Genomic DNA, 115,343 nt, shown 5'->3' on the forward strand with positions numbered 1-115,343 from the left:
GCGCTGTTCCTGATCGGCGGCGGCGCCCGAATACCGCTGGTCGGAGCCATACTCGATGCTTGGGTCGGGTTACCCGTCGTCACTCCGGCAGACCCCGAATCGGTTGCGGCCCGAGGAGCGGCACTGCTCGCCACACCGGTCGTCGAGGCACCGCACCAGCCGGTTCCCCAACCGAATGCGCAGTCCAACCCCCAGTCGAATCCGCAGGCGGGCGGTCGGCAGTCCGCGGCCGACCCGGCGTCGCTGACCGGTGCACCCGATTGGTTGACCCCGGAACCCCACTCCGACAAGCCCGCGGATTCGAAGCGCAAGGTGCGCGGTGCCGTACTGGTCGCCGGTGGTCTCGTCGCGGTCGCCGCCCTCGGCCTGTCTCTCGGATACGGGGGTGGGTCGCCGGCCCCGACCAGTGCACCGGCAGATTCACCGGTGCCGATCACCGCAGGTCCCACGACGACCCGGGTCACCCCGACGCCGACGACGCCACCGCCGACCACAACTCCGCCGCCCACGTCCGAGCCCGTTCAGGCTCCGGCTCAGACGTATTCCGAGCCCGAGTACGTGCCGCCCGCGGCACCGGCTCCTGCGCCTGCCCCGGCACCGCTGATCCCCGGTCTGCCGCAGATCCAGCTCCCACAGATTCAGCTGCCGCCGCCTCCGGTCATTCAGCTTCCGCGCTTCTAGCCGGGGACGGTCACGGCAACTGCACCGTTGCGAGCACCGCCAGATGATCGCTCTCCGGGATCGGTAACGGCTGCACCGACCGCGCGCGGACGCTGTCACTGGTCACGACATGGTCCAACCGCGCCAACGGACGTTCCGACGGGAAGGTGCGGAACAGTCCTGCCCCCGCAGCGTCGGCCGCATCGGAGAACGGAGCCGATGCCAACCTGCGGAATTGCCGGTGATCGTTGGTGGCATTGAAGTCGCCCGCGACGATGGCAGTGTTGCCGTAGGTATCCATTATGGCCCGCATCCTCGCCAGGTCTGCGTCCCACTGGGTGGTGTGGCGCGGCGTCGCGGGAGACATCGAATGGAACGAAACGAGGGTCAGCGTCGTGCCGTCGACGACGGTGTTCGCCTGCACCGGTACGAAGCCGAAGTCGTTCAGCCGGGTGCCGTCGGTCAAGGGTGTTCGGCTCCACAATCCGGTGCCGTCGGCCACAGGCAGTGCGGCGGTGAAGGAGAACGGCAGCAGGTCGTCCAGACCGGCACCCCTCAGGTCGGTCACTTCCTCGGGCGTGAGTTCCTGGACGGCGAGCACGTCGACGTCGTGATCACGGACCGCGTCGACGATTGCGCCGGCATCGGCGTCCCCGTGCGCCACGTTGACCGTCAACACGGACAGGTCCGGTCCGGAGTTGTCCGGTCCGTCGGCCAGGAACATCGGTACCTGGACGCCCACGACGGCGACGGTGACGACGGCTGCGACCGCCGATCCGATACGTGAGCGGGCGGCGGCGAAGAGCAGAAGCGCCGCGACGGTGGCGACTCCGAGGTACGGAGTTCCGACCACCAAAGCAACGAAAGTGATCTCGGTCACACCGATCTGTCGGACGGCAAACATTCCGAGAGCTACGGCGAGGAGGCACCACCCCACGACCAGCGCTGCGCTGCGAACGAAACGGCGCATTGCGCTCGTGCCTCCTCGTGTCCGCCCGAGATGGGCATGGATGTTGCAGGTGTTGTCTACACTCGGCATGTGCCCAGCTCAGAGCGGATATGCAAGTGTCGACACGAACAAGCTGCGCATCAGCATTACCGCCGCGGAACCAACTGTTCGTTGTGTGATTGCCCGCGTTTTCGGGTTCCTGTCGTGCAGACGCTCAAACGGTGGATCAGTAAGTAGCAGTTGCGTCGAAAACAATCCTACCGCCGGATCGGAAGCGTAGAACAAACCGATTCGCTACGATGAGTGGCCTGGATGCAGGCAATATGGACAAATGCGGCTCGGGGACCGTCCGACATTGTTCCGGTAGGAGAGGCGCGTCATGTCGAACGATGCAGTGCTGGAGAGGCTCGGTACCGGCCTTCGGGTTCTCGAACTCGACCCCATCAGCTACCGGCCTCATCCCATCCACAACCACGACCGCATCTGGACCGAGACCAACTGCTACGTCGATCTGTGGATCGAGGTATTGCATTCACTCGGTGCCGATCCCACCCCGGCGCTCGCGTTCGTGCTCAGCGCCGGATGTGACGGACGGCAGTGGGACTTCGTGAAAATTCTGCCCGAGGATCTGCGCGCGCTCTACGGCATCGGCGTGGCCGAGATGAACGTATGGCGACCCGTTCTCGAGCACGTCGTCGAAGGGCTGCTCGACGGCACCCACGTCACGGTGGAGGTCGACGGCTTCTGGCTTCCCGACACCGCAGGCACCAGCTACCGGAATCAGCACACCAAGACCACCATCGTGCCGAATCTCGTCAACCGAGACGACAAGGTGATGGGCTACTTCCACAACCGGGGTTACTTCGAGCTGACCGGGGCGGACTTCGACGGGGTGTTCAATCTCGCGCCCGAGCCTCACGCCGAGGTGTTGCTGCCGTACGTCGAGCAGGTTCGAGTCGACGCGGCAGTGCTCGACGCGGGGGTCGGTGACCGCGACCTCGACGTCGCCCGGGCACATCTGTCCAGAAGGGCACCGGGCAATCCCGTCGATGCCCTCGCTCGGCGCATCGTGGCCGACATCCCGCTCGTCCAGACGTCCGGGCCCGACGCCTTTCATCTGTGGTCGTTCGGATTGCTCCGACAATTCGGTGCCACCGCAGAGCTTGCCGCCAACTACGTGCAGTACCTCGAGAGCCGCGGGATGTGTGGAGCCGGCGACGCGGCGCAGCATTTCCTCGACGCAGCGTCCGGCGCGAAGGCCGTGCAGTTCCGGATGGCGCGAGCAGCGCGTGGCCGCGCCGTGGTGCTCGACGAACCGCTGAACGACATGAGCAAGAACTGGTCGGCAGCGATGGATATCGTCGTGGGTGCATTGAGCGCGTGATCGATCTGCTCGACGGCGTGCCGTGGCGGCTGGCCCGAACCGACGCCGGATCCATCCTCGACCCCGCTGATCTGCCTGCCGACCTCGAGTGGCTCGACGCCGTCGTACCCGGCACGGTGGCGAGCGCGCTCGGTGACACCGATTGTGCTCCGGACGAACACGATTGGTGGTACGCGACCACAGTCCCGGCCGGCGATCACCCCGAGATGCGGCTGACCTTCGGCGGAATCGCGACTCGGGCCCAGATCTGGGTGGACGGTGTTCATCGGCGAACCGTCACGTCCATGTTCGTGCCCGAGACTGTCGATCTGACCGGTCGCGGACCGACCGTCACCATTGCAGTCCACGTCGAATCTCTTGCCGCACATCTGAAGACCCGACGGCCACGTGGTCGGTGGCGGTCCTCGATGATCGCTGCACAGGGTTTGCGGCACGAGCGTACGACGATGCTTGGCCGGGCACCGGTGTACGGGCCCCTGCCTGTTCCGGTGGGGCCGTGGCGGTCGGTGTCGATGGTGCCGATGTCGAGCCCTCGTGGCGTCGGTCTGTCGACGACGGTCCGCGGCACCGACGGTATCGTCACGGTCCACGCCGAGCTGGATTCCCCGTCGTCGACGCGAATCCTGATCGGGGACATAGAGTTCGAACTCGGAACGGTCGACCGTATCGATACGACTCTGACGCTGCCGGACGTCGAGCTGTGGTGGCCGCACACGCACGGACAGCCCAGGACCTACCGTGTGGCGTTGGACGTGAACGGGGTGGAATACCCGTTGGGCGACATCGGCTTTCGCACCGTCGTACTCGATCGCTCCGGAGGCGGCGCGCAGTTGGTGGTCAACGGTAGCCCGATCTTCTGTCGCGGTGGTACGTGGACTCCACTCGATCCGGTGCGACTGTGGTCGTCGGAGCAGGACCTGCGTGTAGCGTTGGTGCAGCTGCAGTCGGCGGGCGTGAACATGGTGCGCGTGGTCGGCACGCTGGTGTACGAGCAGGCCGAATTCTGGTCTCTGTGCGCGGAACTCGGCATCATGGTGTGGCAGGACGTCATGTTGGGAACCGTCGACCCGCCCACCGACGAGGTGTACACGGCGGCGGTCACCCGAGAGCTGCACGCGTTCGCGGACATCGTCTGCGCCAATCCGGCACTGATGGTCGTCAGCGGCGGAAGCGAAACGCAGCAGCAACCGACGATGCTGGGTCTCGCGGCCGAGGGTCAGCGAATGGATATGCTGGACACCATCGTTCCTAATTTCCTCGCCGAGCGTCTGCCGGACGTCGCATACGTGACGTCGTCTCCGTCCAGCTCGACCGGCGAATTGCACACCCACGTGGGCGACGGTATCGCCCATTACTTCGGGGTGGGTGGCTACCTTCGGCCGCTGTCCGATATTCGTACCGCGGGTGTGCGATTCGCTGCGGAATGCCTGGCCTTCTCCGTTCCTCCCGAACGTGCGCAGGTCGACAGGTTCTTCGGATCTGCTGCGGTGGCAGGGCACCACCCCGAGTGGAAATCCGCGGTCCCCCGCGATCGCGGTTCGTCGTGGGATTTCGAGGACGTCCGCGATCACTACGTACGCACTGTCTTCGGTGTCGACCCGCACCTGATTCGGCGGGAGGACGCCGAGCTCTACCTGGACTACGGCAGGGCGGTGATCGTCGAGGCTTTCGAGGAAGCATTCGGTCGGTGGCGGCGGGCGTCTTCCGGATGTGCGGGAGCGCTCGTGTTGACGTTACGAGACACCGTGCCCGGTGCCGGGTGGGGCATCACCGACGCCACCGGTGCACCGAAGGCACCGTTCTACGCGCTCGCGAGGGCCGGCTCACCGACCGCAGTGCTGTTGTGCGACAACGGTCTCGACGGCTATTCGGTGGAGCTCGTCAACGACGGCCCGGCCAGATCGGGCACACTGCGCGTGGCACTGCACACCGCGCGCGGCGTACAACAGTTCGAGCGGGCGGTATCGGTCGACTCGAACGGCTCGACCGAACTGACGGTGGACTCCATCGTGGGGTCGTTCACCGATGCCAACCACGCCTACCGGTTCGGGAGTCGGACGTACTCGGCGATCACAGTGGTGTTCGCGGGCGACGACGGAGTCGAGATAGCCCGGAACACCGCGCTCGTCGGCGCGCAGGGTCGGCAGAACACCGTGGGCCTGAGCGCGAGTGTCGTCGATACCGGAGTCGGGACGTGGGAGCTCACAGTGTCCTCGGAGTGGGCCGCGCAGTACGTCTGCATCGATGTCGACGGCTTCGACGTGTCCGATTCGTGGTTCCATCTCGCGCCGAACGAACCGCGCACCATCACACTCGTCAACCGAGGCACCGGGAAGCCCAGGGGACACGTTCGGGCCTTGAATTCCGTCGCGCGGGCGTCGGTGGCACCGAGGGTCGTGAGTGGAAGTTCGTAGCGGGCTACGAAGTTCCGTGCACGTGCCGCTAGCGGCTCACGCTGAATTTGCCTCGGACATAACCGACTCCCGCGGCCCCGACGCTGGCCACCACAGCCATCGCGCCCCACGCCCGCGCCGGGTTGCCGCGAGCAGCCGCGCTCGTCTCACGGCCGACAGCACGCGGCAGAACCTTGGCCGTGTACGCACGCTCGGACGAGAGTGCGTCGCCCGCACCGATCAGTCGGGCGATCGCTGCCTTGGACACGCCCTCGGCGTAGCTGCGGGTGATGAGGTAGCGGGGTCGCGTCCGATCGGCACTGACGGTGTGATCGACGACGATCGAGGGATCGAACACGATCTGCGCGTCGGGATGCGTCTGGCGCAGGCGAATACACAGTTCCGTCTCCTCGCACCCGAGCGGAACGCGTCCGATCCGGCCGATTCCGGAGACGAAGCCGCCGAGTTCGACGACCGGCGCGCGGCGGAAAGACATGTTCGCGCCCATGAGATTACGGACCTGAGCGGTTTCCGTCGGCTGCCCGCGGTAGGTGCACCCGACGACCCAATCGAGTTCGCCGGGTTCACCCACTACCTCGGCCGGTAAGAAGGCCGGACGCTTGTCCGGCCATACCGGGTATGCAGAGCCCCCAACGGCGTACACGGCATCATCCGAGTAATGGGACAGAATGGCGTCGAGCCATTCGGTCGTGCGTGGGGACGCGTCGTCGTCCAAGAAGACGACGATGTCACCCGTGGCGAGGTCGAGGGAGGTGTTCCGTGCCCCCGACAGTCCTCGTGGGTGGCTGTTCTCGACCACGTTCACGGTCTCGCTCAGCGGCAGGAATTCCGCTCGAGCGCGCTCGGCCAGCTGCTGATTGTGGTCGACGACGAGAATCAGCTCGTCGGCAGCGACGCTCTGATCGAGAACTGCACGCACGGCAGTGCACAGTTCGGACCATCGAGCCAACGTGTACGCGCAAATGACGACCGAGGAAGTCGGCAGACTCACGCCGTTCTCTCGCGGAGCTCGATGACCTCGCCGAACGACTCCATGACCTCGAACTCGAGGTCCATGTCGGTGCGGGCATCGATCGACTCACGCGACGGACGAGCGATGTGCTTGCGGGAGATTCTGCGGGCGCGCATGCGCTCGGTCATCAAGGTGCGCAGCACCCGGAAGCCGTCGGAGAAGGTGCGTAGGTTGCTCTGGCCGTAGATGCGCGCCAGCTCGACACTCGGCACTTCTTCGATCCGTACGGACGCCTCGGCGAAGCGGCAGTTGATGATGGTCTCGATCTCGAATCCGTCACCCCACAGCATCATTCCCTCGCTGCCCGGCTGATCGACCACGGGCAGATCCAGGACCGGCACCAGGTCTCGCCAGAAGGCGTTGTAGCCGTAGCACAGATCCGAGAAACGGGTGCCGAAGAGCGTGTTGGCCACCAGGTGCAGACCACCGTTGCCGGCGCGGCGCAGCGGCGTGATGTCGTGGCTGCCGCCGCCCTCGCAGAACCGGCTGCCCTTGGCGAAGTCGGCACCGGCGATCAGGGCATCGACGAACCGGGGGATCTCGGCCGCGTCGGCAGAGCCGTCCGCGTCGAACATGACGATGATGTCGCCGGTGGCAGCTTCGAAGCCGCAAGCGAGCGCGTTGCCCTTACCCTTGCGGGTCTGTTGAATGACGCGGATGTCGCTGCGAATCTCGCGTGCGGCTTCGATGGTTCCGTCGGTGGATCCGCCGTCGACCAGTACGAGCTCGAATTCGTGGGACAGCAAGGGGAGGACATGGCGAAGGTTCGCGGCCTCGTTGAGAGTCGGGATGACGACACTGACGCGGGGATTCTGACGATTCAACATATCCATTCCAGATGTTCGAGTTCGGTGGGCACTAGCTGATCGAGCTACTGCAGCTGTATCTGACCGATGCGACACGACCCCCGCCGAGTTCGCACGTAGGTTTCGGCGGGATTGATCTACCCGTCGAACCCACTGTCTTTTCCTGACTAGAAGCTTAAAAGAAGCCATGAGATTGTCAAGCTGCGTATAAACGTACTCGAAGAATGTTTGCGGTGCCAGCTAACGAGAGTGATGTCGGTTACGCTCGTACGCTGTGCTCACGACCCGTCGCCTGCGACGTGGATTCGTCGCGCGGATCGAGAGCCGGCGCGGCATGCTCGGCACCAGCGCCGCCGGACAGGTCCCCGATCCACCTGATGAGGGGCACCAACAGAACCACGGCACCGAAGGCTTCGGCCGCCAGATAAGACCAGCCGATGCCCGCGATGCCCAAGCTCGGTGACAACGTCAGCGACCCGGTGACGATGATGATGGTGGCCGCGATCTGGACGAGCACCGCAAGCCGCATACGACGACGGACCCTGGCCAGACCGTCGTACAGGGCCCCGACGACGGACAGCGGGATGGTGACGGCAGCGAGATGGACGATGATGGTCCCGTTCTCGCGGTAGTCGGGGCCGACGATACCGAGTCCGAACGGTGCGACGACCGCCAGAAAGAACGATCCGCCCACGGCGACGATGCACAGCAGGCCGATGAAGCGTTTGGCGAGCTTGGAGAACTGTTCGGGATGTGCAGCCGCCTCCGCCACGAACGGGCCGACCAGTACCCCGATCAACACGTAGATGGCGCTCACGATGGACCAGGTGAGCGAGAAGTAGGCATTCTGTTCGGCACCGAGCGTGCTCACCACGATGATCGGGATCATCAGGGGTGCCAAGGTTCCCAGGGCAGTGATGCCGTACGCCGACCCGAAGTACGACCACAGCTCTTTACGGGGCGGCAGGTTCGGTGTGAGCTGGTAACGCGGATCGGTGCCGAGCTTCTTCCCGAACGCGCGAAACAGCACTATCGCCGCGATGGCCGCTGGTACCGCCCACGCCGCGATGATGGTGAAACTACGGCCGGTTTCGTACGTGACGGCCAGGACCGCCAACTTCACGACCGCGTGGAAGACATTCTTGGCCGCCGCCCACCGCGCGAAGCCCAGCCCGGACGACGTCTGATCCTGCAGCGCGAACACGGCCAGTACGCCGACGAAAATCGGGAACGTCGCGATCTCGGTCGTGGTGGTGAACAACTCGTCCACCGGGGCCACGACCAAGAACGCGCATCCCAGGACCAGTGCCAGCGACAGCACGGCGGCGTAGCCGCGAAGCACATAGGACTTGGCCTTCACACCCGCGGTCGGCAGGAACCGCTCGTACATCGAGCCGAGGCTCAGGTTGGACAGCGTCGCGATCATCACCGCCGACGCGATCACCGCCGATGCACTGCCGACTTCTTCGACGGGGAACAGCCGGCCCGCCACGGCCCAGAAGGCCAGACCGAGCGCGCCGGTGGCAATGGTGGAGAACATCATCGCGAACGAGTTCAGTGCGAGATTGCGGCCGGCGGGCTTGGAGCCTGCAACCGCCGTGCCCGGCGCCTCGGCCGCGGTGAACATCGGGTCCCCGTCGGGGATCGAATCGGCCGCAGACAGCTGTCCGGGGGGTTGCGACGCCGCGACCGCGAACTCGGGCGGCACCGCGTGAAAAGGCACGGTGCGGCTGTTGAAGCCCATGTCCCATCGGACCTGCTCGACGGGGTAGTAGGTGATCTTGTCGAGTCGGCCGTGATCGGGCGGGGGTACCCGGCGAGCGCGATGTTTCACAACGGCGTCCAGTTCACCTTCACAGGTGGGTCCTGCGGTTCGATGTGGACTCCGAGCGCAGCACCGATCGTCTGCAGCATCTCGGCCCTGACCGTGTCGCGAACATCGCGTCCGAAGAGGGTGTGATCTCCGTCCGTGAACGCCTTCACCACGGGTGGGTGCTCGGGCTCGGCCCGGCGGCGCAACCGATGCAGGCTCTCGGGGCCGCGGTTGTCGAGGAACCACTGCTTGTCGTCCGGGACGAGCAGCACGGACGCGTCGACTCCTTTGCGCTGCAGTTCTCCCAACGAGATTTCGGGAACCTGGATCCAGCCACGACGGCCGAACGCGAGCCACAGTCGGTACGGCATCCGGGGTTGCGACCAGTTCTTGAAGCGAACGGCGGCCGTGTGTGCGCGGTCGAGTGCGATCGCGGTCAATCCCTGCTTCTGGGCGATCGTGGATCTCTTGGTGAAATCGACACGCCGCGTTGTCCATTCGCGCATATTGATCAGGATTGCGGTGTTCAGGCCCTCGCGGTGGGCGGCGTAACCGGCGTACCACGCACCCGAGCACAGACCTGCCGAGACGATCTTGTCGGGCGCTGTTCCCACGGATCGAACGGCGCACAGTGCGTCGTCGTCGCCGAGTTCGCTGTAGAGCGTGGGTGCGTCGTCGGCACCGACGTCTCCACTCTCTCCGGTACCGCGACGGTCGAAACGGACCGAGGTGATGCCCGCCGTCGCGAGGGTGCGGGCCAACTCGACCCACAGCCGTACCGGTCCGACCCGGTGCTCGTACGCGGTGCCGTACATGACCACGGCAGGACCGCCGGTCGTCGTGGCCACCGCGGTGGTGCGGATGGAGAACAACTCGTCGTCACCGAGCCGCTCGATGGTTTCGACGACGTCGCCCCGGGGAGTCGAGACCACGGCGGAACGTCGAATCGGAACGGTGACCGGCGTGGTCGTCGACGCGAACGTGGCCTGTACCCAGCGCGCGATCACGTCGATGTCCGGACGCGGAATGACCACGTCCCAGGCAGGTGGTTCGAGGAATGCGTCGTGATTGCGGAGTGTGTGCTCGTCCGCCTGCTGCGCGGACACGAGTCTGCGAACAGGCGTGGCGTCGGCACGTTCGCTGCGCGTGGCAACCAGTACCGGGCAGTCGAGCCGTTCCAGCTTCGACGAATCCAGGGTCGAGAATTCTGCCGCCACTCCGGCATGCAGGACTGCGCCGACGATGGACACTCGCGGGTCCGACTCGTCGTCTCGCGCGACGGTCATCGAATACAGGGCGCGCTGTTCCCGAAGATACGAGCGGCCACTGACGACCGGGTCCCAGAACACCATTCCCGCCAGAGGACCGCACCGATCCGCCACGGATGCGGCGAGCAGCGAGCCGGCTCGCAGACCCACGACCGCAACATCGCGAACACCGCACTGACGAACGAAATCGACCGCCGTGACGACGCTGTGTTGCCACTGCTCGACGATGCCGTCGTCGTCCTGTGCACCGGACGAGTCGCCCGTTCCCGGGTAGTCGAAGCGCAGTACGAGCAAGCCTCGAGCGCAGAGGCGCTGGGCCAGGAGGACCAGACCGCGGTACGAGTCGACCTGCTCCTTGCCGAGCGGCGGTGCCAGTACGACGGCACCGCGGGCAACCGATCCCTCGGGTACGTGCACGGCACCGAGCAGCGGCGATGTTGCCGACCCGAACCAGGTGGACTGTCTGCCCGGTACGCCTGCCTCGGTGATCAGTAGCTGTTCCAGCTCGTCGGTACGGTTGTCGGCGGACTCGGATGTCGCCGTATTCGTCGTGTTCACAGCGCGCTCCGATCGCTGGTAGGGATATCGACGTCGGCTACCGACGTCACGAACGAAGCGACCTCGGCCACTTGTTGCGGTCGATACCGTGGGTCCGCAACAGCGCCAGCGCAATACGCTCCATGCCGAAGCCGACGCAGGCACTGTGAGCAGGTTCGCCGTCGGCGGTGCTGATGTCGAAGGTGTGGCCGAAGTGATCGCGATGGCAGTTGCACGAGACCACGGCCGTGCCGTCGTCCAGGTCTCCGTACAGCCGCACGACCAGCTCGGTCTTGAGGTTCTCGTTGCGTTGATTGGCCGCGAGCATGCGACCTGCCCGACCGAAGAACGGGTCGTTGGCGATCACCGCTTCTGCCTCGAGTCCCAGTTCGGCCAGCACCTCCAGGCCGCGCTGCACCCACCTCTCCCGGTGGGCGACGGCATCGTCCGGAGTGCCGACCCGCACGATTTCGTGCATGCGGAAGGCCTGCATGCGAGCAGGGTCGACGGCAGGCTCGTGCCGAAAGCAGTACCCGTAGATGTCGTACGTCGTCCCGCCGGACGGGAGTACGGACGGCAACATCGAGTACGACGGGTGACATGCCGCGGACACCAGCATCGTCCCGGCCGACTCGAGGTGGTGATCCCAGTCCTTGCCCTCGGAGCGATCGGCGAGCAGCGCGGCATGGGCCTTGTTGTCGCCGTCGAACGTGTTGATGGCACCGGTGAGATTGGGGAACGACGCGATGTAGTCGGTCTTCTCGAATGCTTCCCGCGGGAAGACCGGCGGGAATCGGAACCTGGGCACAGTCGTACCGTGTTCCGACGCGCTCGCGGCCACGACCCGACGGTCGATCGATTCGATGATGTCTTCGAACTCGCCGGACCGGCCGTACAGACCGAGCACGGACGACGGGATCAGCAAGCCGGCGTCGACGAGCTCTTGCCTGAATTCGCTTCGCGCCGAATCCAGTTCGGAGGTCTTGTCCTGTGTCTGGGTCATCATTTGCCTTTGTAGAGAAGCGCGAGTTGAGAGTTGTGCGCGAGGATGCGTTCGTTGCTGACCATGATCGCCGAGCCGTGCGCGTCGCGGAGGTGCCGTCCGATGCTGAAGTCGCCGTCTTCTCGATACCCGGAGATGCCGCAGATCTGCATCGCCTTGCCGACGATGTCGATGACGAGAGTCGACGCCGTCACCTTGACGTTGTTGATCTTGACGGCGAAACCGATGGAACCGAGCTCCTCGGGGGAATCTGCGATGGCCTCGAACTTCGCCGCTGCGCCGAACACGGTGTCGACGAGTTGTTCGTGGGCCACGAACAATTCGGCCAGCCGCAGGGCGGAGGGAGGAGTGACACCGGGGCTCTTGCTCGCCGCCTTGCGGACGAACTTGCGGGACTTGGACACGGCTGCGTCGGCGATGCCGAGCCATGCCGAGGCCCACAGCACATGGGCCACCGGAAGCATTGTCTGCGAGGAAATCTCGCCGTAGCTATCGCGCAGAATGCTCGAGCGGTCGGCAACGGCGTCGAGCTGGAAGCCCGGGCTGCAGGTGCCACGAAACCCGAGAGTGTCCCAGTTGCTGGTGCGTTCGAGGGTGACGTCGGGCTTCTGGCACACCACCAGAACCTGATCGCTCGGCGGGCTGTCCACCGTGCGCCGCGCCGTCGCGAGAACGATCTCGGCGTATTCGCCGTACGAAATCACCGGTGCGGTCTTGGCCAGGTGGATGCGGTCTCCGTCGTACTCGACCGCGCAGCTGCTCGAACGCACGTCGCCGCCGATGTTGATCTCCGTCGTCGCCGACGCGACGAGCGGTTGGTCGGCTGCGATGCGGCGCAGCAACGCGTCGGATGTGGGGGTGCCGCCGTGCCTGACGATGCTCAGGATCTGAGACTGGTGCATGACGAAAATCATTGCCGTCGATGCACATTCGGCACCGAGATCGCGTGCTACCCGGGCGAGCTCGGTGAGGGACAGGCCACCGCCGCCGAGCGCCGTCGGTATCGCGGCGGCGAACAGATTTGCCGAGCGCAGAGCGTCGACGGACTCGGCGGGAAACCTGCCCTCGCGGTCGACCTCGGCCGCGAACGTGCGGAGGGTCTTGAGGACGTCGGTGAGGGGCAGTTGCGCGGGGCGACTGTCGGACGAGACCGTCATGGTCGTCAGCCTGCGAGTTGTGCGACAGCAGCTGCGATCGCGTCGATGCTCGCGAACGTGGACTTCTGCAGCATCGAGTCCGGGAATTCGATGTCGAACTCGTCCTCGAGGCCGATCATGACGTTGACACTCGCGTGCGAGGTCAAGCCACTGTCGTACAGGTCGGAAGCAGAGTCGATGTCCGACGCGGCGACCGGCATCTTGCCGAGCTTGTCCAGCACGTCCCGAATGCGTGCGTCGAACTGCGTACTGAGTGTTTCCATCGTGACGGACCTCCACCGATCGCTTGGGTGCGAGACCGGGCGGCCTCGCAAGTCGTACGGGCCGACGGAAAATATTTCGACCCGCAGTCTCCCCAGACCCGGGTAAACAATATCTCAGATTGTTTGAAGCCGATACCGCATACCGAGTGCAAGTTTCGTGACCTACGTCCCGCATGTCGGTTTTCGGCCCGTTTGCTCGTTTCGGCCACACCGAGCGTGCGTACGATAGGTTCCGATCGTCTGTTCATACGGCAAGCAATCGAAGGACAACACTCGATGGGACCAGTCTGCGGCGTGGCCGTGGAGTCGGACGCCCTGCGCATCGCCTACACCGATGGTGACCGCCGCGTCGTCGAGTCCGTCGATCTCGAGCTCACCGATCCGGACCGCGCGATGCACGACCTGTCCGACCGAATCGGAGCGCGCGGCCCCTTCGACTCCGTCGTCATCACCGGGCGCGAGGCTCGCACCCTGCGCTACACGGATTTCCCGACGTCGGCAGGCCTGGCTGCATCCGTCGAGACGGTCGACGAGCACTACGCGCTGCTCGCGTTCGTGCGTTCGCTCGACACCCTCGCCGACGCGACGACCGTGCTGGTGCTCGACCTCGGGAGACGCGGAACGTCGGCCTTGGTCGTGAACACCGCCGAAGAAACCGTCGCATGGCACGACCGGACGGAGTCGTTCGGCGGCGAACGACTCGACGACGTGGTGCAGGGCCTGGTGATGACCAAGGGGATCCTGCCGGAACCGGAAGGGCCCGAGGGTGCCGCGTCCTACCGCACGTTCTTTCGAGAGCTTCGGGAGCTACTGACCACGTCGGCCGGTGTGCGCGCACCCAACAACGGCCCGATGATCCTCGAACGCGACGAGTTCGAGGCGGTCGCCACCCCACTGATCGACGACATGATCGAGTGGGTCGGTCCCCGGACCCCCGACGCGATCGTGTTGCTGGGAGGAGTGGCCAACAGCCCCCTCGTCCAGCGGCGGGTTCGCGCCACCTGGCCGGTGCCGCTCACCGTCCACGACTCGGTGTCGCCGGTTGCCGAGGGCGCGCTGATCCGGGCTGAAATCGGCTCGAAACAGGTCCCCGATCCGGTAGTGGAACCGTCGCCGGTAGTGGAGGTAGTGGAATCGGAGTCGTCGTCCGAGGTCGAGTCGACGACGCAACCCGAAGCGGAACCGGAACTCGCTCGGGAAGACCCATCGCCACACAAAGCCCGTGGTGTCGGTCGCCGCTGGGTCGCTGCGATTCCGTTGTCGTACCTGTCGACTTTCTCGGACCGGCAGTGGACTCGGCAGGCGGTACTCAAGATCGGTGCCGTGGCGGTGTCGGTCGGAGTGGTGGTTGTCGCGCTGATGTTCGCGCTCTTCGCCGATTTCGACAATGCGCCCAGATCCGTGATCAATACCGACCCCGGTTTCGAGGCGACTCTCGCCGAGATCGCACCCCCGGTCACCGACACACCTCCACCCGACCAACCGGCTGCGGCGGGACCGACCACTCTGACGTACGAGCAGCTCTACGTCGAGCAATATTCGTACACCGGTGAGATGTACCAGCCTCCCGGCGAGGCGTCCGACATCGGTTTCGGCTTCACCGACACCGAAGCCGAACAAGCAGGCCCGTAGGCACCCTTTAGTGCAGCTCGCCGCGAGACGGTACCGTGTGCGGGTGGACTCCCGATGGGGCGTTCACCGAAACCGCCGAACGAAGTGAGGCCGACGATCGTGACTGTGCTGCTTGGGGTGTCCATGGGGACCCGAGCCGTGCGCACGGCGCAGCCCAGAGCCGACCAGTTCGGAGCCTCCGGCGACACCTCGTCCGCCCTGGTCACCGACGTCGAGAGGCCACTGTTCTTTCGCAACGAACTGATCGACAGTGCCACCGGGGACCTCCCGCACCTGGCCGCCGAATCGATCGGTGCCGCTGCCGAGGTCGAACCCGAACTGTCCACCGGCATCGCCTACCGGGATCCGCGTCAGGCCGATGCACTGCGCGCCGCCTTCGCTGGTGCTCACCTGAACAACTACCACCTGGTCCCCGAGGTCGAGGCTGTCATCGAATACCTCGCCGTCACCGGTGAGGCGCGAGGTGCCGGCTCTGTCGCCCTGTTCGACCTCGGTAGTTCCGGATTGACGGTCAGCGTCGTCGACCTGACGGCGCGCACGGTGACGGCATCCCAGCGCTCCGGCTCCTACAGCGGTGATCTGATCGACGCCTACGTGCGCAACAATCAGCTCCAGCGCCTCGGTAAGCCGGCGACCGACCCCGACATTGCGCTGTTCGAGAAGCGCTGCCGCATCGCCAAGGAACGCCTGTCCACCCAGGACGCCGTGTGCCTGCCCGACGCGAGCGGGATGATCCTGCTGTCCCGGGAGAACTTCGAACTGCTGATCACAGACCTGCTCGACGAGGCGATCGAGTTCGCTCGCGAAGTCATGATCGGTGCCAACGTGCCGATCGACGCGGTCGTGTTGATCGGTGGTGGTGCCCGCATGCCCATCGTCCAGCAGCGCGTGGGCCCACTGCTCGAACTGCCCTCCATCGTTCCGACCGAGCCCGAGACGGTGGCCGCACGCGGAGCAGCACTGGCCGCGCGGCCGAACTCGCGCACCAGAACCGCTCCCGACCGTACTGCGCGCGACGCGCAGGCAAGCGTGCCGAGACGTCGACACACGGACAGCGCCGCTGTTGTCTCGCCGATGCCGGTAGCACCGCCGGTGCCTGTGGTGCCGCCTGCGCCCGAGCCGATGATGCCTGCGCGTTCGGAGTCGCAGCATGCCGCACCGCTGGTGGCGACGCCGAGCTCGACTCGTCCCGTGCCCGCACGTCCGTGGATTGCCGCCGCATCGGTGACCGAATCGGCTTCTGCAGCAACCGGTTTTGAATCCTCGAAATTCGCCGACGCGCCCGCCGATATTCCCGAGCCGTCGACCGTGGAGGCTCAGCCTTCGTCGGAATCGACTGCGGTGCACGAGATTTCCGAGAACGGAGTGGGTGAGGTCTCTGCCGTCGCCGTGGAAGCGCCTGCAGTACAGCCGGTGTCGCATACGTCCGCCACCGATGCTGCCGCCGACACCGTCGAGGACGGTAAGCCTGTTCCGTTCCAGCTGAAGAACATCTACTGGCTCGACGCCGATTACGACGACGACGACGGTGAAGACGATCGCACTCGCGCACGGCGCAGGCTGCGGACCGGCGGAGTGCTCGCGTTCTGCGCGGCAGCGGTGGTCGCCGTGTCCGGCTTCATGTTCACCCACCAGAACTCCCCGCAGGTAGTGGACACCTCGGTCAGTCGCGATCAGACCGATACTCCGGTGGTCACGACGGTGCCGACAACGACGCCCGCTCCCGTTCTGTTGCCGCCACCGCCTGCGCCGGAACCGACCACCACTGTGGAGCCGACGACCGAGCAGCCGGAAACCACGTGGGAACAGCCGGTCACGACCACCGAGACCACGACGGTCGAGCCGCCGCCGGCACCGGTCGAGTCCGTTCCGCCCGTCACGACGCAGCAGCCGCCGCCGCTGATTCCGGGCTTCCCGGACTTCACGTTGCCGGGCTTCCCCCCGATCGTGCCGCCGGCACCCTGATCGGTTCTATTTGTCCGCGTTCGTGTTTCGCGGCCTGATGTGCTCGAAGATCAAGATGGTCTCGGTCGCTGCGACGGCAGGGTCGGCACTGAGATTCTCGACGACGAAATCGCGCAGGGTGGCCGTGTCGACCGTCGCCACATGCACCAGGAAGTCGTCGGCCCCGGCAATGAAGTAGATGTTCAGCGTCTCCTTTCGGGACGCGATCTTCGAACCGAATTCGCTGATCCGCCGTCGAGCATCCGCTTGCAGCCGAACCGAGATCATGGCCTGAATGCCCTGCCCGAGGGCCTCGGGGTCGATGTCGGCGTGGAAGCCGCGGATGACGCCGCGTTCGACAAGCGCCCGAACTCGGGTGAGGGCCGTGGACGGCGCGATCCCTGCTGCGGCCGCCAGCGCATTGTTCGGTGTGCGTGCGTCTCGACGCAGTTCGTCGAGCAGAATGTGGTCGATTCGGTCCAGGGCGACGGACCGAACATCATTCGATCGAGCCCCCTCATCGACCGGCTGAAATGAACTATCTGCATCCATGGCCCGACGATACAGAATTTTGTTCACATCCATTGCAGCAATTCCGCACATAATTCATAGTTGGCGTACCCACGGAGCGTCGCTTCGGTCACCGCCACTGCAGGAGGACGTCATGAAAATCGGAATTCCACGCGAGATCAAGAACCACGAATACCGGGTGGCCATCACCCCGGCAGGCGTGCACGAACTTGTCTCGCGAGGACACGAAGTGATCATCGAAACCGAAGCCGGCGCCGGTTCGTCGTTCACCGATACCGATTACAAAGCCGCAGGCGCGCAAATTTTCACCGACGCGGTTGCCGTCTGGGACGCGGCCGATCTCCTGCTCAAGGTCAAAGAACCCATCGCCGAGGAGTATTCACGCCTGCGCAAGGGTCAGGTGCTGTTCACCTACCTGCATCTTGCGGCGTCAAAGGCCTGCACCGACGCGTTGCTGGCGTCGGGCACCACGTCCATTGCCTACGAAACCGTCACTGCCGCAGACGGATCGCTGCCCCTGCTCGCGCCGATGAGCGAAGTTGCCGGCCGTCTGGCACCGCAGGCCGGTGCCTACCACCTGATGTCGAGTGAAGGTGGCCGCGGCGTACTGATGGGTGGCGTACCGGGAGTGCGTCCCGCCAACGTCGTCGTGATCGGAGCCGGCGTCTCCGGAAAGAACGCCACCGCAATCGCTTTCGGTATGCACGCCGACGTCACCGTACTGGATCTCGATGTCCGAGCGCTGCGCGCGATCGACGATCAGTACCGCGGTGCCGTCAAGACAGTGGTGTCGAACGCATACGAACTCGAACAGGCCGTGCTGGCTGCCGATCTGGTCATCGGAGCCGTACTTGTCCCCGGAGCGAAAGCGCCGAAGCTGGTGTCGAACAGCCTGGTTCAGCGCATGAAGCCGGGATCGGTTCTGGTCGACATCGCCATCGATCAGGGCGGCTGCTTCGAGGACTCGGTGGCCACCACCCACTCCGATCCCACCTACAAGGTGCACGAATCCGTTTTCTACTGCGTGGCCAACATGCCCGGAGCCGTGCCCCGTACCTCGACGTACGCGCTAACCAACGCCACCCTGCCCTACGTGGTTGCCCTGGCCGACAAGGGTTGGGAAGCCGCCTGCGCCGCGGACCCCGGTCTGAAAGCGGGCCTGAGCACCCATGAGGGTGAGCTGCTGTCCGCGACCGTTGCGGCGGCGTTCGCCTGACCGAGCGGCTTCGCCGCACGTGCACGAAAGATCGGTGCCTGCTACGAGTTTCCACTCACATGCGGCGAAGCCGCTCTACGCGCTGTGGCGGCCCGAGCCCCGCGATCGTGTGGGCTTGGCCTGCCGCGGCGAAGAGGGCATCCGCGACGAGGTGAGCGGCCGAGCCAGCAGGACGGCAATGGCAGTGGTGAGCGGTACCGACAGGGCCAGCGCGACGCCACCGACGGACGACCGCACGATTTCGATCGCCACCGCGTCACCGGTCAACACGTCCTGGATCGACCGGTCGGCGACGCTGAAGAGCAGCAGCAGCGGCAGCGCACCACCGGCGTACGCGAGTACCAGGGTGTAGACGGTACTGGCGATGTGATCGCGCCCCACCCGCATTGCGGCGGTGAAGATCTCGCGCCGCGACGCCGTCTCGTCCACCGATGCCAACTCGAAGGCCGCCGAGGCCTGGGTGATCGTCACGTCGTTGAGCACACCGAGCGAGCCGATGATGAAGCCGGCCAACAGCAGACCGGTGACGCTGACATTGCCGATGTACGTCTGCACCGCAGTGTTCTGTTCCTCCGACAACCCGGTGAGGTGCGTCATCCGAATCGCGACGTAGGACAGCACTGCGGCCACGCCCATCGAGGTCAGCGTGCCCAGTAGCGCCGAGCTGGTCCGGAGGTTGACGCCGTGCGCCAGATACAGCACGGCGTAGAGAATGATCGCGCCGGCGACCAGCGCGACCGGAATGGCCGGAGCGCCGTCGAGCAGCGCGGGCAGCATGAACACCACGAGCACGGCGAACGCGATGAGCAGGCCCACCAGCGCGCGGAATCCTCGCCAGCGGGCCACGACGCAGATGACCACGGCGAACACGCCGACGATCAACCCGAGCGGAAGCCCGCGGGAATAGTCGTTGAAGGAGTATCGGACTCCACCGGAGGGGTCTGTCTGCACAACCAGCCGGATGTCCTCACCGGCGCTCAGAGTCGGTTGGCCGGGACCCGGCGCGATCTCGAGTACCGTCCTTTTGCCTGCGTCCTCACCGGTGGTGATGTCGACGATGCTGCGCTGACATTCGTACGAGTCGTTGACCGCAGGGGTCGGGTTGCCGGTGAACGCTCGACCTGCGTCGGGACTCCCGCAGGGTCCGATGCTCTGCGAGGTGATGGTGCCCGCCTCGGTGGACACTGCACCGCCACCCGAGGTCTGGAACGGCAGCGGGATGTCGATGCTCTGTTTGCTGGGCCAGAGCGCGAAGGCCCCGGCGATGACGGCTATGGCAGTAGCGATCAGCAATCCGACGACGACCTTGGCTGCCACCGGTCCCAACGGCACGGGGGCGTCGCTGTGGCCGTGACCGTGACCCACATGAGAAGTGGAGCCCGGCGAGATGCCGTCCGAGGGTTGCGTGCCGTGTGGTTCCACGGTGCAAGGCTAGTACGGGGCCGGATCGGTACCGGCCGGGTACTCGGCCGTGGCGAGGAGCTCGGTGGCGGGGAGCAGGGGGGGCGTCCCCCGCCACCACCTGATCGACCCGGGGGGGATGGGCACGAACAGGGCTCGCGGGCACCGAAGTGCCGTCCGCCAATGTACAGATGAATCGCGGCGGAGGCGGGATCACCCCGGTGTTTTGTCCATCACTTTCAACTACTTGTGGGTAACTTCGAGCCTCACTGTTTGTACGAGGACAGGAAGTTGCCGAACCTCTCGATCGCGACGGCCAGATCGCGGGCCCACGGCAGCGTCACGATCCGCACGTGATCATGACCGGGCCAGTTGAATCCGGTGCCCTGCACAACCAGGATCTTCTCCTGCAGCAGCAGGTCCTGTACGAGCTTCTCGTCGTCGTAGATCTCGTGCACCTCGGGATCGAGTCGCGGGAATGCGTACAGCGCACCGCGCGGCTTGACGCACGAGACCCCGTGAATCGCGTTGAGCTTCTCCCACGCGACATCGCGCTGCTCGAGCAGCCGCCCGCCGGGCAGGATCAGATCCTCGATGCTCTGATACCCACCCAGAGCAACCTGAATGGCGTGCTGGGCAGGCACATTGGGACACAGACGCGTCGACGCGAGCAGGTCGATGCCTTCGATGAACCCCGCGGCGTGCTTCTTCGGGCCGGTGATCGCGAGCCATCCGGCACGGTAGCCGGCCACGCGATACGCCTTGGACAGACCGTTGTACGTCAGGCACAGCAGATCCGGAGCCAGGCTCGCCAGCGAGGTGTGCTCGGCGTCGTCGTAGAGAATCCGGTCGTAGATCTCGTCGGCGAGCAACAGCAGCTGATGCTTGCGCGCCAGATCGACGATGCCCTGCAGGACCTCCTTGGAGTACACCGCACCCGTCGGATTGTTGGGATTGATCACCAGCAGCGCGACGGTCTTCGGGGTGATCTTCGACTCGATGTCGGCGAGATCGGGATTCCACCCGTTCTCCTCGTCGCACATGTAGTGCACCGCCTTGCCGCCGGACAGCGTCGTCATCGCCGTCCACAGCGGGTAGTCCGGGGCCGGGATCAAGACCTCGTCGCCGTCGTCCAGCAGCGCCTGCATCGTCATCGTGATGAGCTCGGAGACGCCGTTACCGAGGTAGATGTCGTCGACGTCCAGATCGGGGAAGCCCGGTTCGAGTTCGTAGCGCGTGACGATGGCACGGCGAGCCGACAGGATGCCCTTCGACTCCGAGTAGCCCTGGGCCACCGGTAGCGCCGCGATCATGTCTCGCACGATCACGTCCGGAGCCTCGAAGCCGAACGGGGCCGGATTACCGATGTTCAGCTTCAGGATGCGATGGCCCTCGGCCTCGAGCCTGGCCGCATGCGCGTGTACCGGTCCGCGGATCTCGTACAGCACGTTCTGCAGCTTGGTCGACTGCTGCAACGTGCGATAACGCGGCTGTGGGTGGATCTGCGGAGTGCTCACCCGTCACATCGTGCCAGGTGAGTGCCGTGGGAATCCACGAGGTTGTCGTTCGGGCACCGCCGTTTCACTGGGCCGTGTCGGTGGCAGGTGGAACAATCTCGTTCCATGTGCGGACGGTATGCCAGTACCCGGAGTGACAGCGACCTGCAGGCGGTCTTCGACATCGCCGAGACAGTGGGCGACGAGGTGCCGCCGTCGTACAACGTAGCCCCGACCCAGACCATCAGGACGGTGCTCGAACGCGCGCCCAAGGACGAACCCGAGTCCGACGCCGTGCGCCAATTGCGTTCGGTGCGATGGGGATTGATTCCGTCGTGGGCGAAGGACGCGAAGATCGGGTCCCGGCTCATCAACGCCAGGTCCGAGACGATCACCGAGAAGCCGTCGTTCAAGAAGGCCGCAAGCCGTCGGCGCTGCATCATTCCGGCCGACGGGTACTACGAGTGGGAGAAGCGCGACGGTGCCAAAGTGCCGTATTTCCTGCACGAGCAGGGCGTGCTGGCGATGGCGGGTCTGTACGAACTGTGGCGAGACCCCACCAAGGCCGACGACGACGAGGGCCGCTGGGTCTGGTCGGCCACCGTGCTCACCTCGCCTGCTGCGGACGCCCTCGGGCACATCCACGATCGATCACCGGTTGTGCTGCCCCCGGAGCTGCGGGCGAGTTGGCTGGATCCGACGCTGACGGACCTGAGCGAGGTGTCCGAGCTGCTGGCCGCGATACCGGAGCCACGGCTCGAGCCCTACGAGGTGAGTACCGCGGTGAACAGTGTGAAGAACAACAGCCCCGAGCTGCTGACTCCGGTCTAGCCCTGGCCGTCGGTGCGGTGCCGGCAGATATCGAGCATCGCGGCTCGCTCGCTCACAGTCAGGTCGTCGGCCACCGGGGAATCGAGGATGCGCTCGAGTCGCCGGAAGTAGGTGGACGCATCGACCCCGAACGCCACATAGATGTCCTCGGCACTGCCGCCGCCGTACCCATGCCAGGTACGACCGAACGTCAGAATCTCGTGGTCGACGGAGTGGGTGGTGGTCCGGCGCATGATCTCTCCCTCGTGCTGCGTCCCACCATCATCTGTGTCGCGGTTGAAGGTGCGATGAACAGCGCGTTACGTGCGTGTGGAGTTCACTAGGGTGGAGCAGGTGACCGCTCTCGCGTACGGATCCTGGCCCTCGCCCATCACCGCAGCCGACCTGTCGTCGGCCGGCCACCCCGTCGAAGGTGGACGATTCGTCGGACACGAGATCTGGTGGTCCGAGGTGCGGCCCACCGAACAGGGCCGAACCGCGATCTGCCGCCACGTCGACGGACAGGTCGAGGCAATCCTGCCGGCACCGTTCAATGCCCGCACCCGCGTTCACGAATACGGCGGCGGCGCATGGACGGCAACGCCGAACGGCGATCTGGTGTTCGCCGAATTCTCCGATCAACGCATCTACCGACTCACCCCCGGCGACGCACCGCTACCGCTCACCCCGGCCCCGGCTGTGGCGTCGAGCATTCGGTACGGGGAGCTGTCGGTGGTCGGTACCGACGTGATCGCCGTCCGCGAGACGCACGACGCCGGAGCTGTCACCCGAGACATCGTCGCGATCGACCTCGGCGGCGGCGGAGTGCGCTCACTGGTCTCGGGATCGAATTTCCTTGCCTACCCCAGGCTTTCACCCGACGGCAGCCGCATCGCGTGGATCGCCTGGAACCATCCGCAGATGCCCTGGGACGGAACAGAACTGCGGGTCGCATCGCTGGCGGATCCGTCGTCGTGGACTGTGTTGGCGGGTTCGACCGAGGAATCGGTGTTGCAGCCGAAATGGATCGACGACGAGTCGCTGTATGTCATCAGCGACCGAAGTGGTTGGTGGAACCTGTATTCGGTCACGCTGGACGGCGCAGCGACGCCGGTGTCTACCCTCGATGCAGACTTCGGCGCCCCGCTCTGGCAACTCGGAGCCCGCTGGTACGACGTTCTGGACGACGGCACGTTGCTGACCGTTCGCACCGTCGGCACGGATACGCTCGCCATTCTCGACCCCGCCACCGGCACCCTCGACGACATCGAACTCGACGGAGTGACTTCGGTGGGGCTCGGGGGACGGCTCGGATCGACGGTTCTGCTCCGGGGCGGCGGCGCGCAGGTGCCGTCGGGACTGTTTGCAGTCGACCTGGCCACGCGCGAATTACGCAGTGTCCGTTCGAGTTTCGAATCGATACCGGATGTCGAATACCTGCCCGCGGGGCGTCAGGTCACCTTCCAGGGACCGGATCGCGAAGTGCATGCCATCGCGTACGCACCACGTAACCCGTCCTACGAGGGGCTCGACGGCGAACTACCGCCGTACGTCGCGTTCGTGCACGGCGGTCCGACGGCGCACGTGGCACCGGCGTTGAACCCGGTGTTCGCGTACTTCACCAGCCGCGGCATCGGCGTCGTCGATGTGAACTACGGCGGATCCAGTGGGTACGGGCGCGAATACCGTAACCGGTTGCGTGGACAGTGGGGCGTGGTCGACGTCGAAGACACCATCGCCGCGGTCCGTGGATTGGCTGACGCCGGCCTCGCCGACCCGAACCGGCTGGCCATCGAAGGTGGTTCGGCAGGTGGCTGGACGGTATTGGCCGCGCTCACATCGTCCGACGTATTCGCTTGCGGTGCTTCGTACTTCGGCGTCGCCGAACTGGAGATGTTCGTCGCCGAGACGCACGATTTCGAGTCCCGCTACATCGACGGGCTCATCGGGCCGCTGCCCGAGGCCATCGACCTGTATCGCACCCGCGCGCCGGTGAACAACGTCGACGGACTCTCGTGCCCGGTACTGCTGCTGCAGGGTCTCGACGATCCCATCGTGCCGCCCTCGCAGGCCGAGCGATTCCGAGACGCCATGGTGGAGAAGGGGATACCGCACGCCTACCTCACGTACGCCGGTGAGTCCCACGGATTCCGCAAACTCGAAACACAGGTGAACGCCCGAGAATCGGAACTGTCGTTCTACGGGCAGGTCATGGGATTCACCCCACCCGGAATCCCCGAACTGGAGCTGTGGCGACCGTCTAGCTGAGTGGTGGGTGTGCGCGCTTCGCCTCGAGAAATTCGAGCAGCGCGCTGGGGATCGCGCAGTACTTGCTGTTGCCGACGGACAGTTTGCTGCCCGCCTCGAACGCCGCCTTCGACGGGCCGTTGTGCTCGATCACCAATGCACAGAGGCGCTCGTCGGTGCGGCCGGACTCGCAGCACTTCTCGACATGCGCTCGATCGTCGGGCGACAGCGCCGTCCACCACTCGTCGTAGCGGCGAAAGAGCTTGTCCGCGTCGTCGGTCATGCCTGCTCCTACTTCTTCGGGTATGCAGTTCGGTTCCGACCATACTCACGATGTCCGATTCGTCCACCGCCGCGGGGGTCCAGCAGGGACTTCACACCCCTACCGACGACTGCGCGCCCCTGCTCTGAAGTGAGCAGGGGCGCGCAGTCGGTAACAAGGGTGGGAGGTTACTTCCGGCGACCCGGAACCTTTGCACCCGGAGCGAATCCGAGTCCACCGGCCTTCGGCTTGGGCGGGGTGCGATCACCCGAACCGTTGGATGTGGTCTCGGCCGCAGTGTCCGACGCTTCTGCCTTCGGAGCCTCTGTGTCCGGTACCTCGGCCTCTGGTGCTTCGGTGACCGGTGCTTCCGTGACCGGTGCCTCAGCTTCCGGTGTCGGCTCGGCCTTTTCGGGCTCTGCTGCAGCCGGCTCGGCTGGTGTCGCCGCAGGTGCGGCGGCGGCCGCACCCGGTGTCCGCGCGCCCGGCTTCTTGAATCCGGACTTCACGGCCAGACCCTTGGGCTGGACGGTCGGCTTGGACTCTGCTGCTACGGATTCGGTTGCAGCGGGCTCGGTTGCAGCAGTCTCGGTGGCGGGTGCCTCAGCCGTAGGAGCCTCGGACGCAGGTGCTTCGGCAGCAGGCCTGCCCGGTGCCTTGGCTCCCGGCTTCTTGAATCCGGACTTCACGGCCAGACCCTTGGGCTGGACGGTCGGCTTGGATTCTGTGGCTACGGATTCAGTTGCAGCAGAAGGTGATTCCGCTGCATCATCAACCGCTTCCGGGGCGGGTGTCGACGCCGCAGGAGCAGCGTCGGCGGGCTTGCCGGGTGCCTTCGCGCCGGGCTTCTTGAATCCGGACTTCACGGCCAGGCCCTTGGGCTTGACGGTTGGAGTCGACTCGGAGGCCTCTGCGGGAGCAGGTGCTTCGGTTGCCGCGGGAGCGTCGGCAGGTGCCGGGGCAGCCGCCTTCGCGCCGGGTGCCTTGCCCTTCATCTGCAGACCCTTGCCGCCGGGTGCCTTGCCACCGGCCAAACCGAGGCTCTTGGGCTTCGATGCGTCCGCGGCAGTATCGGCCGAGTGCCCCGACGTCTTGTCGGCTTCGGCGTTGGCGGGTGCAGAACCGGGTGTCTTGGCTCCGGGAGCTTTCGCAAGTCCCTTCATCTTCAGGCCACCAGCAGCCTTGGCCGGCTGCGCCTTCTTCGTCTCGGCTTCGGGATCGCCGCCTTCGGCTGCGACCTCGATCTCCTCGACGCGCCCCTTCTCTTCGACGGCTGCGACCTTTTCGGTGGCCAGCTTCTCTTCGGGAGTCTGCTCGCGGGGGATGACCTTGATGTTCTCGGCCAATACCGAGGACTCGACTCGGGTGATCGATTCGAGCATCAGCTGCGCGACGTCGACAACCTCGACGCCCTCGTGTGCGCCGCCTTCCTGCCGTGCGGTGACACCGTCGGTGAGCATGACGCGACAGAACGGGCAACCCGTGGCGATCTTCTTGGGGTTGGTGGCAAGTGCCTCGTCGACCCGGTCGATGTTGATGCGCTTGCCGATGTTCTCTTCCATCCACATACGAGCGCCACCGGCACCACAGCACATGGACCGCTCACCGTGACGCGGCATCTCCTTGAGGTTGGAGCCCGACGCGGCCATGAGCTCACGCGGGGCGTCGTACACCTTGTTGTGACGGCCGAGGTAGCACGGATCGTGGTAGGTGATGTCCTGGCTGACCGAGGCCACCGGGATCAGCTTCTTCTGCCGCACGAGACGGTTGAGCAGCTGCGTGTGGTGGACCACCTCGTAGTCACCGCCGACCTGCGGGTACTCGTTGCCGAGTGCGTTGAAGCAGTGGGCGCAGGTGACGACGATCTTGCGCTTGCTCTGCTCGACGCCGTCGAACACGTTGTTCAGTGTTTCGATGTTCTGCATCGCGAGCTGCTGGAACAGGAACTCGTTGCCTGCGCGGCGAGCGGAGTCGCCGGTGCAGGTCTCGTCCGCGCCCAGCACCATGAACTTCACGCCTGCGGTGGCGAGCAGCTCGGCGACGGCCTTGGTGGTCTTCTTGGCGCGGTCCTCGTAGGCACCGGCGCAGCCGACCCAGAAGAGGTACTCGTAGTCCTGGAACGAATCGGCGTCCTGGCCGAAGACCGGGATGTCGAAGTCCATCTCGTTGATCCAGTTGAGGCGGTCCTTGGAGTTCTGGCCCCACGGGTTGCCCTTGTTCTCCAGGTTCTTGAACAAGCCGGCGAGCTCGGACGGGAACTCGGACTCGATCAGCACCTGATAGCGACGCATGTCGATGATGTGGTCGACGTGTTCGATGTCCACCGGGCACTGCTCGACGCACGCACCGCAGGTGGTGCAGCTCCACAGCACCTCGGGATCGATGATGCCGCCCTCGATGGCGTCGGCGACGAGCTTGCGATCGGCTTCGTCGCGAGCATTCTGCGGAATGGCGTCGAGCGCCTTCTGGTCGACGTTGCCCTCGGCATCGACGAGTCCGACCTCGTCGCCCGCCATGTCCTTCTTGCCGCCGGCCAGCAGGTACGGGGCCTTGGCGTGGCTGTGATCGCGCAGCGACATGATCAGCAGCTTGGGGGAGAGGGGCTTGCCGGTGTTCCAGGCGGGGCACTGCGACTGGCAGCGGCCGCACTCGGTGCAGGTGGTGAAGTCGAGCCAGCCCTTCCAGCTGAAGTCCTCGATCTTGCCTGCACCGAACGCGTCGACGTCGGGATCGGCCTCTTCCATCTCGAGGACCTTGCCGCCGGACATCATCGGCTTGGCGGCGCCGAGGGCGACGGTGCCGTCGTCCATACGCTTGAAGTAGATATTGGGGAAGGCCGTGAAGCGGTGCCACGCGACGCCCCAGTTGATGCGGGTACCGACGATGTAGAGCCAGACCATGCCGGACATCAATTTGATGAGGGCGAAGATCGACACCATGTTGGAGTTGGCGGGCAGCAGCTCGGCGAGGCGCATCGTGAAGAAGTCGGTGTAGGGGTTGGAGTGCCCGTACGTGGCGATCTTGCCTGCCTTGACGAACACCATGCCCAGGCCCTCGATGAGGACAACGGCCTCGACGAAGTACGCGGCCTTGAACCCGGAGCCGGCGAAGCGCGACTGACGCTCGGCCTTCCTGGGGTGATTGAGCTGGCGAATGATGATCAGCGTGGTGATGCCGATGACGGTGCCGAGACCGAGCAGCTCGTCGATGAGGTGGTACGCCGCGGTATCGCCGACGATGGGCCAGTGGAACTCGGGGTTGAACGTCTGGCCGTAGGCCTCGAACCAGACGAACGCGCCCAGCATGAAGCCGATCATGACCAGCCAGTGCGCCCAGCCGACGGTGCGGTACTTGACCATCTTGGTGTGGGCCAGGAACTCGACGACCATCTGCTTGAAGCGCGGCACGATGGGACGCCACCGATCGGGGGCAGGCTGGCCGAGTCGGACAGTCTTGAACATTCTCAGTGCGCCGCCGAGAAAGGCGTACCAACACACGAGACTGAGCAGAGCACCGACTGTGCCCAACGTGATCGTCAGGGCGTTCATGTCGCGGCCTTTCGTTCAGTGGCAGCTGGAGCAGCTACCGCGGGTCCAGCCCGTCGAGAGGAATACAGCGATGTTACCTGCCAGTAGATCGCGGGATCTACCGACGGGTAACTTAGGTCAGAATCGCCTGGAGCGACGCTGGTGGTTGCGCGCACGAGACCGTCCGACGGGTGGGCTGAACTCGTCAGTAGGTTGTCGCCCGCATCACGTTAGGCGTACGGGCTTGTGACTCCTGCGAGAAGGCAGACCTAACCCGGCCGAATCGGCCCGATGTCCGAGGTTTACCGCCGGCTGCGCCGTGGAAGACAAGTCCCGCGAAACCGAACAAAAGTGCGGTCTTTCTGTCCGATTTGGGTGTTGTGATTGTTCATAACTTTTCGGACACGGTAAAGGGTCGGTAGCACAACGACCGGTCTGATTGATGGTTTACACTGCCTGTGGACCAGAGGTGCGAGGACGTCATTCGGGGTGATGTCGCGTTCGACGGTTTGCCGCCAAAAGCACTGCAGCACATGCACAGAAACGGAACACAACACCACATGAAACTCAGCAAACTGGTCGTCACCTCGGCTCTCGTAGCAGTTGCTACGGGTCTGGCCAGCGGAACCGCCTACGCGCAGCCCGACACCAGCGCCACGACCCCCGACACGAACTACTCCGTCGAGCTCGAAGACCGCACCATCGTCACCACCATTGATGCGGGCGTCTTCAAGGTTGCCGACGACGGCAAGACCGTCGACGTGCTCGACGCCGCCGACAACACACTCGTCACCCTCCCGCTGTCGTTCAACCTCGGCGGACTGAACTTCCCGTACGAGCAGAACGTCGACGACAACGGCAAGACCCTGCGTCTGGTGCCGCAGCTCGACCTGACGAAGGCCTCGGCCAACTCGCGCAGCATCGGCGCGACGACGGTTGCCTCGCCCGAGGAAAACCTCAAGGCGCAGCAGAACTTCTCGTCGCAGCTCGGAATTGCCACCGCGATCGGCGGATTCACAGGAACCGCTATCGGTGCCCTCGCCGGTGGACTCGGCTTCCTGGGTGGACCGGTTGGCTTCGCTTCGGTTCCGCTGGGCGCGACCGTCGGCGGGATCGTCGGTACCGTCATCGCAGGTGGCCCGACCCTGGTCGTTGCCGGTATCGACCTTCTCAACACTCTGAATGCGGCCCCCGGAACTTCGGCCTGGGCCAAGTAGTCACAGCGCATTCTTCGAAAGAACCCACGATCTCAGCGAGGTCGTGGGTTTTTTTGTATTCGCAGGCAGTCTCGGAGCTACGGCGGTGACCTCGTCTGAAGAGAACCTCGCGGCGTGGCAGTAATGTGCAGCCCGGTATCGCGACAGCGTTCGGTACCGCATCGGCGGCTCGTCACCGGCACCACCGTTGGGGAGATTGTCGGCACAATCGCAGGCAGGTCACCTGTGTCAGGTGAGAGTGGCGGGCCTGAGTCGTGTCGGCACGAGCTTGTCCGCCGCAGTGATCACTCTGTTGCCAGACAAATGTTTCATCGGTGGTATCTGGACCGGGAGAATGGTTAGCCCTTCTTTACCAACTCTTGGTACTGTTGACACCATGCGCACGCACAGCACCGCTGATTCGAGGTGCCCGGATGTGATGAGTGCCCGTTTGCACTCGGAGTGGAGCGCGCTGGCCGGCCAGGTGGGGACGGTGTTCTCTTCGCGCCCCAGCTTCGGTTTGAATGCTCCGTGCAACTCGAATGGGACGCTTCGGTTCGTCGAGGTGCGACGCGGCGGCGACCTCGTGGCGTTCGCGCCGCTGTGCGTGACCAGTCTCGGTCCGGTGAAAATCGCCAGGCCTCTCGGCGTGGGGCAGGGAGTGCCGACCGAACTGCTCGCCGTGGACGACGATGCGTCGGTGGAACTGTGGGATGCGATCGCCGGACTCGACGCACTCGTGTTCGCCGATTCGATGGTCGACGATCGGAATCTACGCTCACTTCGCCGTCACCCGGCGTTCTCGGCTCGGGTCGTCAGCCGCGAACGGGTGCCGTTGATTCAGGTACCCGAGGGCGTCTCGCCCCGGGATCTGCGCAGCACGAAGACCCTGAAGCGACTACGGCAGTACCGTAACCAGCTTTCACGATCGGGGACTCCGATGTGCATCGAAGTGATCGAGGACGTCGAACACCTCGACCAGCGGTGGAACGACATCTCCACCCTCGCCGCAGCGGCCACCGAGCGGTCGCGTTACGTCAACTTCCTGCGAAATGGCATGGCCATGGAGTTCCTGCGAGCCGAGGCCGCCGCGGGGCGCCTGATCATCGCCGGCCTCACCGTCGGCGGGCGTTGGATGGCGCACGATATCGGGATACGCACGGGCGACCGGATCGAGGCGTGGTTGACGCATCACGATCGGAGAGTGCGCAGATTCGAACCCGGCCACCAAATGATCGAGTGGTTCGTCGAGGCGCACGACGATCTGGGGGTCACCGTGCTCGATCAGGGCCTCGGCGTGAACGAGATCAAGAAGTCCTGGACCAACGCCGACTACGGTGTCCACGCGATCGCAGCATCTCCGAAGTCGGGGCTGCTCGCGAAAGTGATGATCGACACCCTGATGGCGTGGGAACTTTCGCCTGCGGTTGCGCATGCCCGGCGGATCAGAAGAACGCGGCCCGCACTGCGCTGACCGCAGCCCGACCCTCGGACTGCGCGCGTTCCACCACGCATCTGTTGCAGAAGCCATGTCAGCGGTGCTCTCTGTCGATTCGGGTTTTGCGACCTGTTCGGGAAGTTGTGCACTGACTGTGGACGAAGCGCAGCTTTGATCCGACCCTGAGTACGATGTAATGGAGCCAAACAAACTATTGGACAGGAAACCGGAGTCGTGGACGGAGTCAGCGAAGTGCAGGTACTCGCGGTCTCGCTGTCGACATCGGTGGGCGGAACCGATCACAGTCTGCGAAACGTGGCGCTGGCATTGCGGCCCCTGGGCGTGACCGTCACTCTGGGTGCGCCCGGTGGCAGCGACACCGACCAGTGGTGGCGAGCAGCCGGCCTGCCGTTCTTGCCGCTGGACCTGCCGCAACGCATCGGAATCCATCGTCAGGGCGAGAATTCTCTGCATCCCATCGGCGGGCTCGCGGCGCAGGTGCCGAAAAGCGCACGCACGGTGTCGATACTTCGGCGAGCTGCCCGCGACTTCGACGTCGTACATTCCAACCATCTGCTGCTGCATCCCGACGCGGTGCTCGCGTCCCGACTCGCACGCACCCCGGTCGTCGTCGAATTTCACGACATCGTCCCCGCCGGACCGGGGCGCACACTGCTCGCCGCGATCGCGACGACGGCAACCCACACGGTGGCCGTCAGCACAGCTGCAGCACAGCAACTCCCGACGCGTGCGCGTGGACGGGTGAGCGTGGTGCACCAGGGAATCGACACCACGGCCTTCGCGCCGGGTGCCGGTGACCCGGCTCTGCGGGCCGACATGACCGCCGACCCCGATGCTCCACTGATCGCAGCCGTCGGCCGGATCGATCGCGAGAAGAAGCTCGACGTACTGATCGACGCCGTGGCGCGGGTGCGTCGGTCCGGAGTCGACGCGCATCTGGCGATCGTCGGCGCGCCCAGCGAGGACGACGGTGGCTACCTCGTCGAGTTGCAGCAGGCCGCGGAACGGTTGCTGCCCGGCGCGCATCGTTTTCTGGGCCGCACAGACGCGGTGGCGTCGACGTTGCGTGCCGTGGATGTGTTGGCCTGCCCGTCACAGGACGAGCCCTTCGGGCTCATCGCCCTCGAGGCACAGGCCTGTGCGGTGCCGGTCGTGGTGAGCGACACCGGGGGCCTGGTCGATTTCGTCTCGCACGAGCGCACCGGCCTCGTTGCCCGAACCGGCGACGTCGACTCGCTGGCCACGCAGTTGTGCAGGATGCTGACCGATCGCGGCCTGGCCGCCACCCTCGCCGAGGCCGCGCGAGGGCAAGCCGTCGGACAGTTCGATTCCCGACATCGCGCGAAGCGTTTCGCCGACATCTACAGTTCAGCAATCGGGAAGAAGCGCATCACATGACGTGACGCATCGGCTCTGCAGCGGAGCCGACGACGCAACCCAGCCGTGCGGATGTCGGGGCATCCGCACGCACACGCTCGTACCGAATCGGAGTTCTTGATGCTCGACCACATGGCCCCCGGCGTCCCGCGCCGCCGCACCCCGCAGCGGGTCGGCGTTGCCGTTCTTGCCGCGACTGCGACCGCGACCCTGGCCGGGGCCGGCTGGGTCCTCGCACCCAGACGGTCGCCGGAACCCCTGCGCGCAGCAGAGCGGTTCGTCGACGGCGACCTCATCACCGTCGTCGTGGGAACCGTGGGCAGACCGTCGCTGTCGGGCACGGTCGAGGCCGTGCTCGCGCAGTCCTACCCGGCCGTGGAGATCGTGGTGGTGGACAACGCACCCACGTCGGGACGGGTGGACGACGCGTTGAGGTCGATCGACGATCCCCGCTGCATCGTCGTCCGTGAGCCGCGCCGCGGGGTCTCGCGAGCCAGAAACACAGGTGCCCGGCACGCGTCGGGCCGCGTGATCGCCTTCACCGACGACGACGCCGAACCGGATTCGCAGTGGCTCGCCGCCGTGGCGCAGGTGTACGCGGCAGACCGAGACGGTGTCGTGGCCGGGGTGACCGGACGGGTCGTCGGACTGGCGGTCGAGACCGATCAGCAGCGGTGGTTCGAGGAATCGGGGCTGTTCGAGAAGGGATCGACGCGCACGGTCTGGACCCTCGCGCCGACCGGATCGATCGACGAAGAACTGGGTGCACGCGGCACCGCAGCGCTGTTCCCCTATACGGCCGGGGAGATGGGCAGCGGCAACAACATGTCGTTCCGAAAGAGCGCCTTCGACTCGCTCGCAGGATTCGACGAGAGGATCGGACCGGGCACGCCCACCAAAGGCGGTGAGGACCTCGAGCTCTTCCGGCGTGCAGTGCTGCGCGGGGGAACGATCGTCTACGACCCGACGGCCGTCGTCGGCCATCATCATCGAGCCGATCACGAAGCGTTGCGCGAGCAGATGTTCGGGTACGGAAGCGGAATGGCCGCCATCGTCACCAAACTCTTCCTCGACGGCGGAGCTCCGGCCCGCGCACTGCTCGGCCGGCTCCCGACCGCATCCCGCATGCTTCTCGCACCCGAGGAGAACCGCTTCGCGGACGGGGCTCCGCCGATGCCTCGCGACCTCAAGCTCACCGAGCTCTACGGCTACCTGTGCGGGCCGTTCCTGTACGTCAAGGCCATCACGGTTCGCGGCACCGGGATCAATTCGTGACGATCACCGACACCACCGACGCACCCGAGGACGCGGTAGGTCGAGCCGATCCGACGCGACCCGACTCGAGCTACCGCGGGGCGCAGGCGCTGCTGTTCGCTGCCGCAGCGGTCGCCATCGCGTCGACGGCGCTGGCCATCCTCGCCGGATCCGATCACGCGGGTGCGGTACCCAACGGGCTCCGGGTCGCCGTGGTCGTCGCCGCCGTGACGCTGTTGCCCGGGGCACCCATCGCGGTGCTGCTGCGCCTCCGACAGCCGGCACTGGTCGGTTCGGTGACGGTCTCGATCTCGTTCGCGACGATGCTGATCATCGCGCAGGCCGAGGTCGTCACCGGGAATCTGCGTCCGGTGACGGTGCAGCTCTACATCTGTGCGGTGTCCGCCGCGCTCATTCTGTGGGCGTCGCGAACGTTGGTGCCTGCGGTGCCCCGACCGCGCCCGGACCGGACTGCGGTGGTGACCCGGTACGCACTGCTCGGCGCGGTGGCCGTCGCCGTCGTGCTGTTCGCTCACGCCACGAAGGTGCTCAGGCCGCAGGCGTCCGGGGCGTTGGGCGTCATCACCCACATCGGCTTCAGCTACCTCGTCGCGCTGGCGATCGTGGCGGCCGTGATCGCCGTGGCGCTGTCGCGGGCCCGACTCGACCCGGTGGTACTCGGCGCGGCCGGTCTCGCTCTGATCATGTTCACCACGATGTACGTGTCGTTGGCCGACGGCGTCACGTCGATCCCGACGGCGTACACCCATCGCGGGCTGATCGACATCATCGCGTCACTGCAGGGTCTGCCACCGCCGTCGGACGCGCGATTCAGTTGGGCCGGGTTCTTCTCTGCCGGAGCTCACATGTCGGGTGCCGGCGCGCTGTCGGACCTGTCCCCGATGCTGCTATGGGCTCCGCTCTTCTACGGCGGCGTGACCATGTTGCCGCTGTACTCGATCGCGCTGTCGCTGACCGGGCGCAGGCGCGTGGCGTGGATCGCGGTGATCCTCTACCTGTCGTTCAACTGGTACCAGCAGGACTACTTCGCGCCGCAGCCGACGGCGACCATGCTGTACCTGACCATCTGCGCCTTGCTGCTGTGGCAGTTGCGCAGTGCGCCCCTGCCGTCGGCCCCGCGGTCGTGGCGTCGGTGGATCGTCACGGTGCCGCGGCGAACTCTGGGCACGGTCCCCGGTGTCGGTGCCGGCCGCACCCTCGCGATCGAGGCGCTGATCATCGTCATGATCGCGGCGATCGTCATCACTCACCAGCTGACGCCCATCGTGTTGATCGCGGCTCTGTTCCTGTTCTCGCTCACCGGAACCACGCGGTACCGACTGCTGTGGCTGTTCGCGGTCGCGCTGTTCGTGGCCTGGTTCAGTTACGGAGCCGTCGACTACTGGAAGGGCCACCTCGCGTACGTGCTCGGCGATGTGGGCCAGGTGTCAGGCGCGGTGCAGGGCGGCGTCAGCGACCGGATCGGTGCCGATCCTCTGTATCAGAAGATGCAGTATCTGCGGTTGGCGGCGTCGGGCGCGCTGTTGATGTTCGCGTTCGCCGGTTGGCTGACCTACCGCCGACGCAAGACGTGGCTCATCGGCGGCTTGCTCTGCATGGTGCCCTTCGGTTTGGTATTGGTGCAGAGCTACGGCGGTGAGGTGGTGATCCGGTGCTTCGTGCTGGCGTCGCCGTTCATCGCGCCCTACGCCGCGGACGCGTTGGTGCGCACCTTCGCGATCATTCGACGGTTCACGGGTCGATCGGCCCAGCCGCGGCACTGGTCGCGCACCGTCGCCGCGACCGCGGCAATCCTCGGAATTGCCTTGATACTGACGGCAACTCGCGGGTTGAACACCTCGTTCGAGCATACCGACGAGGATCAGATCCGATACGGAGACGCATTGATGCGGTCGGTTCCGCAGGGCTCGGAAATCATGGTCATCGGAACGGCGGCCGGGCTGGTGTCCGCACGCTACTTCGACGACGTCAGAGTGGCGACCATGGAATCGTTCGAGTGCCTCGACGATCTCAGCGGGTGCGTTCGAAAGGAGAACCCCGACTTCGTGTTCACCACTCGACAATCGTCGGCGCAGATCTACCTGCAGTACGGATATTCGCAATCGGTCGTCGACCAACAGCTGGGCATGTTGGTCGGATCCGACGAGTATCGCGTGGTTGTCGAAACCGCCGACCTGACCATTCTGCAGAATGCGTCCACCCCACCGGTGGTGCTCAAATGACCGATCTGTGGCTCGGCTTCCTCGCATTCGGTGCCCTGTTCGCGGCGCTGATCGTCGCGTCGGTACTACGCGAACGCGAGGTGCCCTCCGACGGTGCGATCGGGCGCGGCGGCAGCGGACGCATCAACCGCGCAGTGGTGCTCTCCGCGACACTGATCGTGCTGTTGCTCCTGGCCGCAGTCGTCGTGATCGTGCGGTTCCAACAGATCGCGATCTGGGAGTGAGAATCTTTCGCGGCCTGTCGGTGGCCCTGCTGGTCGTGGCGACGACGGTGTCCTGTGCGCAGTCGACCGGACCCCAACCCGAGTTGGTCAGCAGCGAACGGTGCGACCCCATGGCGGACGACGTCATGTCGGGTGAAGCTGTGCCCCGGGAGGACCTACCGGGGTGGCGGCAGACCTTCGTCGACGATTTCGACCGGTGCGATCTCGGTGACGACTGGGGTGCGTACTACGGCCAACCCGGAGGCGACCCGGCCAGTTGGTGGGAGTACGAACAGGCCTCGGTCACCGGTGGCGCACTGCGGCTGCGCGCCGAGCAGAAGGACGGCCGCTGGGTGACCGGCGGCGTCTCGAATTCGCCTGTGTCGCAGAGGTACGGCAAGTGGGACGTACGGCTGCGTGCGGACCGCTCCGACGAGATCAGCTACCACATTCTGCTGTGGCCCGCCGACGAGGTGTGGCCGCCGGAGATCGACATCGCCGAGAGCGCCGACGGGACCAGACAGACGATATCGTCGTTCCTGCACTGGAGCGGTGCAGAAGGAGACCGTCACTTCTCACAGGCGAATCTGCAGTTGGACACCAACGACTGGCAGACCGTCGGAGTGGAATGGGACCCCGAGCAGATCAGGTATCTGGTCAACGGAAAGGTCTGGGCGCGAACACCACTGGGAGCATCCATCCCGGACAAGCCGATGTGGTTGGGCATCCAGGCCCAGGCGGGCGCCTGCACCAAGCTCGAATCCTGGGGTGTCGGAGAATGCGGCCGGGCGGGAACACCCGACGTCGCGAACGTGGATGTGGACTGGGTGTCGGTGTATGAATCGGACGGGACACCGTCCGCCGTGGAGGACACGGCGTCGGGATCGGTTCTGCTGGAACAACAGAACTGACCCGGAGCAGACCTACGACGTACGAACCGTCAGGCCCGGGTTCTCGGTGAGAATGTCGTTGATCGGCGTCGCGAACAGTTCCGGGCGCTGACCCTGCAGCATGCTGACGACGGTCGCGATCTCGCACGAGGGTTGATCGCCCACGTTCGACGCGTTCGCGATGCCCACGGCGAGCGTGCCACTGACGATGGGGCCACCGCTGTCGCCGCGCAGCGCGCAGATCGACGTGGAGAAGCTGCGGTCCAGGACGTTGCCGCCCATGGTGACGTGCTGGCCCGTCGACAGGATTGTGCCGCAACTGAATCCGGTGGTGGCTCCGGATTTGCAGACCGGCGCGCCGACGACCGGATCCACCGTGCCGGTGATCAACAATGGGCCGGACCCGGGAACTCGCATCGCGTTGCTCTCGAATTCCCCGGTGTTGCCGTCGTCGATGTCGATGAGCGCATAGTCGTTGTGCGCCCGGCTGGTTCGATAGAACGAGCCGAACTTGGAGCCGACGAGGCTGCCGTACATGGGGTATGCGCCCGTCGTGACGGCGGAACCGGTGCTCGACTCGCCCGGATCACAGTGTCCTGCAGTGATGTTGACGGCACCACGCGTCGGATCGACTGCATTGAAGCCCAGTGAGCAACGCAGACCGGCCCCGGCCGGGGTGCCGGCGAGAAAGCTGTCGCCGCCGAGATACGAACTGGCACGAATGGGCCCTGCGGTGAGCGAGGGATCGAACGGCACCCGGTCGAGGAGCGGACCGAAGGCATCGAGGACGGGGGCCGGGATGTCGAATGCAGCCGGGGCGATCACGAATCCGGCGGCCGTCGCCGCGTCGATCACATCCGCGTGGGACGGTCCGTCGGCGACCGCGACGACCGGCAGCCCGGCCGCGTCGAGATGGCCACGGACCGCCGGGCCGACGGCAGCTGTGAACTCGGCCAAGCGGCGCGCTGTGTCGGCGCGGTCGAGAAACTGCTGAGGGCTGAGCCCGAGATCGCGTGCCACAGCGTCGGCCAGTGACGCCGGTTCGGGCGGTGCCGCAACGGCAGTGGGTGTGGATACCACCGTCATGAAGAGCAACGAGACAGCAGTGACCGATAGTGCACACGCACGGCGACGCATAACGACCTTCCCCCCGGGCATCGAACGATGTGATGCCGTTCACTTCGCACACGAACTATAGGGGGTCGGAGGCCTCGGGCGTAACGGTTTACCCGGTTCGGACTGTAGCTCCGGTCGCGCTCGTGACCTGATCGATGGGAATGCCCAGGCTGGCGGTGCCGCCGAACTGCGCCAGCGCGAGGTTCGCCTCGGTGCAGTCGGGTGCTCCGCCGCTGTTGGATCCGCTGGTGATGCCGAGTGCCAGCGTGCCGGTGACGATGGCCCCGCCGCTGTCTCCGGCCAATGTGCATGCGGTGCTGGCGAAGCCGCGCACGGTGCGCGACGTGCCGTCTTCCATGAAGAGTTGCGTCTCGACGCGGTCGGCAGCCACCACTCCACACGTGAACGACGACGACTGCCCGGATTTGCAGACGGGTGCGCCGATGACGGGGGATGCCGTTCCGGTGACGGTGACGGTGCTGCCGTTGGCCCCGCGAACGGTGGGGCGGTCCAGCCCGGCCTTCTGTCCGGCGGCGTCGAGGCCGATGACCGACCAGTCGAGGCCGTCCGGCGCTCCCAGGCTCGAGCGGTCGAACGAGCCGATCTGGGAGCTGCGCGCAATGTCGGCCGGATCGGGCAGGTACACCGGTGCTCCGCCGGCGCCCGTGGCCTTGTTCGGATTGCAGTGTCCCGCAGTCAGATTGACGGCGCTGCCGTCGGCGTCGACGGCATTGAAGCCGAACGAGCAGATGCTGATCTCGGTCGGCGGTGCGTCGGCGATCGGCCCGGCGGTGGTGACGTACGTGTCGCCGCCCATCGGTGCCGGGTCGGCGGGCTTGTTGCCACCGGGGGAGAGCATCACCTTGATGTTGGCCAGCAGGGTCGGCAGGTTCAGGGCCTTGCCGATCGGACTGTTCGCCACATTCAGCACGATCTGGTTGTCGATGAAGTCGATGGCTGTGCCGTTGATCTGCTCCGAGATCTCACGAGGGAGGCCGGCGATCCACGTGTTCAGATCTGCGAGCGACTTCTCCAGCCCGTCCGCGGACACCGGCGACTGCGCGGTGGCGTAGCCGTCCTTGGCGACGGCCTGCGCGGCTGCGGGAGAGGTGACGGCGACGACGGCATTACCGTCGGGCCCGATCCAGGCACCGGCGAAATCGGCGGGTCGGCTCGCCCGGAAATCCGACGCGTAGGCCGACAGCTCCTGCGCACGTGCGGCACGATCGAGGTACTCCTGCGGGGAGATCTTCAGATCTCGCTGCACGGCTTCGACGAGCTCTCGCGGAAGCTGATCGGCGGGCGACTGAACCACAGGTTCGGCCGCCGCTGTTCCGGAGAACGAAGCAAGAAGTACGAAAGCCGTCGAGCACAGCACTGCAGTACGCAGAGCCCCGGTGTTACGCATGAAATCCCTTCATCGGGTGCTTGGCATCAGCGCCCCACCCTAGGGCATGCGCCACCGAACCATTGTTCGCCCTGGTCAGGGAACTTCAGCGGTCGTTGTGGTGGTCGTCGTGGTCGTTGTCGTGGCGGAAGTCGTCGTTTCCGCCGGCGTCGTGGTTTCCGGAGGGGTGGTCACCGCGACGGGCGGTGTCGTGACCACCGGAGGCGGTGCCGGTGTCGGTTCCGGAGCAGGCGGCGGCGCAGGCAGGGGAGCCGGTTGGGGCGGGGTGTACTCCTCGGCCGTCGGCTCTTGCACCACCTCGGGAGCAGCCGCGGGCACGGTCGTCGTGGTCGGTGCGGTCGAGGGCACCCGCGCGGAGGTGGTGACCGGTGATCCCGCGTCGGTGACGGTGGGCGGTGTCGTGGCGGGTCCGCTGCTGAACACCCCACTCAGGGCTGCGATGACGAGAACGATGACCACGCCCGCACCGGCACCGGCGATGATCGTGGTGACGGTACGCGAGCGCTCGCTGCGTTCCTTCTTGTTCTCGGTCGCCGCACCGGCGAACGCGGTTGCGGCGTACTGCTGGGTCGCCGTGTCGGAACCGTCGGGATCTCCGGCCGGAACGATGGGCTCCGAGCGCAGCTGGGACGGGCCGAACACCGGTGCCACCGCCGGTATCGCCTCGGAGAACGCGAGGGGCGGCGGCGGAGCGACCACCGGGATCGCGTCGGTATCGAGCGAGTCCGTGCCGTCGTTGCGAGTGACCACCGGCGCTGCGCCGGTCACCAACGAGTTGCCGTCGACGTCCTCGATCTCGGCGATGTTCAGTGCGCCGCGAGCCGCAGCGAGCGGCTCGACGAGCAGCGCGCCTGCGGTGCGCTCGCCGATGTCGGCGACCACCGAAGGTAGGGCAGCACTGCCGCCGGTGAGCACGACCGTGCCGGTCGACGGCACGTCGAGCAAGCCCAACGTCGGCGCGATCAGGTCTGCGAACTCGGCGCGGGTGACCGTCGTCGTATCCGAGACGCCGGGCAGCTCCACCGCGATCGTGGCCACGTCCGCGTTGCTCAACGTGTGTTTCGCCTGCTCGCAGGACGCGACGACACCGGTGAGAGAAGCCAGAACTGCGGCGTCGGACAGGTCGAGGTGTTCGCGATCGGTCACCACGTGATCGAACAGGGCATCGGTGAACACGTCGCCGCCGACAGCGGTGGTGCGCTCGGTGCCGCCGCCCGGATACGTCGAGATGTCGGTGCCGGTGGCCCCGATGTCGATGACCGTGACGGCAGCCCCCGGGCTCGGCTGAGCGAACGCGCTCGCGGCCTTGGCCTCGGGAACCAGTGCGACGTCGGTGAGACCGGTGTGATCGAGGGCGTCGCGCAGCAGAGCGATGTTCTCGCGTGGCCATCGCGTCGGGTACGTCATCGTCGTGACGGGCGTGGACGCTGATTCGGACGTCTCGGAGAACATGCTCACGAGGCAGTTGGCGGCGTTGGCCATCAGATCCTCGGCGCGATACGCGTCGGCATCGGGTTCGAGATCTTCTTGCTTGCCGACCAGATCGACGAAGCGAGTGAACGGCGCGGTGTCGACGGACTCTCCGAGATGGGCGCGGCCGTCGTCGTCGAACCTCAGTGTCGTCGGCAGTACGACGACGGTGGGTTCGAACGCGGTCGAGTCGCGATACACCGCAACGGACCTGGTGTTGCCGATCGTGATTCCGAGATGCCCGGCACCGCTCATGGAGTGCCGCCCGTCGTGGCTCCGGCCGGAGCTCGGTCCTGGGGCGGAGCGAGACGTCCAGCCTGGGTGTTGTCGTCGGCGTTCTCGTCGGGGGTGGGCTTCGGCGGGTCCTCGGCGGTGTCGTCGTCGGGCAGCTCGGGTCCGACCGGTTCGTCGTCGGTCGGCGGTGTCGTGGTGGGGTCCTCGGTCTCGGTGGCCTCCGGAAGGTCGACGGCGGGTCGCGTGTCGACCTCGGCCGCGTCGCGTTCGGAGCGTCGCTCTCGGGTCGGATCCGTAGCCGTGGTCGTGGTCTCCGGCGTGATGATCGGTGCGGGCGAGACGGCGGGGACGAGTTCGGCTGCCGGTTCGACGACGGCGGTGGGGAAGTCGATCGGCCCACCCGGCCGGATTCCCGACGTCGTCGTCGGGGGCGCCACCTGAGCGTTCTCGATGGTGGGCACCGGAGTCTCGGAGGATGTGCCGAGCTGCAATGCGATCACACCGGCACCGACCGTCAGCGCCGCTGCGAACGCCGCGGCGGCGAACAGTGGGGCGGTGAACAGGGGACGACGGTCGGCGCGGGTCGGTGCGCCGACGACGGCGAGGCGTTCGGTGACGGCGAGGCGTTCGGTGACGGCGTCGACCGGGTACCGGGCAGCCAGAAGCGCTGCACCACGAGCCGCGGCGACGGCAGTGTCCTTCTTCTCCATGGTTGCTCGCATCGACGAGTTCCAGGCGGCCAGCGCCTCCTCTTCCGATACGAGCGCAACGTGCGCCAACCCGTGCCCGTTCATGGCCGCACGCAGGGCGAACACCTGCTCGGCGGTCCAGCGGGCCGGGTAGGTGGCGGCCGCAGCGAGATCGCCGGGGCGCAGATCGATCGACGACGCCACCTCGGTGAGCAGGCAGAGCAGCGCCATCGACGTCAGCTGTTCGGCGGGGAAGACGGTGCCCCGGCTCCCGGTGACACCGCCACCGAGCGCGTCGAGGAAGTGCGTGTACGCCTCGGAGTCATTGGCGGTGGCGTCACCGAGTGAGACGGTGCCGTCGGGGTGAGTGTTGAGCACGGTCGAGTGCAGGGACGCCAGATGCAGGGAGGGGCCGGGCGCGATGGGGTGCGACACGGCCGCAACGGCCTGTTCGTCGTCCAGATAGAGGCCGACGTCCGGTGCGCCGATACTCGCCCCGCCGGGCTGCTCGGTCATGCGGGCTGCTCGGTCATGGGGATATCTACCTGTCCTGGGCTCGGAGTCGATGTTCGGTCGTTATGTCGCTTCGGATCCTCACACAGTTACACCCGCAGTAGGGGGCATCAGCGTGCCGAGGTCAGGTGGTCGATGTTCCGTAGCCCATCGCCCGCAGCATCGAGATCAGTTCCGAGCGCGACCCGGCTCCGAGCCTGCGGCGAATGCGAGCCACATGATGTTCGACGGTTTTCGGGGAGATGTAGAGCCGGCTGCCCACCTCGCGGTACGTGACCCCGAGAACCAGTAGCTCGGCCACCTCGGCCTCGCGTTCGCTCAGAGATCCCGACGGCTGCGGCGTCGTCCCGTCGGTCTCCCGCTGATGCGAGCTGGGCTGACGCAACGACCGGGCGATGTGCAGTAACGAGGTGGCAGTAGCGGTGTCGGCGACGGTCAGCGCTGCCTCGCTCGCCAACCGGGCACCGTCCCACGGCAGGCCGAACGCGGTGAGGGTGCGCGCCGAGAGTTCGACCTCGGCGGCGTCGGGCCTGCCCTGTAGAACGCCGAGCCACGCCCGCCCCGCCGCGGCGAGTGCGGAGCTGTACGGGTGCGTCGGAGCGGCGGACGCGAGGGCCTTCGCGTGCGGCACCAGGGCTTCGGGCGTCTGCGCCACGATGGCGGCCTGCACCTGATACCAATGCAGCGCCGATGCCCACACCGGCGGATCCCCCAACGCGGCGAGCAGCGTCGTGGCCTGCGACACGAGGTGCTCGACGCGATCGAACTGGCCCACTCGTGTTGCGGCCAGCACCAATTCGCCGAGTGGCAAGAGAGAGAACAGGTCGATCGAGTACGCGGCGACGACGTTCTGCGCCTGGGTCCACGCCGTGACGAGAGATCCGGCGTCCCCGGACCTGCGGGCCAACCCCACCCGAATGCCGTGCAGGAACAGGTGATTGCGCACGTGCGAGTCGGGGATCTCGAGCGGGTCGACCAGGTGGCAGGCCTGCGCGGCGTCTCCTCGCAGCATGGCCGCCCAGCCGCCGATGAGAACGAGCCGCGTGTGGGCCCCGGATCCCGGCCGCAGCTCGGGTAGGGCACGAGCGATGACGGAGTCGACGCGGGCGAGATCACCGCAGTGCACCGCATGCAGGGCGGCCACCGCGGCTGCCGAATCCGGAGCGCACCAACGATCGGACGGCGCGGCCGTCAACGTGACCGCGCGCATCAGCGCGTTCGTCGCCGCACTCGACGCCGCAGCGCTGCGTGAGTCGATCGAACCGAGTACCCCGTCGACGAGCAACGCGCCCGACGCCGTACTCGACGTCGGTGCCAGCGATGCCACGACACTCAGTGCGCGGTCGGCAGCAGGGCGGTCGCCGGCGGCAGCTGCCGACAGGGCAGCCCACACCGCATCGGTCCCGAGTCGATCCGTCCCGAGCCAGGCGAACAATTGCGCACTGCGCGAGACCATTCCGCGCTGCGCGGCGATCGACGCCGAGACCCTGACTGCCGTGCGTAGATCGACCTGCGTGTGATCGGTGGCCGCGTCGAGGATCTCGTCGGCGCGACGGCCTGCCTCGTCGAGGTGTCCGGTCGCGGCGGCCACCTCTGCCCGCCGCGCGGCGAGCGCCGACGGGTCGAATCCCGCCGCTGCTGCCGCGTCGTACAGCTGGCCAGCGGACTCTACGGAAGTCGAATCGCCTTGTCCAGCAAGGAAATCAGCAAGGTCTGCGCGTACGACCCCGTGCGTCGCCAACGCTCGCGCGGCCGAGGCGTCGAGCAGACCGGATTGCGCCGCAACCTCGGTGATGCGGTCGAGCAGCACCCGGCATCGACGCTCCCCGATCATCTCGGTCAGGGGACCTTCGGCGGACGGAATCAATGCGCCCGTGGCGTCGAGAAGACCGGAGCTGCAGGCGATATCGACGACCGTCTCCGCGTCGGCCGGCCGCGTCACGAGCTGTGCCGCCGTGACCGGGTCCGGGACGACGCCGAAGCGAGCGGCGAGCAGCACGGCGCGGGTGTCGTCGGTGGTGTCGACGAGGATTCGGCGATGCTGCTCGGCAACCGATTCGGTGACCGCGCGCAGCGGAGTGGGGTCGGACCGTTCGCCCCCGAGCGCGGCCAGTGCCGCGTCGACGGCGACGAGAAGCCCTCCGGTGGACTTTGCGATCGCGCTCGCCAGCGACGCCGAGATCGGCCGAGCGACTGCGGCTGCCCGCGTTGCGATCGACGTCTTGTCCAACGGCACCAGCGTCAGGCGAGCGGCACCGGCGGATGCGACGAGCTTCTCGATCCGGGAATCGTATCGGCGCGGGGCCGTGGCGAGAACCAGCGTGATGTCCGAACGGGTTGCCGCAGCGGCGATCTCGTCCACGCGGTGATCCGGCAACAGATGGGCGTCGTCGACCAGAACCGTCGCACCCGACGGCGCGTCGGTGACACTGCCCGCATGCACCGTCGTCGCGGCGGCCGCGACCGCACCGAGCACCGCGGATCGACCGGAGCCGTTCACCCCGACGACAACATGCACACCGGTGCTCGACGACGCGTCACGAACGAATCGATCGGCGCGCTCGACGCCGACGAGAGCGGATGGGCTGTTGGCCATGGTCGGTCTATCGACCGGTCAGGCCGCCGACGACCCCGCCGAGTCCGTCACCCAGGCCCTGACCCACACCTCCGACAACACCGCCGAGGCCCTGCCCGACGCCCTGACCGACGTCGCCGAGGGTCGGGCCCTGGTACGTCGGTAGCGGTTGTGGCGTGAACTGCGGTGCTTGCGGGACCTGCACGGCCGGGGGCTGGTAGTTGGGCACCGTCGGTGCGGCGATCGACGGGATGGTCGGCACCGTGGCGGCCCCGTTCTGGCCGGGGGCAGCGGCCGGCGCTCCGGCGACGGGTGCCCCGGCAACAGGAGCCCCGGTGGCCGGATCGATCTGGGTGACACTGCCGTCGGCGTTGACCACCGTCGTGGGTGCACCCGTGGAGCCGACTGCTGCAGAACCGGTCGGCCCGGTCGTGGACCCGACTTCTGCCACGGCGGCCGTGCTGCCGGGAGTCTCGGTGCTCGAGATCTCGGCGTTGGATTCGGCCGGAGTGGTGTTGTCCGAGGTGAGGGCCGTTCCGACCGACAGTCCGCCGCCCGCGAGAAGGGCCAGCACGACGACGGATCCGGCGACCAGGCCTGCCTTCTTGCGTCCGGACATTCCCGATTCCGACGCCACTGCCGTCGGGGTCGGGGCGGGCCGCGGGGTGGGACGGGGCATCGGCGCGGCAACGGCGGTCGCGGCGGGAACCGCAGCCAATGCTGCTGCGTCGTCCGCGGCGGTGGCGTCGGCGATGTCGCTGCCGAGGATCGCGGCTCCGATCGCGACGGTCAGTTCGGGGCGCGGCCCGGCCACGACCGGTACTCGCAGCTCGGTCGAGACGAGCTCGGCGACGAGCGGGATGGCCGAGCTGCCGCCGGTCAGCACCACCTGATCGATGTCGGTGACCTCGAGGCCTGCGGCCGCGACCGCGTCACGCACGACGGCGATGGAGGCCAGCAGCGATGCGCGAACGAGGTCTTCGATCTCCGAGCGCACCAGTCGGACTTCGGTGTGCAGCCCCGGTAGGTCCACGGTCAGCGACGTGGAGGTGTCGTAGGACAGCTGTTCTTTGGCCTCGCCGCAGCGGGCGCGCAATTCGACCAATGCGCCGACGGTGTCGGGATCGAAGGGATCGAACTCGAACGACTGACTGCCCGAGACGGTGTCGAGTACGTACTGCATGATCTCGTGGTCGAACTGAGCGCCGCCGAACTCCTGCGAATGAACGCCGGTTCCGACGACGCCTGCGTCGGACCCGGTCCGCATCAGCGTGACGTCGAGAGCCGTCGCGCCGAGGTCGTAGACGACCGCGAGACCGTCGGACTGGGTTCCACGGGTGACTTCGAGCCAGCGCATCGTGGCGACCGACTCGGGAACGAGCGTGACGTCGGTCAGGCCTGCGCGATCGAGCGCTTCGCCGAGCACCTCGACGGTGTAGGCGGTCCAGCGTGTGGGGTGGGTGACCACCACGGAGGGGGAGGAGTCGACACCGGCGGAGACGTCGGCGACGAGGGCACGAGTGGCGGTGGCGTACAGGTCCTCGGCGCGGTGACTGCGGCCGTCGTCGTCGATCAGTTCGACGGGGTCACCGACGCGATCGGCGAACCCACTGATGAGATGGCGCGTCGAGCGGTCCCACAGGTCGGCGAGACTGGGGGCCGCACCGGGACGAAGATCGAGGGCCGAACGCTTGACCACCGAGGTCACCGGGTCGGTATCCAGGGCGGCAACAGCCGTCACAGTTCCGATCCGTATGCCGAGCCCTGCGTTCATCTGCCGCCACCTTCTTGTCGCACTGCCCTGGTTCCCACCGCCGTTACCCGCACTGTCGGCTCGGTGCCCCGATTCGTTACGTCTCACAGCAGGTTAGAGCGTGCAACGAGGTAAATCCCCTAAAGCGCTCAGATCCCCTAATGCAAGTCCCCTGGCGACCCCCGGGGGAGTAGGGGGATCGTCCCCGTTGGGCGGGGGCTCTGCGGACCATAGCTTTGTGATCAACCACGAAGCATCACTCGTCAAGGAGACTCACATGGCTACCAACGCCGTACTCGATTTCATTCTCGGCCTGCTGCGCGACGACAACGCCGCTGCTGCCTACTGCGCCAACCCCGAGACGACGTTGGCCGCTGCCGGCCTCGGCGGCGTCACCCACGCAGACATCGTCGCGGTGGCCCCCTTGGTTGCCGAGTCGGGACTGTTCGCCGGTGCAGGCAGCCAGCTCTCCGCCATCCTGGGTGCAGGCGGATCCGCAGGCCTCGACGGCGCACTCGCCGGAGGCGCGAGCCTCGGCGGCGGACTGTCGGCCGGACTCGGCATTGCCGCAGGAGCGGTAGCCGGCGGCGGGCTCGCCGCAGGTGGCGCGCTGACCGGTGGAATCGACGTGGCGGGCGAGATCGAAGCGTCGCTCCAGGCAGCTCTCGCTGCAGCTCTGGCCGTCGGTGGCCAGATCGGCCTCGAACTCGGCACCGCATTCGGTGGCGCTCTCGACGCACTCATCGGTGCCGGTGCGGGCATCGGCGGCGGACTCGGTGGCGGAATCGATCTGGACCTCGACGGCCTTCTCGGCGGCACGGTCGGACTCGGCGCTGCGCTCACCGGACTCATCGGAGCAGGCGCAGGCATCGGCGGCGAGATCAGCGCCGACCTGGCAGCGCAGCTGCAGGCAGCCCTCGACGCCGCGATCGGTGCCACCGGCGCAGTCGACCTTGCCGCGCTGGCCGACATCCAGGGCGGACTGTCCGGCGCGCTTGGTGCCCTCTTCGCAGTCGGCGGAACCGTCGGAGCCGAACTGGGCGCTGCCGTCGGTGGCGTCTTCGAGTCCGTGCTCGACGCCGGAGCCGGACTGGACATCGTCGGCGGCCTCGGGACTGCGCTGACCGCAGGCATCGGCGGCGCTCTCGCCGGGCTCGGAACGGTCGGTGCGGACCTCACCGCAGACATCGCAGCAGCCCTCAGCGGATCCGCCGAAGCCGGAGCCGCGCTCGTCGGCGACATCGCCGGTGGCATCGGTGGCAGCCTCGGCGGACTCTTCGCCGTCGACGGTGCCATCGCAGGATCCATCGGAACCGCACTCGGTGCAGTACTCGACGCCGGTGCCCTCGCTGACATCGACGTGGACGCGCTCCTCGCAGCCGGCGGCAACATCGGCACGGTCGTCAGCGGCGCCCTGGGCGGCGTCCTCGATCTCGACGCCGGAGTCGTCGGAAACCTGGCCACGGCCATCGACACCGCCATCGAGGGAACCCTCGGCGCCGGTCTGGGCATCGGTGGCAGCATCACCGGCGAACTGGCGGGTGAGCTGACGGGTGAGCTGACCGGCGGAATCACCGGCGCACTGACCGGCGGAGTGACGGGCAGCCTCGAAGGAATTCTCGGAACCGCGTTCGGTGTGGGCGGCGCTGCAGGCGCACAGCTCGGCACGGCCGTCGAAGCGATCGTCGACGCCGGAGCCACACTCGACCTCGGAGCAGCACTCGGCGCGAGTGCAGATCTCAGCGCTCAGCTGGCCGGCGCGGTCGACACGGCCGTGTCCGCAGGTGCCGATCTCACCGGCACCGTGGAAGGCACCCTCTCCGGACTCGGTGGCCTCGGCGGCGGCCTGACCGGCGGCCTCGCCGGACTCGGCAACGTCGGCGGAGACCTCACCGGCGGCCTGGCCGGACTCGGTGGTCTCGGCGGCGGCCTGACGGGTGGCCTCGCCGGAGTCGGCAGCGTCGGCGCAGGTATCACCGGTGGCCTCGCGGCCGTCGGCAGCGCAGGAGCAGATGTGACCGGCGGCCTGGCGGCGGTCGGCAACGTCGGCGGCGACGTGGCCGGTGGACTGAACGGGCTCGTCGACGCGGGCACGAGCCTGACCGGCGGACTGGCCGGGCTCGGCAGCCTCGGCGGCGGAATCGCAGGCGGTGTTGCAGGTGGAGTCGAGGGCGGTGTCTCGACCGGGATCGACGCAGCCGCGCAGGCCGGTGCGGGTCTGGAAGGCACCCTGACCGGTGCCGTCGACGGCGGAATCGACGCGGCAGCACAGGCCGGTGCAGGACTGGAAGGCACCCTCACCGGTGCCGTCGACGGCGGAATCGACGCCGGTACGCAGGTCGGTGCAGGACTCGAATCGGCAGGTGACCTCGCCGGTTCCGCCGCGGGTGACCTGGCCGGAAACGTCACCGGAGGACTCGAGGGCACCGTGGGCGGCGTCGTCGACGCGGGAACCTCGGTGGGCGGCGAGATCGCGTCGAACATCGGCGGCGGACTGGATGCCGGCGGCTCGATCGGCGGCGGACTGGCCTCCACGGTGAGCGGGGGTTTGGATGCTGGTGCGGACGCTGCGGGTTCCGTGGCCGGCGGGTTTGACTCTGCCGCGCAGCTCGGTGGCCAGGTCACCGGTGCAGTGCAGTCCGGAGCCGAGGGATCTTTCGAGTCCGCGAGCTCCTTCGATTCCAGCGCGAACGCATCGGGCACGGGCTGGTCGAGCGTCGACTCCGACGTCTTCGGACAGAGCGAGAGCAGCACGGACCTGTTCGGCGAGACCGGCGGCAACCTGCACGGATCGGTCGATTCGGCAGCAGATTCACTGGGCCACTCGCTGACCGTCGACCACGACATCGACCCGCTGAACCCCTGATCGAGTTGCCTGTGATCAGGTGACGAAATGACGAGTCGGCCCCGAGTGTTCAACGACACTCGGGGCCGAGTCGTCGCTAGAGTTTGGGAATGCGGCCTGCGGGACGAGTGGGGTTCGCGGGAGTCGACGAGATGGGTTGTGGAGACACAGGTATGGACGGGCAATCTACGGAACTGGCCGAGCTGCTCGATCGCACCGCGGAGGTAGCGACATCGGCGGGACGATCCGATCTGGTCGATCGAGTCGAGGCAGCGAAGTCGCGTGTGCTCGACCCTCGTCGTCGCATCATCGTGGTCGGACCCCTCAAACAGGGCAAGAGCCAGTTCGTGAATTCGCTGCTGAATCTGACGGTGTGCTCGGTGGGCGACGACGAGACCACCGCGATTCCGACGGTGGTGTCCAACGCGGACAGCTTCTCCGCGCAGCTCGTGCTCGCGAATCCCGGTGACGAACCGATTCGGGTCGACGTACCGCTCGAAGAGATCACCACGGTGACTCCGGCGAGTCCCCAGGCTCAGGGCCGGGAGGTGCTGCGGCTGGACATCGCGGTACCGAGCCCACTGCTCGCCGACGGCCTGGTGCTGGTCGACACGCCGGGAGTCGGTGGCCACGGAAACCCGCATGCGGCAGGGACATTGGGTCTGATTCCGTCGGCCGATGCCGTGCTCGTCGTGTCCGATGCCTCTCGTGAATTCACCGAGCCGGAATTGGCGTTCCTGCGGCAGGTGCAGGGTCTGTGCCCGGCTGTGGCGGTGCTGATCACCAAGATCGATCTGTATCCCCATTGGCGGCAGATCGTCGAGGCCAACCGTGCGCACCTGGACCGTGCAGGCATCACCGTGCAGATGCTGCCGGTGTCGTCGTTGTTGCGTTCGCACGCAGTGCGTTTGAACGACGAGGAACTCAATGCCGAATCCGGCTTCCAGCAGCTGTACGCGTTTCTGCGCGACGACGTGGTGGCACGGGCCGACGTGCTGGCTCGCGCATCGGTATCCCTCGATGTCCGCTCGGTGACCGAGCACCTGACACTGTCGTTCGGCAGTGAGCTTGCGGCGCTGAAGGATCCGGAGCGCGCGGCCGCCGCAGTCGCCGGGCTCCAGCGCGCCAAGTCCGCCGCCGAGGAACTGCACAAGCGGTCCTCGCAGTGGCAACAGACGCTCGGTGACGGAATCGCAGATCTCGCGTCGGACATCGATCACGACCTGCGCGACCGACTGCGACGCGTCACCCGGGAGGCCGAGGAAACCGTCGACGAGGGGGATCCGGGGAAGGACTGGCCGCAACTGGGCGAATGGCTCGAAGAGCAGATCGCTGCGTCGGTGGGCGACAATTTCGTGTGGGCGCACGAGCGGGCTCTGTGGTTGTCGGAGTTGGTGGCCGAGCACTTCGCGTCGTCCGGCGCGGCGGCCCTGCCCGATCTCGATCTCGGCGATCTCGACAATGTGCTCGAGCCCGTGACGTCCCTGGCCGATCTGGAGTCGGGTCGGGTGGGTATCACGCAGAAAGTGCTCGTGGGAATGCGTGGATCCTACGGCGGCGTATTGATGTTCGGTCTGATCACCACGTTCGTCGGTCTGAGTCTGCTCAATCCGATCTCGATCGGAGCGGGCGTACTGCTCGGCACCAAGGCGTACAAGGAAGACAAGGAGAATCGCGTCAAGGCGCGTCGTTCCGAGGCCAAGATGGCGATTCGCCGCTTCACCGACGACGTCAGCTTCCAGGTGGGCAAGGAGTCGAAGGATCGGCTGCGTCAGATTCAGCGGGTGCTGCGAGATCACTTCACCTCGATCGCCGAGCAGACATTGCGTTCGCTCAACGAGTCGTTGCGCTCGGCGCAGGAAGCCGCTGCCGCCGACAACACCGATCGCACCGCCCGGATCGCGAGGCTGGAGAACGACATGCGGCTTGTCTCTGAATTGAATGCTCGCGCAACGCGTCTGGTGAAGGACGTCGCGGTATGAGCGTGACGGCACTGGCCCGAGCGCGCGATCTGATCTCGGCAGCGCGGTCGACGTACGCCGGCGACGCGGAGGCGTCCTGGATGCTCGACGAATGTCTCTACCGTTTGGACGAGCCGCTCCGGGTCGCGCTTGCGGGATCGCTCAAGGCCGGCAAGTCCACTCTGCTCAATTCGCTTGTTGGGCAAGATATTGCGCCGACCGACGCCACCGAATGCACCAAGGTCGTCACGTGGTATCGCAACGGCGTCTCACCCAGTGTGACGGCCTGGTACGACGGCGATCGCGCGGCGAACGTTCCGGTGCAACGACGTGACGGGCGGCTGACGTTCGATCTCGGTGCGTTGACGGCGGCGCAGGTCGATCGCCTCGACGTCGAATGGCCGGCAAGTACTTTGGCGCAGACGACGATCATCGACACACCCGGCACCTCGTCGCTCTCTCGCGATGTCTCGGCGCGCACGTTGGCGATGCTGACCCCCGAGAATTCGTCGTCGGGGGCCGACGCAGTGGTCTACCTGCTGCGCACCCTCAATGCCACGGACGTCTCGTTTCTCGGGCAGATCGGGGCACACGTCGGCGGTGATTCCGGGCCACTAGGCGTCATCGGGGTGGTCTCCCGGGCCGACGAGGTCGGCTCGGGCCGCTTGGACGCGATGATGTCGGCCAAGGAGGTCGCGGCGCGGTTCGCCTCCGAGCTCGAAGCCACCGGGCTGTGCCAGGCCGTCGTCCCGGTGGCAGGATTGTTGGCGTTGGGAGCAGAGACGTTGCGGCAGAGCGAGTTCGCCGCATTCCAGATGCTCGCGACGGTACCGACCGAGGATCTGCAACTGGCGATGCTCTCGGCCGATCGGTTCGTGCGGGCGGAGAGCGCTCTGCCCGTCGATGCCGCCCTGCGCGCCAGCATCGTCGACCGCTTCGGCCTGTTCGGGATTCGGATGGCCGTGACGCTGATTCGGCTCGGTGTGCGTGATTCGCCGACACTGGCGGCCGACCTGGTCGAGCGCAGTGGACTGTCCGAACTTCGCTCGGTGATCGACGTGCAATTCGGCCAGCGTGCGGATCAGCTGAAGCTGCACTCGGCTCTGGTTGCGCTGCAACGAATTCTGGAGTTCCGGCCGGAGTCGCATGCGCTGCGTACCGAAGCCGGCAGGATGCTCGCCGACGTGCACGGGTTTGCCGAACTACGGTTGCTCGGCCGATTGCGTTCGGTCACACCGACATTGCCCGACGGCGGACTGCTCGATCTGCAGCGCATCATCGGCGGCTTCGGTATCGCCGCCACCGAGCGCCTCGATCTCCCGCCCGATGCGGGACACACTCAGCAACGCGACACGGCACTGGCTGCGGTGCGCAAGTGGCGATCCCTCTCGGAGCATCCGCTTCTGGACCGGTTCACGTCGAATTCGTGTGCCCTCGCCGCACGTAGTGCCGAAGGGATTCTCGCCTCACTGACGTGAGGATCGTCGAGGTAGCAGCGCGACGACCGTGGCGGCTGCGGCAGCGCCTGCCACGACGAACGGTCCCCATTGCAGCACGCCGCCGAGCAGGGCCGAGGCGTCGGAGACGAAGGTCGAGAACGTGACGGCCGCCCCGATGGTCAGAATTCCCACCGCGCCCATCAGGACTTTGGACGACGTGGCCGCGCCGCGGAGCAGATTCAACGAGACGAACCCGAGCAGTACCAGCACGGCGGCGGCAGCACCGCTCGAGATGAGGGTGGCCGACGCCGTGTTCCGGACGTCTGCGGCGCTTGCCGTCGAATCCTGCTGAGCCACGGCGGTTTCGACGCCCGACAGAACGACGTTCCAGTTCAGCGCGATGACAGCGGCCAGCGCCAGGATCAGTGCAGCGGTCGCCGCCCACAGTCCGGTCGCGATCTTCGGCAGACGGGAGTCTGCGGTGGATTCCTGTCGTGGCCGAAGAGGTTCGACGGACAGCTCCGGCCGCGGTGGTTGCGGTCGGGTAGGCCGAGGCCTGTGCGCTGTCGGATCGTTCGGTTCTTCGGCCACGGTGCAGGAGTCTATCCGTCAGCGGTGCTGCGACGGCGTCTCACCGCAGCACCACCGCTACGCCCTCGTACGGACCGAGGTTCATCGGGAAGCTGTGCAGTTCGTCGACCGTCGCGATCTCGTTGTCGTCGAACACATCGATGGCGCAGGTGCCGGGCACCAGGTGCTTGGACTGAATGGTTGCGCTGATCTCGTCGGACGAGAAGTTCAGCACCGTGGCCTGGATGGTGCCCTGGCCGAGCTCGTGCACCATCACCAACAGGCTCTTGTGCGAGACCGTCGGAATGTCGATCTGCTGCGCCGTGGCAATTCCGTACTTGTTGCGCAGCTCGATGATTCGAGCCAGCTGCCGAGCGAACGACTGCGGGTCGGCCAACTGCTCCGGTAGCGACCCGTACAGGCTGCGTCCACGGGGAATGCCCGACTCCGAGCGCACGGCGTCGGGGAAATACCCCATCAGGTCGTGTGCGCCGCGGTTGAGCCAGCGAGTGTCGCCCTCCTTGATGAGATCCTCGACCTCGTCGGCGGCGATCGGAAGAATGCCCAGCAAGTCCCAGCCGGACAGTGCGAACACGCCGGGCTGCAGTGCGTTGTACATGGCGAGCAGCAGGTGTGCTCGTTTGACGGTCTCGATGTCCTGCTCGTCCATCCGATCGAGATCGCGGATGCCGAGCGACGCGGTGATCACACTGGCTGTGGTGCAGGCGATTCCGTTGGTGGTGAACGTTCGGTTGTACGGTGCCCAGCGGCCGGTGAGGCGATCGGTGAGTTCACCGCGGATGCGATCGCCCAGATCGCAGCCCTTGACCGACTCGCCGCCGTAGGCGAACTCGTCTTCTGCGTGCAGTGTCGCGAAGTGGATGAGCTCGAACGTCATCTCGTCGTGGTTCTGCAGCGCGTGCACCAGCGACGCGGTGTCCACACCGTGATCGCGAGCCAAAGTCATGGTGAGCCTGAGGAATTCGGTGTTCCCCATGACCAACGCATGCTGGTAGGCCGGGCGGTTGATGAAGTCGTACGACAGATCGGCGCCGTTGGTGCCCATCGCCTTGATGTCGTCGATCGTCAGGTTCAACTCCTGGAAGGTGAACCCGCCCATCTTGCGCACCACACTGGCGATCAGGTGATTCGCGGCCTCCGAGAGTGGGTGTCCCTCGGACCAACCCGGACCCTCTGCACGACGTTCGACGCCGAGGAAACCGTTGGCGTCCAAGCGCAACGCGCCGGCACCGAGATCGGCGATGGAGTGGCAGGCGTCGCCGATGACGAGACGCATGCCCGCGAACGATGGGTCGAGCCAGTTGATGGACGGCTGACCGGCCTTGAAGTAGTGCAGGTACACCCAACGCCGCTCGACGCCGTCGATGCCGACGACGGGAGGTGTTGCGCTCCAGTTGGTTTCCTTGACGCCGAGCTCGTAGAAGATCACTCGCTGCAACTGGCCGATGATGTAGCCGGCACGAGCGAGATTTGCCTCGGCCTCGGCGTCGATGTTCTGCGAGTCGGCACCGGCGCGCACACGCGGCAGCAGGTGCCAGTCCTGCGGCTCGATCTCGACCATGTGGTAAATGCCGGGGTAATCGGCGACGGCCATCTCGGCCAGCCGGAAATCCGCACCCTTACCGGTGTGGCCGGGAACGATGTCGTCGATGACGATGCCGTCGTACGCGGCGGCCACGACGCACAGGCGTCGGAACTCTTCTTCCGAGCCGAAGGCGGGGTCGATCTGCATACCGATGCGGTCGAAGTGGCCGTCGACGGACGGGGTGGGACGCCACCCGTGGATGCCGCCCGCCACTTTCACCGGTCCGGTGTGCACGGCGGTGACGCCGATCTCGGAGAACGCCTGCCACAACTTCTCGTCACCGAGGGTGCTCAGGAAGCTGGTCTGCGGAGCGTTGATCACCGAGATGGGGTAGGCGGTGAACCAGACGGGTGCTCGCTCGACGGCAGCACGCGGGTCGGGATCGGCATACGGGTTCTGCCACATGCTGCCCTTGCCCGACAGCTGTTCGGCAATGAGCTTGGCATCTCGCAGCATCGACTGTTCGGTGAGCCAGTCCACGTACTCGGGATTGGACGCGACCGGCTCGCTGTCCGGTGTGGGACCACTACTTCGGTTCGCACGACGCACGGACGGACGAAGCGGTTTCGGCCGAGCCGGGTAGAACTTTTCGTCGTAGGTGATCTCGCTCGGTTCGTGCTGCACTTCGGGATCCATGTGCCTCCGTAGCCTCGCTTTTCCTCAACCCTACGTAGGGCGCGGCCGATCCGCAGGGTTGTGGTTCCCCTCTTCTTCGACCAGCGAAACCTAGCGTGTGGGCGCGCCGGGCCCGGCCCGTCGATCGGTGAGCGTCGGCCGAATCACACGAATGTCATTCGGCCCGACCGGTTTTGTTCGATATGCGAACGTCATCGAATCGAGACCGCCTGGTGTGGAATGTCTGAATCGGATAGGCCATAGTGAGGAAGTACCAACTGTCCCTTCAGTCACATCAGACTCACGGGTCACATCCCCTCAGCCACAGGAGTTGTCCATGCGACGTCTTGCCCGCACATCGATCCTGGCCTCGACGGCCGCCCTGGCCGCCGGCATCGGTGCGGTCGTCCTCGTACCCATGGCCTCGGCCGAGCCCGAGACCGAGCCCGCAATGCCACTCGGCTCCGCAGTTCTCGAAAGCCCCGACCTGGTGGTCTCGATGGCCACTGTCTGCGACACCGCAGTCGAGAAAGCCCCCGAGGGCGGCGTCGTCGCACTGCAGGTCAAGGTCGAGAACAAGGGTGCCGACGACGCGTCGAACGTCAACGTCAACTACGGCGCACTGCCGGGTCTGCAGGGTCAGAACACCGAGAAGACCATCAAGGCAGGCGAGGCAATGACGTACACCGTGCCGTCGGCCGATCGCGAATGGGTCGCTCGCCCTGCCGGCGCAGCTGCCTTCGCCAGCGCACTCGATGCCGACTTCATGAACAACATCACCGGTGGACTGCTCAGCTACAGCTGCATCCCCGCACCCGCCACCGAGCCTGCCGAGTAAATTTTCGTTCCGTACTTTCTCTCCCGCTGCGCCGCGACGATCCCCGCCGATCGTCGCGGCGTACTGCTGTGGAGGGGCTTCGCCCCATGTGCGTGGAACTTCGTAGCAGGGGTCGAGTTTTCACTCACCTGGGTCGTTCCGCAGGCTCCACTCCTACTCACATGCGGCGCAGCCGCTCCCTCGGGAACAAATTCGCCACACCCTCCGTTGTGCAGGTCAGCAGCCTTGAGTGGATGAGGCTCAAGTTGGAAGTTGACGCGATAGATCGCGTTGTGCAAACTTGAGCGGAGTTCGCTCACCCATGGACTGGAACCCACGCAACAACAGGAGGAAACATTATGGCTCGTGCGGTCGGTATCGACCTCGGGACCACCAACTCGGTCGTGTCCGTCCTCGAGGGCGGCGAACCGGTTGTCGTCGCCAACTCCGAGGGATCACGCACCACCCCGTCGATCGTCGCTTTCGCCAAGAACGGTGAAGTGCTGGTCGGCCAGCCCGCGAAGAACCAGGCGGTCACCAACGTCGACCGCACGATTCGTTCCGTGAAGCGCCACGTCGGCACGGACTGGACCGTGGAGATCGACGGTAAGAAATACACTCCTCAGGAAATCTCCGCGCGCACGCTGCAGAAGCTCAAGCGCGACGCCGAGGCCTACCTGGGTGAGGAAATCACCGACGCGGTCATCACCGTTCCCGCGTACTTCGAGGACGCACAGCGTCAGGCCACGAAGGAAGCCGGCCAGATCGCCGGCCTCAACGTCCTGCGCATCGTCAACGAGCCCACCGCGGCAGCTCTCGCATACGGCCTGGACAAGGGCGACAGCGAGCAGACCATTCTCGTGTTCGACCTCGGTGGCGGCACGTTCGACGTCTCGCTGCTCGAAATCGGCGACGGCGTCGTCGAGGTCCGCGCGACGTCCGGCGACAACCACCTCGGTGGCGACGACTGGGACGAGCGCATCGTGACCTGGCTCGTCGACAAGTTCAAGGCTCAGAACGGCATCGATCTGACCAAGGACAAGATGGCGCTGCAGCGTCTGCGTGAGGCCGCCGAGAAGGCGAAGATCGAACTGTCCTCCGGGCAGAGCACCTCGATCAACCTCCCGTACATCACGGTCGACGCGGACAAGAACCCGCTCTTCCTCGACGAGCAGCTCAGCCGCTCGGAGTTCCAGAAGATCACCTCCGACCTGCTCGACCGCACCCGTGCGCCGTTCCAGGCAGTGGTCAAGGACTCCGGCATCGCCGTCAAGGACATCGACCACGTCGTGCTCGTCGGTGGTTCGACGCGTATGCCCGCAGTCTCCGAGCTGGTCAAGGAACTCTCCGGTGGACGCGAGCCCAACAAGGGCGTCAACCCGGACGAGGTCGTGGCCGTCGGCGCTGCACTGCAGGCCGGTGTGCTCAAGGGTGAGGTCAAGGACGTTCTGCTCCTCGACGTCACGCCGCTGTCCCTCGGCATCGAAACCAAGGGTGGCGTCATGACCAAGCTCATCGAGCGCAACACCACCATCCCGACGAAGCGATCCGAGACCTTCACCACCGCTGACGACAATCAGCCCTCGGTGCAGATCCAGGTCTTCCAGGGTGAGCGCGAGATCGCATCGCACAACAAGCTCCTCGGCTCGTTCGAGTTGACGGATCTGCCCCCGGCTCCGCGCGGCGTCCCCCAGATCGAGGTCACCTTCGACATCGACGCGAACGGCATCGTGCACGTCACGGCCAAGGACAAGGGCACCGGCAAGGAGAACACGATCAAGATCCAGGACGGCTCCGGTCTGTCCAAGGAAGAGATCGACCGCATGGTCGCCGACGCCGAAGCTCACGCAGACGAGGACAAGGCTCGTCGCGAAGAGGCCGAGGTTCGCAACCAGGCCGAGTCCCTCGTCCACCAGACGGAGAAGTTCGTCAAGGACAACGAGGACAAGGTCGACGCCGAGCTCAAGGGCCGCGTCGAAACCGCCATCGCCGACGCCAAGACGGCACTCGCGGGCAGCGACATCTCGGCAGTGAAGACCGCCGTGGAGAAGCTGTCGAGCGAGTCGCAGGCTCTCGGCACCGCCATCTACGAGGCTCAGGCCAAGGAGCAGGGCGGCGCAGAGGGTGGCGCGCAGGCCGCTGACGACGGTGTAGTCGACGCAGAGGTTGTCGACGAGCCCGCCGACGACACGGACAAGAAGTGACGTCGGGTAACTCCGAGCAAGAACCGGTCACTTTCGTGGACAAGCGGAAGATCGATCCCGAGACCGGTGAAGTACGGGAAGGTGACGCAGTTCCGGAGCCCCTCGCGGGCACCGGTACTGCGCCCCAGCCCGGCTCGGTGGACGAAGGGACAGGCGAGATCGTGGTCGAGGCGGAGGACACGGAAGATCCGCGCGACACTCAGGTCGCCGAACTCACTGCCGATCTGCAGCGCGTGTCGGCCGAGTACGCCAACTACCGGCGTCGTACCGATCGCGAGAAGCAGACCGGGGCGGAGAACGCGAAGGCGTCCGTCGTCTCGCAGCTGCTTCCGGTTCTCGACGACCTCGAGCGAGCTCGCCAGCACGGCGATCTCGAAACCGGACCGCTCAAGGCCGTGGCGGACAAGTTGGCGGGGGTGTTCTCGAACATCGGTTTGAGCACCTTCGGGGCCGAGGGCGACGCCTTCGACCCGGCCATCCACGAGGCCGTCTCCCATGAGGGCGACGGCAGCAATCCGGTCGTCGGCACGCTGATGCGTCCGGGCTACAAGCTCGGCGAACGCGTGCTGCGTACCGCGATGGTCGGCGTGGTCGACAGTGCTTCCGAGGGCACGGCAACAGAAGAATCGGACGCACCTGCGTCCGACGAGCAGTAAAAAGAAATAGCGCGAGAGGAGGAAACGCCCGGTGAGCCAGCGGGAGTGGATCGAGAAGGACTTCTACAAGGAGCTGGGCGTTTCCTCCAGCGCTACTGCAGAAGAGATCAAGAAGGCGTACCGAAAGTTGGCGCGGGACAACCATCCCGACGCCAATCCCGGCAACGCCGCGGCCGAGAACAAGTTCAAGGCGGTCAGCGAGGCGCATGCCGTACTCGCAGACCCGGCCAAACGCAAGGAATACGACGAGGCCAGGCGGCTGTTCGCCTCCGGTGGCTTCGGTAGCCGCGGTGGAGGCGGATTCTCGCCCGGCGCAGGCGGATTCGGCGGCGGTGGCCAGACCTTCGATGTCGGCGACATTTTCGGCCAGGGCGGTGGCGGCGACGGCGGAATCGGCGATCTGTTCGGTGGCCTGTTCAATCGCGGCGCAGCCCAGCGCCCGCAGAGCAACCGTCCCCGACGCGGCAGCGATGTGGAAACCGAGACGTCGCTGCAATTCCGTGAAGCAGCGCAGGGTGTGACGGTCCCGTTGCGGCTGACCAGTCCGTCGTCGTGCACCACGTGCCACGGCAGCGGTGCGAAGCCCGGAACGAGCCCGCGGGTCTGCCCCAAGTGCAACGGCCAAGGTGTCGTCAACCGAAACCAAGGCGCGTTCGGGTTCAGTGAGCCCTGTGACGACTGCCGCGGCACCGGATCCATCATCGACGACCCGTGCGTCGACTGCCGCGGCACCGGAGTGCAGAACCGCACCCGCACCATCACCGTGCGAGTACCGGCCGGCATCAGCGACGGCCAGAAAGTACGACTCGCAGGCCAAGGCGAGGCCGGGCTTCGCGGAGCACCGTCCGGCGACCTGTTCGTCACCGTTCGAGTCAAGCCCGACAAGGTTTTCGGCCGCACCGGCGACGACCTCACGGTGACCGTGCCGGTCAGCTACGGCGAACTGGTCCTCGGCACCACTCTGTCGGTGCCCACCCTCGAAGGACGCGTGGGCGTCAAGGTGCCACCGGGCACCGTCGACGGCCGAGTACTACGGGTGCGTGGACGCGGCATCCCGAAGAAGTCCGGCGCAGGCGACCTGATGGTGACCGTCAAAGTTGCCGTCCCGCAGAAACTCGACGATGCTGCTACCGACGCTCTGAAGACCTATCTGGAAGCCGAGAAGGCCAGCGGATTCGACCCGCGGGCCGGGTGGGCAGGTGTGTGATGTCGGTCCCTCCCGAGGGCGGTTCCGCGAAAGCCGGTGGGGCGCAAGGTGATCCCGACGCGCAGATCTTCGTGATCTCCGTCGCGGCTCAGCTGGCCGGCATGCATGCGCAGACGCTGCGTACCTACGACCGACTGGGCCTGGTCATCCCGCACCGCACCACCGGCGGAGGTCGACGCTACACACCGCGGGACGTCGCACTGCTCCGTGAGGTGCAGCGACTCTCGCAGGACGAGGGCGTCAACCTCGCCGGTATCAAGCGCATCATCGAGCTCACCAACCAGGTCGAGGCCCTGCAGGCCCGAGTCTCGGAACTGGCGCAGGAGGTCGCGAACGTGCACGCGAGCTATCGCCGCGACCTGGTGCCGATCCAACGCAACGCCCTGGTGGTCTGGAAGCCGAAACACCAGCGCTGAGTTCGCCGCCTTCCCCGCAAGCGCGCGCGCGTTTGTCAGGTGCGCGCAGATTTGCCAGTGATTCGGTCACTAGTTCGCCGCCTTCCCCGCAAACGCGCGCGCATTTGTCAGGTGCGCGCAGATTTGCCAGTGATTCGGTCACTATTCCGCGCGCGTTCAGCAAACGCGCGCGCGTTTGCGGCATGGGCAGTGGCGAACCCCGCGCGCGTTTGCGGGGAAGGCGGCGAACCCCGCGCGCGTTTGCGAGACACCCGGCATCGACCCCTATCCTGGTCCGCATGCAGGCGTGGAATTCGACAGTCGTTCAGTACCATCGCCTTCGGAACGACCTCGCGGTGATCAGGCTCGAGGGCGACGCAATCCCGTTCAGGGCCGGGCAGTCGGTGTCCGTGACAGTTCCTCAGAACACTGCTCTGACGCGGCGATATTCGCCCGCCCTGCCGCCGTCGCTGGACGGCAAGCTCGAATTCCATGTGCGCGCGGTACCCGCGGGGTGGGTGAGCGGGTCGATCGTCAACGAGACCCGGCCCGGTCATGTCTGGCAGATCAGTGATCCGCAGGGCGGTTTGCACGTCGACGATTCCGGGCGTGACGTCGTCATGATCGCGGGCGGTACCGGCCTCGCTCCGTTGCGCGCGATTCTGCTCGATCTCACCCGCTGGGAGCGGCCGCCGAATGTGACGCTGTTCTTCGGCGGCAAGTCGCCGCGCGATCTCTATGCAAGCGACATGCTGTGGTTGATGGCGGCCGAGTTGCCGTGGCTGACCGTCGTTCCCGTCGTAGACCAGCTGCACGAGCCGTGGGCCTCGGACCGCTGGAACGATCGTATTCACGAGGAAATTGGTTCCAGCACATCATTTTTCGAGCCGGAGCACTGTTGGGAGGGTGCTATCGCCGACGTCGTCGCGGTGCAGGGGCCGTTCCCCGACAGTCAGATCCTGGTGTGTGGTTCACCCGGCATGGAGGCCGCGACCGTGCGCGCCCTCGTCGAGATCGAAACTCCGCTCGCAGACATTCGCCGCTGAAACCGAAGCCGAAGCTGAAGTCGAAGCAGAAGCACCGTCCCACCACATCAGGGCAGTCCCAATATCCGACGCAGATGCGCCAGGTCCTCCGGCGGTAGTGCCGTGAATTCCGGCGGAGGGGCGTCGGCGATCGCGCGGGCTTTCTCGGCGAGGCGGCGTCCGGTGTCGGTGAGTCCGATGATGCGTCGTCGACGATCGTGGGGGTCCTCGGTGCGCACCACCAGGTCTCGCTGTTCGAGTTCGCGCACGTTCAGAGATACGTAGGGCACGTCGGAGGCGAGCAGGTCGGCGAGTTCGGTGACCGTCCGATCGCCGGCCAACAGCTTGATCAGCAGTTTCGCCCGCAGGAAGCTCATCCCGGTGGCCTCGGCGACGGCCCGTCGAGTGTCGTGTACTTCGAGCATCAGCGCTCGCATCTCGCGCCAGATCTGCGCTGCTTCGCTCGTCATACGAGCACCGGTTGGTCGATACGTTCGGCGGTTGATCGTGCCCACCGGCCGGTGGTGACCAGCGCGAGCACGGTGACGACCACCCCGGCACCGGCGATGACGAACCAGGCGGGCACGGCGGCGGCGGTGAAGCCGTCGGAGATTTCTCCGACGATGCTCGCGGTGACGATCGAGCCCATGACGGCCACGCCGAGCGACTGACCCACCTGCCTGCTGGTCGACGCGATAGCCGAGGCCACGCCGGCTTGGCTGCGCGGCATCCCGGACACTGCGGTGTTGGTGATCGGGGCGTTGACCATGCCGAAGGAGATTCCGAAGATCACGTATGCCGTCGCCAACCAGGTGAAGGATGTCGTCGGCGTCGTTCTGGTGAGCATCAGCGCCGAGATCACGAAGCCGAGGCCGGCCACGAGCAGGGGGATGCGAGCCCCGAGGGTGCCGACGATGCGTCCCGATATCGGCGCGAAGATCAGCGTCATCAGTGCCATCGGCAGAGTGTAGAGACCAGCGTGCAGAGGTGAGTAGCCGCGAACGTCCTGCAGGTACAGCGTGTTGAGGAACAGGAACCCGCCGAGGGACGCGAACGCACACACGGCGATCACCGTAGCGCCACTGAACGGTGCACTGCGGAAGAATTTCAGCTGGATCAGCGGTTCATCGATTCGCGATTCGACCACCAGCAGCCCGACGAGAGAGCCGATCGCGACGGCACCCGTGAACACGATCAGCGGTGATCCCCAACCCTTCGCGGGACCTTCGATGATGGTGAAGACCAGGGACGCGAGGAACGCGAAGATGAGGAACTGACCTACCGGATCGAACTTCCTCGCGTGCTCGGCCTTGGATTCCGGGACGAACTTCAGTGTCATCGCCAAAGCAAAGATCCCGACGGGGACGTTGATCCAGAAGATGGACTGCCAGCCGGCGCTGGTGACGAGCACGCCGCCGAGTGCCGGTCCCGCGGACATCGAGATTCCGACGACGGCACCCCACATGCCGATCGCGCCGGCGCGCTCTTTGGGGTCGGTGAAGGTGTTGGTGATGATCGACATCGCGACGGGATTCATCATCGAGCCGCCGACGGCCTGCAGCATCCGGAAGGCGATGAGCCAGCCCAGCGACGGTGCGACGCTGCACAGCAGCGAGCCGAGCACGAACGTTCCGGTGCCGATCAGGAAGAAGCGTTTGCGGCCGTACTTGTCGGCCATCGAGCCACCGAGCATCAGCAGAGATGCCACGACCAGCGTGTATGCATCGATGATCCATTGCAGACCCGATACCGATGCATTCAGATCTGCGCGCATCGACGGCAGCGCGACGTTGACGATCGTGTTGTCGGTGCTGACGAGAAACAGGCTCAGGCAGCAGATCCCGAGCACGAGATATCGGTGTCGTCGAGTCAGCTCGGCCACGTGCACCTCCGCATATTTGCTTGTACATCTACAACTATTACATGAGTACTCCTAACTTGTTCGACGAGCAAGTGGCGTCGGGCTGGTCGGCGCCCGATAGGGTGTGTGTCACAGGCTTGCTCGACCCCCGATACCTGCTCGGTGAATGGAGAAAACAGTGGCTTCCGAGATCGCACCAGGCGACCTGGTTCAGGCGTCCGGGCATGCAGGCCCGTGGAAGGTGCTCGAGATTCGTCAAGGGTTGGCGTTGCTCGAGCATCACGACGGGCATCGGCTGTCGGTCCGTACGACGACGGTCGAGGTGGTGCGCAAGGCATCGCCGCGCGAGGGATCGGCTCCGCTGGAAGAGGCGGAGTCCGAGAGCCCCTCGCTGTTCGACGAGACCTGACCTAGCGCCGCCCACCGTCGGCTGCGTACTTCTGCCGTAGCGACTTGGTCATCTGCTTGTATTCCCTCAGCTTCTCGCTGCGCGCCCGCGCATCGTGGCGCGACGTTGTCCAGGCGTTCTCCCGCAACAGCTTTCGGTAGTTACCCAGCCGGCGTTCGGTGAGTTCGCCTGCCTCGACGGCGGCGAGAACGGCGCAACCGGGCTCGTGTGCGTGCGCGCAGTCGCCGAAACGGCACAGTGCGGCCAGCTCGTCGATATCCGAAAAGGCGCTCGCCACTGCGTCTTCCGATCCTTGTACGCCCACCGATCTCAATCCGGGAGTATCGAGCAGGGTCAGTCTCAGCCGTGGTACCGGAATCAATTCCCGACGCACCGTCGTGTGTCTGCCCTTGGCGTCCGCCTCGCGAGTGGTGCCGGTGGCGAACGCGGTGCTCCCGATCAGAGCGTTGCCGAGAGTCGATTTACCCGATCCCGACGGCCCGATGAGCGCGACCGTGCCGTGCAGATGTGCTGTCAGTGAGTCGATTCCGTCGGCCGACACCGCGCTGGTGCTGCAGACGGTGACACCCGGCGCGGCGGCCAGGACGGACTCTTCGGTGACGCGTCCGCTGTCGGTCTTGGTGATCGCGACGACGGGTACGCCGCCGCTGCCCCACGCCAGCGTGAGGTAGCGCTCGACGCGACCGAGGTCGAGGGCCGTGTCCGACGCGACAGTGACCACGACGGTATCGACGTTGGCACCGAGAACCTGTGCGGCCGAGGTCGATCCAGCGCTGGCGCGAACTATGGCCGTCCGGCGGGGCAAGATGTCGATCAGCCGGAACGATTCCGCGTCCAGTGCCACCCAATCCCCGGTGCAGATGCCGCCAGGAGTGGAGCCTGCGGAACGACCGCTGACACTGCCGGTGCCGCGCGCGATTCCGTGCTCGGTGACGGCGTCGAATTCACCGCGGTCGACGCGAACCACGCGAGCGAGAACTGCGCTGTGAGAATGCTGTTCGAACTCGTCACGCCAGTGTTGGTCGAGTCCGTATTCGAGTAGAGAAGACATGCGAGAAGTCCTTCGTGGAGGAGGTGTGAGGGCTCGGGTGTGTTCTCGTCCAGGTGGCCACGATGCCCACCTCCTCACTTCTCGAATGCACAAAACCGTCGACGGCAAACTAGCAGCCGTCGACGGTGGGGGTAAAGCGATTTATCTGACGAGGTTGGTGCCCTCGGCCGGTTGCGCCAGAGCGGACAGGAACGAGCGAGCCCAGCGGTCGACGTCATGGGCGAGAACCTGCCGACGCATGGCTCGCATGTGACGCTTACCTGCCTCGGGTTCCTGTTCGAGCGCTCCGGTGATGGCGTCCTTCACGCTGTCCAGATCATGGGGGTTGCACAGGTACGCCTGGCGCAATTCTGCAGCAGCACCGGTGAATTCGCTGAGAACCAGCGCGCCACCGAGGTCGCTGCGGCAGGCCACGTACTCCTTGGCGACGAGGTTCATGCCGTCGCGTAGGGGAGTGACCAGCATGACGTCGGCAGCGACGAAGTAGGCGAGCAGGTCCTCGCGGGGAATGGGACGGTGCAGGTAGTGGACCACCGGGTGGCCCACCTGGCCGTACTCGCCGTTGATGCGTCCCACCTGCTGTTCGATCTCACCGCGCATGGCGACATAGCTCTCGACGCGTTCACGGCTGGGCGTCGCCAATTGCACGATGACGTTCTCGGCCGGATCGACTCGGCCTTCTTCGAGCAACTCTCGAAATGCGTTGAGCCGAACGTCGATTCCCTTGGTGTAATCCAGTCGGTCGACGCCGAGCATGATCCGTTTCGGATTGCCCAGGTCTTTGCGCAACTGCTTGGCGCGGTCCCGGACGGCCTTCGTGCGCGACTTGGTGTCGAGGTCACCGGAGTCGATGGAGATCGGGAACGCTCCGACGCGTACGGTCCGGAACCCCACCTGGACGACACCGAGCTTGGATCGCACACCGACGGTTCCGCGTGAGGTGGTTCCCCCGGCGAGGCGTCGGGCAAGGTAGAGGAAGTTCTGCGCGCCGCCGGACAGATGGAAACCGATCAGGTCGGCACCGAGCAGTCCTTCGACGATCTCGGTGCGCCACGGCATCTGCATGAACAGCTCGATCGGTGGGAACGGGATGTGCAGAAAGAAGCCGATGGTGAGATCGGGCCGCAGCATCCGCAGCATCTTGGGCACCAGCTGGAGCTGATAGTCCTGAATCCACACCGTCGCACCCTGCGCGGCTGCCTCGGACGTCTTCTCCGCGAAGCGGCGGTTGACTTCGACGTAGGCGTTCCACCAGTCGCGGTCGTACTCGGGCTTGACGATGACGTCGTGGTAGAGCGGCCACAGCGTGGCGTTGGAGAAGCCCTCGTAGTACTGGGTGTATTCCTTCTCGCTGATCGGCACCGGACGCAGGTGCAGGTCGTCCTCGACGAACGGCTCCACGTCGACGTCGGATACGCCGACCCATCCCACCCAGGCACCCTTGTTGGCGCGCAGGATGGGCTCGAGCGCGGTGACCAGCCCGCCGGGGCTGCGCTTCCATCGCGTGCTTCCGTCGGGAAGTGTCTCCAGATCGACCGGCAACCTGTTGGCTACGACGACGAAATCCGAACCCTGCGAGGCGTCAGCCACAACTGTCCAATCCGCTTGTTGATCCCTGGGTAATCAGCCCTGCGAAAACCTGTCAGTCGGTCTTCGCTACGGGGTCTATACCCAGCATCGACAACAACATGCGGCACTCGTCTGCATCGGTCGCATACGCGGCGACGACGCGCTGGGCCTGACTGGCGGTCTCGTACTCGAGTGGGACGATGTCTTCGTCGGCGATGTCGTTGTCGGTCGATGTCTTGGCAGGCATGGTGATCTCCGTACTCTCTGCTGGACTTACTCGGTGTTCGCTGGAGCCAACTCTATGTAAATGTGACACCCCATCGCCACTTCCCGATGCCATAGGCTGCAGCGAATGACCGATTCTGTCTCGCTTCACCATGCTCGAAACGTGGTGGAGGCACCTTTCCCGGCCACCGGTGGCGCGATTCTGCGCCGCACCGTACGACGTCGTCGCACCCGCTTGATCGTCTCGTCCCTGCTGTTCGGGGTGCATCAACTATGCGAAACGATGGTTCCGGTCGCGATCGGTCTGATCGTGTCGCGGGCGATCGACACCGGCGACGTAACGGCGATGATCGTCTCGTTGGTCGGTCTCGCGGCTCTGTTCGTCACACTGTCCTACGCCTGGCGCATCGGTGCCCGCATCATCGTCGTCGCCATCGAGCGTGAGGCCCACGATGTGCGGGTGGAGGTCGCCGGCCGCGTTCTCGACCCACGCGGACTGCGCACCGATCTGTCGGCCGGGGAATTGCTGACGGTCTCGACGTCCGATGCCGAGAAGGAATCGTGGATTCTCGACCTGATCGCGCGAGTCTTCGCGTCCGCAGTGGCGGTGGTCGCGTCCGCGGTGGCATTGCTGATCATCGACATTCCTCTCGGCCTGGCCGTCGTGATCGGTACTCCGGTGATTCTGATCGCGCTCCAGCGTCTCGCCCCGTTGCTCACCCGCGCGGCCACCGCACAGCAGGCCGAGATCGCCGGGGTCTCGGGAATGGCCACCGATCTGGTCAGTGGAGTGCGTCCGCTGCGCGGAATCGGAGCAGAGGACGCCGCGACTCAGCGGTTCGTGACGTCGAGCCGAACGGCACTGGCGGCCACGCTGAGGTTGGCCCGCGCCAACAACGTCTATCAGGGCCTGGCGGCGGCGGTCAACGCGTTGCTCGCCGTCGGAATCGCCGGTACCGCAGGCTGGTTCGCGTTGCAGGGTCGCATTTCGGTCGGCGAGCTGATCACCGTCATCGGGCTCTCGCAATTCGTCATCGAACCGCTGACCGGGTTGTCCAAGGTCCCCGGCGTGGTGGCGATGGTGCGTGGCTCTGCCGATCGGCTCGCACTCGTACTCGGTGCCGACCACGTTCTGCCGCAATCGGATTCCGCTGTGCCCTCGGGTACCGATCTCACCGTCGACGAGGTCGGGTTCCGTTCGCTCGACGGCCTCACCTTCTCGGCCGCACCCGGCGAGATGCTCGGAATCGTCGCCTACCGGCCGCAGGACGGGGAGGCACTCGCCCAGGTGCTCTCCGGTCAGATCTCCGAGTCCGACTACACCGGAACGGTACGGATCGGCGGCATCGCAACAGGGAACATCGATCTCCGACGCGCCCGCGAGACCGTGCTCGTCGAGCCGCACATCACCGACCTGTTCGCCGGTACCGTCCGCAGCAACGTCACCGCAGGTCGCGCGCAGCCCGACGCCGAACTCGACCGCGTGCTCGAGGCCTCCGCGGCCACCGACGTCGTCGAACTGCACGAAGCCGGACTCGACCACGCCGTCACCGACCGCGGTGCCAGCCTCTCCGGTGGCCAACGTCAACGGGTCGCGTTGGCGCGGGCCCTGTCGGTCGACGCCCCGGTGCTGGTGCTGCACGACCCCACCACCGCGGTCGACGCCGTCACCGAGCACACGATCGCGCGCGGCATCGCCGAGCTGCGACACACCGGCAGCGCCGCGCAGACCACGATCCTGATCACCACCAGCCCTGCGCTGCTGTCGGTGACGCATCGCGTACTCGTGGTCGACGACGGCCGCGTCGTCGCCGAAGGAACCCACCACGATCTCGCGTCCTCGGACGCGCAGTACAAGGAGACGGTGCTGCGATGACCGCCCCCGAACTTCTTCCCATCGCCACCGGTGCCCGGTCGGGCCGATGGCTGTTGGAACAGCTGCGCCTGCGCAAACTCCGTACCGCGGTGACGTTGCTGCTCGGCGCAGTGGCCGCGGCGATGTCACTTGTGCCGGTCTACGTGCTCGGCGTCCTGGTCGACCGCGTCCGCGACGGGGCCGACTCGTCGACCATCGTCGGGGTCGTCGTCGTGATCGCGGTGGCAGCGGTCATCGGCGGTGTCGTCACCGGGTTCAGCGGCTACCTGATCAGTACCCTGGGCGAGGGCATCCTGGCGTCGCTGCGTGAGGCGGTCGTTCGACGCGCTCTCCGCCTGCCGGTGGCCACACTGGAGCGAGTGGGCAAGGGCGACTTGCTCTCCCGCGTCGGCGACGACGTCGCAGTGATGGCCAAGTCGATCGGCGAAGTGATTCCACAGCTCGTCGGAGCATTCTTGCTCGTGTGCCTGAGCATGATCACGATGCTCGGAATCGACTGGCGTCTGGGGCTTGCCGGTCTGGTGGCATTGCCGATGTATGTCCTCGCACTGCGCTGGTATCTGCCCCGATCGGCTCCGCTGTACGCGGCCGAACGAGTCGCTATGGGCGAGCGGGCGCAGTCCTTCGTCAGCAGCATGCAGGGCGCAAAGACGGTGCGCGCCTACGGACTCGAAGCGGAGCACCTCGGTGAGGTGGATCGAGCGTCGGCGAAAGCCCGCGACATCGGCGTCGACGTCTTCCGCCTGTTCACCCGTTTCGGCTCACGCAGTAACCGCGCCGAATGTGTCGGTCTGTCGGTGATCCTGCTGGCCGGATTCCTGCTCGTACGAGGCGATTACGTGACCGTCGGTGAGACCACGGCCGCGGCGCTGCTGTTCCATCGCCTGTTCAATCCGATCGGCACCCTGCTCTTCACGTTCGACGACATCCAGTCTGCCGGAGCTTCTCTGGCCCGACTGGTCGGTGTCGTCGACATTGCCGACGAGCGGCCGGTGGGCGACGGCTCCGTGCCTGCCGACGCCACCCTCGATGTCGTCGACCTGCGCCACTCGTACGACGGGGGTCACGAAGTACTGCACGGGGTCGACCTGCGTGTCGACGCAGGTGAGACGGTCGCGCTCGTGGGATCCACCGGTGCCGGGAAGTCGACGATCGCGGCCATTGCGGCCGGGTCCATGGCGTCGACGTCGGGCACGGTTCGTGTCGGCGGCGCGTCGCTGGACTCGTTGGGCCACCAGGGTTTACGCCGGCATGTCGCGATCGTCAGCCAGGAAGTGCACGTCTTCGCCGGCCCTCTGATCGACGACGTGTTGCTCGCGGCACCGGACGCCGGCCGCGACGACGTGGAAGCCGCACTGCGGACCGTCGGTGCCTGGGGATGGGTCGAGGCGCTCGAGAACGGCCTCGACACCGCCGTCGGCGAGGGCGGTCACCAGTTGACCGCGGCGCAATCGCAGCAATTGGCTCTGGCGCGGCTGGTTCTCGCCGATCCGGCTGTCGCGGTGTTGGACGAGGCCACCGCCGAGGCCGGCAGCTCCGGTGCCCGTGAGCTCGAACTGGCTGCGGAGGCGGCGACGAGAGGCCGCAGCACATTGGTCGTGGCGCATCGCCTCACCCAGGCCGCTGCAGCGGACCGCGTCGTGGTGCTCGAGCACGGGAAAATCGTGGAGCAAGGTCCGCACGACGAGTTGGTCGCTGCCGGTGGGCGTTACGCAGAGCTGTGGGAGGCGTGGCAGGGCCGCTGATTGCTCTAGCAATTTGCCTATAGCTATTAGTTTTGGCTACGGTGTCCTCGGAAGATGGAGGAGGCCGACATGGCACGCGCAGGATTGACCGCGCAGCGCATCGTGGCAGCAGGAGCGGATCTGGCCGACGAGGTCGGCTTCGATCGCGTGACTGCAAGTGAGTTGGCGCGACGCTTCGACGTCAAAGTGGCGAGTCTGTATTCGCATCTGAAGAGCGCGCATCAGCTTAATGTCGGCATCGCTCTGCTGGCGTTGGAAGAACTGGCCGACCGGGTGGCAGAAGCGTTGGCGGGCAGGGCAGGCAAGGACGCGTTGGTAGCAGTGGCCGACGCGTACTTGATCTATTCGCGCGAACATCCCGGCCGGTACGCGGCCACTCAATTTCCTCTCGACCACGAGACGGCGATCAACAGTGCCGGGGTGCGGCACTCGGCGATGATGAAGGCAATTCTTCGTGGGTATCACCTGAACGAGGCCGATCAGGTGCACGCTGTTCGATTGTTGGGCAGTGTCTTTCACGGTTTTGCCAGCCTCGAAGCGGCCGGCTCGTTCGCTCACAGTGCACCCGACTCGCAAGAGTCGTGGGCCCGAATCCTCGACGGAATCGACACACTCCTACGGCAATGGAGGCAGGAACAATGAAGCCGATCTCCGAACGCGACATCAGATCGTCGTTCGTCAACTCGTCCAAGGGCGACGCCACTCGGCTTTCCCTCCCCGATATGTTCGACGAAGTGCCGTGGGAGGATCTCGATTTCCTCGGCTGGGGCGACCCGAAGCTGGCGGGACGGAGCTACATCGTCGTACCGCAGGAGGATCGACTCCGGGGAATTGCGTTGCGATACAAGGCAGGTGGCCCACGGACTGCGCAGATGTGCAGCATCTGTCTCACCACCCACGCCAACGGCGGTGTGTCGCTGATGGCCGCTGCGAAGGCAGGGGAGTCCGGGCGACGCGGCAACACCGTCGGTACCTACATCTGCTCGGATCTCGCGTGTTCTCTGTACGCACGCAAGAAGAAAACACCGGCCCTGGGACGACAGTTCAAGGAGGACTTCGACGTCGACACCCGCACGGCGACGGTGAAAGACAATATCGACGCATTCCTCGCTCGTATTCTCGGCTGATCGTCGCTCCGCTCCCGTCGTGCGCGTTGTGCGCCCTCAGAGGTACGCACAACGCGCACGACCTAGCTCTTTTGGCTGGACCGCTGTGGCCGCAAAGCTGTGAAAAGCCAGGCCGCTGCCGCGACAATTGCAAGTCCCCAGCCCGCAATGCCGGCCCCGGGGAAGTCCAGTCTTGGGACGGCTAGAACCCCGAAGATCACCAGAGTGGCGAACAGCGGCGAGAGTCTGTGCCGGGCGCGGTTGGGTGGACTGGACTCGGGTCCCGTTTGTCGCATGCGCATCTACCCGCCTTGTCGATGTGTTCGGCGAACCTACAGTAAACCGGGCAGTCGGGCTTCGCTGGTGCGCCCCGGTCGATGCTCTGAGAGTGTGGCACCAACGGTTGCAGCGCGCACCAGCCCCGCACCGAGAACACGGTGCGGGGCTGGAAGAGGTTGTTGCTGAGCTCGATTCGAAAAATCGGGCTGTCAGTCCTTGTTCTTCTCCGCGATGAACAGCTTCTCGATGCGCTCTGCCTCGTCCTTTTTGGCGTCGGCTTCCTCGGATCGCTCTGCGGCCTCGGCCAATTCGGCCTCGGACGGTGCTGCTGCCAACTTCTCCTGCTTGTCGACCTGGGCCTGCTGAGTTTTCTTGCGGTCCTCGGCTGCCTTGGCCGCCGCGGCAGCTTGCTCGTCGGCCTTTTTCTTCTTTGCAGCCGCTTCGCGTTCGGCTTCCTGGGCGGCCTCGCGCTTGCGCTGCTCGGCCTCCTGTCGCGCGTCGCGGGCGGCTTCCTGGGCTGCGGCGTCGGCGGCCCGCCGGTCCTGCTCGGCGGTCTCACGAGCCGTCTTCAGGTCGGCGTCCGCAGCAGTCTTCTTCGCACGTGCCTCGGCGTCCAGGCGTGCTGCTTCGGCGCGGTTCTCGGTGCTGTCGACCAGCGTCTCGCCGCGATCGGCAAGGCTTCTGTCTCCCAACAGGTTTCCGACGGCACGATCGAGGGATCCGAGCGTGTGCTCGTAGGCGAGCCGCGCCGGTGATTCCGCATCCATCTTCACGACGACGTTGGTCTCGATGAGCTGCAACGGAATTCGTGCGATCTTGTACTGAAGTCTCAGGATGGTCAGTGGTAGGGCCAAAACACTCATGTAGTCGAACTCCTAGATCAGCAGTGGTGGGTCAAGCCTGGTTGCGAAGCTCTTCGGCTTTCTTGCGGTCGGCCTCGGCCTGCAGCAACGCTTCCTGGTGCTTCTGCGCAGCCACCATTTCGTCCGCATCTGCCGCGGCCTGCTCGGCTTTACGCTCCTCGGTCGCTTCGATCTGTTCGGCCGTGGCATCGACCTCAGCTGCCGCTCGTTCCTGCGCCACGGTCTCACGCTTGTTCTGCTCGGCCGCGGCCACCTGGGTCTCTCGAACGCGATCTGCGTTCGTCTCGGCAACTGCTGCGTTCTCCTCCGCGGCCTCGCGTCGACTGTCTGCCGCAGTCCGCACGTCGGCCAGCTCCTCGGCGGCCTCGGTGGCCTGTGCATCGGCGACGCGTTCGGTGGCCTGCGCCTCCTTGCGTTCGCGGGCCTGAGCGGCCTGCAGTTGGCCCTCGGCCGTCAACGAGTCGTTGCCGGTGACAGCGCCGACGACCTCTTTGGCTTTGCCCTTGATCCCGTCGAGCATTCCTTTGCGTGCTTCGCCCGCTACGTTCTCGTCAGTCATGTAACTGCAGGTACCCACTGGCTGTTCGAGTAACCCCACGTCGACCTCGGACGATACGATCGCCGACGAAAGCATCAGCAGTGAGGAGACGTATGCCTATCGCGAAGATCAACGGCATCGACGTGAACTACCAGGTCAAGGGCAGGGGCGACCTGGTCGTTCTGATAATGGGCACCGGCAGTCCCGGCCGAGTGTGGGAACTGCATCAGGTACCGGCCCTCCTGGCGGCCGGCTACCGGGTCTGCACCTTCGACAACCGCGGTATCGCGCCGTCGTCGGAAAGTGCGACCGGTATCACCATGGACGCCATGGTCGCCGACACCGAGGGCTTGATCGAACTGATCCGCGACGGTGCCGAGAAGGCCTTCGTCGTCGGAACGTCGATGGGCTCTCGCGTCGCGCAGGAGTTGGCTCTGAAGCGTCCCGATCTGGTTCGCAAGGCGGCATTCCTGGCCGGGCACGCGCGGGTCGACGAGTTCCAGAAGACGCTCGCCCAGGGCGAGCGGGCGCTCTACGACAAGCGCGTCGAGCTGCCGGGCACGTACTCGGCCGCGGTGACGGCGGTGATGAACCTGTCGCCCGCCACGTTGCGTGATGCGCGAACGGCTCGCGATTGGCTCGATCTCTTCGAGTTCTCGGCGTCCTCACCATCCGCGGGGGTGCGCGCGCAGCTGGGCATGGACGACGATTTCGACCGCACCAACGCCTATCGGGCAGTGTCGGTGCCGTGTCTGTCGGTCGGGTTCGCCGACGATCGGATGATCCCCGCCTACCTGGGCAAGGAGCTCGCCGACGCGATTCCGGGGGCTCGATACGTGGAGATCGCGGACGCCGGGCACTACGGATATCTCGAGCGTCCCGAGGCCGTCAATGCGCACTTGCTCGACTTCTTCAAGGCCTGACGCCACCTGAGCACGACCTGCGTTGCTAGGGTCGTGTGGCACCTCACGGTGCAGACTTACCAATCAAACGTTCGCGACGAGTGAGGCGAGATGAGTACCAACCCGTTCGATGACGAAGACGGACGCTTCTTCGTGCTGGTCAACGACGAAGATCAGCATTCGCTGTGGCCGACGTTCTCCGAGGTCCCTCAGGGGTGGCGTGTCGTCTTCGGTGAAGACACCCGCGCTGCGTGCCTGGAGTACGTCGAGAAGAACTGGACCGACATGCGTCCGCGCAGCCTGCGTGAGGCCATGGAGGCCGACGCAGCTGCTCGCGCAGGTGCTGAGGGAACCCCCAGCACCGAGGCTTGAGTTCCGCCTTCTACGAAGGACCCGTACCGCGCCGCCGACGAACCGTCGGTCGGCGCGGTTCTTCTCTGCGGCGAAGCGTCGGGCGCAGTAGTTCCTCGGTGCGTGCCAGGATCCGGGGTCGACGCAGTGTTCGCGCACCCCACTCGCCCAATGTGACGCCCGCAGCCAGACCACAGCCGATGCCGAACGCCGCGAAGAGCGAGCTGATACCGAGCAGCAACTGGTCGTTGAGAATCGCGTACAGACCTCGGTAGAGCGAGAGACCGGGCAGCAACGGAGTGATACCGGCGACGGCAACGATGAGCGGCGGAATGAGCGCTCGACGTGCGAGGAGACCACCGGCGAATCCGACGACCGTGGCCGCGATGGCAGACGCGATGATCGGACCCACAGCCAACGTCTGCGACATCAAGTAGACGAGTGCGCCCGCGAAGCCGCCCATGAACGCTGCCGTCAGTGCGCGTCGCTCGGCGTAGCAGGCGAGCGCGTAGAACAGAGACGCGGCCGCGCCGGCCAGGACCTTGGTGGGCACCTGTGTGATGTCCGGGGGAGGCAGGTTGCTGATCTGCGGCAGATCACTCCCGATCAGAGCAGCCAGCCGCAGCGACGTGGCAACGCCGGCAATGATGCCGCCCGTCATCATCAACACTTCGAAGAATCTGGCCGACGCGGTGATCGGTGCCCCGGTGATCGCGTCCTGTACCGAGCCGACGAGCGAAAGCCCCGACAACAGCACCGTGACCCCGGCACCGATGATCACCGACGGGGATATGTCGATATTGAGCTGATCCTGAAAGTTGTACAGAGTGATCGCCGGGGTGGCAGCGACGAATCCGCCGACCACCTGCTGAAAGAAGAAGGGCAGTCCGGCGCGGTTGAGGATGCGGCCGATTCGGTCGATCACCATCGTCGTCAGGAAGCTGACGACCGCCACCAACGCGCCGCCGCCGAGCAACACACCGATCGCCGCCGCCATGCCCGCCCACGCGAAGGTCGCGATCCACCGGTTGTACGGGTGAGGGGCCGAGGTGATCTCGTCGAGGCGATCACGCGCGATGCTCGCCGGGACCACCTTGACGCGCACCGAGCGAATAAGTCGGTCGACCGCGGCCAGCCGTGTGAAGTCCATCGAGCGGTAGTGAACGATGCGCATCGTCGACGCCGGCGGCCGCGTCGGACCGCGATGTGCGCTCAGCGTGATCGAGTTGTACGTGACGTCGACATCGCATCGCGCGAGGCCGTACGTCGCGGCGATGAACTGAACCTGCGTCGCCGTATCCACAGCAGACGTGCCCGACGCCAACAACACCTCGCCGACACGAACGGCCAGCTCGAGGACCTCGGCGACCGTCGCGTCGTCCGTCAGATCGATAGGGCGAAGAGGTGACGGCGCGGCGGTCGGTGTATCGATGGTGGCCCGACGCTCACCGGTGAGACGGCTCAGCGAAGCCGTCAGGTCTTGCAGGAAAGTCATGACCGTCTTTACGTTGCTGGGGTGATCCACCGACAAGGTACCTGTTGTCGCTGAGCGTCCGTTGAACGGTATGCTTGGCTCGCTTCACTGCCTCCTTAGCTCAGCGGTAGAGCACTCGCCTTGTAAGCGAGCGGTCAACGGTTCAATCCCGTTAGGAGGCTCCACTGAAAATTGGGTCTGAACTGGCCGTTTGTGCTAGCTCTAATGAAATTCATCGCCGATTAGGCGAGCTCGGTGTCACAGAATGTCACAAGTGCTCCAGAACTCGCCGAAACAGCGCCTGGTGAGACCGCCTGCTCCTATGTGGACGGTTGCGGACAAACGCCGGTCAACGCGCATCGTCGGATGGCTCGTCGCGAGGCCGGACGAGTGACTGCAACGTATCGGCCGCGCCCAGTAGCGCATGGTTCTGGGAATGGACGTAGGTGCGCATTGTGAATGCGTTGTCCGAGTGCCCGAGCCATGCCGAGATCACGGCAATCGGCACACCTTGAAGGTGCAGCAGAGTCCCACACGTGTGGCGCGCGTCGTGGAGGCGGATGTCGGACACATCGCTGTTGGTGCATAGCCTGCGCCAATAGTCGCTGACCGTATCGGGATGAAAAGGTCGCCCTACAGCGTCGGACACGACGTAGGTGCCGGGGCCGACGTAGGTCGAACTCTTCCGTTCCACACCCTGCAAGCGGTGTGCAGTCTCGAGTGCGGATTTGAGGGCCGGCGTGAGGGGAAGCGTGCGCTTGGACCTTTCTGTCTTCGGCGGGCCCTCTACGACGCGTCCATTGACCGAGACTCGCGTGTTGTTGATTGTCAGGCTGCCGGCGTGAAGATCGACATCGTTCCATCGAAGCCCGCACAGCTCACCGCGTCGGAGGCCGCTCAGAGCAAGCAACCAGGCGTGGCCGTTCCGGTCTGACGTCGATGCTTCCAGGAGGCGTTGCACTTCGTCCTCCGTGAATGTCTGCATCTCGACGTGCACACGGGGCGCGCGGTCGACGAGCGCGGCGACGTCTCGAACCAAACGCCCTTCTCGCATCAGCCCGGTGAGGACCGCGCTTACAAGGTTGAGCATCGGATTGATCGAAGTGGCCTTCCAAGGACGTCGCAGTTGGCCATCGGGCTTGACCGAGCTGCCGGCCAACAGATCGTTCACCAGAGCGTCCAAGTGACCTTTGGTCAACTTCTGCACCGATAGCGTGCCGTAAGTATCGCGCAGCGGTTGAAGGGCATGGGTGTACGCGGCTTTAGTGGACTCTCGTACGCGTCGTCCGGCAAGCCACTCAGCGCAAGCCTCCTCGACCGTGGTGGTCGAGGAGGGAACGAATGTCCCCTTCGAGACTTCCTCGAGCACCTTGGACAGGGCTGCGCGAGCGTCCTTCTCCGTAAGAAATCGACGACGCAACTGCGTTCGCTTCGACGCCCGGGTGCCGGTGGCGTCGGCACCACCAGCGTCGACGGTCATTTGATACCGCAACTCGGTACTGCCTGTAGACCGATTGGTGACGTAGATCTTTTTGATCTGTGGCGGCAGTTGCTGCCTAGCCATCCTCTTCGTCCTGCGTGTTCATGCCCAGTTCGGTCATCCGTCTAAAGAGCTCTTCCGAACGCCGTCGAGCATCCTCGTACAGATATTGCATCGACTCGATGTGCTCAGCTGATTCATTCTTGGAAAGGCCGTTTCGGAGCTGCACCCGGGCGCGCCGCATCGCCTTCAACGCATCAAGCCATTCACGAGTGATCCCAACGCGATCGTTCTTCGGGTCGAAGGTGTCACGCACCCACATTTCGAAAGGAGCGTCGGATTCCTCCTCTGACCAGTCGGAGCTCGGCCGCATCAGCCCGGCCTCCCCGCTGAACCAGCGAAGGGCATCGTGAGACTCCTGCTGGAGCCCTGGGAGTACTTCGACTCTTCCCTTGGGGAGGTCCGGATAGACCAGTTGTGCCGGTGAGACTCCCAGTGCCGCAGCCAAAATCAAGAGTTCCGAGACGTCCAAGCTCTTCTTGCGTCCGGTCTCCAAGTCCGCGACTACAGATCGCGAGATCCCCCACCCGAAGTCAACCGTCCTGTCGGCAAGCTTTGCTGCGGACAGAGCGGAGTGGTCTTTGCCTCGAAGTCGGCGCACTTCCGAGGCGACCCGGGCAACGATCGATTCCGCCCACGACTGCGTCATGGTTACGCAGTCTAGCGGAGAATGTCTCACCGTTGTGGGATGGCTACGTACTTGTTACTCTGTGGTGGAACCACGTGGACTGACCAGAAATGTCCTGCGGAATGTGGCTCTACTACACAATTCAGTGGAGGTGCTGAAGATGCCCAGACGGTTGTTGTCTGTCCCGGAGGCTATGGCTTGCACGGGACTTGGACGTTCCAACTTCTTCAACAAGATCGCGTCCGGAGAAATCCGGAGCGTGAAGGTCGGCAAGCGCCGGCTGATCCCGGATACGGCCATCGATGAGTATATCGAGGGTCTCGAGGCACAATCCGATGCCAGCTCAGGCGTCGCGTGAGGCCCAAAGCCAATTGTCCCTCAGGAAACTAAAACGCCCCCGGAAGATCTCAGTGTTACCAGCACTGAGGCCGAGGGCGTCGAAACCACAACCCGTGAGGAAGGAGCTTCGCCACCGATCATAGAGCGTCTTGATAAGTCATTCAAGACATTTCGCCGAGTCACCGTTCTCCGCCCTCGATTTCGGTCAGGGGCCGAGCGGGCGATGACGCATGTTTCGACCCGCGACAGCGCGGTCGAGTTCTTCTGCTCGCGCCGCACAAACCTTGGCTACGGAACTTCCTAGCAAGGCCTGATGTGCCGCAGCAGCGTCGTTTTCTGGCAGAGCCCGACGAAACACCAGCCTGCCGCCGGCCTGTGCACCCTTTGTAAATCCTCGGAGACCGGCCCCGAGGCACCACCAGCTCGACTGATCATCGAACCGGTGGCGATACCGATTAGCCGCGCGCCCACTGAGGCGCGGGGCTATCGGGCGTGGAGCGGACAACGTGGGTGCGGAAATTGGCTCAGGGCCATGGGGGGTCCGGAGGGAACGAACGAAGTCCCTTGTCTTTCATACGTCACCACTATGGAGGTACCAGTTGAGTGCTCGACCCATCTGCAATGCTGACATCACTGAGTTGCCTGGCATGGCGAACCGTCATTCAGACCTCGATTTTTCAATCCGTGCCGCGCTATTGCTCGTACCCGTTGTGTACGCAAAATCCTCGACGATGCAACCAGGGCAACACACTTGGTTTCTTGGACACGAGCGCAGCAGCCCGCCGGTGGAAGCCGCTCCCGCTAGCGGTACGGCGGCGTTGCCCGCCAGTCCAATACTTGAATTACCCGCAAAGAGTGCCTCAGATGACTTGCCGGCGACGGGCGTCATCCATCCTGCGAGGGTTACACCTCCATTACCCACAAAGGATGCGAGTCGCGCACGGGATCTATTGGCGGTAAACGCTTCTCATACCCCTAAGGAGCGCCTTTCGCCTATGGCGCGCGACTCACGCATCGAACCCCTTTCCGGCAATACATCTACCACTTCTATGGGGCACGACTCATCCCTCGGTTCCAAGGCGTGCATGACATCCCATTCCCGCTATACCGCCAGTTCGTCCCATTCATTCATGGAAAGTGAGACCCACCAGGCCCGCTGACATCTTTGCGTTCTGCAACCAGAAGGGCGGAGTGGGCAAGACCACCACCGTCTTTCACCTCGCCTACGCCGTTGCCCAAGCGGGGAAGCGAGCACTCGTTATCGACGTGGATCCGCAAGGCAACGCCAGCACAGTCCTGACCAGGACCGAGCTCGCGAGTGACGATGTCGGTGTCGCCGACGTTCTCGCCGAGTCGTCGAACGCGACCATCGCCGATGCTGTTGTCAACACCATCTGGCCTGGCGTAGACCTTGTACCCACGGTGCCGGGAAACGAGTCCCTGGCCTATGTCCGCGATCAACTGGTCGTCGCCGGTGCCGGCCGAGAACGGCGGCTTCGCGACGCAATCGACGTCGTACGCGGCGCGTACGACGTGATCCTCATCGATTGCCCACCTAGCCTCGATCTGCTGACCATCAACGCCCTTGTTGCAGCGCGCGCCGCCGTCGTCGTGACTCAGTCCTCGCTGTTCTCAGCCAATGGACTCGCGCGATTGCTGCGCACCATCGACGCAGTCAAGCGCAGCTACAACCCGGACCTCGACATGCTCGGGGCGATCGTCAATCTCCACGAGATCGCGACGATCAGCGGTCGAGAACAACTGATCGAGATCGCCGCAAGCATCAACGTCCTCGGCGATGCCGTTCCCAAGCGGGTTGTCATCAAAGACTCGATGGAGGCCCAAACCAGCCTGATCGACTGGGGGACAACACATTCTCGCAGCCTGTCGACGATCTATCGCGACACTCTTGCGCTGCTCACAAAGGGACAGCTGTGATGGCCCGGCCCGAACGTATGAAGAGCGCACTCGCCGGATCGAGCCCGGTCGATCCGCCGGAGAACTCGCGGCAGTCCCACGACACTGTTTCGTCGGCCGAGACCGGTGAGCAACCGACACCGGACAACGCAAAACAGAAGCGTTCGTACTACCTCTACCAGTCCACCGTCGACGATCTTCTCAACGCAGCCGAAGCGCTGTCCGCAACGCCCGGCGCGCCGCGAGGCCCGTCGGATCTCGTCAATGCGGCAATCGAAGACTACCTGGAGTTGTTGCGCAACAGATTCAACGACGGTGCGCCGTTCCCGCAACGAACGGGCCCTCTCGCACGAGGACCGAGAATCCGATGAGCCGATCACACTCCGCGGCAACCCCGTTGACAACGAAGCCGTCAGACGTCGTCGCGGTCCATCCAGCGATCTTGCAGTGGGCCCTCGCAACGGCCGTTGCGCTGACAGTAGGCATCGCCGGGGCGTCCTTCTGGCTCAGTTTCGCTGTGTTGCGTGATCTCGCGGTGATGGCTGGGATAGGTCCCGGCGAAGCGTGGGTGATTCCAATCGTGTTGGACGGCGCAATTATCTCGACAACCGTGACAGCCATAGCGCTGTCCAACCACACGGACAACCGCACGATCAAGGGCCGTCGCTTCGTCGTCACGATTTTGCGTGTAGCCGCATCGGCGTCGATTGCGGGTAACTCGTACCACGCAGTGTGGAGTGCGACCTTGCTTCCGGCCGTAGTCTCGGCGGGTATTGCCACCATTGCACCTATTGCGCTCCTTGCGATGACGGAAGTGCTGGCCGTCATCCTTCGTGCGCCCCGCGGAGCCGTCAGAGTGGAACCCGCTCTAAGTGCTGCCACAGAGGAGCCGGACTGGACAGACACCGAGTTCAGCCAAGAAGGCCCCAGCCCGAGCCGGGATGCTTCAGAGGGCGAGGACGGCCTGTGGGGAGAACACATCGACGCGGCGGGCTTGGAACGACGACAGGTAGACGCCCTCACGCCCGAAGTTGCGGAGACAGCGCGGCTCCGACACGCCCACCGCGAATGGTCGTGGGCACGAATCGGTAAAGAAACGGACGGCTCCGTTGCATCGACCGCGATGCGCCGATATCGGAAGTGGGAAGAAGTCACCGCAGGGATCGTCGATGGCCACCAAGATGGGCATTCCAAGTTCGATGACAAGCCAGCCAGCGAGCGTGACCGCATGTCTGCAGGATAGAAGTGCTACCGCGACATCGAGCCTGGTTCCTTATCCGTCGCTCCCGCGCAATCGCCCCAGGCTGTTGATGGCTGTGAGGTGGTCGCGCCCGCATGGCTCAGTCTGCGTCGAGGCGCGCGCTGCCCTGGGACCACCTCCGGCGGTCTCCGGTTTGAGCTCCGCTGCGCTCCGCACAGCAGAGAGAACAATTTCTTTCGCACATCTGGCTCCGATCGAGCATGCAACACCCTGACCCGTCTTACCCAACCCTGACTCCGCGTTGCTCCGGCCCGATGGGCTCCGAAAACTTTTCAAAGCGCCTGCGGCTGAAAACTTTCCGGATCAGGGCCAGGACGCCGGTCCAGTGCGCCGCCTTCTCTCCTTCGAGCCAGATGACGGCGAAAGAAATTGGCAGAGCGAAAGGGCCGGGGAGCCGGTTCCGCAACAGAAAGAGAGCCCGACATGCCGCAGAATACCAGCACAGGACGACGGACCACCGCCGCACACAACGCCCGGACCACCGGAATCGTCACCCACACAACCGTCCTGGTCTCCGGACCCCAACAGGCCACTGTCACCGCTACCTCCGCAGCCACCGACGAAGCGCAGATGATTGTCGCACTAGGTCACGTCATGATGACCTTCCGCAGCGCCGAAACAGTATCCGCAGTTATCACCGGATTCGCGACCGTCCGGGCCGCACTCGCCGGAGCCGATGGACAAGCCCCTCACCCCGCGCAACCAGGCGCAGAATTCGGGGCCGCCGCGATTTCCGTCCTGTGGCTCGATAGCCCCGAACACACCGCAGTGCCGCACCACCGCTACAGCTCCGAACAACGCCGCACCATCCACTGGGTAGACCTGCACATGGGACCTGTCACCTGGCGCATCACCGACCGCATCGGCTACGACACCCTGATGGCCGAACTCCGACGCGTTCACCGCGCCGCCGTCGGAGTATTTCTCGACGGCAGCCGCTACCGCCGCGACCCCGCCAAACTCCTCGATGTCTTCGACGACGTCTAGTACCACACGTTCGGCCCCAACCCCGGGGCCGAACGTCGTTTATCCACAAGCTGACTCGACACGACAGTTGTCCACATCCTCGCTCGATTGGTCTCCGCAGCGAACGCTTTATTACGGACCTCATGTGACGCTCGACTAGAAGCAGCTGGCCGGTACGAGCGACAAGGAAGCAAACGATGATCACCTGGACCGTCACCACACACCCTGAGGACAACCCGGAAATTCTGACCGCAACCGGAGCAGAACCCAATCTCGAATGCGCGAAACTGGCCGCCGCCGATGCCGTCCGTATCGCCCTCCTCGACGCGCGCGACCACGCATCGTCCGACAACGGAACGCCGCCGTCCTACCTCGTCACACTCGACGGAACCTGTGCCCTCATCGTCGGACTCGGAAGCTGCAGGCCCGAGAACTACAACGCCGTCCTCGACAGCCTCGAGCAGTTCGACGGCTCTGCACCACCGAACCTTCTCTACATCTGACCCACACCTCCGCAATGAAGACGAGCGCGGCATAACCAAGCACAGCGCCACCGGAGTACCGAATCCAGTTCTACGCAACAGACCCGCACATAGAAACGAGGCGAACAGATGACCCCATTGAGAGCAGTGGAACCCACCGACGACGACGATCACGCTGATCTGACGGACCATCCGGAGACGGCACCGGAAGCACTGGTCATCTGCGCACTGATGTGGTTGCAGGACACCAACGAGGCCGCCCGCATCGCAGCGACGCTGCAGGCCGATGATTTCCATGATCCCGTGTATCGCGAGCTGTACGGCATCGTGCAGGAGCTGATCATCGACAACCTCCCACACGACCCCGCGAGTGTTCTGGGCGTCCTCGTCCGGTCGGGTGCCAGCGGACACCGTGGTGCACGGCTGCGTCGAACACTGACCGACGTCACCGCAGCGAACGCATGCGGAGCATCGGCGACTGACTACGCCGGCATGGTCCTGTCCGAAAGTTACCGACGTAGTTTTTTCGACGCTGGGATCAGAATTCAGCAGCTCGCCGAGGAAGCGCCGGAAGAGTACTTATCTGCAGCGGGTGCTGTTGTGGTTGATGAACGCCCTTTGCGAGCTGTGACAGGCATGTCTTTGACGGTCAGTGTCGCCTCCTGAGGTTGAGGAGTAGCCATGACATGTGGATGTCCCATATCGGACGCCTGGTCTCGTCAGCGATGTCGGCGAATTGCGTAGGAACCGCGTGCCATCACCGCAAGGCCGACACCGATCATGGAGGCGATCGCGACTCCAGTGGGTCCGCCGCGGGGGAGCGACTGCCAAAACAACATCGGCGTGAAGATCGTCAACACGATGGGTATGCCTGAACCGATCGCCCCGATACCGACGTACCAGAACCGTTCGATACGTGGCCAATAGTGCGATTCCTGGATGCGTTCCTCGAACACCACCACCAACAGCGTGAGTGGGAAAGTGACCACAGCGTAGATCAACGGCGAGCCAGGAAGCCCACGTCGCCCCAACACCTCACTGATGATGGTCGAGACGATATAGCTGCCGAAGAAGAAGCAGACCGACAGAATCAGGGCGAGAGCTATCTTGGTGCCCGCACCTTCATTTCGGGTTGGTTCCATGTCCACAGTCACTCAACCTACCTAGAGGCACGCAACCAAACCGCCGACACCGGTGACATTGCCGAGAAGCTCGATCAACTCACTGCTCGCTTCGGCAGGGAACGTGCCCCCGCGCACGAAATCGAATACGTAACGAGCGAACTTGGTCAAACCGCCTGCTTCGCGCGCAATCCGGAGGATTTTCGATACTGGGAATCCGACACCGATGGCGAAATCGGCGATAGCAGCCGCGCACGAGAACGGGTTGAACTGTGGCGTGATCACGCCACCGGGCTGTGCCGGATCGGAGATGTTGTTCTGAATCCACGCCTGCACCTCCGGGTCGCTCGGTGCCCTCTGTTGCAGATCTTCCGGCATCCGCTCCAACGCCGAGAATGCCGCCGCAAGGTTAGCCACCTGAGCTTCTTCCGAAGAAGCGGCGGCCGGTGCCGACGATGAGGGGGCGGCAGCGACTGGAGCAGCACTCGCCACCTGAACGGACACACTGCTGATAACTGCTGCGATAACAGCTGAAGTAAGTGCGGTGCGGATTTTCATTACGTCTCCTTGCTAACGATTGGGTTCGACCACTGTGACACGGCTGTCGGGTGGGTGTCTACCCCCCGGCGGTCAATCAATCGATGCCCTCGATAGCAGTGTCTGGTCAGATGATTCGCAGACCGGTTCGCTGCTGAGACACCGGTGTACCGGTCACGTTGCGGGTTCGTATGGGGGTGTGGGCGTAGTTCGGCGTAGCGCGAGGTTTTCGCCGTGTGCCGCGGCGAGCGCGGCATGCAGTCGGGTTATTTCGGCTTTCGCTTCGTGCAGTTGGCGGATGAGGCTGAGCACGATCGTGCTCTGAGTGTCTTGGGAAATCAGTGTCGCAGGTGCCGGTTCGTTCCGGGTCCGTAAGCGAATGATGATCTCGCGTAGTTCGGCGTTGCGGTAGAGAAAGTCGAGGCTTACGTTCCCTTCACGTGCCACCTTGCGGAAGTTCACCGCTTCGCCGCGTTTGTTCAGTGCAGCAATAGCTTTCGATGCCTTCTCGAATGCGGCGGTAGTACGGGCCTCGGCAGAGCGGCGGAGCAGTTGACTGCGTTGTTCGGCATCGGGTGTCATGGTCGATGTCCTTTCCGGCTGGGGCCCAGTGGCAGGTCGACCGGGGTCCGTGGCTGTGATGCCCGGCGGACCGCGTCTCGGCCACCGACGCCGGCTCCCTGCACCGTGGTCGATTCGTCACCGTCAGGGGAGGTGAGGTTGGCGATGATCAGGTTCAGTGCGGATACTTCGCTGCGGCGGGCGGTGAGCCACATGTTGTCGTCGGTCATGTGCTTGCCGGTGCGCTGAAAGTGTTGTGCGCGTCGGGTTTCGATCAGATTTTGCGTCGAGTCTCGCTGGTCTTGGAGTTCGGTCAGATAGGTGGCATTCGTTGCGAACTCGCCGCAGGTCAGGCACGCGTTCCCCCGTTCGCAGGTTTTCGGGCGCGGCAGCAGGCAATAGCCGTTGGGCAGGATCCGGTCGGTGCGTTGATCGAGTTGCAGGACATCGAGGAGCGCGTGTTGATCGATGTCGTGGTCCCGCCCGTCGGTGCCGATCAAGGTCAGCCGCAGGAACTCTTCCTCATGAGTGCGGGCCAATGTTTTCGCGTAGCGCAGTGTCATCTCCGGTGAGACGTGCCCCAGATAGCGCTGCACGACGTGAAGTGGTGTGCCCGCGTTGAGCATCTGAGTGGCCTTGGTATGCCGCAACCGGTGGGTGCGCTGAGAATCGACAGGGCGGCCGTGTTTGTCACGAAGCTCTATCAACGCAGCAAGGTCGGTGAGTCGTTGACGGATGCCGCCAAGCGGGCGCTGGCCCCGTTGGTTGCCCTTGCGGGCGAGGAAGAGATACTTCGGTTCCGCGCCGTCGGTCAACGTCGGCAGGATAGTGTCGCGAACCCAATCCTGCTGCTCGCGAACGATGTTCACCACGGCCTGCTCGACGGGGATCGTGTTCGGGGCTCCATCGATCTTGGTCTGCTGGTAGCGCAGCCGCGCCACAAAAAACTCCGACGCCGAGTCTTCGGGCTCCGGTTTCTTCGGGTCGGATTGCCGATCGGGTGCCGTGAGTAACGGGCCCAGAGGGTCCGGATCGAGCATCAGGATTTCGTTGACTCGGCGGCCGGTGAGTATCAGCAGCAGATAGGCGCGCATGACCTGCGGGTCGCCGAGTCCGAACACTGTCTTGTCCTGCCCATCGACGACGATGGTGCGACTGTCCGTTACCGGCAGACCGACCAGATCCAAATGCGCGGCGACGCGACTGAGATCTTCGTCGTCGAGGTATTCGGGTGCGTCGTCGGAGCGCACGACCGAGATCGTTTCCCCTCGCGGCCACAGCACGAGGTGGCGTTCGGTGAGCTCACGCCATCGCGGGTCGCCCAGGACGAATGCTGCTTCGTCGCGGTGTTCGACGAAGAACGCGTACATCGAGTTCACTGCTGTCTGGGTGAGGGAGATGGTCTTGTTGGACAACGGCTGGCCTTTGTTGGGCCCGTTGGCCGCGCGGCGGGTGCGTAGCCAGCCGAGGAAGTCGTTCGCGAACGGACGCAGCATCGTCGCCGGGTCGGTGACCAGTACCGGACTGTCTATTCCGCGTTCGATCAGGAAGGGGCCGAGATGAGCGCACAACGAGGTTCGGTATCGACCGACGCTGCCCCACCGAATCCGGTCGGCGTTGAGAAGGGTTCCGAGCCACCATTGGCCTGCGGCACGAAGCCAGTCCGGTTCCACGGTCGACCAATCGACGGTGGCATGACCGCGCGGTTCGTGTCGGCGTGCTGGTATTCGGGGGTCGTGGAGGGGATCCCACAGCTCGGCCTGCCACCACGCCTGTTCGTGATAGGCGATGCCGACCGCCCGCCGGAGGCGGCGCATGATTTGCAGATGGTTTTGGCTGAACCGTGCGCCCGGAAGACGTTGGTGGCGGGCGGTGAACGCCGACCGGGCCTCGGTGATCCACGTTTCGAGGTCCAGGTCGAGGAAGGATGTGATCGGTGGGTGGCCTCGCTGGACCCGCGAGCTGCTGATTTGGGCGATCGAATTCATCCACGTCGACACCGCGGCCGGCGAGACCCGTTCACCGGTGATATGCAGTGACCACAGCCACCAGATGAATTCGTGGCGGATCGGATCGGGAACATCGAGTGCGACATGTTGGTGGGTCCGGCTCGGGTAGTGATAGATCACCTCGTTCCACGGCCAGGCCAGCATGTCGAGAGTCGTTCCAGGCCGGACATGTTCGGGAACGAGTTCCCAGAGATCGTGGTCGGTGACCCCGGCCTGTTTGTGTTCGGGCAGCGGCAATGCAGCAGACTTCATCGATTCTCCAGGTTTGTCGTATATCCCTGCTCGGCTGGTAGGTGCCATCCCTGCGCATATGTCCGCCACTCGGCCACGCTGCGTAGCTCCGCCTCTTCGGTCACCCATCCGTACAGGTCCAGAGTGGTCTGAACCTGGGCGTGGCCGAGTCGCCGCATGACGACATGCTCGGGAACACCGCTCAGAAGTAGCGCCGTGGCGTGGGTATGCCGGAACCAGTGCGGAGTCCAACCGGTGGGGACGGTACCGCCTACGCGGCTCTGCAGCCGCTCGACGACCCGGTAGACCCCGCTCGGTGTCATCGCCGCCAGCAACTGTCCGCCACCGGTATTGACCAACACGGGGTCGGTGTCGCGAAGCGGCAAGCCATGACGGTCGGCTAGAGCGCCGACCTCGTAGAGAAAGTCCCCGTAGAGCCGCTCGAGCCGGTCGGAGACGAACACGCGCCGAGCCCTCATATTCTTCACTCTGGCGCCGTTGGGATTGTCGCCGCGGGGAACAACCTCGATATACGGTGTGCCGCCGCGTCCGACGACCCAGTCCTCGTGCCGCACACCCAACGCCTCGCCCAGACGAAGGCCTGTCTCGGCCAGTATCTCGAACAGCAGACGGTCACGTAGATTCCCCGCCCACGACCGGCCGATTGGATCGAATGTCGCTGCGCTGTCGAGGATTCGCTGCACATGCACCGGCAGGAACACCGGTGTCGGACCGGTGTGCCAGCGGCGACGCGGGACAAGCACTGCGGGGCGATCGCGACGCCGGCTCCGCAGGTGCGCCAAGAACGATTGGAACTCCGGTTCACGCCGCGCACGCCCCAATCGCGGTGCGACTGCGCCGTATTGGCGTTCGGACCATTCGTAGAACGAAGCCAGCGCCGCCAACCGCAGCGACACCGTTCGCGGCCCGCACGTCGTGGGCTTGGCAGGGTGTTGGCGTGCGGTGGGCAGATCTCCGCCGGTGAGCCAGCCGATGAATCCGCTCAACGCGGTCAGGCCGGGATCGCGCCACTCGACCCCGTTCTGCTCGAGGTAGTGCCACCACAACGCGAGCCCACGTGAGTACGCCTTCACGGTGTTGGGGCTGAACGCGCACGCGACCCGAAGCCACTCCAGCCATTCTTCGACAGGGCCTACTACCGCGTGGTCGAGGTCGAGGACAGTCCAGGTCACCCCGCCGTCCGGCAATACCACCTTTTGCGTCCGAGCCATGACACCCACCTCCCGTACGGGTGTAGGCAACCATCAGCTCACGTGCAAACAAAGCCGACGCGCCGACGCTCCCATGACGTCGAAGACGCCTGGAGGTGGGGTGAAGATAAGAATTCCTGTTCGACCAGCTCGTCGAAATCGGAAGGGCGCAACGTGAAGCGACGAACCGCCTGAACGCCTTCCGCAGCGGCAGCACACTATGACCGCGCGGAAAGAGACAGAGTCGGGCTACGAGCGCCGTCGAGCTGCCCTCGCCTCTGCACGATTGGCCGCCATCGATGTCGCGCATCTCGATACAGGCGAAGTCGAGGACCTCGCTGTCGGGCGGGAGATAGATGAAGCGCTCGCCGCCGGCACGACGCTCAGTGACGTCGCGCGGTCCATCGGTCACACCGAGGCAGTCGCCTCAGACCTTCTAGGAAGTTCCGAGAACTTCGCGAGAGTCTCGCTGCGCGCAACCAAATTCCGCTGTTCTGAGCAACATTCAACGCACACCTCGCATTGCCGCTATGACTCGAAGAGGCCGACGCCATGAACTTCATCCGCATCGACACCGACAGGGGCACCCTCTACGGGCCAACCTTCGCCGAGACGCTGACACACTTCTTCGGACAAAACCAGCACGTCGAATGGGACTGCCACAAGCTTACCGCCGGATACTTCGGTGGGCGGTGCACAGTGTCGACTGCCATCCGATTGCCTCACCGCGGACAGTGGATCGTCGCAGCTAGATCCTTCGGCCCTCGCACCGTCGACGCGATCCCCGAGTGCGCAGCTCGCAGCGGATCGAACTTTGCTACCGCACCGTTCGATGCACCTGCGTTGCCTCGCTGGGTGTACGAGTGGGCGTACGACCTGCTGGTCTGACTCGCACGCCGCAGCTCGACCGTTGATTGCGAGATGCGAATCAGCACAAGTGCTGCAGCTGGGAAATCGACGACGGACGCAGAAGCAGACGCGAAGAGCGCCGATCATTGCAACCGAGCCACGCGGGGCGTCGACCCTGAGCAACGCCGGACGGTCGCGCAGCAGCCCCGATCCAGCTCCGTCTGTCCTGCCACACCCCCGGGAGCACAGCGAACAGGAATCCGCCCGCCCGCGTAGACGCAGGCGGCTCACCGCCTGTCAGTGCGCAGCGTTGTACGCCTCTTCGATATCGGCCGGGATGCGGCCACGTTCGCTGATCTCGTAGCCCTGGTCGAACGCCCACTGCCGGATTGCCCGGGTCTGCTCTGGATCACGCTTGCCCGAACCGCTAGCCGCTGCCGAGGTCGACGCGGCAGCGGGGGAGGGCTTACGCTTGCGGCCACCGAGCCGCGTCGCATGCTCGATGTAGAGGTCGAGCTTCTTGTGAAATTCGTTCGCGTTCTTTGCTTTCAGGTCGATCGAGTACTCGATGCCGTTGATCGCGAATTCGATTGTTTCGCCGGATTCGTCGTCAATGACCGAGCCATCGATATCGTCCACCAATTGGGTTGTCACTCGTTTGGCCACAGCAGTAGAACCTTTCCGATACACGTTACGAAGCGATACTGCATTCGTCTTCATGCAGAAGAACCGGCGCCGATCCTCGCCTTCGTCATCGACACAATCACGCGAGCCGCGAGCGAGTCGTCTTCGACTTGCCGCTCTCGGGCGTTCAGACACCGAGAATGCACTACCGCTGGCGCACAGGTGGTGCCCTCAGCAATCGCGAACGCTGCAGCGCAACAGTATTGGACGCGTTGACGCCCGCAAATGTTCCGGTCGGATCCACCCACCCGTCGGCCACCATTCTCAAACGGACGAGTCGCGCGAGTCGAACGTGCCGGGGGCCGCAAACCTTGAACGGCCCACCACCGCTGGATCGCCCGGGCTTTGAGGGATTTCGGTTGCAGCCAGCAGTGAGAAGGTGCTGTCAGAGGGCTCGGGTTAGTTCTGAATCAGCTCGGAGGCGTTTCACCTCGGCGCGGGAGTGTCGAACGGCCTCTGTGTCCGAACTCTTGTCGCGCGCGACGTCGTGTGCAAGGTCGAGGATTGCTCGTCGGAGATGCTTGCGCGCCTTGCGGGACCGCCGATTCGGAGCGGCTTTCTCGAATGCCTTGCGTGCCTTCTTCTCCAGCACGCCCTCGACGTCGGTATCGGTGAGATGTCCGGCCTCGACCTCGGGGGCGAGGATGTCGCGGACGAATTGGTACTCGCGCGGCGCAGCACGGCGGAACGCGATGGTCAGTACCGTGAATCCGATAACTATTGAGACGAACCAGACGCCGAAGACGGCCAAGCCGTTGCCGCCGCTGAGGCCACCCGCGTCGTCCCACATGAAGTGCAAAAACATTCCGGTTGCCACGAACGCGAGACCCCGTCCGATTCTGCGGGGTTGCGCGTTGGTCCCGATCAGGTAGAGAACTCCACCGCATACCAACGCACTGAACAGGGGGTGGGATATGAAGCTGACCGCGATCCGGGTAATTGACATCTGCACGGCATTGCCGAACGGGTCGGTCCCGAACGACCCAGCAGACGCGGTCGCGGAGTAGAGAAAGTCTTCGAAGATGGCGAATCCGAGTCCGATGAAGGCTCCGATGATCAGGCCGTCATTTGCGGTTCGGACCAAGCGCGGAGCGAGGCCCATCAGAAGCACGAATCCGCAGAGCTTGGCTGCTTCCTCGGTGATCGGTGCCGTCGCACCTGCGGCCCAGTTGGCACTCCAGACTTGGCCGAAGAGCTTGGGGTAGATGCCGAGCATCGCGGTGTTCACGGTCATGGCGAAGGCGAACGTCGCGGGAATTGCGCCCCACAGCAGCGCAGCTGCAATGAGCGTGCCGGGCTGACGTTCCCACCGGTCGATGTGGCGAAACCACGCGAACCAGGCGAGACCGCACAGGCCGCAGAGGACGGCCGCTATTGCGAACCCGTCGGCGTAGAACCCGGCCTTCGGAGCGAAGAATGACCAGGCTTGTGCAGCACCGAGGGCGGTGAGAGCGGTGTACACCCAGAACGAGAAATTGTGAGGTTGGAAGAACACGAATCGTTCGCCCCAGCCGGAGATCTTCACAGCGTCGTCCTGGCGTCGCTGCGCATCGGTAGCCGATAGATCCGTCGACGTCTCGATTGCGTTGTCGCTCATCGGTTGTTCCCGTCCGTGCTGCGGATGCTGGTGATCATGTCTCGGATGTTCTCGGCGGCTGCGGTCATCTGGGCGGGTGGGCCGTATGCCGTGATCTGCAGGCCGGTCCCGTCGATGACGAAGGTCGCTGCCAGACCGTCGCCTCGGATGCTGCTGTAGGGCGCAAGGACGCCGGGTTCTCCGGTCACCGTCGTGAGGTTGGTTCGATCGCCCTCGACCTGAAAGGAAGGATCGCTGGTACGAGAGGTGACCTTCGCTGTCTGGTCCAGTAGTTGGGACGGAGTGCCGTCGAAGGAGTCCGACGAGATCTGAAACGTCACACCGTCGCCGGCGAGAATGACGTCGCCGGACTTCTGCACTGATTCGCCTGGGTCGACTCGGAAACCGCTTTCGACGTTCCAGCCTGCGGTGGGGGTGAATTCGATGGCGTCGGTGAGGGCGAGTTGCTCGCCTGCCTCGGTCGGATCGTCCCAGGCGAGAGAGGAGTCGATTCTCGGTACGACGATGGTCAGGACCACGAAGACTGCGATGACAAAAAGTGCGGGTGGAAGTGATCGTATGTCGAGGCCGAGCACCCGGTGTTCGGCCGGCACCCGCGCCCTGTGCTTGCTGGGTTGGGTCAGTGTCACAGGCGCGCGTCTCCCTGTTCGGTGCCTTTACACATTCATTGGACATCTCAGATGTTACTTCGGCGTCGACCTCGATGTCGGCTGCCGCCTCCGAGTTTCACAGTCACGAATCAACAAGGCCGCATCGCTCCCGACAATGGAGTCCTCACGCTCGACCCGTTCGGCTCCTGCGGTGTCGACGCAATTCCCGAGTGCGCCGCTTGCAGCACACCGAATTATGTTCCCGCACCGTTGGATGCAACTGTGCTTCCTTGCGGGTTGCACGAGTAGGCACGTGACCTGCTGACCTGATACGCATGCAATAGCACGATCGTGGAACACCAAACGCACACGAGCACGAGCGCGGCGAAGGCGAAGTGGTGCGTACCCGTGACCCGCATGGGGCAATATCCGGACTACGCCGGAAAATCGCCACGTGACGAAGCCTCGCTTCGTTATGGAAGGGTGCTGCGCTATGCGCCAATAGTGGCGGCGACGAAAAAAGCAAACAAGATCGACGCAACAATCACGCTGATGCGGAACACGCCCGCGGCGATGACTCCCGTTGCCCGCAGAGGAGCGAACCGCCAACCAGTCTCTGACTTACCAGCGCGCCACAGCGCTCCTGCGACGATCAATCCGATTGCAACAAGTGCGATCACGGTCGTTCACCTCCTACCGCGATGCTGCGTCCGCCCTCGCCATCTGCCCACGAGTCTTCATCTCTCGAGGGCTCGGCAGTGGTGATCGATGCGGAATCTCCAGGGCTCTCGACACTCTCTTCCGTGCTACTCGTGCCACCCGCGTCATTCTCTGCAGCCGGATCGACGTTGGACCGGACTGTCGCACGTGCCGCCACCGTCGATTTGACCAAGCGCGTCGCTTCTGGCACTGAAAGATCCACCAAGGCCGCAATGCTCGCGTATGTCTCACCGCGTTTCTTCAGCTCAGCAAGTGCTCTTGCGCGCCGCTCGCGCGTCGCGTCAAGTTTGGTTTCCGCGTCCCGCCGCAACCGCTCGATCCTCGAGGTCACATCGTCATTGATTTTTTGTTCGTCGCGGGTGGCATCGAAATATGAAATCAGATCCTGCTCCTGATTCTTCAAACGCAACTGTGCGTCCGACAATCTCTGCGCATTCGCTCTCCGAGCCCGTTCCCGAGCGCTGACCGGTCCACCGTTCGAGGGAGTCATGCTGGATAGGCTACCGCCAACATGCTGGCCGGCGAAAGGGTCATACGCACCCACGGTCGCCCTGATTTATCTGTCCTGCTACAACTTTCGTCCCTCATCGTCCATGCACGTTCTAATTCGTCCGAAATCTAGATACTGTCGACTTCAGATTCCCTGCATCTCTTCGCGAAATAAAAAAGCAAACGCCACACACCTCTTGCACTATTAGTGTCCATGGGTGGAATCTGCGTACTATCGCGACCGTGCCGCGCGATTCAGAAGCAAATTTCGAGGGAGATCGACTCGTGAGATCTCGTCGCACACCAGCTCGTCTGCGGCGGTGCCCGCGATGATGACCGTCCACGCGCTGCACGCCGGCGACGGCTACACCTACCTCACCCGCGAAGTCGCCAGCGCCGACACCCGCCTCGAACGCGGCCAAGACCTCACCGATTACTACGCCGCCGAAGGCACCGAACCGGGCATCTGGGGAGGGCGGGCCTCGGCCGAGCTCGGTGTGTCCGGGCATGTCCGCGAGGATCAGATGAAGGCACTGTTCGGTGAAGGCCTGCACCCCGAAGCCCAGGCGTTGATCGAGGCCGCTGTCCTCGACGGAGCGCAGGCGGAGGCGGCGATCGACAGCGTGCGGCTCGGCCGCAAGTTCGCGCGCTTCCGCAACGAAGTGCCGCTGATGAAACGCATCCGCGCCGAGATCGACAGAGACCGCGCCGCTGGCGGAAAACCGCTCACCGCCGACCAGTGCCAGCTGATCCGCTACCGAGTCGGAGCCGACGAATTCCACCGCGAAGTCGGCCGATCACCGTCCAGCGAAGGAGAGCTCGTCCGCTACATCGCCTCGCAGGAACGCCGCGAACGCCAACCCGTCGCCGGCTACGACTGCGTGTTCACTCCGCAGAAATCGGTGTCAGTTCTCTGGGGCCTGGGCGACGACGACACACGTGTGGCGATCGAGCGCGCACACAGCGCCGCGGTGAGCGATGCCATCGGCTGGGTCGAGGACAACGCCTCATACACCCGCGTCGGCAAAGCCGGTGTCGGACAGATCGAATCGACCGGCCTGATGTATTCCCGGTTCGATCACCGCGACAACCGCAACGGTGACCCGAACCTGCACACCCACGTCGCGATCTCCACCAAAGTGCGAGGCGTCGACGGCAAATGGCGCAGCCTGGATGGCCGCGTGCTGCACAAGCTCGCCGTCGCCGCATCCGAGCGTTACAACACCCTCATTGAGGAGTACGTCACCCGCGAGCTCGGCACTGTGTTCGCCGACCGACCCGGCACCGGAATGAACAAGCGCGCCGTCCGTGAAATCGAGGGCATCCCCACCGCACTGCTCAGCGAGTTCTCCCGCCGCGACGCCATCGAGTCACGATTGGAAAAGCTCGTCTCGGACTACCGCAAGACCCACGGCAAAGACCCCTCGACCTCGATGCAGATGCGCCTCGCCGACCAGGCGACCTTGGAAACCCGCAACGAGAAGGCACCCCCGAAATCGTTTGGTGCCCAACGCGCGGAATGGCGCGAACGCGCGCTGGACGTCGTCGGTCGCCGCGCCCTGAACTCCGCACTGAAAAAGAGCACCGGTAACACGATCACCGTCACCGATGCCGCCTCGATCGACCACCGCGAGATCGCCCGCACCGCAGTCGCACGTATCGCACAGCAACGCTCGAGCTGGAATCGCTGGCACATCCAAGCCGAAGTCCAACGACAACTGCGGCCGCTGGTGTTCGCGACCGCGGCCGAGCGTGATGCGGTCGCCGAGAAGGTCACCGAAGCCGCGCTCGGCGGTGAGTCGATCCGGTTGACCCGCCAGGTCGACGCGACACCCAAGGCGCTGCAACGCAGTGACGGTGCGTCGATCTTGACCGTGCACGGCAACGAGACCTACACCAGCGCAGCGATCCTCGCTGCCGAACACCGCCTCGTTGGTGCCGCCCACACCCCGACCGCGGTCATGGCACCCGGCAACGCCTACGTCGCCGCCCTCGCCGTGCACACCCAACGCAAGGGCTGGGATCTGGGCGCGGACAAGAAAGCACTCGTCGAGCACTTCCTGTTCTCCGGTGCCCTCCTGGCCGCCGGCGTCGGACCGGCCGGCACCGGCAAGACCACCGCCATGCGCGTCGTCGTCGACGCCTGGCGCAGTTCCGGATACAACGTGATCGCCCTCGGGCCTTCTGCAAAAGCCGCCGGCGTCCTAGGCGACGAACTCGGTGTCACCGGCCGCACCATCGCCGACGTCCTCACCCGCTACGAGAACGGACTCGACACCGGCATCACCCCGGGGTCGATGATCCTCGTCGACGAAGCGGGCATGGCCTCGACACACGATCTGGACCGGTTGACCTACATTGCTGCCGAGCACGGCGCAGTGGTCCGACTGCTCGGTGGCCCGCAGCAGCTCGCCGCCGTCGACACCGGCGGCGCACTGCGGCTGGTCGCCCGGTCGAGCGCGGCACCGGAACTGGTCGACGTTCATCGCTTCCGCGACAAGGAAGAAGCCGAGATCTCGCTGCGACTGCGTGACGGTGATACCTCCGTCGCCGCCTGGTACGCCGCGAAGGACCGCGTGCAGCACGGCATGGCCGACGACCTCGCCGAGAAAGTTTTCACGGCCTGGGCGAAGACCTCGGACACCGACTCGACGTCGTTGATGATCGCCAGCAGCAACCACGCCGTCCGCGACCTCAACGACCGGGCGCGCACCGAACGACTCGCCAAGGGATTGGTCAAGAAGGGCGGCAACGACCTCTCCGACGGACTGCGCGCCAGCGCAGGGGACCGCATCGTCACCCGCCGCAACGACACCAGCCTGCGCGTCACCGGCACGCGCGGGGAACGAGTGCGCAACGGCGACCTGTGGACGGTGAAGACCGCGCACCGCGACGGATCGCTGACCGTGCGCCACCTCGAACACGGCGGGCGCATCCGCCTGCCGACCGACTACGTCACAGAGCACTGCGAGCTCGGCTACGCCGCCAGCATCCACCGCTCCCAAGGGATGACCGTCGACCAGGTCCACGTCCTCGTCGACGACACCATGAACCGGCAAGCCCTCTACGTCGCACTCACCCGCGGCCGGGACGGAAACCAGCTGTACGTGCCCATCGACCGGATCGTCGACCCGCACCTGATCCACGTGCATCCGGACAAAAAGATCGCCGACGAAGTCGTGCGGACCATCATCGGCCGCGACGGCTCGGACGTCTCGGCGACCGAACAGCAACGCGACGCCGCCGTCGCGCACCGCAAGCTCGACTACAACGTCGGCGGATACGAGTACGCGGGCGAACTCATCGACGCGCACCGCATCGAAGCTATCGTCCGCGAGAACATGGGTCCGGAGTTGGCGCACACGATGATCGCCGAAGCCCAATGGGACACCTTCGTCCACCAGTACCGCCGCGCCGAGCAGCTCGGCCTCGACGCCGCCCCCACCCTCGCCGCCGCACGCTCAGAGCGCGAACTCGCCAGCGCCGACTCCGTCTCCGCCGTCATGCACTGGCGACTCGAAAAGCACATCGAGAACGGCGCGGACGAGATGCACGCGTGGACGCAGAGCATCGAACCGACGCTGCGCACCCAGTTCGGTGAGCACGCCGAGACCATCCTCGGCGACGGCGGGGCGTGGCCCGACCTCGCCGCCCATCTACGCAATGCCGAACGCGCCGGCAAAGACCCCCACGCCGCGATCGTGGAACTGCGACGCGGTGTCACCGAACCCGACCCGAGTGCAGCGGATCTGCTCGACGACGCCGAACGACGCTGGCCCCTCGGCCGAGAGGCACGCGACCACAGTGCCCCGAGTTGGGTCCTGCCGCCGATGCAGGACCGCGAGGGAATCGACCCCGAACTCGTCGCCTGGAGCCGCCGCCGATACACCGAGATCGCCGAACGCACCCGCGAGCTCGGACAGCACGCCGTCGACGAACAACCCGCCTGGACCCGCCACCTCGGAGAGATTCCCGACTCCGGCGGTGCCCGACTGCGCTGGCAGATCACCGCCGGCCAAATCGGGGCCTACCGAGAAGAATTCGGCATCGACACCGACCGCACGCTCATCGGAGACCGCCCCGAACACGGCGAAGCGGCCCGCGCGTGGGACCAGGTCAACGCCCGCATCAAGACAGTCACCGCACCCGCTCAGCTACCCAACCATGCAGTGCCCGGACAGCAGCCGGCACCGACCCCGCAACCCGCGACGCCAGATCCGATCATCGACACGGACCGGGCGCGACGAGAGGCCGCGGAGCAACGCGCCGCCGAGCAACGCCGCCTCGCCGAGCAACGTAAAGCCGAACGTCGCGAACAACTACGCCAACAGCAAGCTCGACAACCCGGACCGACCCGCGAACCACGCATCTAAGACCTGCCACCCATACCTCTTGCCGCCAGTAGTGCCACCGCGCCGCAAGCATCACCACGACAGCAGCACCGGCCGGTGCGCCCGAACATCGCCTTCATAGGAGCACTTTCGACATAGCCCGACACCTTTCCGGCAAATTATCCGTACAGACTTAGAAACGCTACCGACATCGTCGAGATCGAAGCAGCACGACTTCCACCCCGCACCGTCGACCTGCCCGACGGGCGCACCCTGCGCCTGTTCACCACCCGAGTGCAACTGGGCCGCGAACTGTTCAATCGCCTCGACATCGATACCGAACTCGGCATCACGCCAGACGCCCCGAGCAACCGACGTTCGAGAGCTGATCCGCCAAGCTTCCATGCAGCCCCTGGGCTTACACGATTACGACCTGGCCCGATAGCCCGATCCAATGCGCACGAAGAACGAACGGCACTGTTATGACCACCACACCGCCTCGCACCACATACGAGGTAACACCCCGTGATCTCCACCGGGTCCTGATCGCGCTCGCTCTGTCCGCTCTCATCGTGTGGCTCGCGTGGGCTGTCCCGATAGCCGATTGGGTATTGGCCACGGCTAACGGTGCCTCCGCCGAGATCGGTCGCGTCGCTGCCGCGCAGGACGTCGTCACGCAGGGATGGTGGGCCGTCATCGTCATCGTCATCGTCATCACCTTCGCCATGACAGTCGGCAGCCTCACCGCTGTCGCCATGGACTACTCACACGGGCGGAACTGGAGCTTGACGGCACTGAAGAAAGCCACTGGTCTCGCGGCCGTCACGATCTCCATGTGGGCGATCTGGACGGTCAGCGTCCTCGCTGCGGCCGGAGTCCCGACCATCGGTTAGAGCTGCACCGGCCGACACCGCTGTGTCGGTACCTATTGCGAGACTGACCATCACCGAATCGAAGGAGCACCGACATGGCACACATCCTCGACCGCACCAACTCACGAGGACCGGTCACCGGCTGGATCGCAGTCATCGCCAAAGCCGCTGCGCTGGACCAGATCTCCGACACCGACCCCACCGATACACACGGTTCGCAGGAACGTACAAGATGACCCACAGAGCCAACATTGTTCTCGCGTGCTGCGGCATCGCCGGTGCCGTAGTGATCGCGGCCGTGACCGTGTTCCTCGCCCGTGGTTCGGACACACCCCCACCGGCAAGCACAGACGCCGGAATCGCCATCGACCCCTCGGCCACGGACCCCGCCGGGGTCGCAACGGCGGTCATGTCCGGTGTGTACACATGGCAACCAGCAGTACAAGATTCACCGTGGGAAGCCCTGCACGCCCAGCGCGACAACCTGACCGGGTCGATGGCTACCGCCGCCGCGACACCCCCCGATCCAGCGCCGCAGCCCATCCCGGAATGGTCGGCATGGGCACGCAGCGGCGACATCGTCACCGCCCTCGCCGCACACGACACCAGTATCTACACCAACGGCACTGCCACCGAGATAGACGGCGACAACCAGGCCACCGTCGCCATCACCATCGACCGCGTCGTCCAGCACCGCAGCGGTGCGATCACCCCGTTCACCGGGTACACCGGGGCCGTCGATCTCGAACGCACCGACGACGGCTGGAAAGTCTCGAACTACCGCCTCACCGCCACCGACTGCTGAACGACTTCAGCACAGAACCGGGATCGACAGAGACGATACCGCCGGGCTGACGCTGTCGTCACACTGAACGAAAAACACTGTGCCCGTGCACCGACCGTGGTCAAAAGAGGAGGCGACAGGGGTGTCTCGCGGATAAACACGCAGTATCGATAGCCAGGATCACTGGCTCTCTGCGCCGAAAGAGCAAAACATGAACCACGATAGACGTTTTCAGAAAAACGTCAGCTGAGCCTCGTCGACACGGACACGACCGACCCGTCGTCCGCGCATCGGTGATGCCACCTGTGTGGGCAGTGACGGCGGGGGAGTGAGGCCGACCATCCCGAGGCCGGCACCTGCGCGGCGCACCAATTCCGATCGAACCCGGGACCGCTCGACGGCGCGAGCTCGCCCGGTATCTGATTCGCGGTCGCTCCATTCCGATTCCCAGACAGCCGACCCCGGTGTCGGCGCGGCCAACGCCCGGTCGGTCAACCGATCGAGAAGTTGATCGAGCCTGTCGATCAGCACCTCTGCGAGGTCGTCCAGCACACGATCGGGCACCATGGCCACGCCGACGTCCTCGTTCCCACTCACACGCGACACTGTAGAACCATGCACCGACGGGGCCGGCGCGCCGCCGTTCTCATGCCTACGACCACCGCTGTCGGGCCGACCGAACTTGCCGACCGCATCGGCCGTGGCGGTGCCCGCGCAGTAGTGGCCAACGGCATCGACGCCCACAAGTTCGTCGACGCTTCGGAGACTTCTGGCAAATCAGCGGCGACGGGACTCCCGGCTGGCTGGCCTACCGCGACACTTACTCGATCGCTGATCCCGTTCCGTTCGAGACCGTCACGACTCCTTACGATCCGCTGCTGTTGTACTTCACCTCCGGCACAACAAGCCGTCCGAAACTGGTGCAGCACAACCAGGTTTCCTGCCCCTCTGGCAAGTCGCATTTCTCGCGGCCAGCGCGATCGAGAAGCTCGACCCGATGATACCGAAGCTCTTCGTGCAGTACTGTCTGACAGTACTGCACGGATGGTCCACAGTACTGATACCCGCTCACTCGGGGGTTGTTGTGCGCGTCGAACGCTTGTTGCTCACCGGAGAAGCGCGTGAGCTGATTCAGCGCGCGCGGGCCATTGCCGACAAAGTGCTCGACCCGATCGCCGACAAGCACGAACGAGAAGAGACCTACCCGACGGGGTCTTCGCTACCCTCGGAGAAGCCGGGCTTCTCAGCCTCCCGTACCCGGAGGAGTGGGGCGGCGGAGCGCAGCCCTACGAGGTCTACCTGCGGCATTGTCTACCTGGCCGACATGCCGGTCGGTCTCAGCACGGGCAGTCCCGTTCAGGAGCAATCGAATCCGCGGTCACGATTCCCGCGCAACAAGACTCTCCGCGCCATGCGCTGATGCCCTCCTTGACCGCGAGGATCGCGATGGCCAGAGCCGCAACCGGGTCTGCCCACGTCCACCCGAAGAGGCTGTTCAAGAGCAACCCGACCAACAACACAGCCGAGAGGTAAGTGCACAACAAGGTCTGCCTGGAATCGGCGACGGCAGTCAAGGAACCAAGCTCCCTGCCTGCCCGTCGTTGCGCCCACGACAGCGGAGGCATAGTCGCCAAACTCACTGCGGCCAAAACGATACGGACAGCCGAGTGGTCAGTCTGGCCGGTGACGAGGAGGGATCGAACCGCTTCGGCCGACACATACAGAGCTAGGGCGAAGAACGAGAACGCAATGACGCGCAAGGTCACCTTCTCGCGTGACGCGGGATCACCCGCGGCGAACTGCCAGGCCACCGCAGCAGCCGAGGACACTTCGATGATCGAATCCAACCCGAAGCCGATCAACGCCGTCGACGAGACGTGAACCCCCTCGGTGATCGCAATGACGGCTTCGACCCCGTTGTATGCGATCGTCGCAGCTACGAACCAGCGAATTCGTCGAGACAGCACAGCTCGCCGGTCGATGAGAATGGCGTATGTAGCAACCGCCGGCATGCCCAGCTCGTCGGCCATCAGCAGCATCCTCCGTCTACCGACGCGGCGCAGCAGGCCGGGTCCACAGCGAGGACCACAGTTAGTAGGTCATCGAGCGCGTGCCCGATGCTGCTGTCCGCCAACTCATACCGCGTTCGTCTGCCATCGGGCACCGCGACCGCCAACCCACATCCGCGGAGGCACGCGAGATGATTGGACAGCTTTTGGCGGGTCACACCCAAATCATCGGCAAGCTCCGCCGGATACCGCGGCCCGTCCTTCAGTGCCATCAGCACCCGGGTACGGGTCTCATCCGACAGCGCATGCCCGAAACGCGACAACACCGACACATCACTCACGACGTTCACGAAATGATAGTACATCTAAATCTGAATTCACGAATAAGTGAACCGTCGCGAGCGGCTCGTGCGCCTACTCCAGAGCATGAGCAGGGTAAGGACCGCCCCGCACTCGAAAGGGCGGCGCGCGGGTGTCCACGTATTCCCGGGACGACCTGGGATGAGTCGTACCAAGTTGGAGCAAACGGCGTAGATCGTGTTCTACCCCTGAGGGGTGAAGACCATAGCGTTTCCGATCATTTTCGCGAAGGCAGTATCGGCGGTCGTGTCCGGTGCCGTCGGCGTCGTTGCCTACAACGGCGCGAAGAGGCTCAGGACAAGACCCCAGTTCGCAAGGCTGCTGTTTGCGCCACCGAGGTCAGCCTCAGGGCAGCACGGAGAGTCGAAGTCCACGCAGAATCCGCCCGTTTGGCAGTATCCGATGTCGTCGCCGAATTCCGGGATCGCCTCGGCGAAGAGGTCCCGCCGCCGGGTGGTATCCGAGACCGGCCACGGACACTCGCACTCTGCTTCGACGATCGCACCGACATGCCGACGCTGACAGAAGCACACCCGTACGCCCGCATCTACCTCTTCCTGCCAGGACTCGGTGTCATCCTCGGCACGCGGGTGCTCGGTGAATTCGGTGATGACGCCAACCGATAGACACTGCCAAGTCTTGCAAGAATCCCGCCGGTACGTCACCCCTGACGATCGCATACGGCCAAAAACGCGCCGTCCTGGCCCGTCACGTGCGTAACCGGCTGCTCTACGACGCGGTCGACCAATTGGGCCGTCTGCGCCCTCAACCAAGGCCCCGGCGCTCGCGCGTTCTACGACCAACACCGAGCTGCCGGGGACCTTCACCGCTGAGCGCGCTGCGCACTCGGCAATCGCCTTGTCGGACTCCTGCATGGTTGCGTGCGCCACTACACCGAGTACGACGAACACACCGCCTGGGCACACCGAACGTCGCAACATCCCACCGCCGCTAGACTGGTTACGGCCCTGGGATGTCTAGCCGAATGGGCAGTTTTTCGGGCATTACGCGTTTCCCGAACGACTGCATCGAATAGCTTCGTAGTAGTGCAGACGCCCCTACGAAAGGTTGATTTAATATGCCCAGTTTTCCAGGCTTGGCCCACGTCGCGATAACGGTATCGGATCTCGAGCGGAGCGTCGAATGGTATTCGCGGTTGTTCGATTCCCGCCCGGTTCTGGACGAAGACGAAGAGTCGGGAGGCTTCCATCATTCGGTTTTCGCGCTCGCCGACGGCATGCTGTTCGGGCTGCATACACACCACGGTTCGACGGCTGAAGCACCGTTCGACGAACGGCGAACAGGCCTGGATCATATCGCGTTCGGGTGCTCCCAGGAAGAACTGATCCAGTGGCGAGAAAGGTTGACCGAGCTCCAGATCGAACATTCCGGCATCAAGCACGCCCATTACGGTTCGGGTATCTCATTCCGAGACCAGGACAACGTCGCACTCGAGTTCTTCGCGCCACCCGCGTAAGCGCGACTACCTCGAGCCGTGGCCCCTGCCGGATCGGCATCACGGGTTGCCTTCGTCTTCTAAGTCCTCGATCGCGACCCCCGTCTACAAGGCAAAGGCGCGGATAGCATTGCGCAGCGGAAGCAAAGTTGCAACGTCGAGCGCTTCGGGCAGGCTCCAGGACTGTGCGGCCGTAGCCACTCGGAACAGTGTCGGGCACTAAGCCGCCCGCGCGAAAGATCTGGTGTACCGCACACTTCGAGCCGTCGGCATCGAAAGTGCTGTGGTTGCCGACTTCTTATGTCCGCACGATGGCGGGTTGAGTGTACGTCGCGTTTGTCATCGACGGCCAACCTCTCTTAGGGTGCAACGCCCCGAACCACATGACAGCACCGTAGTTCTCGACGCGATCAACCGAGCGATCCGAGTTCCGCGCAGCGGAGGCGTGGCTAATCTGGCGGGCTCACTCGTCACAAAGACTGGGGAAGACAGTATCGTCAATAGCTTCGCTGGACGTCTCGACGAAATGGATTACCGATGCGTCCATCGGGACCGTCGGGGACGCCAAAGTCGACTCCCTCCCAGAGTGCGTCGGCGGCCTTTGCGAAACCGAGCTGAATAGACCACTCAGGCGGTGACGCGACGGCCCGCCAATGAAGTGCCACCGCGGACTACCTCCGCGGATCCAGCCACGACCCCCCGGCAACATGTCGCCGGTGAGGATGGAACAAATCCACTCAACGCGAGTTCTTCACCTTCAAGCAGCCGATCGATCTCACTCAATCCGAAGTCTCTGGACTCGCCGGCGCAGTTCCGTTCACCAACCGAGAACGATTGGTGCTTCAGGTTCGGGTGCGAAACTGGCGATCGCGATCGGCAAGTCGTTCTATTTCTGTGTCCGATACCACTGGTAACAGGTAGCAAAATCCGTCGATGTCCGTTGTGATAGGTATGTCGCTTTTAGGAACGATGCGAGCAGGTCTTACCACCGAGCACCAAGCTGAAATCAGCTGCTTATGTTCGCTCGCAATGTGATCGGACGCTGCAACGAGCGCCTGCCATTGCTCGATCTCCACGCCGTGATGGGATCGATCGATCAACCCGACCGCGCGAACGATATCCACGAAGGGCGTAGCACTCGGTGGTCCCAGAGTGCGGACGATACCCACGTCAACGGATGAGTCCTTCACCTGAGCCACGATTGCCGCCGCAACGTCGTCGACGCAACTGAGCGGTTCGGCGACGTCGACCACAGGATAGGAGCCGATGGCCGCACATGCCCGCAGGACGGTCCACAAGGTGTCCTCGGCATTGACGGCACCAGTTCTTCGCGAACCGATCACTCGCCCAAGCCGGATAATCGAGACCGGCAAACCAGCGAGTTCCGCTGCGCGGACGATTTCCTCCGCGATGGCCTTGCTGGCCAAATATCCCGGCAGGTTCTTGGTTTCGATGAACTCGTGAACTGGCTGGTCGGACGCGACCCCTACGGTAGATAGCTGATGAAATGTGGCCCCGCCGCTGTCACGGCACAGTGCGAGCAGTTCTGACACTGCAACAGTATTGACCGGTCGAACACTCGTATAGGGCCGTAGCGGGCTTACCACTGCAGCGCAATTGATCACGTCGGTGATGTTTTCGGCCAACGCACCCCATTGTTCGTCACTCAATGCCAAACGAGGGGCTGCGAGGTCGCCAGGAATGATGTGCACATCTTGCATCAATCGTCCAATCTCGTTCGCGGACAGCGGTTCGCACTGCCGGAGAATGCGGTTGCGCTGCGAATCTCGTGGATTTTCCCCTCCTAACCCTCGGATTAGGACCGTGACTGTCACGTCCGGGTGCGCCAGTAGTTCTCGGAGTACGTGGATTCCTACGAATCCGGTCGCGCCAGTCAGCAGTACGTGTCGACCAAGGCCTCTGGCGTGGAGTCGGTGCACCTTGGACCACGACTTGATGCGCGTCAAAGTTCGGAAATCGTCCATCATCGCTGTTCGCTGTCGCCTGGACGAGGTCCCCGACGGCATCAGGGTGTCGAGTTCGCGGGCAAGCCCTCGGGCGGTCGGGTTTGTGAAAATCAATTCGGGTCGAACATCGAGACCTAGCGCACCACTGAGTCGGTTGGCAGCGGCAATGGTGTGCATCGAGTGCCCGCCAAGAAGAAAGAAGTCGGAATCGGCTGTGATCTCGGCGGTGCCGGTCACCTCGGCCCACACAGCGACGATCGCGGCTTCGGTGTCGTGTGTGGCCGAAGTCGACGGGAGTTCGGTCGGTGTGCGGTCGACCATCGCCACGAGCGCTGCGCGATTCAGTTTTCCGTTCCCGGTGAGTGGCAGGCTGTCTACTATCGTAATCGAATTCGGCCTGGAGCTTGTGGGTAGAAGCCCGTTGAGCCCAATCCCGATGTCCCCGGAGTTCAGTACGCAATCCGAGGCTACAACGAAGCTGTGAATGGTCGGCATGATGCCACCGCGACGTGCGATCACGGTTGCCGAATTCGCGACGCCGGGAAGAGTGGCGATCGCCTTGTCGATTCCAGTGGGCTCGACCCTGTGACCACTGATCTTCACTTGGTCGTCGGTCCGTCCGATGAACCTCAGCAGTCCGTCGTCCGAGGCGCTGACCAAATCTCCGGTCCGGTATGCATGGACCGAGCGTTCATCGCCGGTGCCGCGGCCGAGAACCACTGTGCCGAAGTTGTTTCCGTTCTCACTGTCCGTTGCGGTGTATGCCCGTGCGACGGTAGGGCCGTACAGGCACAACTCGCCGATCCGACGAGAGCCGTCGTCCGGCGTGACGTTGTCGACGAGAAGAAATGCACCGACTGTCGAGATAGGACCCCCGATCGGGACACCGTCGTTTGGGTTGTCCTGGGGCCGAAGTTCAGCGGTCGTGGCTACTACTGTCGCCTCGCTCGGCCCATAGGTGTTGATCAATCGAACTGTCCAGTGCCGGTCAGCGGCCAATTCGTGCCACCGCGCAATATGTGTAGCAGATGCCGCCTCGCCGCCTATGATTACCATCCGAACCGATTCGGGTAGATCCAGGGCTTGTCGCTCGAGGCCGACCACGAGTTCATGCCACAGGGCAGTGGGCAGATCGAGGACAGTGATGCGTTCGTTACGTACCAGTGTTATCAGCGAGCCCAACGATCGCTTGTCGTCATTGCTGGCCACAACCAGCGTTGCACCTGCGGTCAGCGTGAGGAACACTTCCTCGACGCTGGTATCTGCATGCAACGGCGCGAACTGCAGCACTCGGTCGAGGTGGTCGATACAGTATTGTGCGGAGACTCCGGCAATGAAGGCGTTCAGATTGCGCCTCGAGACGGCAATGGCCTTTGGGGTTCCAGTCGACCCTGAGGTAAAGATTGTGTACGCATCACCGGTGGAAGCGTGCGACAGGACTCGATCTTCCGAATCCGGTTGTTCTGCGGGGTATTGCACGGGCGTTGCGTCAGCGACGGTGTTGGTGGTGGCTGCCCGTGTCGAGCTGTCGTACACAGCCGCTGGGTGGAGGTGCCTGACGGTGGCCATTCGATGAGCGAAGTCTGCAGCATTCGCGTCGAGCGCCATATAGGGCGTGCCGAGCAGAAGCGCCGCGAGCATCACCACAATGTCGCGCCCATTTCCCATCGGATAGAACACAATCAGTTTCGAGGTCGGTGCCGTAGTGCGAACTGCATCGGCGACGGTGTTGGCTGCTTGCATCAACTGACGCCTGGTGAGGTTGAAGGATGTCGATCCGGTGGTGCCTGCCAGTGCTGGCGCAGCCGGGTTTTCCATGACCAGGTCCGCGATCGACTCCATCACATCGGCAGATTCGGTGTCTGACGGCACTGGACCAACAGGTACGATTATGCGGCTCAGATCGTCCGTTCGTGAGTGTGGATCTGCGATTGCGGCGGTGATCATGGTGGTCAGGAGTTGGTGGATCCGGGCAAGGTGGACGTCGTCGTAGCGCCGGGGGTTGACGTCGATGCATACTGTCAAACCGCTCCCGGTAGAGCGGCGGTAGATGTCGATCGTGATGTCCTCGACGGGTCCTGGCGTCAGGTTGTGGGCTGTCGCACTGATGCCCGGAAGGTTCAGGTCGTAGTCGAAGGCCATTATGTTCACGACCGGACCGAATAGTCGGCGGTCGCCGCCGAGGGTCTGAGTTTCTGCTCTGAGGTCCTCGTACCGATAGCGTGCATGTTTGCGCGACTGGCGTAGTTGTTCGAAGACCGTGCGCGCGATCGCAGCTACGGAGTGGGCGGGTTCGACTCGCACGGGCACGGCGATGGCACCGAGGATCATGCACGGGGTCTCGGCTGCGCACGAACCCAGTCGATTGCTGACCGGGACCCCGAGCGAGATGTCCGCGGCGCCGGTCTCGCACGCAGTCATCGCGGCGACGACTGCCAGCAGTAGATCCGACCATACAACTCGTGCGGTGCGTGAGGCTTGGGCCAGGGCGACGAACTGCTCTTCGGGAAAATCGATGACAGAGCGGCGAAATGTGCTCGACGGCAGTCTGTTTCGATCCGACAACGTCGGTGCAGAGGAGGAGCCCGAGAGTAGTGATGTCCAGTAGACGCGGTCGGTGAGCCGCTGTGCGCTATGGACGTAGCTCTGGTCCTCGGCTATCACATCGGCCAGTGATCGGGTGGACGCGCCAGGTGCTATACGCCCAGCCGAAGCTGCACGGTACAACACCGACACGCGAGCGCCGATCAGCGCGAACGAGTATCCGTCGAGTGCGAAGTGATGCGCGCGGTGATACCAGAAGAAGCGAGCGGATCCGATGCGGAACACGATGTGCCGGCACAGTGTGTCCACCGCTGGGTTCAGGGGAGTCGAGACGTCGCCCTGCATGATTTCCAACGCGTCATGTTCCGGATCAGGACGATCGGTGAGGTCGACTACGTCCACCGGTACGTCTGCGCGGTTCCCTACTCGTTGATGTAGGCGTTCCTTGTCGGTAACTGCAGTCAGTCGCGTCGCGTCGGTTTCCGCAATCATTGTGCGCAGAGCTGCGACGAAGCGATCGACGTTCAGTGCCCCGAGAAAATCGACGTACTCGGCGATGTTGAACGCCGGGTTCTGTGGATCGAGCTGTTGAGCCTTCAGTATGCCTCGTTGTGCACCGGTCAGTTCGAGTCGCATATCACGAACTCTCGTCGGTCAAGACCCGGTACCAATGCGCCAAGTGCAGATCCTCGGCCAGCTCGGCGAATGTGACGTCTGCTCCCGCAGATCGAAAGTGCTCGATCAGCGAGTGCAGACGTATCGACTCGAGACCGAGGTCAGCGAGGTCGGTCGATGACGTCAGCTCGGTCGGGTCGACGAATAATACGTCGGCTATTGCTGCGTTCACGTCGGCTCGACATGGTGGGGTTTCCATCGATCGATTGTCGCCTCGTTCTGAGTTGCGGTTCGGGCCTGCAGCGAGAATTCGGGTTGCTCTCCAGCAGATCGGTCAATTCACTTGACGTTCGTTCTCGGTCCAGTACCGCTCCCGTAGAGAGCGCCGGAGTATTTTTCCGCTGGCATTGCGCGGAATGGACTCGATGAACTCGTACCGGGCGGGCATCTTGTACGGAGCTATCCGGCCGTTCAGATGGTTGGCTACCTCTCGGATGGACAGGCGCGATTTCGGTTCGCGCTGAACGAAAGCGAGCACCGATTCACCCCAGCGATCGTCGGGGATGCCGATCACTGCGGCATCGCGCACGTGATCGTGTTCGGTCAACGCGCGTTCGATTTCCGCTGGGTACACGTTTTCTCCGGCGACGATCACGATGTCCTTGACTCGATCACGGATGAACAGGAACCCCTCGGAATCGATGTATCCGGCGTCCCCGGTTCGAATCCATCCATCGACCAGCGTGTCGGCGGTAGCGTCTGGGCGATCGAAGTACTCGATCATCCGGGCCGGGCTGCTGACCAGGATTTCGCCGATGTCTCCCTCCGGGGCCGGCAAGCCGTCGGAATCGACGATTGCAATCTCGATGCCGGGGTAGGGGCGGCCTGCAGCCTCGATTCGGGTCATCGAGACACCGTGCTCGGCGGGTGGCAAGCACAGTGCGGTGTTGCCGGTCTCGGTGAGTCCGTAGATCTGTGCAAAGTGGCAGTCGAACATCGTCTGCGCGCGTGTGAGCAGCGCTCGCCCGATCGGTGATCCGCCGTATACGACTTTACGTAGAGAGCGGAAATCAGTTTTACTGCAACTGATTTCGGAAATGATCATATGCATCATTGCGGGTACCAGGCAGGTGGTTGTGATGTGTCTGCTGCGGATCGCGGCAAGCGCAGCTGCGGCGGAGAACGACGGAATTATCACGTTGACGACGCCGGCATTCAGTCCCTGTGTGGCCCACCAGAGTCCGCCGATGTGGAACGAAGGCAACGCTATGAGATTGATATCGTTGTGTTTCCAGTCGATCCAGTCCAGGCCGGCGGCGTCGAGAAGTTCGCGGACGGCAAAGAATGTTCGGTGTGCCAGAACGACACCCTTGGGGTGGCCTGTGGTTCCGCTGGTATAAATCTGGACGACGGGATCATCGCGTGTCCATACGGCACCGGCCGGTAGGAACGGTCGCTGCGCATCGCGCCATTGTGCAAACGGTGCCCCGCTCGTGTCGATCGAGTGCAGAACGGTGGCCGCGTGATCCGCGGTGGGCTGATCGGTGAACAGCACTCGCGCGCCGGAATCTTTCACCACGAAATTCACTTCGACTGCGGCAAGTCGACAATTCACCGGAACCAGCACGGCCCCCACGTGCGCGCACGCGTAAAGAATTTCGTAGAAGGCGATGCTGTCACGGCCGAGGTACGCAACTCGGTCGTGCGGGCCGACACCGAGCTCGTCGAGGGCGCCTGCGACTCGCAGACTTCGTCCGAGGAGTTCTTCGTAGGTGACCGATTCGTCCTCGCATGTCAGCGACACTCGATCTGGGTAGCGCTGTGCCCAAGATGTAAGTCCGACATGCAGCGTGTCGGGCGTAGAGATCCTGTTCATGCTTGGTGACCAGCCGGTGGGTCGATGATAGCCACGGAGACATCTCCTGTCGCCCGGCCGCCTTTGTCGTCACTGAACTCGATGTGCGTTTCGACGGTCACTACAGCGCGGGAACGGTGACGGAATCCGATGTCGGTAATCGTCATCTCGGCTCGATACGATCGCGGGTCGATGGGCCGCGAATAGTTAGTGCTCATGCGGTGGATGAGTATGTTGGGCAGCTGGCGGGGCCAGTAGTCCTCGAGTGTCCACCCCGAGAACTGGGGGAGGACGTTGTCCTGAATGCACGCGGCCAGCGTGTAGTAGAAGAGCTGGTTGTAAGAAATGTTGAACTCGACGGCATTGAAGTGGCCGGTGTCGTCGATGTAACAAGACTCCGCAATCGAGAATTGTCCGGACCCCACTGCGAGGCCGTCGTGCACGTCGACCGATGCTCGCTCGAGATAGATACATCCTTTACCTGCGTACGGGCGCATGGCGCGCTCGAGAAGAGCGGCGGAGTGGTTCGCTGTATCGGCCGCCGCGCCAGTTGTGGATGTCATTTCACTGCCGCCTCTCCGCGATCAACACCCGCGTGCCGGACCCGGTTGAGCGGATGCCCGTCGTGCACCGTTATTCGATGAGACTCGACCGGTTCGTTCGAGGAGGTGTGAAGTGCTCGATGTACCAGAGATCGGTTGTCCCACAGGAGAATATCCCCCGGTTCGTAGGTCTGCAGGAAGATATTTGGGTGGGTGAACGTCGAATCGAGTTGGCCTGATGTCCCGAAAAGCTCGGTGAGCAGTTCGGCGGGGAGAGCTTCTCCGTCACGGTCTTCGATCGCGTAGGTGAAAGCCTCGCTGATGTAGAGCACTGCTTCCCCGGTTACCGGGTGCTCGATCACGGTCGGCCGCATCTGCGGTGGTGTATTCGCTTCGACTTCCGCGACGATCTCGCCCAGCGGGCGATACACGTCCGACGGCCGGATCTTGACATATCTGCGTGAGCTGTGCCACGAATTAGACAGAACAACAACGTCTTTGATCCGAGGATCCAGATCCTGGAAGGCTTCTCCCATGTCGATGAAATATGTGCCGCGGTTTCGTTCGGGCAGTATTTGCGGATAGATCAGGGTGATCGCGAACGGATCCGGCATGAATTGGTAGTCGGAATGCCAGAACTTTCCGGTCTTCGGAACCCCGATTCGGCTGCCACCCGATGGGTGATTCGACGAGACAAAGATCTTCGGATGACCAGGTAGGTGATACATGGACTCGTAGTACACAGCGGGGGTTCCGAGCAACGCACCGAGAGCGACGAATTCGTCGTGGTCGAGCTCCTGCTCTTTCAGGAGCACAATTTTGTCCCGATAGATGTGCTCGAGGATCGTCGACACCTCAGACTCGGTAGCTGTGCTGGGGTGGAATCCGTGTACTTGGACCCCTCGCGTCACGTTCGGCTGTGGCGAGACGAGCATGGGGACCTCGAGCTTTCGGTGAACGGAACAAGGATTGAGCGGCCTCTGCGGCAAACGCACGACGTGGAAGAGCAGTTACCGGAGTAGTCGGGCACTTCGGCTGGTTAGTTCCGCAGAATCGGGTACGGATCGATCACAGGTGATCGAGGGACGTGTGCGCGATCGATCAGGTGTGGCGACTGCTGGGCGGCAGAGCCATCGCGACATGGGGACGTCCGGTAATCGGATGGTCGATGACGAGGGCATCGACACCGAATACCTCCAGCAACAGCGCTGGTGTGAGGGTCGCGCGTGGCTCCCCGACAGCAACGATCCTTCCGCGATCGAGGACGGCGATCGTATCTGCATGTGCAAGTGCATGGTCGAGGTCGTGCATAGCCAACAGAACAGTCGTTTCGAGGTTCTCCAGTAAGTCCAGGAGCTCGAATTGAGCTCGGACGTCGAGGTGGTTGGTGGGTTCGTCCAGGATGATGACGGGTGCTTGTTGGGCGAGCGCCCGGGCGAGTAGTACGCGCTGGCGCTCTCCTCCGGAGAGTGTGGAGAAGGGTCGCTGAGCGAATTCGCACACGTGAACGGTCGACATCGCATTGTCGATGAGGCGGCGGTCGGTGTCGTTGTCCGTCTCGAAGTATCCCTTGTGGGGCGAGCGGCCCATCGCGACGATCTCGCGGACGGTGAAGTCCGTGCCTTCACCTTGATGTTGTGTGACCACTGCGCGTTGTCTGGCGACGGCCTTCGCCGGTGTCTGCCAGATATCGCTGTCACCGATCAGTACGGTCCCCATGGTCGGCTTCGCTGCTCGGTAGACGGCGCGAAGCAGAGTCGACTTTCCAGACCCGTTCGGACCGATCAGGGCCGTCGTTCGGTTCGACTGGGCCTCGAACGAGATGGAGTCCAGGATTTTGTGCGCGTCGATATCGATATCGACGGCAGACACGATGACTCTCAAGTTCAAGCCTCCGTTTTGCTTTGTTTGAGCAACCACAGAAAGAACGGGCCACCCAACGCCGCAGTGAAGATCGTCAGTGGATACTCGTTCGGCGGATCTATGGCCCTTGCGGCAAGGTCGATGAGTACGAGGAACGCTGCACCGGAAATGGCCGCTACCGGCAGCAACCTTCGGTAGTCGGCACCAATGACGAATCGCGCAATATGCGGAATCATCAGACCCACGAAGCCGACACCACCGGCCATGCTCACCGATACTCCGGTCAACAGCGCGACAACTACGATCAAGAGCAGTCGCAACCGATCGACGTTGACTCCCAATGCGATTGCGTCGTCGTCGCCCATTGCCAACGCATTGAGGTTTCGACCCTGAAAGACGAGCCAGAGCGCAGACAGCAGGATGGCGGCGGTCGGTAGCATCAGATTTTCGAACTGGGCTCCAGCGACACTACCCATGATCCAGAACAGCATGCCGCGGATTTCGGCGGGCTCCGAATGTAGTTGCACGAGGGTGGTTCCCGCCATTGCCACTTGCCCCACTGCAACACCTGCCAGCACAATCCTGCCCCCGGTGAAACGCCCACCCCGTTGCGCGAAGAACAGGACGATGACCAGTGTCGCGATGGCCCCGATGAACGCTGCCACGGGCACGCCGAGTGAGCGCAAGGCCAATGACGTACCGGAGGACATCACGGCCACTGCGGCGAGTGATGCGCCGGACGAGACGCCGATCACGAACGGATCAGCGAGGGGATTTCGCACCAATCCTTGCAGCACCGCACCAGCAAGCGACAGTGCTGCGCCGACCAAGGCCGCGTAGGCGATTCGTGGTACTCGAAGGTTCCACACGATCATTTCGTACAACGGATCGGGCACCGGTCCGACGTGCAGAAGTTTGTATCGAACTACGGACCATACCTGGGCGGGTGGGACCGGTATGGATCCGATGCAAATTGCCGAAATGGCCGCTGACAGCAACAAGGCCACACATAGCGCCAGCACCAACGTCAGCGGCCGATTTCGTAGCGTGTGTTGCAGAGCCGACGTCACTCCTGAAACGCGTCAGGGTGGGCAACCTTGGCGATTTTTTCTATCGCATCGGCGTTGGCCGGTCCGAGGTAGATGCCGTCGGATACCTTGACGTAGGAATTGTTCTGCGCCGCTGTCCATTGTGGATATGCAGCGAAGAGCTTCGCGGCCTCTGCATCGAGATCCTCGTTGGGTTTGTAGGCACCGATAACGAGTGTGTCGACGTCGGCCGCGGCGAGTTGTTCGGCGCTCAGGCTGGAGGTCAATCCCCAGCCTCCGTCCCGGAACACCGGTTCTCCGCCGGCGGATTCGACGACCGAGTCGTAGATGTTGCCGGAGAACACCGCGGGAAGGCCGTTGGCGTTCATCATCGCCATATCCGGGAATGCGATGAGCATGTTCTTCTTCGGTTCGTCGGCCACAGCGGACCGGACTGCGTCGATGCGCTCGCGCAGTTCACTGCTGACGGTCGCGGCGCGCTCCTCGACGTCGAAGATCTGTCCGATCAGTTCGATGAATTCGAGCGAGGACTCGACGGAGCCGTTTCTATACGCTTCTTCTTCCTCGGGCGTAACGTTGTCGGGCTTCGCATAACCACAGTTGACCGGGTTGACGATGGAATTGATTCCGGCGTCGGCGAGCGTCTCGCGTGATGCGAAGCCGAACTTGCTGTCGAAACCGCCGGAGTAGGTGGAGATGATCAGGTCCGGCTTAGCCGCCAACGCTTGTTCGGCAGGAACGTCGAGCATTGCGTTCAGTTCGATGTCTCCGGTGGGAAGCGCATCGACTTTCTCGACCATTCCCGGGGTATCGGAAACGCCGTAATGCTGAGTGTTGGCCAGCACCGAATCTTCCAGACCTAGATGAATCAGTGTCTCCACCTCCCCGACGGATGCACCCTGCATCAGCAACACTCGCTTCGGAGGTTCGGTGAAAGTTTGCTCGTAACCGCAGTTGTCAATGGTCAACGGGTACGTCACCGTCCCCTCGGCTGCGGCGGGAGTGCCTGTGGCGGTCTCGGTCGCCGTGGTATTCGTTGAGCCGCAACTAATTCCGACCAGGG

Annotated in this window: 98 protein-coding genes, 1 tRNA gene and 3 pseudogenes (1 of these 102 cut by a window edge); 48 read left to right on the forward strand and 54 right to left on the reverse strand. The window is 64.6% G+C overall.

Annotated elements, in window-relative coordinates; genetic code table 11:
- A protein-coding gene (locus CH285_RS09350; RefSeq protein ID WP_094643421.1) for an Hsp70 family protein crosses the window boundary here: on the forward strand, positions 1 to 681 show its 3' portion. 714 nt of this gene lie to the left of the window's left edge; the window shows 681 of its 1,395 coding nt (coding positions 715-1,395); its start codon lies off the left edge, out of view; the stop codon is at positions 679 to 681.
- Positions 682 to 691: 10 nt separating this feature from the next.
- On the opposite strand, the gene CH285_RS09355 is transcribed toward CH285_RS09350, so the two are convergent.
- Positions 692 to 1,630: an endonuclease/exonuclease/phosphatase family protein gene (locus tag CH285_RS09355; RefSeq protein WP_094643422.1), complete on the reverse strand. Its 939-nt coding sequence runs from the start codon at positions 1,628 to 1,630 to the stop codon at positions 692 to 694.
- Between the two features lie 358 nt (positions 1,631 to 1,988).
- Here CH285_RS09355 and CH285_RS09360 point away from each other — a divergent pair, with 358 nt between their 5' ends.
- Positions 1,989 to 2,993, forward strand: a complete 1,005-nt coding sequence (locus CH285_RS09360; RefSeq protein WP_094643423.1) for a DUF1839 family protein — start codon at positions 1,989 to 1,991, stop codon at positions 2,991 to 2,993.
- The gene (locus tag CH285_RS09365; protein WP_094643424.1) at positions 2,990 to 5,407 is read left to right on the forward strand and encodes a glycosyl hydrolase 2 galactose-binding domain-containing protein; all 2,418 of its coding nucleotides are present in this window, start codon (positions 2,990 to 2,992) and stop codon (positions 5,405 to 5,407) included. Before CH285_RS09360 ends, CH285_RS09365 begins: the two co-directional genes overlap by 4 nt.
- A 28-nt stretch (positions 5,408 to 5,435) precedes the next feature.
- On the opposite strand, the gene CH285_RS09370 is transcribed toward CH285_RS09365, so the two are convergent.
- From CH285_RS09370 to CH285_RS09400, 7 genes are all read right to left on the reverse strand, one after another.
- Positions 5,436 to 6,398: a glycosyltransferase family 2 protein gene (locus CH285_RS09370; protein ID WP_032386498.1), complete on the reverse strand. Its 963-nt coding sequence runs from the start codon at positions 6,396 to 6,398 to the stop codon at positions 5,436 to 5,438.
- Positions 6,395 to 7,246 carry a glycosyltransferase family 2 protein gene (locus CH285_RS09375; RefSeq protein ID WP_032372043.1) on the reverse strand — a complete coding sequence of 284 codons (852 nt, stop codon included), beginning with the start codon at positions 7,244 to 7,246 and terminating at the stop codon, positions 6,395 to 6,397. The genes CH285_RS09370 and CH285_RS09375 overlap by 4 nt, the downstream gene beginning before the upstream one ends.
- 238 nt (positions 7,247 to 7,484) lie before the next feature.
- A complete protein-coding gene (locus CH285_RS09380; protein ID WP_094643425.1) occupies positions 7,485 to 9,059 on the reverse strand; it encodes a lipopolysaccharide biosynthesis protein in 1,575 nt (524 codons plus the stop codon).
- Positions 9,056 to 10,864, reverse strand: coding sequence for an alpha/beta hydrolase (locus tag CH285_RS09385; protein ID WP_094643426.1), 1,809 nt, complete (start codon positions 10,862 to 10,864; stop codon positions 9,056 to 9,058). The genes CH285_RS09380 and CH285_RS09385 overlap by 4 nt, the downstream gene beginning before the upstream one ends.
- Before the next feature lie 46 nt (positions 10,865 to 10,910).
- On the reverse strand, positions 10,911 to 11,849 hold the full coding sequence (locus CH285_RS09390) for an amino acid--[acyl-carrier-protein] ligase (RefSeq protein WP_094643427.1): 939 nt from the start codon (positions 11,847 to 11,849) through the stop codon (positions 10,911 to 10,913).
- Positions 11,846 to 13,003: an acyl-CoA dehydrogenase family protein gene (locus tag CH285_RS09395; RefSeq protein ID WP_094643428.1), complete on the reverse strand. Its 1,158-nt coding sequence runs from the start codon at positions 13,001 to 13,003 to the stop codon at positions 11,846 to 11,848. The genes CH285_RS09390 and CH285_RS09395 overlap by 4 nt, the downstream gene beginning before the upstream one ends.
- A 5-nt stretch (positions 13,004 to 13,008) precedes the next feature.
- A complete protein-coding gene (locus CH285_RS09400; RefSeq protein WP_027495629.1) occupies positions 13,009 to 13,266 on the reverse strand; it encodes an acyl carrier protein in 258 nt (85 codons plus the stop codon).
- A gap of 276 nt (positions 13,267 to 13,542) precedes the next feature.
- Here CH285_RS09400 and CH285_RS09405 point away from each other — a divergent pair, with 276 nt between their 5' ends.
- Together CH285_RS09405 and CH285_RS09410 are read left to right on the forward strand one after the other, a co-directional pair.
- Positions 13,543 to 14,898: a hypothetical protein gene (locus CH285_RS09405; RefSeq protein ID WP_141214926.1), complete on the forward strand. Its 1,356-nt coding sequence runs from the start codon at positions 13,543 to 13,545 to the stop codon at positions 14,896 to 14,898.
- A gap of 99 nt (positions 14,899 to 14,997) precedes the next feature.
- Positions 14,998 to 16,863: an Hsp70 family protein gene (locus CH285_RS09410; protein ID WP_094643527.1), complete on the forward strand. Its 1,866-nt coding sequence runs from the start codon at positions 14,998 to 15,000 to the stop codon at positions 16,861 to 16,863.
- A 6-nt stretch (positions 16,864 to 16,869) separates the two neighbouring features.
- Here CH285_RS09410 and CH285_RS09415 read toward each other — a convergent pair whose 3' ends face one another.
- Positions 16,870 to 17,394 carry an Lrp/AsnC family transcriptional regulator gene (locus CH285_RS09415; RefSeq protein ID WP_027495632.1) on the reverse strand — a complete coding sequence of 175 codons (525 nt, stop codon included), beginning with the start codon at positions 17,392 to 17,394 and terminating at the stop codon, positions 16,870 to 16,872.
- A gap of 112 nt (positions 17,395 to 17,506) precedes the next feature.
- Between CH285_RS09415 and ald the strand changes: the two genes are divergently transcribed.
- Positions 17,507 to 18,589, forward strand: coding sequence for an alanine dehydrogenase (gene ald, locus CH285_RS09420; protein ID WP_094643430.1), 1,083 nt, complete (start codon positions 17,507 to 17,509; stop codon positions 18,587 to 18,589).
- Between the two features lie 75 nt (positions 18,590 to 18,664).
- Here ald and CH285_RS09425 read toward each other — a convergent pair whose 3' ends face one another.
- Together CH285_RS09425 and CH285_RS09430 are read right to left on the reverse strand one after the other, a co-directional pair.
- Positions 18,665 to 20,011, reverse strand: coding sequence for a YibE/F family protein (locus CH285_RS09425; RefSeq protein WP_176458443.1), 1,347 nt, complete (start codon positions 20,009 to 20,011; stop codon positions 18,665 to 18,667).
- A gap of 245 nt (positions 20,012 to 20,256) precedes the next feature.
- Positions 20,257 to 21,507, reverse strand: coding sequence for a pyridoxal phosphate-dependent aminotransferase (locus CH285_RS09430; protein WP_027495635.1), 1,251 nt, complete (start codon positions 21,505 to 21,507; stop codon positions 20,257 to 20,259).
- Between the two features lie 105 nt (positions 21,508 to 21,612).
- On the opposite strand from CH285_RS09430, the gene CH285_RS09435 reads away from it, so the two are divergent.
- Positions 21,613 to 22,317 carry an SOS response-associated peptidase gene (locus CH285_RS09435; RefSeq protein ID WP_094643431.1) on the forward strand — a complete coding sequence of 235 codons (705 nt, stop codon included), beginning with the start codon at positions 21,613 to 21,615 and terminating at the stop codon, positions 22,315 to 22,317.
- Here CH285_RS09435 and CH285_RS09440 read toward each other — a convergent pair.
- Positions 22,314 to 22,550: a DUF3263 domain-containing protein gene (locus tag CH285_RS09440; protein ID WP_048317504.1), complete on the reverse strand. Its 237-nt coding sequence runs from the start codon at positions 22,548 to 22,550 to the stop codon at positions 22,314 to 22,316. The genes CH285_RS09435 and CH285_RS09440 overlap by 4 nt on opposite strands.
- Positions 22,551 to 22,650: 100 nt before the next feature.
- Here CH285_RS09440 and CH285_RS09445 point away from each other — a divergent pair, with 100 nt between their 5' ends.
- On the forward strand, positions 22,651 to 24,564 hold the full coding sequence (locus CH285_RS09445; RefSeq protein ID WP_094643529.1) for a dipeptidyl-peptidase 5: 1,914 nt from the start codon (positions 22,651 to 22,653) through the stop codon (positions 24,562 to 24,564).
- On the opposite strand, the gene CH285_RS09450 is transcribed toward CH285_RS09445, so the two are convergent.
- Both CH285_RS09450 and CH285_RS09455 read right to left on the reverse strand, forming a co-directional pair.
- A complete protein-coding gene (locus CH285_RS09450; RefSeq protein ID WP_027495639.1) occupies positions 24,557 to 24,826 on the reverse strand; it encodes a hypothetical protein in 270 nt (89 codons plus the stop codon). The genes CH285_RS09445 and CH285_RS09450 overlap by 8 nt on opposite strands.
- Positions 24,827 to 24,993: 167 nt before the next feature.
- Positions 24,994 to 28,353: a (Fe-S)-binding protein gene (locus CH285_RS09455; protein WP_094643432.1), complete on the reverse strand. Its 3,360-nt coding sequence runs from the start codon at positions 28,351 to 28,353 to the stop codon at positions 24,994 to 24,996.
- A gap of 539 nt (positions 28,354 to 28,892) precedes the next feature.
- On the opposite strand from CH285_RS09455, the gene CH285_RS09460 reads away from it, so the two are divergent.
- From CH285_RS09460 to CH285_RS09485, 7 genes are all read left to right on the forward strand, one after another.
- Positions 28,893 to 29,549: a hypothetical protein gene (locus tag CH285_RS09460; protein WP_032375162.1), complete on the forward strand. Its 657-nt coding sequence runs from the start codon at positions 28,893 to 28,895 to the stop codon at positions 29,547 to 29,549.
- A 418-nt stretch (positions 29,550 to 29,967) separates the two neighbouring features.
- Positions 29,968 to 31,002: a GNAT family N-acetyltransferase gene (locus CH285_RS09465; protein ID WP_032371868.1), complete on the forward strand. Its 1,035-nt coding sequence runs from the start codon at positions 29,968 to 29,970 to the stop codon at positions 31,000 to 31,002.
- A 198-nt stretch (positions 31,003 to 31,200) separates the two neighbouring features.
- Positions 31,201 to 32,385, forward strand: a complete 1,185-nt coding sequence (locus tag CH285_RS09470) for a glycosyltransferase family 4 protein (protein WP_094643433.1) — start codon at positions 31,201 to 31,203, stop codon at positions 32,383 to 32,385.
- 99 nt (positions 32,386 to 32,484) lie between these two features.
- Entirely contained in the window at positions 32,485 to 33,639 is a 1,155-nt protein-coding gene (locus tag CH285_RS09475) for a glycosyltransferase family 2 protein (protein WP_176458444.1), read from the forward strand.
- Positions 33,636 to 35,861, forward strand: a complete 2,226-nt coding sequence (locus CH285_RS09480) for a serine/threonine protein kinase (RefSeq protein WP_094643435.1) — start codon at positions 33,636 to 33,638, stop codon at positions 35,859 to 35,861. The genes CH285_RS09475 and CH285_RS09480 overlap by 4 nt, the downstream gene beginning before the upstream one ends.
- Positions 35,858 to 36,085 carry a hypothetical protein gene (locus tag CH285_RS27875; RefSeq protein WP_176457115.1) on the forward strand — a complete coding sequence of 76 codons (228 nt, stop codon included), beginning with the start codon at positions 35,858 to 35,860 and terminating at the stop codon, positions 36,083 to 36,085. Before CH285_RS09480 ends, CH285_RS27875 begins: the two co-directional genes overlap by 4 nt.
- Complete coding sequence (locus CH285_RS09485; RefSeq protein ID WP_176458445.1) at positions 36,082 to 36,975, forward strand: glycoside hydrolase family 16 protein; 894 nt, start codon at positions 36,082 to 36,084, stop codon at positions 36,973 to 36,975. The genes CH285_RS27875 and CH285_RS09485 overlap by 4 nt, the downstream gene beginning before the upstream one ends.
- 12 nt (positions 36,976 to 36,987) lie before the next feature.
- Here the strand turns inward: CH285_RS09485 and CH285_RS09490 are convergent, their stop codons facing one another.
- From CH285_RS09490 to CH285_RS09515, 6 genes are all read right to left on the reverse strand, one after another.
- Positions 36,988 to 38,040 carry a S1 family peptidase gene (locus CH285_RS09490; protein WP_141214928.1) on the reverse strand — a complete coding sequence of 351 codons (1,053 nt, stop codon included), beginning with the start codon at positions 38,038 to 38,040 and terminating at the stop codon, positions 36,988 to 36,990.
- A 139-nt stretch (positions 38,041 to 38,179) separates the two neighbouring features.
- Positions 38,180 to 39,478, reverse strand: coding sequence for a S1 family peptidase (locus tag CH285_RS09495; RefSeq protein WP_032371871.1), 1,299 nt, complete (start codon positions 39,476 to 39,478; stop codon positions 38,180 to 38,182).
- Between the two features lie 75 nt (positions 39,479 to 39,553).
- Positions 39,554 to 41,203, reverse strand: a complete 1,650-nt coding sequence (locus CH285_RS09500) for an Hsp70 family protein (RefSeq protein WP_094643438.1) — start codon at positions 41,201 to 41,203, stop codon at positions 39,554 to 39,556.
- On the reverse strand, positions 41,200 to 42,387 hold the full coding sequence (locus CH285_RS09505; RefSeq protein ID WP_052069025.1) for a hypothetical protein: 1,188 nt from the start codon (positions 42,385 to 42,387) through the stop codon (positions 41,200 to 41,202). The genes CH285_RS09500 and CH285_RS09505 overlap by 4 nt, the downstream gene beginning before the upstream one ends.
- Before the next feature lie 121 nt (positions 42,388 to 42,508).
- Positions 42,509 to 44,980: a helix-turn-helix transcriptional regulator gene (locus tag CH285_RS09510; protein WP_052069026.1), complete on the reverse strand. Its 2,472-nt coding sequence runs from the start codon at positions 44,978 to 44,980 to the stop codon at positions 42,509 to 42,511.
- A gap of 7 nt (positions 44,981 to 44,987) precedes the next feature.
- Positions 44,988 to 46,733: an Hsp70 family protein gene (locus tag CH285_RS09515; RefSeq protein ID WP_094643439.1), complete on the reverse strand. Its 1,746-nt coding sequence runs from the start codon at positions 46,731 to 46,733 to the stop codon at positions 44,988 to 44,990.
- Between the two features lie 256 nt (positions 46,734 to 46,989).
- Here CH285_RS09515 and CH285_RS09520 point away from each other — a divergent pair, with 256 nt between their 5' ends.
- From CH285_RS09520 to CH285_RS09530, 3 genes are all read left to right on the forward strand, one after another.
- On the forward strand, positions 46,990 to 49,578 hold the full coding sequence (locus CH285_RS09520; RefSeq protein ID WP_032372057.1) for an IniB N-terminal domain-containing protein: 2,589 nt from the start codon (positions 46,990 to 46,992) through the stop codon (positions 49,576 to 49,578).
- Between the two features lie 152 nt (positions 49,579 to 49,730).
- The gene (locus CH285_RS09525) at positions 49,731 to 51,539 is read left to right on the forward strand and encodes a dynamin family protein (protein ID WP_032371874.1); all 1,809 of its coding nucleotides are present in this window, start codon (positions 49,731 to 49,733) and stop codon (positions 51,537 to 51,539) included.
- Positions 51,536 to 52,996: a dynamin family protein gene (locus CH285_RS09530; RefSeq protein WP_032371875.1), complete on the forward strand. Its 1,461-nt coding sequence runs from the start codon at positions 51,536 to 51,538 to the stop codon at positions 52,994 to 52,996. The genes CH285_RS09525 and CH285_RS09530 overlap by 4 nt, the downstream gene beginning before the upstream one ends.
- On the opposite strand, the gene CH285_RS09535 is transcribed toward CH285_RS09530, so the two are convergent.
- Both CH285_RS09535 and treS read right to left on the reverse strand, forming a co-directional pair.
- On the reverse strand, positions 52,985 to 53,548 hold the full coding sequence (locus CH285_RS09535; protein WP_052069028.1) for a hypothetical protein: 564 nt from the start codon (positions 53,546 to 53,548) through the stop codon (positions 52,985 to 52,987). The genes CH285_RS09530 and CH285_RS09535 overlap by 12 nt on opposite strands.
- 40 nt (positions 53,549 to 53,588) lie before the next feature.
- Positions 53,589 to 55,769, reverse strand: a complete 2,181-nt coding sequence (gene treS / locus CH285_RS09540; protein WP_094621509.1) for a maltose alpha-D-glucosyltransferase — start codon at positions 55,767 to 55,769, stop codon at positions 53,589 to 53,591.
- A gap of 316 nt (positions 55,770 to 56,085) precedes the next feature.
- On the opposite strand from treS, the gene CH285_RS09545 reads away from it, so the two are divergent.
- From CH285_RS09545 to CH285_RS09570, 6 genes are all read left to right on the forward strand, one after another.
- The gene (locus tag CH285_RS09545; protein WP_032366878.1) at positions 56,086 to 56,586 is read left to right on the forward strand and encodes a hypothetical protein; all 501 of its coding nucleotides are present in this window, start codon (positions 56,086 to 56,088) and stop codon (positions 56,584 to 56,586) included.
- A gap of 338 nt (positions 56,587 to 56,924) precedes the next feature.
- Positions 56,925 to 58,769, forward strand: a complete 1,845-nt coding sequence (gene dnaK / locus CH285_RS09550) for a molecular chaperone DnaK (protein WP_027495655.1) — start codon at positions 56,925 to 56,927, stop codon at positions 58,767 to 58,769.
- The gene (grpE, locus tag CH285_RS09555) at positions 58,766 to 59,425 is read left to right on the forward strand and encodes a nucleotide exchange factor GrpE (RefSeq protein ID WP_032381454.1); all 660 of its coding nucleotides are present in this window, start codon (positions 58,766 to 58,768) and stop codon (positions 59,423 to 59,425) included. The genes dnaK and grpE overlap by 4 nt, the downstream gene beginning before the upstream one ends.
- Before the next feature lie 31 nt (positions 59,426 to 59,456).
- Positions 59,457 to 60,632 (forward strand): molecular chaperone DnaJ, encoded by a 1,176-nt coding sequence (dnaJ, locus tag CH285_RS09560; protein WP_027495657.1) that lies wholly within the window; start codon positions 59,457 to 59,459, stop codon positions 60,630 to 60,632.
- Positions 60,632 to 61,048: a heat shock protein transcriptional repressor HspR gene (locus tag CH285_RS09565; RefSeq protein WP_045841157.1), complete on the forward strand. Its 417-nt coding sequence runs from the start codon at positions 60,632 to 60,634 to the stop codon at positions 61,046 to 61,048. Before dnaJ ends, CH285_RS09565 begins: the two co-directional genes overlap by 1 nt.
- Positions 61,049 to 61,326: 278 nt before the next feature.
- Entirely contained in the window at positions 61,327 to 62,073 is a 747-nt protein-coding gene (locus CH285_RS09570) for an FAD-binding oxidoreductase (protein WP_032371879.1), read from the forward strand.
- 47 nt (positions 62,074 to 62,120) lie between these two features.
- Here CH285_RS09570 and CH285_RS09575 read toward each other — a convergent pair whose 3' ends face one another.
- Positions 62,121 to 62,522, reverse strand: coding sequence for a MarR family winged helix-turn-helix transcriptional regulator (locus tag CH285_RS09575; protein ID WP_032371880.1), 402 nt, complete (start codon positions 62,520 to 62,522; stop codon positions 62,121 to 62,123).
- Complete coding sequence (locus CH285_RS09580; RefSeq protein ID WP_032372059.1) at positions 62,519 to 63,934, reverse strand: MFS transporter; 1,416 nt, start codon at positions 63,932 to 63,934, stop codon at positions 62,519 to 62,521. The genes CH285_RS09575 and CH285_RS09580 overlap by 4 nt, the downstream gene beginning before the upstream one ends.
- 157 nt (positions 63,935 to 64,091) lie before the next feature.
- Between CH285_RS09580 and CH285_RS09585 the strand changes: the two genes are divergently transcribed.
- Entirely contained in the window at positions 64,092 to 64,322 is a 231-nt protein-coding gene (locus tag CH285_RS09585; protein ID WP_032372060.1) for a hypothetical protein, read from the forward strand.
- Position 64,323: 1 nt separating this feature from the next.
- Here the strand turns inward: CH285_RS09585 and rsgA are convergent, their stop codons facing one another.
- The 3 genes from rsgA to CH285_RS27880 form a co-directional block, all read right to left on the reverse strand.
- On the reverse strand, positions 64,324 to 65,373 hold the full coding sequence (gene rsgA, locus CH285_RS09590) for a ribosome small subunit-dependent GTPase A (RefSeq protein WP_032371881.1): 1,050 nt from the start codon (positions 65,371 to 65,373) through the stop codon (positions 64,324 to 64,326).
- A 141-nt stretch (positions 65,374 to 65,514) separates the two neighbouring features.
- Positions 65,515 to 66,963, reverse strand: a complete 1,449-nt coding sequence (locus tag CH285_RS09595) for an alpha,alpha-trehalose-phosphate synthase (UDP-forming) (protein WP_027495664.1) — start codon at positions 66,961 to 66,963, stop codon at positions 65,515 to 65,517.
- A gap of 52 nt (positions 66,964 to 67,015) precedes the next feature.
- Positions 67,016 to 67,189 (reverse strand): hypothetical protein, encoded by a 174-nt coding sequence (locus CH285_RS27880; RefSeq protein WP_008710019.1) that lies wholly within the window; start codon positions 67,187 to 67,189, stop codon positions 67,016 to 67,018.
- A gap of 105 nt (positions 67,190 to 67,294) precedes the next feature.
- On the opposite strand from CH285_RS27880, the gene CH285_RS09600 reads away from it, so the two are divergent.
- From CH285_RS09600 to CH285_RS09615, 4 genes are all read left to right on the forward strand, one after another.
- Positions 67,295 to 69,043 (forward strand): ABC transporter ATP-binding protein, encoded by a 1,749-nt coding sequence (locus CH285_RS09600; RefSeq protein ID WP_176458447.1) that lies wholly within the window; start codon positions 67,295 to 67,297, stop codon positions 69,041 to 69,043.
- Positions 69,040 to 70,788 (forward strand): ABC transporter ATP-binding protein, encoded by a 1,749-nt coding sequence (locus CH285_RS09605; protein WP_032371882.1) that lies wholly within the window; start codon positions 69,040 to 69,042, stop codon positions 70,786 to 70,788. The genes CH285_RS09600 and CH285_RS09605 overlap by 4 nt, the downstream gene beginning before the upstream one ends.
- A 69-nt stretch (positions 70,789 to 70,857) precedes the next feature.
- Positions 70,858 to 71,430, forward strand: a complete 573-nt coding sequence (locus tag CH285_RS09610; RefSeq protein ID WP_094643531.1) for a TetR/AcrR family transcriptional regulator — start codon at positions 70,858 to 70,860, stop codon at positions 71,428 to 71,430.
- Positions 71,427 to 71,915: an FBP domain-containing protein gene (locus CH285_RS09615; RefSeq protein WP_032389806.1), complete on the forward strand. Its 489-nt coding sequence runs from the start codon at positions 71,427 to 71,429 to the stop codon at positions 71,913 to 71,915. Before CH285_RS09610 ends, CH285_RS09615 begins: the two co-directional genes overlap by 4 nt.
- Positions 71,916 to 72,382: 467 nt before the next feature.
- Here CH285_RS09615 and CH285_RS09620 read toward each other — a convergent pair whose 3' ends face one another.
- Together CH285_RS09620 and CH285_RS09625 are read right to left on the reverse strand one after the other, a co-directional pair.
- The gene (locus tag CH285_RS09620; protein WP_032389807.1) at positions 72,383 to 73,036 is read right to left on the reverse strand and encodes a hypothetical protein; all 654 of its coding nucleotides are present in this window, start codon (positions 73,034 to 73,036) and stop codon (positions 72,383 to 72,385) included.
- Between the two features lie 31 nt (positions 73,037 to 73,067).
- A complete protein-coding gene (locus CH285_RS09625; RefSeq protein WP_032389865.1) occupies positions 73,068 to 73,595 on the reverse strand; it encodes a hypothetical protein in 528 nt (175 codons plus the stop codon).
- Between the two features lie 92 nt (positions 73,596 to 73,687).
- On the opposite strand from CH285_RS09625, the gene CH285_RS09630 reads away from it, so the two are divergent.
- Together CH285_RS09630 and CH285_RS09635 are read left to right on the forward strand one after the other, a co-directional pair.
- The gene (locus CH285_RS09630; protein WP_032389808.1) at positions 73,688 to 74,497 is read left to right on the forward strand and encodes an alpha/beta fold hydrolase; all 810 of its coding nucleotides are present in this window, start codon (positions 73,688 to 73,690) and stop codon (positions 74,495 to 74,497) included.
- Between the two features lie 90 nt (positions 74,498 to 74,587).
- Positions 74,588 to 74,848: an MbtH family protein gene (locus tag CH285_RS09635; RefSeq protein WP_027495672.1), complete on the forward strand. Its 261-nt coding sequence runs from the start codon at positions 74,588 to 74,590 to the stop codon at positions 74,846 to 74,848.
- A 10-nt stretch (positions 74,849 to 74,858) separates the two neighbouring features.
- On the opposite strand, the gene CH285_RS09640 is transcribed toward CH285_RS09635, so the two are convergent.
- Positions 74,859 to 76,322 carry a threonine/serine ThrE exporter family protein gene (locus CH285_RS09640; RefSeq protein WP_032371887.1) on the reverse strand — a complete coding sequence of 488 codons (1,464 nt, stop codon included), beginning with the start codon at positions 76,320 to 76,322 and terminating at the stop codon, positions 74,859 to 74,861.
- Positions 76,323 to 76,411: 89 nt separating this feature from the next.
- On the opposite strand from CH285_RS09640, the gene CH285_RS09645 reads away from it, so the two are divergent.
- Positions 76,412 to 76,486, forward strand: a tRNA-Thr gene (locus CH285_RS09645).
- A 164-nt stretch (positions 76,487 to 76,650) separates the two neighbouring features.
- On the opposite strand, the gene CH285_RS09650 is transcribed toward CH285_RS09645, so the two are convergent.
- Both CH285_RS09650 and CH285_RS09655 read right to left on the reverse strand, forming a co-directional pair.
- A complete protein-coding gene (locus tag CH285_RS09650) occupies positions 76,651 to 77,865 on the reverse strand; it encodes a tyrosine-type recombinase/integrase (RefSeq protein WP_032371888.1) in 1,215 nt (404 codons plus the stop codon).
- Positions 77,858 to 78,490: a helix-turn-helix domain-containing protein gene (locus CH285_RS09655; protein ID WP_032371889.1), complete on the reverse strand. Its 633-nt coding sequence runs from the start codon at positions 78,488 to 78,490 to the stop codon at positions 77,858 to 77,860. Before CH285_RS09655 ends, CH285_RS09650 begins: the two co-directional genes overlap by 8 nt.
- Positions 78,491 to 78,614: 124 nt before the next feature.
- On the opposite strand from CH285_RS09655, the gene CH285_RS09660 reads away from it, so the two are divergent.
- The 7 genes from CH285_RS09660 to CH285_RS09690 all read left to right on the forward strand — a co-directional run bounded on the left by CH285_RS09660 (position 78,615) and on the right by CH285_RS09690 (position 84,100).
- Positions 78,615 to 78,827, forward strand: a complete 213-nt coding sequence (locus CH285_RS09660) for a helix-turn-helix transcriptional regulator (protein ID WP_230074464.1) — start codon at positions 78,615 to 78,617, stop codon at positions 78,825 to 78,827.
- A gap of 1,118 nt (positions 78,828 to 79,945) precedes the next feature.
- Positions 79,946 to 80,746 carry a ParA family protein gene (locus tag CH285_RS09665; RefSeq protein ID WP_094643440.1) on the forward strand — a complete coding sequence of 267 codons (801 nt, stop codon included), beginning with the start codon at positions 79,946 to 79,948 and terminating at the stop codon, positions 80,744 to 80,746.
- A complete protein-coding gene (locus tag CH285_RS09670) occupies positions 80,746 to 81,096 on the forward strand; it encodes a hypothetical protein (protein ID WP_094643441.1) in 351 nt (116 codons plus the stop codon). Before CH285_RS09665 ends, CH285_RS09670 begins: the two co-directional genes overlap by 1 nt.
- The gene (locus CH285_RS09675) at positions 81,093 to 81,968 is read left to right on the forward strand and encodes a DUF2637 domain-containing protein (protein ID WP_094643442.1); all 876 of its coding nucleotides are present in this window, start codon (positions 81,093 to 81,095) and stop codon (positions 81,966 to 81,968) included. The genes CH285_RS09670 and CH285_RS09675 overlap by 4 nt, the downstream gene beginning before the upstream one ends.
- Before the next feature lie 441 nt (positions 81,969 to 82,409).
- Positions 82,410 to 82,973 (forward strand): hypothetical protein, encoded by a 564-nt coding sequence (locus CH285_RS09680; RefSeq protein WP_094643443.1) that lies wholly within the window; start codon positions 82,410 to 82,412, stop codon positions 82,971 to 82,973.
- Positions 82,974 to 83,149: 176 nt separating this feature from the next.
- A complete protein-coding gene (locus tag CH285_RS09685; protein WP_032371893.1) occupies positions 83,150 to 83,455 on the forward strand; it encodes a hypothetical protein in 306 nt (101 codons plus the stop codon).
- 108 nt (positions 83,456 to 83,563) lie between these two features.
- Complete coding sequence (locus tag CH285_RS09690) at positions 83,564 to 84,100, forward strand: DnaB-like helicase N-terminal domain-containing protein (protein ID WP_255032515.1); 537 nt, start codon at positions 83,564 to 83,566, stop codon at positions 84,098 to 84,100.
- Between the two features lie 53 nt (positions 84,101 to 84,153).
- Here the strand turns inward: CH285_RS09690 and CH285_RS09695 are convergent, their stop codons facing one another.
- The 5 genes from CH285_RS09695 to CH285_RS09715 form a co-directional block, all read right to left on the reverse strand.
- Entirely contained in the window at positions 84,154 to 84,576 is a 423-nt protein-coding gene (locus CH285_RS09695) for a hypothetical protein (RefSeq protein ID WP_141214929.1), read from the reverse strand.
- 21 nt (positions 84,577 to 84,597) lie between these two features.
- Positions 84,598 to 85,113: a hypothetical protein gene (locus tag CH285_RS09700; RefSeq protein WP_141215498.1), complete on the reverse strand. Its 516-nt coding sequence runs from the start codon at positions 85,111 to 85,113 to the stop codon at positions 84,598 to 84,600.
- Between the two features lie 153 nt (positions 85,114 to 85,266).
- Entirely contained in the window at positions 85,267 to 85,674 is a 408-nt protein-coding gene (locus tag CH285_RS09705; RefSeq protein ID WP_052066450.1) for a DUF6262 family protein, read from the reverse strand.
- The gene (locus tag CH285_RS09710; protein WP_176458448.1) at positions 85,671 to 87,914 is read right to left on the reverse strand and encodes a tyrosine-type recombinase/integrase; all 2,244 of its coding nucleotides are present in this window, start codon (positions 87,912 to 87,914) and stop codon (positions 85,671 to 85,673) included. Before CH285_RS09710 ends, CH285_RS09705 begins: the two co-directional genes overlap by 4 nt.
- On the reverse strand, positions 87,911 to 89,125 hold the full coding sequence (locus tag CH285_RS09715; RefSeq protein ID WP_094643446.1) for a tyrosine-type recombinase/integrase: 1,215 nt from the start codon (positions 89,123 to 89,125) through the stop codon (positions 87,911 to 87,913). The genes CH285_RS09710 and CH285_RS09715 overlap by 4 nt, the downstream gene beginning before the upstream one ends.
- A gap of 531 nt (positions 89,126 to 89,656) precedes the next feature.
- On the opposite strand from CH285_RS09715, the gene CH285_RS09725 reads away from it, so the two are divergent.
- Positions 89,657 to 89,992 (forward strand): hypothetical protein, encoded by a 336-nt coding sequence (locus CH285_RS09725; RefSeq protein ID WP_032371899.1) that lies wholly within the window; start codon positions 89,657 to 89,659, stop codon positions 89,990 to 89,992.
- Between the two features lie 258 nt (positions 89,993 to 90,250).
- Here the strand turns inward: CH285_RS09725 and CH285_RS09730 are convergent, their stop codons facing one another.
- From CH285_RS09730 to CH285_RS09745, 5 genes are all read right to left on the reverse strand, one after another.
- Positions 90,251 to 90,619, reverse strand: a complete 369-nt coding sequence (locus CH285_RS09730) for a histone-like nucleoid-structuring protein Lsr2 (RefSeq protein ID WP_032371900.1) — start codon at positions 90,617 to 90,619, stop codon at positions 90,251 to 90,253.
- 403 nt (positions 90,620 to 91,022) lie between these two features.
- On the reverse strand, positions 91,023 to 92,234 hold the full coding sequence (locus CH285_RS27885; protein WP_176458449.1) for a PrsW family intramembrane metalloprotease: 1,212 nt from the start codon (positions 92,232 to 92,234) through the stop codon (positions 91,023 to 91,025).
- On the reverse strand, positions 92,231 to 92,863 hold the full coding sequence (locus tag CH285_RS27890; RefSeq protein ID WP_176458450.1) for a hypothetical protein: 633 nt from the start codon (positions 92,861 to 92,863) through the stop codon (positions 92,231 to 92,233). The genes CH285_RS27885 and CH285_RS27890 overlap by 4 nt, the downstream gene beginning before the upstream one ends.
- A 452-nt stretch (positions 92,864 to 93,315) precedes the next feature.
- The gene (locus CH285_RS09740; RefSeq protein WP_094643448.1) at positions 93,316 to 93,504 is read right to left on the reverse strand and encodes a hypothetical protein; all 189 of its coding nucleotides are present in this window, start codon (positions 93,502 to 93,504) and stop codon (positions 93,316 to 93,318) included.
- Complete coding sequence (locus CH285_RS09745; protein WP_094643449.1) at positions 93,501 to 94,034, reverse strand: hypothetical protein; 534 nt, start codon at positions 94,032 to 94,034, stop codon at positions 93,501 to 93,503. Before CH285_RS09745 ends, CH285_RS09740 begins: the two co-directional genes overlap by 4 nt.
- 328 nt (positions 94,035 to 94,362) lie before the next feature.
- Between CH285_RS09745 and mobF the strand changes: the two genes are divergently transcribed.
- The 4 genes from mobF (at position 94,363) to CH285_RS09765 (ending at position 100,041) form a co-directional block, all read left to right on the forward strand.
- Positions 94,363 to 98,406: a MobF family relaxase gene (gene mobF / locus CH285_RS09750; protein WP_094643450.1), complete on the forward strand. Its 4,044-nt coding sequence runs from the start codon at positions 94,363 to 94,365 to the stop codon at positions 98,404 to 98,406.
- Between the two features lie 440 nt (positions 98,407 to 98,846).
- Positions 98,847 to 99,257, forward strand: a complete 411-nt coding sequence (locus tag CH285_RS09760; protein ID WP_094643451.1) for a hypothetical protein — start codon at positions 98,847 to 98,849, stop codon at positions 99,255 to 99,257.
- A 74-nt stretch (positions 99,258 to 99,331) separates the two neighbouring features.
- On the forward strand, positions 99,332 to 99,472 hold the full coding sequence (locus CH285_RS27895) for a hypothetical protein (RefSeq protein WP_155290206.1): 141 nt from the start codon (positions 99,332 to 99,334) through the stop codon (positions 99,470 to 99,472).
- Complete coding sequence (locus CH285_RS09765) at positions 99,469 to 100,041, forward strand: hypothetical protein (RefSeq protein WP_052066533.1); 573 nt, start codon at positions 99,469 to 99,471, stop codon at positions 100,039 to 100,041. Before CH285_RS27895 ends, CH285_RS09765 begins: the two co-directional genes overlap by 4 nt.
- Positions 100,042 to 100,251: 210 nt before the next feature.
- Here the strand turns inward: CH285_RS09765 and CH285_RS09770 are convergent, their stop codons facing one another.
- Both CH285_RS09770 and CH285_RS27900 read right to left on the reverse strand, forming a co-directional pair.
- A complete protein-coding gene (locus tag CH285_RS09770) occupies positions 100,252 to 100,617 on the reverse strand; it encodes a hypothetical protein (protein ID WP_141214491.1) in 366 nt (121 codons plus the stop codon).
- 268 nt (positions 100,618 to 100,885) lie between these two features.
- Positions 100,886 to 101,206: a hypothetical protein gene (locus CH285_RS27900; RefSeq protein ID WP_032371906.1), complete on the reverse strand. Its 321-nt coding sequence runs from the start codon at positions 101,204 to 101,206 to the stop codon at positions 100,886 to 100,888.
- Here CH285_RS27900 and CH285_RS28340 point away from each other — a divergent pair.
- A pseudogene (locus CH285_RS28340) lies at positions 101,105 to 101,325 on the forward strand (acyl-CoA dehydrogenase family protein); the annotation flags it as partial. The gene CH285_RS27900 and the pseudogene CH285_RS28340 sit on opposite strands and share 102 nt — an antisense overlap.
- Positions 101,326 to 101,357: 32 nt before the next feature.
- On the opposite strand, the gene CH285_RS28345 reads toward CH285_RS28340, so the two are convergent.
- A complete protein-coding gene (locus tag CH285_RS28345; RefSeq protein ID WP_032372068.1) occupies positions 101,358 to 102,050 on the reverse strand; it encodes a cation transporter in 693 nt (230 codons plus the stop codon).
- Positions 102,050 to 102,379, reverse strand: a complete 330-nt coding sequence (locus CH285_RS09785) for an ArsR/SmtB family transcription factor (RefSeq protein WP_230593084.1) — start codon at positions 102,377 to 102,379, stop codon at positions 102,050 to 102,052. Before CH285_RS09785 ends, CH285_RS28345 begins: the two co-directional genes overlap by 1 nt.
- Positions 102,380 to 102,382: 3 nt before the next feature.
- Between CH285_RS09785 and CH285_RS28670 the strand changes: the two are divergent.
- The 3 genes and pseudogenes from CH285_RS28670 to CH285_RS09800 all read left to right on the forward strand — a co-directional run.
- Positions 102,383 to 102,784: pseudogene (locus CH285_RS28670) on the forward strand (DUF1490 family protein); the annotation flags it as partial.
- Positions 102,785 to 102,910: 126 nt separating this feature from the next.
- Positions 102,911 to 103,342 (forward strand): annotated as a pseudogene (locus tag CH285_RS09795) (transposase); the annotation flags it as partial.
- A gap of 125 nt (positions 103,343 to 103,467) precedes the next feature.
- Positions 103,468 to 103,866 (forward strand): VOC family protein, encoded by a 399-nt coding sequence (locus tag CH285_RS09800; protein WP_032389140.1) that lies wholly within the window; start codon positions 103,468 to 103,470, stop codon positions 103,864 to 103,866.
- Between the two features lie 821 nt (positions 103,867 to 104,687).
- On the opposite strand, the gene CH285_RS09805 is transcribed toward CH285_RS09800, so the two are convergent.
- From CH285_RS09805 to CH285_RS09840, 8 genes are all read right to left on the reverse strand, one after another.
- On the reverse strand, positions 104,688 to 108,992 hold the full coding sequence (locus tag CH285_RS09805) for a condensation domain-containing protein (protein ID WP_094643453.1): 4,305 nt from the start codon (positions 108,990 to 108,992) through the stop codon (positions 104,688 to 104,690).
- A 1-nt stretch (position 108,993) separates the two neighbouring features.
- Entirely contained in the window at positions 108,994 to 109,230 is a 237-nt protein-coding gene (locus CH285_RS09810; protein ID WP_032371910.1) for a phosphopantetheine-binding protein, read from the reverse strand.
- A gap of 75 nt (positions 109,231 to 109,305) precedes the next feature.
- Positions 109,306 to 110,847: a long-chain-fatty-acid--CoA ligase gene (locus CH285_RS09815; RefSeq protein WP_032371911.1), complete on the reverse strand. Its 1,542-nt coding sequence runs from the start codon at positions 110,845 to 110,847 to the stop codon at positions 109,306 to 109,308.
- Positions 110,844 to 111,389 carry an FcoT family thioesterase gene (locus CH285_RS09820; protein WP_052066535.1) on the reverse strand — a complete coding sequence of 182 codons (546 nt, stop codon included), beginning with the start codon at positions 111,387 to 111,389 and terminating at the stop codon, positions 110,844 to 110,846. Before CH285_RS09820 ends, CH285_RS09815 begins: the two co-directional genes overlap by 4 nt.
- Positions 111,386 to 112,303, reverse strand: coding sequence for a (3R)-3-[(carboxymethyl)amino]fatty acid oxygenase/decarboxylase (gene scoE, locus CH285_RS09825; protein WP_032371913.1), 918 nt, complete (start codon positions 112,301 to 112,303; stop codon positions 111,386 to 111,388). Before scoE ends, CH285_RS09820 begins: the two co-directional genes overlap by 4 nt.
- Positions 112,304 to 112,469: 166 nt before the next feature.
- On the reverse strand, positions 112,470 to 113,252 hold the full coding sequence (locus tag CH285_RS09830) for an ABC transporter ATP-binding protein (protein ID WP_032371914.1): 783 nt from the start codon (positions 113,250 to 113,252) through the stop codon (positions 112,470 to 112,472).
- Positions 113,253 to 113,254: 2 nt separating this feature from the next.
- On the reverse strand, positions 113,255 to 114,301 hold the full coding sequence (locus CH285_RS09835) for a FecCD family ABC transporter permease (RefSeq protein ID WP_218829405.1): 1,047 nt from the start codon (positions 114,299 to 114,301) through the stop codon (positions 113,255 to 113,257).
- Positions 114,298 to 115,248 carry an ABC transporter substrate-binding protein gene (locus CH285_RS09840; RefSeq protein ID WP_217900712.1) on the reverse strand — a complete coding sequence of 317 codons (951 nt, stop codon included), beginning with the start codon at positions 115,246 to 115,248 and terminating at the stop codon, positions 114,298 to 114,300. Before CH285_RS09840 ends, CH285_RS09835 begins: the two co-directional genes overlap by 4 nt.
- Positions 115,249 to 115,343: the final 95 nt, after the last annotated feature.

The organism is Rhodococcus sp. 05-2256-B1, assembly GCF_002258465.1.
Classification (GTDB): domain Bacteria; phylum Actinomycetota; class Actinomycetes; order Mycobacteriales; family Mycobacteriaceae; genus Rhodococcoides; species Rhodococcoides fascians.

Bases quoted from the DNA above. Each gene is read 5' to 3' on its own strand.
- CH285_RS27895 (WP_155290206.1), top strand. From the start codon at position 99,332: ATGGCACACATCCTCGACCGCACCAACTCACGAGGACCGGTCACCGGC.
- CH285_RS09605 (WP_032371882.1), top strand. From the start codon at position 69,040: ATGACCGCCCCCGAACTTCTTCCCATCGCCACCGGTGCCCGGTCGGGC.
- CH285_RS09635 (WP_027495672.1), top strand. From the start codon at position 74,588: ATGAGTACCAACCCGTTCGATGACGAAGACGGACGCTTCTTCGTGCTG.
- CH285_RS09600 (WP_176458447.1), top strand. From the start codon at position 67,295: ATGACCGATTCTGTCTCGCTTCACCATGCTCGAAACGTGGTGGAGGCA.
- CH285_RS09545 (WP_032366878.1), top strand. From the start codon at position 56,086: ATGCGACGTCTTGCCCGCACATCGATCCTGGCCTCGACGGCCGCCCTG.
- scoE (WP_032371913.1), bottom strand. From the start codon at position 112,303: ATGCTCGTCTCGCCACAGCCGAACGTGACGCGAGGGGTCCAAGTACAC.
- CH285_RS09395 (WP_094643428.1), bottom strand. From the start codon at position 13,003: ATGACGGTCTCGTCCGACAGTCGCCCCGCGCAACTGCCCCTCACCGAC.
- CH285_RS09615 (WP_032389806.1), top strand. From the start codon at position 71,427: ATGAAGCCGATCTCCGAACGCGACATCAGATCGTCGTTCGTCAACTCG.
- CH285_RS09700 (WP_141215498.1), bottom strand. From the start codon at position 85,113: ATGAAAATCCGCACCGCACTTACTTCAGCTGTTATCGCAGCAGTTATC.
- CH285_RS09725 (WP_032371899.1), top strand. From the start codon at position 89,657: ATGAACTTCATCCGCATCGACACCGACAGGGGCACCCTCTACGGGCCA.
- CH285_RS09610 (WP_094643531.1), top strand. From the start codon at position 70,858: ATGGCACGCGCAGGATTGACCGCGCAGCGCATCGTGGCAGCAGGAGCG.
- CH285_RS09495 (WP_032371871.1), bottom strand. From the start codon at position 39,478: ATGCGTAACACCGGGGCTCTGCGTACTGCAGTGCTGTGCTCGACGGCT.
- CH285_RS09435 (WP_094643431.1), top strand. From the start codon at position 21,613: ATGTGCGGACGGTATGCCAGTACCCGGAGTGACAGCGACCTGCAGGCG.
- CH285_RS09375 (WP_032372043.1), bottom strand. From the start codon at position 7,246: ATGTTGAATCGTCAGAATCCCCGCGTCAGTGTCGTCATCCCGACTCTC.
- CH285_RS09405 (WP_141214926.1), top strand. From the start codon at position 13,543: ATGGGACCAGTCTGCGGCGTGGCCGTGGAGTCGGACGCCCTGCGCATC.
- CH285_RS28345 (WP_032372068.1), bottom strand. From the start codon at position 102,050: ATGGCCGACGAGCTGGGCATGCCGGCGGTTGCTACATACGCCATTCTC.
- CH285_RS09360 (WP_094643423.1), top strand. From the start codon at position 1,989: ATGTCGAACGATGCAGTGCTGGAGAGGCTCGGTACCGGCCTTCGGGTT.
- CH285_RS09510 (WP_052069026.1), bottom strand. From the start codon at position 44,980: ATGGCCAACAGCCCATCCGCTCTCGTCGGCGTCGAGCGCGCCGATCGA.
- CH285_RS09390 (WP_094643427.1), bottom strand. From the start codon at position 11,849: ATGATGACCCAGACACAGGACAAGACCTCCGAACTGGATTCGGCGCGA.
- CH285_RS09675 (WP_094643442.1), top strand. From the start codon at position 81,093: ATGAGCCGATCACACTCCGCGGCAACCCCGTTGACAACGAAGCCGTCA.
- rsgA (WP_032371881.1), bottom strand. From the start codon at position 65,373: ATGTCTTCTCTACTCGAATACGGACTCGACCAACACTGGCGTGACGAG.
- CH285_RS09440 (WP_048317504.1), bottom strand. From the start codon at position 22,550: ATGCGCCGGACCACCACCCACTCCGTCGACCACGAGATTCTGACGTTC.
- CH285_RS09475 (WP_176458444.1), top strand. From the start codon at position 32,485: ATGCTCGACCACATGGCCCCCGGCGTCCCGCGCCGCCGCACCCCGCAG.
- CH285_RS09765 (WP_052066533.1), top strand. From the start codon at position 99,469: ATGACCCACAGAGCCAACATTGTTCTCGCGTGCTGCGGCATCGCCGGT.
- CH285_RS09500 (WP_094643438.1), bottom strand. From the start codon at position 41,203: ATGAGCGGTGCCGGGCATCTCGGAATCACGATCGGCAACACCAGGTCC.
- CH285_RS09690 (WP_255032515.1), top strand. From the start codon at position 83,564: ATGACCCCATTGAGAGCAGTGGAACCCACCGACGACGACGATCACGCT.
- CH285_RS09625 (WP_032389865.1), bottom strand. From the start codon at position 73,595: ATGACTGACGAGAACGTAGCGGGCGAAGCACGCAAAGGAATGCTCGAC.
- CH285_RS09760 (WP_094643451.1), top strand. From the start codon at position 98,847: ATGACCACCACACCGCCTCGCACCACATACGAGGTAACACCCCGTGAT.
- CH285_RS27880 (WP_008710019.1), bottom strand. From the start codon at position 67,189: ATGCCTGCCAAGACATCGACCGACAACGACATCGCCGACGAAGACATC.
- CH285_RS09745 (WP_094643449.1), bottom strand. From the start codon at position 94,034: ATGACTCCCTCGAACGGTGGACCGGTCAGCGCTCGGGAACGGGCTCGG.
- mobF (WP_094643450.1), top strand. From the start codon at position 94,363: ATGATGACCGTCCACGCGCTGCACGCCGGCGACGGCTACACCTACCTC.
- CH285_RS09820 (WP_052066535.1), bottom strand. From the start codon at position 111,389: ATGACATCCACAACTGGCGCGGCGGCCGATACAGCGAACCACTCCGCC.
- CH285_RS09530 (WP_032371875.1), top strand. From the start codon at position 51,536: ATGAGCGTGACGGCACTGGCCCGAGCGCGCGATCTGATCTCGGCAGCG.
- dnaK (WP_027495655.1), top strand. From the start codon at position 56,925: ATGGCTCGTGCGGTCGGTATCGACCTCGGGACCACCAACTCGGTCGTG.
- CH285_RS09640 (WP_032371887.1), bottom strand. From the start codon at position 76,322: ATGACTTTCCTGCAAGACCTGACGGCTTCGCTGAGCCGTCTCACCGGT.
- CH285_RS09355 (WP_094643422.1), bottom strand. From the start codon at position 1,630: ATGCGCCGTTTCGTTCGCAGCGCAGCGCTGGTCGTGGGGTGGTGCCTC.
- CH285_RS09575 (WP_032371880.1), bottom strand. From the start codon at position 62,522: ATGACGAGCGAAGCAGCGCAGATCTGGCGCGAGATGCGAGCGCTGATG.
- CH285_RS09465 (WP_032371868.1), top strand. From the start codon at position 29,968: ATGAGTGCCCGTTTGCACTCGGAGTGGAGCGCGCTGGCCGGCCAGGTG.
- CH285_RS09815 (WP_032371911.1), bottom strand. From the start codon at position 110,847: ATGAACAGGATCTCTACGCCCGACACGCTGCATGTCGGACTTACATCT.
- CH285_RS27885 (WP_176458449.1), bottom strand. From the start codon at position 92,234: ATGAGCGACAACGCAATCGAGACGTCGACGGATCTATCGGCTACCGAT.
- CH285_RS09800 (WP_032389140.1), top strand. From the start codon at position 103,468: ATGCCCAGTTTTCCAGGCTTGGCCCACGTCGCGATAACGGTATCGGAT.
- CH285_RS09630 (WP_032389808.1), top strand. From the start codon at position 73,688: ATGCCTATCGCGAAGATCAACGGCATCGACGTGAACTACCAGGTCAAG.
- treS (WP_094621509.1), bottom strand. From the start codon at position 55,769: ATGGATCCCGAAGTGCAGCACGAACCGAGCGAGATCACCTACGACGAA.
- CH285_RS09710 (WP_176458448.1), bottom strand. From the start codon at position 87,914: ATGAAGTCTGCTGCATTGCCGCTGCCCGAACACAAACAGGCCGGGGTC.
- CH285_RS09415 (WP_027495632.1), bottom strand. From the start codon at position 17,394: ATGGATGCAGATAGTTCATTTCAGCCGGTCGATGAGGGGGCTCGATCG.
- CH285_RS27875 (WP_176457115.1), top strand. From the start codon at position 35,858: ATGACCGATCTGTGGCTCGGCTTCCTCGCATTCGGTGCCCTGTTCGCG.
- CH285_RS09520 (WP_032372057.1), top strand. From the start codon at position 46,990: ATGGCTACCAACGCCGTACTCGATTTCATTCTCGGCCTGCTGCGCGAC.
- CH285_RS09680 (WP_094643443.1), top strand. From the start codon at position 82,410: ATGCCGCAGAATACCAGCACAGGACGACGGACCACCGCCGCACACAAC.
- CH285_RS09655 (WP_032371889.1), bottom strand. From the start codon at position 78,490: ATGACGCAGTCGTGGGCGGAATCGATCGTTGCCCGGGTCGCCTCGGAA.
- CH285_RS09460 (WP_032375162.1), top strand. From the start codon at position 28,893: ATGAAACTCAGCAAACTGGTCGTCACCTCGGCTCTCGTAGCAGTTGCT.
- CH285_RS09810 (WP_032371910.1), bottom strand. From the start codon at position 109,230: ATGGAAACCCCACCATGTCGAGCCGACGTGAACGCAGCAATAGCCGAC.
- CH285_RS09515 (WP_094643439.1), bottom strand. From the start codon at position 46,733: ATGAACGCAGGGCTCGGCATACGGATCGGAACTGTGACGGCTGTTGCC.
- CH285_RS09565 (WP_045841157.1), top strand. From the start codon at position 60,632: ATGTCGGTCCCTCCCGAGGGCGGTTCCGCGAAAGCCGGTGGGGCGCAA.
- CH285_RS09505 (WP_052069025.1), bottom strand. From the start codon at position 42,387: ATGACCGAGCAGCCCGGCGGGGCGAGTATCGGCGCACCGGACGTCGGC.
- ald (WP_094643430.1), top strand. From the start codon at position 17,507: ATGAAAATCGGAATTCCACGCGAGATCAAGAACCACGAATACCGGGTG.
- CH285_RS09525 (WP_032371874.1), top strand. From the start codon at position 49,731: ATGGACGGGCAATCTACGGAACTGGCCGAGCTGCTCGATCGCACCGCG.
- CH285_RS09715 (WP_094643446.1), bottom strand. From the start codon at position 89,125: ATGGCTCGGACGCAAAAGGTGGTATTGCCGGACGGCGGGGTGACCTGG.
- CH285_RS09400 (WP_027495629.1), bottom strand. From the start codon at position 13,266: ATGGAAACACTCAGTACGCAGTTCGACGCACGCATTCGGGACGTGCTG.
- CH285_RS09705 (WP_052066450.1), bottom strand. From the start codon at position 85,674: ATGACACCCGATGCCGAACAACGCAGTCAACTGCTCCGCCGCTCTGCC.
- CH285_RS09570 (WP_032371879.1), top strand. From the start codon at position 61,327: ATGCAGGCGTGGAATTCGACAGTCGTTCAGTACCATCGCCTTCGGAAC.
- CH285_RS09805 (WP_094643453.1), bottom strand. From the start codon at position 108,992: ATGCGACTCGAACTGACCGGTGCACAACGAGGCATACTGAAGGCTCAA.
- CH285_RS09620 (WP_032389807.1), bottom strand. From the start codon at position 73,036: ATGAGTGTTTTGGCCCTACCACTGACCATCCTGAGACTTCAGTACAAG.
- CH285_RS09450 (WP_027495639.1), bottom strand. From the start codon at position 24,826: ATGACCGACGACGCGGACAAGCTCTTTCGCCGCTACGACGAGTGGTGG.
- CH285_RS09650 (WP_032371888.1), bottom strand. From the start codon at position 77,865: ATGGCTAGGCAGCAACTGCCGCCACAGATCAAAAAGATCTACGTCACC.
- CH285_RS09685 (WP_032371893.1), top strand. From the start codon at position 83,150: ATGATCACCTGGACCGTCACCACACACCCTGAGGACAACCCGGAAATT.
- CH285_RS09490 (WP_141214928.1), bottom strand. From the start codon at position 38,040: ATGACGGTGGTATCCACACCCACTGCCGTTGCGGCACCGCCCGAACCG.
- CH285_RS09455 (WP_094643432.1), bottom strand. From the start codon at position 28,353: ATGAACGCCCTGACGATCACGTTGGGCACAGTCGGTGCTCTGCTCAGT.
- CH285_RS09695 (WP_141214929.1), bottom strand. From the start codon at position 84,576: ATGGAACCAACCCGAAATGAAGGTGCGGGCACCAAGATAGCTCTCGCC.
- CH285_RS09670 (WP_094643441.1), top strand. From the start codon at position 80,746: ATGGCCCGGCCCGAACGTATGAAGAGCGCACTCGCCGGATCGAGCCCG.